Annotated in this window: 125 protein-coding genes (1 of these 125 cut by a window edge); 58 read left to right on the top strand and 67 right to left on the bottom strand. The window is 63.9% G+C overall.

The window, feature by feature from the left end; all coding sequences use genetic code 11:
* The 6 genes in view from WG900_RS01200 to WG900_RS01175 are tightly spaced (at most 43 nt apart) and all read left to right on the top strand, a layout consistent with a single transcriptional unit that may run on beyond the window.
* On the top strand, window positions 1-137 hold the final stretch of the coding sequence (locus WG900_RS01200; RefSeq protein ID WP_339964094.1) for a PQQ-dependent sugar dehydrogenase. 1,015 nt of this gene lie to the left of the window's left edge; the window shows 137 of its 1,152 coding nt (coding positions 1,016-1,152); its start codon lies beyond the left edge, outside the window; the stop codon is at window positions 135-137.
* Window positions 138-180: 43 nt separating this feature from the next.
* Complete coding sequence (locus WG900_RS01195; RefSeq protein WP_339964092.1) at window positions 181-690, top strand: GNAT family N-acetyltransferase; 510 nt, start codon at window positions 181-183, stop codon at window positions 688-690.
* Window positions 691-715: 25 nt separating this feature from the next.
* Complete coding sequence (locus WG900_RS01190; RefSeq protein WP_339964090.1) at window positions 716-1,261, top strand: DUF1285 domain-containing protein; 546 nt, start codon at window positions 716-718, stop codon at window positions 1,259-1,261.
* Complete coding sequence (locus WG900_RS01185; protein WP_339964089.1) at window positions 1,258-1,854, top strand: CoA pyrophosphatase; 597 nt, start codon at window positions 1,258-1,260, stop codon at window positions 1,852-1,854. The genes WG900_RS01190 and WG900_RS01185 overlap by 4 nt, the downstream gene beginning before the upstream one ends.
* The gene (locus tag WG900_RS01180) at window positions 1,847-3,016 is read left to right on the top strand and encodes a CCA tRNA nucleotidyltransferase (protein ID WP_339964088.1); all 1,170 of its coding nucleotides are present in this window, start codon (window positions 1,847-1,849) and stop codon (window positions 3,014-3,016) included. The genes WG900_RS01185 and WG900_RS01180 overlap by 8 nt, the downstream gene beginning before the upstream one ends.
* Window positions 3,017-3,046: 30 nt before the next feature.
* Window positions 3,047-3,706: a retropepsin-like aspartic protease family protein gene (locus WG900_RS01175; protein ID WP_339964087.1), complete on the top strand. Its 660-nt coding sequence runs from the start codon at window positions 3,047-3,049 to the stop codon at window positions 3,704-3,706.
* A 129-nt stretch (window positions 3,707-3,835) separates the two neighbouring features.
* Here the strand turns inward: WG900_RS01175 and parC are convergent, their stop codons facing one another.
* Window positions 3,836-6,121, bottom strand: a complete 2,286-nt coding sequence (parC, locus tag WG900_RS01170) for a DNA topoisomerase IV subunit A (RefSeq protein ID WP_339964086.1) — start codon at window positions 6,119-6,121, stop codon at window positions 3,836-3,838.
* Between the two features lie 119 nt (window positions 6,122-6,240).
* On the opposite strand from parC, the gene WG900_RS01165 reads away from it, so the two are divergent.
* A complete protein-coding gene (locus WG900_RS01165; protein WP_339964085.1) occupies window positions 6,241-6,813 on the top strand; it encodes a type 1 glutamine amidotransferase domain-containing protein in 573 nt (190 codons plus the stop codon).
* Window positions 6,814-6,819: 6 nt separating this feature from the next.
* Here the strand turns inward: WG900_RS01165 and WG900_RS01160 are convergent, their stop codons facing one another.
* From WG900_RS01160 to WG900_RS01150, 3 genes are read right to left on the bottom strand one after another with little or no spacing between them, the layout of a single operon-like run.
* The gene (locus WG900_RS01160; RefSeq protein ID WP_339964084.1) at window positions 6,820-7,149 is read right to left on the bottom strand and encodes a 2Fe-2S iron-sulfur cluster-binding protein; all 330 of its coding nucleotides are present in this window, start codon (window positions 7,147-7,149) and stop codon (window positions 6,820-6,822) included.
* A 5-nt stretch (window positions 7,150-7,154) separates the two neighbouring features.
* The gene (locus WG900_RS01155) at window positions 7,155-8,234 is read right to left on the bottom strand and encodes a cysteine desulfurase family protein (RefSeq protein WP_339964083.1); all 1,080 of its coding nucleotides are present in this window, start codon (window positions 8,232-8,234) and stop codon (window positions 7,155-7,157) included.
* Entirely contained in the window at window positions 8,231-9,274 is a 1,044-nt protein-coding gene (locus tag WG900_RS01150) for a cysteine desulfurase family protein (RefSeq protein WP_417596899.1), read from the bottom strand. The genes WG900_RS01155 and WG900_RS01150 overlap by 4 nt, the downstream gene beginning before the upstream one ends.
* Window positions 9,275-9,407: 133 nt before the next feature.
* Here WG900_RS01150 and WG900_RS01145 point away from each other — a divergent pair, with 133 nt between their 5' ends.
* On the top strand, window positions 9,408-10,064 hold the full coding sequence (locus WG900_RS01145; protein ID WP_310535376.1) for an alpha/beta hydrolase: 657 nt from the start codon (window positions 9,408-9,410) through the stop codon (window positions 10,062-10,064).
* Between the two features lie 199 nt (window positions 10,065-10,263).
* On the opposite strand, the gene WG900_RS01140 is transcribed toward WG900_RS01145, so the two are convergent.
* Entirely contained in the window at window positions 10,264-10,461 is a 198-nt protein-coding gene (locus WG900_RS01140) for a hypothetical protein (RefSeq protein ID WP_339964079.1), read from the bottom strand.
* Window positions 10,462-10,558: 97 nt separating this feature from the next.
* Between WG900_RS01140 and WG900_RS01135 the strand changes: the two genes are divergently transcribed.
* Window positions 10,559-12,394, top strand: a complete 1,836-nt coding sequence (locus WG900_RS01135) for a DUF885 domain-containing protein (RefSeq protein WP_339964077.1) — start codon at window positions 10,559-10,561, stop codon at window positions 12,392-12,394.
* Between the two features lie 118 nt (window positions 12,395-12,512).
* Window positions 12,513-12,902: a DUF3597 domain-containing protein gene (locus tag WG900_RS01130; protein WP_339964075.1), complete on the top strand. Its 390-nt coding sequence runs from the start codon at window positions 12,513-12,515 to the stop codon at window positions 12,900-12,902.
* 90 nt (window positions 12,903-12,992) lie between these two features.
* On the opposite strand, the gene WG900_RS01125 is transcribed toward WG900_RS01130, so the two are convergent.
* The 3 genes from WG900_RS01125 to WG900_RS01115 form a co-directional block, all read right to left on the bottom strand.
* Window positions 12,993-13,355 (bottom strand): hypothetical protein, encoded by a 363-nt coding sequence (locus WG900_RS01125; protein WP_339964074.1) that lies wholly within the window; start codon window positions 13,353-13,355, stop codon window positions 12,993-12,995.
* Window positions 13,356-13,416: 61 nt separating this feature from the next.
* Window positions 13,417-13,863, bottom strand: coding sequence for a hypothetical protein (locus WG900_RS01120; protein WP_339964073.1), 447 nt, complete (start codon window positions 13,861-13,863; stop codon window positions 13,417-13,419).
* Between the two features lie 44 nt (window positions 13,864-13,907).
* On the bottom strand, window positions 13,908-15,503 hold the full coding sequence (locus WG900_RS01115) for a phosphoenolpyruvate carboxykinase (protein ID WP_339965297.1): 1,596 nt from the start codon (window positions 15,501-15,503) through the stop codon (window positions 13,908-13,910).
* Between the two features lie 208 nt (window positions 15,504-15,711).
* On the opposite strand from WG900_RS01115, the gene WG900_RS01110 reads away from it, so the two are divergent.
* The 8 genes from WG900_RS01110 to WG900_RS01075 all read left to right on the top strand — a co-directional run bounded on the left by WG900_RS01110 (window position 15,712) and on the right by WG900_RS01075 (window position 21,427).
* On the top strand, window positions 15,712-16,455 hold the full coding sequence (locus tag WG900_RS01110; protein ID WP_339964072.1) for a response regulator transcription factor: 744 nt from the start codon (window positions 15,712-15,714) through the stop codon (window positions 16,453-16,455).
* 46 nt (window positions 16,456-16,501) lie between these two features.
* Window positions 16,502-18,028: a sensor histidine kinase gene (locus tag WG900_RS01105; RefSeq protein WP_339965296.1), complete on the top strand. Its 1,527-nt coding sequence runs from the start codon at window positions 16,502-16,504 to the stop codon at window positions 18,026-18,028.
* Entirely contained in the window at window positions 18,025-18,444 is a 420-nt protein-coding gene (locus tag WG900_RS01100; RefSeq protein ID WP_339964071.1) for an HPr kinase/phosphorylase, read from the top strand. Before WG900_RS01105 ends, WG900_RS01100 begins: the two co-directional genes overlap by 4 nt.
* A 51-nt stretch (window positions 18,445-18,495) precedes the next feature.
* On the top strand, window positions 18,496-19,437 hold the full coding sequence (gene rapZ, locus WG900_RS01095; protein WP_339964070.1) for an RNase adapter RapZ: 942 nt from the start codon (window positions 18,496-18,498) through the stop codon (window positions 19,435-19,437).
* Between the two features lie 64 nt (window positions 19,438-19,501).
* A complete protein-coding gene (locus WG900_RS01090; protein WP_339964069.1) occupies window positions 19,502-19,909 on the top strand; it encodes a PTS sugar transporter subunit IIA in 408 nt (135 codons plus the stop codon).
* Entirely contained in the window at window positions 19,909-20,187 is a 279-nt protein-coding gene (locus WG900_RS01085) for an HPr family phosphocarrier protein (protein ID WP_339964067.1), read from the top strand. The genes WG900_RS01090 and WG900_RS01085 overlap by 1 nt, the downstream gene beginning before the upstream one ends.
* A 4-nt stretch (window positions 20,188-20,191) precedes the next feature.
* Window positions 20,192-20,989, top strand: a complete 798-nt coding sequence (locus WG900_RS01080; RefSeq protein ID WP_339964066.1) for a TrmH family RNA methyltransferase — start codon at window positions 20,192-20,194, stop codon at window positions 20,987-20,989.
* Window positions 20,990-21,034: 45 nt separating this feature from the next.
* On the top strand, window positions 21,035-21,427 hold the full coding sequence (locus tag WG900_RS01075) for an META domain-containing protein (protein WP_339964065.1): 393 nt from the start codon (window positions 21,035-21,037) through the stop codon (window positions 21,425-21,427).
* A 100-nt stretch (window positions 21,428-21,527) separates the two neighbouring features.
* Here WG900_RS01075 and WG900_RS01070 read toward each other — a convergent pair whose 3' ends face one another.
* From WG900_RS01070 to recR, 3 genes are all read right to left on the bottom strand, one after another.
* On the bottom strand, window positions 21,528-22,877 hold the full coding sequence (locus WG900_RS01070; RefSeq protein WP_339964064.1) for a DNA recombination protein RmuC: 1,350 nt from the start codon (window positions 22,875-22,877) through the stop codon (window positions 21,528-21,530).
* Window positions 22,878-23,114: 237 nt separating this feature from the next.
* Window positions 23,115-23,684, bottom strand: a complete 570-nt coding sequence (gene def, locus WG900_RS01065) for a peptide deformylase (RefSeq protein WP_339964063.1) — start codon at window positions 23,682-23,684, stop codon at window positions 23,115-23,117.
* Window positions 23,685-23,727: 43 nt separating this feature from the next.
* Complete coding sequence (recR, locus tag WG900_RS01060) at window positions 23,728-24,324, bottom strand: recombination mediator RecR (RefSeq protein WP_339964062.1); 597 nt, start codon at window positions 24,322-24,324, stop codon at window positions 23,728-23,730.
* 43 nt (window positions 24,325-24,367) lie between these two features.
* Here recR and fmt point away from each other — a divergent pair, with 43 nt between their 5' ends.
* Genes fmt through WG900_RS01045 form a run of 3 tightly spaced genes read left to right on the top strand, consistent with a single transcriptional unit; the run spans window position 24,368 to window position 27,125 of the window.
* Entirely contained in the window at window positions 24,368-25,270 is a 903-nt protein-coding gene (fmt, locus tag WG900_RS01055; RefSeq protein ID WP_339964061.1) for a methionyl-tRNA formyltransferase, read from the top strand.
* Window positions 25,267-26,016 carry a tRNA pseudouridine(38-40) synthase TruA gene (gene truA / locus WG900_RS01050; protein WP_339964060.1) on the top strand — a complete coding sequence of 250 codons (750 nt, stop codon included), beginning with the start codon at window positions 25,267-25,269 and terminating at the stop codon, window positions 26,014-26,016. Before fmt ends, truA begins: the two co-directional genes overlap by 4 nt.
* Complete coding sequence (locus WG900_RS01045) at window positions 26,013-27,125, top strand: zinc-binding dehydrogenase (protein WP_417596647.1); 1,113 nt, start codon at window positions 26,013-26,015, stop codon at window positions 27,123-27,125. The genes truA and WG900_RS01045 overlap by 4 nt, the downstream gene beginning before the upstream one ends.
* 153 nt (window positions 27,126-27,278) lie before the next feature.
* Here WG900_RS01045 and WG900_RS01040 read toward each other — a convergent pair whose 3' ends face one another.
* Both WG900_RS01040 and cobS read right to left on the bottom strand, forming a co-directional pair.
* Window positions 27,279-27,794: a thioredoxin family protein gene (locus tag WG900_RS01040; RefSeq protein ID WP_339964057.1), complete on the bottom strand. Its 516-nt coding sequence runs from the start codon at window positions 27,792-27,794 to the stop codon at window positions 27,279-27,281.
* Window positions 27,791-28,783 carry a cobaltochelatase subunit CobS gene (gene cobS, locus WG900_RS01035; RefSeq protein ID WP_339964056.1) on the bottom strand — a complete coding sequence of 331 codons (993 nt, stop codon included), beginning with the start codon at window positions 28,781-28,783 and terminating at the stop codon, window positions 27,791-27,793. Before cobS ends, WG900_RS01040 begins: the two co-directional genes overlap by 4 nt.
* A gap of 111 nt (window positions 28,784-28,894) precedes the next feature.
* On the opposite strand from cobS, the gene WG900_RS01030 reads away from it, so the two are divergent.
* Window positions 28,895-29,539, top strand: coding sequence for a glutathione S-transferase family protein (locus tag WG900_RS01030; protein WP_339964055.1), 645 nt, complete (start codon window positions 28,895-28,897; stop codon window positions 29,537-29,539).
* Between the two features lie 18 nt (window positions 29,540-29,557).
* Here the strand turns inward: WG900_RS01030 and WG900_RS01025 are convergent, their stop codons facing one another.
* Window positions 29,558-31,237 carry a GGDEF domain-containing protein gene (locus WG900_RS01025; protein ID WP_339964054.1) on the bottom strand — a complete coding sequence of 560 codons (1,680 nt, stop codon included), beginning with the start codon at window positions 31,235-31,237 and terminating at the stop codon, window positions 29,558-29,560.
* Between the two features lie 87 nt (window positions 31,238-31,324).
* Here WG900_RS01025 and WG900_RS01020 point away from each other — a divergent pair, with 87 nt between their 5' ends.
* The 9 genes from WG900_RS01020 (at window position 31,325) to WG900_RS00980 (ending at window position 36,873) form a co-directional block, all read left to right on the top strand.
* A complete protein-coding gene (locus WG900_RS01020; protein WP_339964053.1) occupies window positions 31,325-31,969 on the top strand; it encodes a TetR/AcrR family transcriptional regulator in 645 nt (214 codons plus the stop codon).
* A complete protein-coding gene (locus WG900_RS01015) occupies window positions 31,966-32,376 on the top strand; it encodes a VOC family protein (RefSeq protein ID WP_339964051.1) in 411 nt (136 codons plus the stop codon). Before WG900_RS01020 ends, WG900_RS01015 begins: the two co-directional genes overlap by 4 nt.
* 27 nt (window positions 32,377-32,403) lie before the next feature.
* Window positions 32,404-33,108 (top strand): DUF1428 domain-containing protein, encoded by a 705-nt coding sequence (locus WG900_RS01010; RefSeq protein WP_339964050.1) that lies wholly within the window; start codon window positions 32,404-32,406, stop codon window positions 33,106-33,108.
* A gap of 11 nt (window positions 33,109-33,119) precedes the next feature.
* Window positions 33,120-33,905: a VOC family protein gene (locus WG900_RS01005; RefSeq protein WP_339964049.1), complete on the top strand. Its 786-nt coding sequence runs from the start codon at window positions 33,120-33,122 to the stop codon at window positions 33,903-33,905.
* Between the two features lie 81 nt (window positions 33,906-33,986).
* Window positions 33,987-34,613, top strand: coding sequence for a glutathione S-transferase family protein (locus WG900_RS01000; protein ID WP_339964048.1), 627 nt, complete (start codon window positions 33,987-33,989; stop codon window positions 34,611-34,613).
* Window positions 34,610-35,092 carry a VOC family protein gene (locus tag WG900_RS00995; RefSeq protein WP_339964047.1) on the top strand — a complete coding sequence of 161 codons (483 nt, stop codon included), beginning with the start codon at window positions 34,610-34,612 and terminating at the stop codon, window positions 35,090-35,092. Before WG900_RS01000 ends, WG900_RS00995 begins: the two co-directional genes overlap by 4 nt.
* Window positions 35,092-35,760, top strand: coding sequence for a dihydrofolate reductase family protein (locus WG900_RS00990; RefSeq protein ID WP_339964046.1), 669 nt, complete (start codon window positions 35,092-35,094; stop codon window positions 35,758-35,760). Before WG900_RS00995 ends, WG900_RS00990 begins: the two co-directional genes overlap by 1 nt.
* On the top strand, window positions 35,760-36,413 hold the full coding sequence (locus tag WG900_RS00985; RefSeq protein WP_339964045.1) for a glutathione S-transferase family protein: 654 nt from the start codon (window positions 35,760-35,762) through the stop codon (window positions 36,411-36,413). The genes WG900_RS00990 and WG900_RS00985 overlap by 1 nt, the downstream gene beginning before the upstream one ends.
* Before the next feature lie 19 nt (window positions 36,414-36,432).
* The gene (locus WG900_RS00980) at window positions 36,433-36,873 is read left to right on the top strand and encodes an SRPBCC domain-containing protein (protein ID WP_339964043.1); all 441 of its coding nucleotides are present in this window, start codon (window positions 36,433-36,435) and stop codon (window positions 36,871-36,873) included.
* 1 nt (window position 36,874) lies between these two features.
* Here the strand turns inward: WG900_RS00980 and WG900_RS00975 are convergent, their stop codons facing one another.
* On the bottom strand, window positions 36,875-37,453 hold the full coding sequence (locus tag WG900_RS00975) for a J domain-containing protein (protein ID WP_339964041.1): 579 nt from the start codon (window positions 37,451-37,453) through the stop codon (window positions 36,875-36,877).
* Entirely contained in the window at window positions 37,450-37,947 is a 498-nt protein-coding gene (locus tag WG900_RS00970) for a hypothetical protein (RefSeq protein ID WP_339964040.1), read from the bottom strand. The genes WG900_RS00975 and WG900_RS00970 overlap by 4 nt, the downstream gene beginning before the upstream one ends.
* A 61-nt stretch (window positions 37,948-38,008) precedes the next feature.
* Between WG900_RS00970 and WG900_RS00965 the strand changes: the two genes are divergently transcribed.
* The 3 genes from WG900_RS00965 to WG900_RS00955 are packed head-to-tail and all read left to right on the top strand — an operon-like array spanning window position 38,009 to window position 40,049.
* Complete coding sequence (locus WG900_RS00965; RefSeq protein ID WP_339964039.1) at window positions 38,009-38,290, top strand: BolA family protein; 282 nt, start codon at window positions 38,009-38,011, stop codon at window positions 38,288-38,290.
* Window positions 38,287-39,171, top strand: a complete 885-nt coding sequence (locus WG900_RS00960) for a pirin family protein (RefSeq protein WP_339964038.1) — start codon at window positions 38,287-38,289, stop codon at window positions 39,169-39,171. Before WG900_RS00965 ends, WG900_RS00960 begins: the two co-directional genes overlap by 4 nt.
* Window positions 39,168-40,049 carry an alpha/beta fold hydrolase gene (locus tag WG900_RS00955; RefSeq protein ID WP_339964036.1) on the top strand — a complete coding sequence of 294 codons (882 nt, stop codon included), beginning with the start codon at window positions 39,168-39,170 and terminating at the stop codon, window positions 40,047-40,049. Before WG900_RS00960 ends, WG900_RS00955 begins: the two co-directional genes overlap by 4 nt.
* An 8-nt stretch (window positions 40,050-40,057) precedes the next feature.
* On the opposite strand, the gene WG900_RS00950 is transcribed toward WG900_RS00955, so the two are convergent.
* Window positions 40,058-41,545: a M28 family peptidase gene (locus tag WG900_RS00950; protein WP_339964035.1), complete on the bottom strand. Its 1,488-nt coding sequence runs from the start codon at window positions 41,543-41,545 to the stop codon at window positions 40,058-40,060.
* Between the two features lie 103 nt (window positions 41,546-41,648).
* On the bottom strand, window positions 41,649-42,404 hold the full coding sequence (locus WG900_RS00945) for a 3-hydroxybutyrate dehydrogenase (RefSeq protein WP_339964034.1): 756 nt from the start codon (window positions 42,402-42,404) through the stop codon (window positions 41,649-41,651).
* An 89-nt stretch (window positions 42,405-42,493) separates the two neighbouring features.
* On the opposite strand from WG900_RS00945, the gene ypfJ reads away from it, so the two are divergent.
* From ypfJ to WG900_RS00930, 3 genes are all read left to right on the top strand, one after another.
* On the top strand, window positions 42,494-43,402 hold the full coding sequence (gene ypfJ, locus WG900_RS00940; protein ID WP_339964033.1) for a KPN_02809 family neutral zinc metallopeptidase: 909 nt from the start codon (window positions 42,494-42,496) through the stop codon (window positions 43,400-43,402).
* A 34-nt stretch (window positions 43,403-43,436) separates the two neighbouring features.
* Window positions 43,437-44,126, top strand: coding sequence for a hypothetical protein (locus WG900_RS00935; protein ID WP_339964032.1), 690 nt, complete (start codon window positions 43,437-43,439; stop codon window positions 44,124-44,126).
* 78 nt (window positions 44,127-44,204) lie between these two features.
* Entirely contained in the window at window positions 44,205-45,353 is a 1,149-nt protein-coding gene (locus tag WG900_RS00930) for an alpha-hydroxy acid oxidase (RefSeq protein ID WP_339964031.1), read from the top strand.
* A gap of 93 nt (window positions 45,354-45,446) precedes the next feature.
* On the opposite strand, the gene creD is transcribed toward WG900_RS00930, so the two are convergent.
* From creD to sdhC, 7 genes are all read right to left on the bottom strand, one after another.
* On the bottom strand, window positions 45,447-46,910 hold the full coding sequence (gene creD / locus WG900_RS00925) for a cell envelope integrity protein CreD (protein WP_339964030.1): 1,464 nt from the start codon (window positions 46,908-46,910) through the stop codon (window positions 45,447-45,449).
* A gap of 164 nt (window positions 46,911-47,074) precedes the next feature.
* Complete coding sequence (locus WG900_RS00920) at window positions 47,075-48,670, bottom strand: M56 family metallopeptidase (RefSeq protein ID WP_339964028.1); 1,596 nt, start codon at window positions 48,668-48,670, stop codon at window positions 47,075-47,077.
* Window positions 48,667-49,056 (bottom strand): BlaI/MecI/CopY family transcriptional regulator, encoded by a 390-nt coding sequence (locus WG900_RS00915; protein WP_339964026.1) that lies wholly within the window; start codon window positions 49,054-49,056, stop codon window positions 48,667-48,669. Before WG900_RS00915 ends, WG900_RS00920 begins: the two co-directional genes overlap by 4 nt.
* Window positions 49,057-49,150: 94 nt before the next feature.
* Window positions 49,151-50,209 carry an LLM class flavin-dependent oxidoreductase gene (locus WG900_RS00910; RefSeq protein ID WP_339964024.1) on the bottom strand — a complete coding sequence of 353 codons (1,059 nt, stop codon included), beginning with the start codon at window positions 50,207-50,209 and terminating at the stop codon, window positions 49,151-49,153.
* Between the two features lie 165 nt (window positions 50,210-50,374).
* Window positions 50,375-52,183 (bottom strand): succinate dehydrogenase flavoprotein subunit, encoded by a 1,809-nt coding sequence (sdhA, locus tag WG900_RS00905; protein WP_339964023.1) that lies wholly within the window; start codon window positions 52,181-52,183, stop codon window positions 50,375-50,377.
* Window positions 52,183-52,566: a succinate dehydrogenase, hydrophobic membrane anchor protein gene (gene sdhD / locus WG900_RS00900; protein WP_339964022.1), complete on the bottom strand. Its 384-nt coding sequence runs from the start codon at window positions 52,564-52,566 to the stop codon at window positions 52,183-52,185. The genes sdhA and sdhD overlap by 1 nt, the downstream gene beginning before the upstream one ends.
* An 11-nt stretch (window positions 52,567-52,577) precedes the next feature.
* Window positions 52,578-53,021: a succinate dehydrogenase, cytochrome b556 subunit gene (gene sdhC / locus WG900_RS00895; RefSeq protein WP_339964020.1), complete on the bottom strand. Its 444-nt coding sequence runs from the start codon at window positions 53,019-53,021 to the stop codon at window positions 52,578-52,580.
* 178 nt (window positions 53,022-53,199) lie between these two features.
* On the opposite strand from sdhC, the gene WG900_RS00890 reads away from it, so the two are divergent.
* From WG900_RS00890 to WG900_RS00865, 6 genes are all read left to right on the top strand, one after another.
* The gene (locus WG900_RS00890; protein WP_339964019.1) at window positions 53,200-53,463 is read left to right on the top strand and encodes a type II toxin-antitoxin system Phd/YefM family antitoxin; all 264 of its coding nucleotides are present in this window, start codon (window positions 53,200-53,202) and stop codon (window positions 53,461-53,463) included.
* Window positions 53,464-53,465: 2 nt separating this feature from the next.
* Complete coding sequence (locus tag WG900_RS00885; RefSeq protein WP_339964017.1) at window positions 53,466-53,822, top strand: type II toxin-antitoxin system RelE/ParE family toxin; 357 nt, start codon at window positions 53,466-53,468, stop codon at window positions 53,820-53,822.
* 269 nt (window positions 53,823-54,091) lie between these two features.
* Window positions 54,092-54,814 carry an SDR family NAD(P)-dependent oxidoreductase gene (locus tag WG900_RS00880; RefSeq protein WP_339964016.1) on the top strand — a complete coding sequence of 241 codons (723 nt, stop codon included), beginning with the start codon at window positions 54,092-54,094 and terminating at the stop codon, window positions 54,812-54,814.
* Window positions 54,804-55,718, top strand: a complete 915-nt coding sequence (bla, locus tag WG900_RS00875; RefSeq protein ID WP_339964015.1) for a subclass B3 metallo-beta-lactamase — start codon at window positions 54,804-54,806, stop codon at window positions 55,716-55,718. The genes WG900_RS00880 and bla overlap by 11 nt, the downstream gene beginning before the upstream one ends.
* Complete coding sequence (locus tag WG900_RS00870; protein WP_339964014.1) at window positions 55,715-56,620, top strand: 50S ribosomal protein L11 methyltransferase; 906 nt, start codon at window positions 55,715-55,717, stop codon at window positions 56,618-56,620. Before bla ends, WG900_RS00870 begins: the two co-directional genes overlap by 4 nt.
* Window positions 56,621-56,721: 101 nt before the next feature.
* Window positions 56,722-57,072 (top strand): PilZ domain-containing protein, encoded by a 351-nt coding sequence (locus WG900_RS00865; RefSeq protein ID WP_339964012.1) that lies wholly within the window; start codon window positions 56,722-56,724, stop codon window positions 57,070-57,072.
* Window positions 57,073-57,075: 3 nt separating this feature from the next.
* Here the strand turns inward: WG900_RS00865 and WG900_RS00860 are convergent, their stop codons facing one another.
* The 7 genes from WG900_RS00860 to WG900_RS00830 form a co-directional block, all read right to left on the bottom strand.
* Window positions 57,076-57,888: a TauD/TfdA dioxygenase family protein gene (locus WG900_RS00860; RefSeq protein WP_339964011.1), complete on the bottom strand. Its 813-nt coding sequence runs from the start codon at window positions 57,886-57,888 to the stop codon at window positions 57,076-57,078.
* Window positions 57,889-57,926: 38 nt separating this feature from the next.
* On the bottom strand, window positions 57,927-59,981 hold the full coding sequence (gene ligA / locus WG900_RS00855; RefSeq protein WP_339964010.1) for an NAD-dependent DNA ligase LigA: 2,055 nt from the start codon (window positions 59,979-59,981) through the stop codon (window positions 57,927-57,929).
* Complete coding sequence (gene recN / locus WG900_RS00850) at window positions 59,981-61,645, bottom strand: DNA repair protein RecN (protein ID WP_339964009.1); 1,665 nt, start codon at window positions 61,643-61,645, stop codon at window positions 59,981-59,983. Before recN ends, ligA begins: the two co-directional genes overlap by 1 nt.
* A gap of 168 nt (window positions 61,646-61,813) precedes the next feature.
* Window positions 61,814-64,318, bottom strand: a complete 2,505-nt coding sequence (locus WG900_RS00845) for a TonB-dependent receptor (protein ID WP_339964008.1) — start codon at window positions 64,316-64,318, stop codon at window positions 61,814-61,816.
* A 104-nt stretch (window positions 64,319-64,422) separates the two neighbouring features.
* The gene (locus tag WG900_RS00840; protein ID WP_339964007.1) at window positions 64,423-64,602 is read right to left on the bottom strand and encodes a YezD family protein; all 180 of its coding nucleotides are present in this window, start codon (window positions 64,600-64,602) and stop codon (window positions 64,423-64,425) included.
* A gap of 109 nt (window positions 64,603-64,711) precedes the next feature.
* A complete protein-coding gene (locus WG900_RS00835) occupies window positions 64,712-65,158 on the bottom strand; it encodes an RrF2 family transcriptional regulator (protein WP_339964006.1) in 447 nt (148 codons plus the stop codon).
* A 66-nt stretch (window positions 65,159-65,224) separates the two neighbouring features.
* Window positions 65,225-66,019, bottom strand: a complete 795-nt coding sequence (locus WG900_RS00830) for an outer membrane protein assembly factor BamD (RefSeq protein WP_339964005.1) — start codon at window positions 66,017-66,019, stop codon at window positions 65,225-65,227.
* A gap of 420 nt (window positions 66,020-66,439) precedes the next feature.
* Here WG900_RS00830 and WG900_RS00825 point away from each other — a divergent pair, with 420 nt between their 5' ends.
* The 5 genes from WG900_RS00825 (at window position 66,440) to WG900_RS00805 (ending at window position 70,352) form a co-directional block, all read left to right on the top strand.
* The gene (locus WG900_RS00825; protein ID WP_339964004.1) at window positions 66,440-67,012 is read left to right on the top strand and encodes a hypothetical protein; all 573 of its coding nucleotides are present in this window, start codon (window positions 66,440-66,442) and stop codon (window positions 67,010-67,012) included.
* A complete protein-coding gene (locus WG900_RS00820) occupies window positions 67,009-67,557 on the top strand; it encodes a hypothetical protein (RefSeq protein ID WP_339964002.1) in 549 nt (182 codons plus the stop codon). The genes WG900_RS00825 and WG900_RS00820 overlap by 4 nt, the downstream gene beginning before the upstream one ends.
* A complete protein-coding gene (locus WG900_RS00815) occupies window positions 67,554-68,393 on the top strand; it encodes a hypothetical protein (protein ID WP_339964001.1) in 840 nt (279 codons plus the stop codon). The genes WG900_RS00820 and WG900_RS00815 overlap by 4 nt, the downstream gene beginning before the upstream one ends.
* Window positions 68,394-68,497: 104 nt before the next feature.
* On the top strand, window positions 68,498-69,820 hold the full coding sequence (locus tag WG900_RS00810) for an MFS transporter (RefSeq protein WP_339963999.1): 1,323 nt from the start codon (window positions 68,498-68,500) through the stop codon (window positions 69,818-69,820).
* A complete protein-coding gene (locus WG900_RS00805; RefSeq protein ID WP_339963998.1) occupies window positions 69,795-70,352 on the top strand; it encodes a nuclear transport factor 2 family protein in 558 nt (185 codons plus the stop codon). Before WG900_RS00810 ends, WG900_RS00805 begins: the two co-directional genes overlap by 26 nt.
* A gap of 103 nt (window positions 70,353-70,455) precedes the next feature.
* On the opposite strand, the gene WG900_RS00800 is transcribed toward WG900_RS00805, so the two are convergent.
* Together WG900_RS00800 and WG900_RS00795 are read right to left on the bottom strand one after the other, a co-directional pair.
* Window positions 70,456-71,307: an SMP-30/gluconolactonase/LRE family protein gene (locus tag WG900_RS00800; protein WP_339963996.1), complete on the bottom strand. Its 852-nt coding sequence runs from the start codon at window positions 71,305-71,307 to the stop codon at window positions 70,456-70,458.
* On the bottom strand, window positions 71,300-72,565 hold the full coding sequence (locus WG900_RS00795; protein WP_339963994.1) for an MFS transporter: 1,266 nt from the start codon (window positions 72,563-72,565) through the stop codon (window positions 71,300-71,302). Before WG900_RS00795 ends, WG900_RS00800 begins: the two co-directional genes overlap by 8 nt.
* A 174-nt stretch (window positions 72,566-72,739) precedes the next feature.
* Between WG900_RS00795 and WG900_RS00790 the strand changes: the two genes are divergently transcribed.
* Window positions 72,740-74,266 (top strand): DHA2 family efflux MFS transporter permease subunit, encoded by a 1,527-nt coding sequence (locus WG900_RS00790; protein ID WP_339963993.1) that lies wholly within the window; start codon window positions 72,740-72,742, stop codon window positions 74,264-74,266.
* Between the two features lie 71 nt (window positions 74,267-74,337).
* Here WG900_RS00790 and WG900_RS00785 read toward each other — a convergent pair whose 3' ends face one another.
* Window positions 74,338-75,186, bottom strand: coding sequence for a TauD/TfdA dioxygenase family protein (locus tag WG900_RS00785; RefSeq protein WP_339963992.1), 849 nt, complete (start codon window positions 75,184-75,186; stop codon window positions 74,338-74,340).
* 129 nt (window positions 75,187-75,315) lie between these two features.
* The gene (locus tag WG900_RS00780) at window positions 75,316-76,179 is read right to left on the bottom strand and encodes a TauD/TfdA dioxygenase family protein (RefSeq protein ID WP_417596629.1); all 864 of its coding nucleotides are present in this window, start codon (window positions 76,177-76,179) and stop codon (window positions 75,316-75,318) included.
* Between the two features lie 209 nt (window positions 76,180-76,388).
* Here WG900_RS00780 and WG900_RS00775 point away from each other — a divergent pair, with 209 nt between their 5' ends.
* Both WG900_RS00775 and WG900_RS00770 read left to right on the top strand, forming a co-directional pair.
* Entirely contained in the window at window positions 76,389-78,326 is a 1,938-nt protein-coding gene (locus WG900_RS00775; protein WP_339963990.1) for a TIR domain-containing protein, read from the top strand.
* A 44-nt stretch (window positions 78,327-78,370) separates the two neighbouring features.
* Entirely contained in the window at window positions 78,371-78,571 is a 201-nt protein-coding gene (locus tag WG900_RS00770) for a hypothetical protein (RefSeq protein ID WP_310533909.1), read from the top strand.
* Window positions 78,572-78,635: 64 nt separating this feature from the next.
* Here the strand turns inward: WG900_RS00770 and WG900_RS00765 are convergent, their stop codons facing one another.
* The 3 genes from WG900_RS00765 to WG900_RS00755 all read right to left on the bottom strand — a co-directional run bounded on the left by WG900_RS00765 (window position 78,636) and on the right by WG900_RS00755 (window position 82,312).
* A complete protein-coding gene (locus WG900_RS00765) occupies window positions 78,636-80,600 on the bottom strand; it encodes a trypsin-like serine protease (protein ID WP_339963989.1) in 1,965 nt (654 codons plus the stop codon).
* Window positions 80,601-80,680: 80 nt separating this feature from the next.
* A complete protein-coding gene (locus tag WG900_RS00760; RefSeq protein WP_339963988.1) occupies window positions 80,681-81,928 on the bottom strand; it encodes a threonine ammonia-lyase in 1,248 nt (415 codons plus the stop codon).
* 42 nt (window positions 81,929-81,970) lie between these two features.
* A complete protein-coding gene (locus WG900_RS00755; RefSeq protein ID WP_339963987.1) occupies window positions 81,971-82,312 on the bottom strand; it encodes a VanZ family protein in 342 nt (113 codons plus the stop codon).
* Window positions 82,313-82,356: 44 nt separating this feature from the next.
* On the opposite strand from WG900_RS00755, the gene WG900_RS00750 reads away from it, so the two are divergent.
* The 3 genes from WG900_RS00750 to WG900_RS00740 all read left to right on the top strand — a co-directional run bounded on the left by WG900_RS00750 (window position 82,357) and on the right by WG900_RS00740 (window position 85,452).
* Entirely contained in the window at window positions 82,357-83,292 is a 936-nt protein-coding gene (locus WG900_RS00750; RefSeq protein ID WP_339965295.1) for an NAD(P)-dependent oxidoreductase, read from the top strand.
* On the top strand, window positions 83,289-84,977 hold the full coding sequence (locus tag WG900_RS00745; protein WP_339963986.1) for an amidohydrolase: 1,689 nt from the start codon (window positions 83,289-83,291) through the stop codon (window positions 84,975-84,977). The genes WG900_RS00750 and WG900_RS00745 overlap by 4 nt, the downstream gene beginning before the upstream one ends.
* Window positions 84,978-85,236: 259 nt before the next feature.
* Window positions 85,237-85,452, top strand: coding sequence for a hypothetical protein (locus WG900_RS00740; protein ID WP_339963985.1), 216 nt, complete (start codon window positions 85,237-85,239; stop codon window positions 85,450-85,452).
* Between the two features lie 295 nt (window positions 85,453-85,747).
* Here the strand turns inward: WG900_RS00740 and tatC are convergent, their stop codons facing one another.
* The 9 genes from tatC to WG900_RS00695 all read right to left on the bottom strand — a co-directional run bounded on the left by tatC (window position 85,748) and on the right by WG900_RS00695 (window position 93,093).
* A complete protein-coding gene (gene tatC, locus WG900_RS00735) occupies window positions 85,748-86,578 on the bottom strand; it encodes a twin-arginine translocase subunit TatC (RefSeq protein ID WP_339963984.1) in 831 nt (276 codons plus the stop codon).
* A 9-nt stretch (window positions 86,579-86,587) separates the two neighbouring features.
* Complete coding sequence (gene tatB, locus WG900_RS00730) at window positions 86,588-86,998, bottom strand: Sec-independent protein translocase protein TatB (RefSeq protein WP_339963983.1); 411 nt, start codon at window positions 86,996-86,998, stop codon at window positions 86,588-86,590.
* A 15-nt stretch (window positions 86,999-87,013) separates the two neighbouring features.
* Entirely contained in the window at window positions 87,014-87,259 is a 246-nt protein-coding gene (locus WG900_RS00725) for a twin-arginine translocase TatA/TatE family subunit (protein WP_339963982.1), read from the bottom strand.
* A gap of 72 nt (window positions 87,260-87,331) precedes the next feature.
* Window positions 87,332-87,979 (bottom strand): SMC-Scp complex subunit ScpB, encoded by a 648-nt coding sequence (gene scpB, locus WG900_RS00720; protein ID WP_339963980.1) that lies wholly within the window; start codon window positions 87,977-87,979, stop codon window positions 87,332-87,334.
* The gene (locus tag WG900_RS00715) at window positions 87,976-88,782 is read right to left on the bottom strand and encodes a segregation and condensation protein A (protein WP_339963978.1); all 807 of its coding nucleotides are present in this window, start codon (window positions 88,780-88,782) and stop codon (window positions 87,976-87,978) included. Before WG900_RS00715 ends, scpB begins: the two co-directional genes overlap by 4 nt.
* Window positions 88,779-89,801 (bottom strand): beta-N-acetylhexosaminidase, encoded by a 1,023-nt coding sequence (nagZ, locus tag WG900_RS00710; protein WP_339963977.1) that lies wholly within the window; start codon window positions 89,799-89,801, stop codon window positions 88,779-88,781. Before nagZ ends, WG900_RS00715 begins: the two co-directional genes overlap by 4 nt.
* 63 nt (window positions 89,802-89,864) lie before the next feature.
* Window positions 89,865-90,605 (bottom strand): SPOR domain-containing protein, encoded by a 741-nt coding sequence (locus WG900_RS00705; RefSeq protein WP_339963976.1) that lies wholly within the window; start codon window positions 90,603-90,605, stop codon window positions 89,865-89,867.
* A gap of 33 nt (window positions 90,606-90,638) precedes the next feature.
* Window positions 90,639-92,384 carry an arginine--tRNA ligase gene (argS, locus tag WG900_RS00700; RefSeq protein ID WP_339963974.1) on the bottom strand — a complete coding sequence of 582 codons (1,746 nt, stop codon included), beginning with the start codon at window positions 92,382-92,384 and terminating at the stop codon, window positions 90,639-90,641.
* 58 nt (window positions 92,385-92,442) lie between these two features.
* A complete protein-coding gene (locus WG900_RS00695) occupies window positions 92,443-93,093 on the bottom strand; it encodes a hypothetical protein (protein ID WP_339963972.1) in 651 nt (216 codons plus the stop codon).
* Between the two features lie 71 nt (window positions 93,094-93,164).
* On the opposite strand from WG900_RS00695, the gene ispH reads away from it, so the two are divergent.
* Genes ispH through rnhA form a run of 3 tightly spaced genes read left to right on the top strand, consistent with a single transcriptional unit; the run spans window position 93,165 to window position 95,549 of the window.
* Window positions 93,165-94,136 carry a 4-hydroxy-3-methylbut-2-enyl diphosphate reductase gene (ispH, locus tag WG900_RS00690; protein ID WP_339963971.1) on the top strand — a complete coding sequence of 324 codons (972 nt, stop codon included), beginning with the start codon at window positions 93,165-93,167 and terminating at the stop codon, window positions 94,134-94,136.
* A gap of 4 nt (window positions 94,137-94,140) precedes the next feature.
* Window positions 94,141-95,118 (top strand): homoserine kinase, encoded by a 978-nt coding sequence (gene thrB, locus WG900_RS00685; RefSeq protein ID WP_339963970.1) that lies wholly within the window; start codon window positions 94,141-94,143, stop codon window positions 95,116-95,118.
* The gene (rnhA, locus tag WG900_RS00680) at window positions 95,115-95,549 is read left to right on the top strand and encodes a ribonuclease HI (RefSeq protein ID WP_339963969.1); all 435 of its coding nucleotides are present in this window, start codon (window positions 95,115-95,117) and stop codon (window positions 95,547-95,549) included. The genes thrB and rnhA overlap by 4 nt, the downstream gene beginning before the upstream one ends.
* A 66-nt stretch (window positions 95,550-95,615) precedes the next feature.
* Here the strand turns inward: rnhA and WG900_RS00675 are convergent, their stop codons facing one another.
* Entirely contained in the window at window positions 95,616-96,215 is a 600-nt protein-coding gene (locus tag WG900_RS00675) for a hypothetical protein (protein WP_339963967.1), read from the bottom strand.
* 173 nt (window positions 96,216-96,388) lie between these two features.
* Between WG900_RS00675 and WG900_RS00670 the strand changes: the two genes are divergently transcribed.
* Window positions 96,389-97,150, top strand: a complete 762-nt coding sequence (locus tag WG900_RS00670) for a sterol desaturase family protein (RefSeq protein WP_339963966.1) — start codon at window positions 96,389-96,391, stop codon at window positions 97,148-97,150.
* Here the strand turns inward: WG900_RS00670 and WG900_RS00665 are convergent.
* The 18 genes from WG900_RS00665 to rplN all read right to left on the bottom strand — a co-directional run bounded on the left by WG900_RS00665 (window position 97,140) and on the right by rplN (window position 109,815).
* Window positions 97,140-99,425: a prolyl oligopeptidase family serine peptidase gene (locus WG900_RS00665; RefSeq protein WP_339963965.1), complete on the bottom strand. Its 2,286-nt coding sequence runs from the start codon at window positions 99,423-99,425 to the stop codon at window positions 97,140-97,142. The two genes, WG900_RS00670 and WG900_RS00665, sit on opposite strands and share 11 nt — an antisense overlap.
* A 96-nt stretch (window positions 99,426-99,521) precedes the next feature.
* Complete coding sequence (gene rplQ / locus WG900_RS00660) at window positions 99,522-99,941, bottom strand: 50S ribosomal protein L17 (RefSeq protein ID WP_339963964.1); 420 nt, start codon at window positions 99,939-99,941, stop codon at window positions 99,522-99,524.
* A 111-nt stretch (window positions 99,942-100,052) separates the two neighbouring features.
* Window positions 100,053-101,114 carry a DNA-directed RNA polymerase subunit alpha gene (locus WG900_RS00655; protein ID WP_310531501.1) on the bottom strand — a complete coding sequence of 354 codons (1,062 nt, stop codon included), beginning with the start codon at window positions 101,112-101,114 and terminating at the stop codon, window positions 100,053-100,055.
* A gap of 104 nt (window positions 101,115-101,218) precedes the next feature.
* Window positions 101,219-101,608 carry a 30S ribosomal protein S11 gene (gene rpsK, locus WG900_RS00650; RefSeq protein ID WP_058736858.1) on the bottom strand — a complete coding sequence of 130 codons (390 nt, stop codon included), beginning with the start codon at window positions 101,606-101,608 and terminating at the stop codon, window positions 101,219-101,221.
* Window positions 101,609-101,665: 57 nt separating this feature from the next.
* Entirely contained in the window at window positions 101,666-102,034 is a 369-nt protein-coding gene (gene rpsM / locus WG900_RS00645) for a 30S ribosomal protein S13 (protein WP_310531497.1), read from the bottom strand.
* 302 nt (window positions 102,035-102,336) lie between these two features.
* The gene (locus WG900_RS00640) at window positions 102,337-103,107 is read right to left on the bottom strand and encodes an SRPBCC family protein (RefSeq protein WP_339963963.1); all 771 of its coding nucleotides are present in this window, start codon (window positions 103,105-103,107) and stop codon (window positions 102,337-102,339) included.
* Window positions 103,108-103,177: 70 nt separating this feature from the next.
* On the bottom strand, window positions 103,178-103,825 hold the full coding sequence (locus tag WG900_RS00635) for an adenylate kinase (protein ID WP_339963962.1): 648 nt from the start codon (window positions 103,823-103,825) through the stop codon (window positions 103,178-103,180).
* A gap of 30 nt (window positions 103,826-103,855) precedes the next feature.
* Window positions 103,856-105,205: a preprotein translocase subunit SecY gene (gene secY / locus WG900_RS00630; RefSeq protein WP_339963961.1), complete on the bottom strand. Its 1,350-nt coding sequence runs from the start codon at window positions 105,203-105,205 to the stop codon at window positions 103,856-103,858.
* A 125-nt stretch (window positions 105,206-105,330) separates the two neighbouring features.
* Window positions 105,331-105,852: a 50S ribosomal protein L15 gene (rplO, locus tag WG900_RS00625; RefSeq protein WP_339963960.1), complete on the bottom strand. Its 522-nt coding sequence runs from the start codon at window positions 105,850-105,852 to the stop codon at window positions 105,331-105,333.
* A 133-nt stretch (window positions 105,853-105,985) separates the two neighbouring features.
* Window positions 105,986-106,162: a 50S ribosomal protein L30 gene (gene rpmD / locus WG900_RS00620; RefSeq protein WP_339963959.1), complete on the bottom strand. Its 177-nt coding sequence runs from the start codon at window positions 106,160-106,162 to the stop codon at window positions 105,986-105,988.
* Between the two features lie 5 nt (window positions 106,163-106,167).
* The gene (gene rpsE, locus WG900_RS00615; protein WP_339965294.1) at window positions 106,168-106,929 is read right to left on the bottom strand and encodes a 30S ribosomal protein S5; all 762 of its coding nucleotides are present in this window, start codon (window positions 106,927-106,929) and stop codon (window positions 106,168-106,170) included.
* A 2-nt stretch (window positions 106,930-106,931) separates the two neighbouring features.
* Window positions 106,932-107,282, bottom strand: coding sequence for a 50S ribosomal protein L18 (gene rplR, locus WG900_RS00610; protein ID WP_339963958.1), 351 nt, complete (start codon window positions 107,280-107,282; stop codon window positions 106,932-106,934).
* On the bottom strand, window positions 107,282-107,815 hold the full coding sequence (rplF, locus tag WG900_RS00605; RefSeq protein ID WP_339963957.1) for a 50S ribosomal protein L6: 534 nt from the start codon (window positions 107,813-107,815) through the stop codon (window positions 107,282-107,284). The genes rplR and rplF overlap by 1 nt, the downstream gene beginning before the upstream one ends.
* Complete coding sequence (gene rpsH, locus WG900_RS00600) at window positions 107,815-108,210, bottom strand: 30S ribosomal protein S8 (protein ID WP_339963956.1); 396 nt, start codon at window positions 108,208-108,210, stop codon at window positions 107,815-107,817. The genes rplF and rpsH overlap by 1 nt, the downstream gene beginning before the upstream one ends.
* Window positions 108,211-108,220: 10 nt before the next feature.
* Window positions 108,221-108,526: a 30S ribosomal protein S14 gene (gene rpsN / locus WG900_RS00595; RefSeq protein WP_339963955.1), complete on the bottom strand. Its 306-nt coding sequence runs from the start codon at window positions 108,524-108,526 to the stop codon at window positions 108,221-108,223.
* Between the two features lie 29 nt (window positions 108,527-108,555).
* Complete coding sequence (gene rplE / locus WG900_RS00590; RefSeq protein WP_339963954.1) at window positions 108,556-109,140, bottom strand: 50S ribosomal protein L5; 585 nt, start codon at window positions 109,138-109,140, stop codon at window positions 108,556-108,558.
* Window positions 109,133-109,447: a 50S ribosomal protein L24 gene (gene rplX, locus WG900_RS00585; RefSeq protein ID WP_339963953.1), complete on the bottom strand. Its 315-nt coding sequence runs from the start codon at window positions 109,445-109,447 to the stop codon at window positions 109,133-109,135. Before rplX ends, rplE begins: the two co-directional genes overlap by 8 nt.
* The gene (rplN, locus tag WG900_RS00580) at window positions 109,447-109,815 is read right to left on the bottom strand and encodes a 50S ribosomal protein L14 (RefSeq protein ID WP_339963952.1); all 369 of its coding nucleotides are present in this window, start codon (window positions 109,813-109,815) and stop codon (window positions 109,447-109,449) included. The genes rplX and rplN overlap by 1 nt, the downstream gene beginning before the upstream one ends.
* Between the last annotated feature and the right edge of the window lie 40 nt (window positions 109,816-109,855).

Here is a 109,855-nt window from a genome sequence, read left to right as displayed (position 1 = left end):
CCGGCGACACGGCGCGCGAGGCGGAACGCTACAACATGGATGCCCGGATGCGCGGCATAGCCGAAGGCTCTGACGGGAAGCTGTGGATGATCGAGGACGGCGCGGGCGGGCGATTGCTCGAGGTGGTTCCGCGTTGAATCGTTGCACGGCGGGCCCTTTCGCCCTATCGGCCCGCCCGCAATGGCCAACATCATCCCCCTCGCCGACGTTTCGCCCAACCTTGTCGAGCAGGTGCTCGACATCGCGTTCGAGCCGGAACGTCGCCAGCGCACGGCCTACAAGGTGCGCGAAGGCACCGAGGCCTTGCCCGGCCTGTCCTTCGCCGCACTCGACGAGGACGACCTGCTGGCCGGCACGATCCAGTGCTGGCCGGTGGCGCTGACCGATGCCAATGGCCGCCGCCATCCGATGATCATGGTCGGCCCCGTCGCCGTCCTGCCGGAACATCAGGGGCGCGGCTATGGCAAGGCGCTGATGACCGCGAGCCTCGCCGCCATCGACCCGCGCGCGCCACTGGCGCAAGTGATGATCGGCGACCCGGAGTACTATGGCCGCTTCTGGGGTTTCTCCAACGAAGCGACACAAGGCTGGGACCTGCCCGGCCCCTTTGAACGGAGCCGCCTGCTGGTCCGCGCCGAAAACCCAGCCGTGCTGCCGGAAAAGGGCACGCTGGGGCCTTGGCTCGGCTAGAGCGATCTGGCATCGCTGATGGCGCATGCCATATGATCCACCGCCTGACCTTGCCGGACTGTCACTCGCAGAGATTGCGGCGCTGGTAGAAGCGCGCAAGTTGCCGCCGATTGACCAGTGGCAGCCCGAGCAGCGCGGTGACAGCGAGATGCGGGTCGCCGTCGATGGCAAGTGGTTCCATCAGGGCGGCGAGATCAGGCGCCCGGCCATGGTCCGCGCCTTTGCCACCCTGCTGCGCCGTGACGCGGACGGCCAGCACTGGCTGGTGACGCCGCAGGAAATGCTCACAATCGAGGTCGAAGACGCCGCCTTCATCGCCACCGATGTCACAGCACAGGCCGATGCGCTCGCCTTCCGACTGAACACCGATGACACTGTGATCGCCGGCCCGAACCACCCGATCATCGCGCGCGGCGATTCCGAGATTCCCGCGATCTATGTCGCGGTGCGTCATGGCACCGAGGCGCGGCTCAACCGATCGACCTATGCCCAGCTGGTCGAACTGGCGCTAGCCGGAGGCGATCTCAGCGTATCGAGCGGGGGCGAGACCTTTTCGCTGGTGCCGCGATGAGCGACCTGCATGCGCGCGTCTCGGCGCTCTATCAGCGCGGCTATGATGGTTCGCCCGCGCCGAAACTGTTCGAGGACTGGAGCGCGGTCGTCGTCGAGGAGTTCCGCCCCGCCGCCGTGCTGATCGCTATGACCGAGCGTGAGGAGCCCGGCATGATCCTGCTCCACCGCCCGTCAAACATGCGCGCCCATCCCGGCCAGATCGCCTTTCCCGGCGGCAAGATCGATCCCGGCGAAAGCCCCGAGGAAGCCGCGCTGCGCGAGGCGTGGGAGGAACTTGCCATTCCGCCCGAACAGGTGCGTGTGATCGGCACCGGCGATGTCTACCGCGCCCATTCCGGCTTCGAGATCACCCCCGTTCTCGCCGTTGTGCCGCCCGATATCGAGATCATCCCCAACCCCACCGAAGTTGCCCAGTGGTTCGAACCCCCGGTCTCGCATATGTTCGATCCCGCGAACCACGCCGAGAAGTGGGTGGAATGGGAAGGCGGCATGCGGCCCTATTACGAAATCCTGTGGCGCGAGCATAACACCTGGGGCGTCACAGCCGCGATCATCGTCAACCTGTCAAAGCGGCTCGGCTGGCATGGCTGAGCGGTTGCCCGAAACGGACTGGACCCGCCGCGAGGACCTCGCCGCACTGGTCGCCGTGCTTGGCCCCGGCAATGCCCGCTATGTCGGCGGCGCGGTGCGCGATACGCTGCTGGGCATTGCGGTCAAGGATGTCGACATTGCCACGCCGCTGCGTCCGCTCAAGGTCATCGGCAAGCTCAAGGACGCGGGTATCAAGGCGATCCCCACCGGTATCGAACACGGCACGGTGACCGCGCTTATCCCCTTCGGCCCGGTCGAGATCACCACCCTGCGCCATGACGTCAGCACCGACGGCCGCCGCGCTACCGTGGCCTTTGCCGACGACTGGCAGGACGACGCCGCGCGCCGCGATTTCACGATGAACGCGCTTTACGCCGATCCGGCCACGCTGGAAATTTTCGACTGGTTCGGCGGGATGGAGGACCTGAATGCACGGCGCGTGCGCTTCATCGGCGACGCGCGGGAACGCATCCGTGAGGATCACTTGCGCATCCTTCGCTATTTCCGGTTTCAGGCGAGGTTTGGCTCACAACCTGCTGATGCAGAATCAGAACAGGCCTGCTCAGAATTGGCCGCGACGCTCAAGTGCCTATCGCGTGAGCGCATCGGCATGGAAATGCTCAACCTGCTTGGCTTGCTCGATCCCGCGCCGACCGTGGCGCGCATGGGCGAACTGGGGGTGCTGAACCAGGTCCTGCCCGAAGCGGACGTGGCCGCGTTGACGGCACTGATCACGCACGAACAACACTGCGGCATCGCCCCCGACCCGCTGCGCCGCCTCGCCGCGCTACTCCCCGCCGATGTTTCGCACGCCGAGCAGGCTGCCAGCCGGTTCCGCCTTTCCGGCGCGCAGAAGAAGCGGCTCAAGATCGCGGCCGGGCGGGATGACGTGGGGGCCAACGCCCGCGCGCTCGCCTATCGCCTCGGTATCGACGGTGCACTGGACCGCCTCCTCCTCACCGGTGCCGATACCTCTCCGCTTCAGGGCTGGGCCGTGCCCCGCTTCCCGCTCAAGGGCGGCGAAGTCGTCGCGCGCGGTGTCAAGGCTGGCCCCCAAGTCGCCCGCATCCTTTGCGAGGTTGAGGACGCGTGGATCGCCTCCGGCTTCGACGATGCGCGCGTCCCGGCGCTGCTCGATGCCGCCACCCGCCCGGTCAGCTAAGCGAAAGCCGATGCCTGCCATAGTCCGCGCATGAACCTCGACGCGCTCATCGCATTCCTTCAGGATCAGCCGCTGCTGACACTGGCGCTGGCTGCCGTTTTTGTCACGATCCTCGGCGGAATGCTGCGGCCCACCCTGCCCCGGCTGGGCGGCGCGGTGCGCGGGATCGGCAACCTCGGCCTCGTCGCCGCGCTGTTGCTGACGATCGCACAGGTCGCGCGGCTCAGTCCGAACGGCGAGTTCAGCCTGCCCGGCGTCGGCCTGCCCGAACAAAAGGTGCAAGGCAGCGAAACCCGCGTTCAGATGTCGCGCGACGGCCATTTCTGGATCCGCACGGAGGTCAACGGCGCGCCGGTGCGTTTCATGGTCGATACCGGGGCGACGCTCACCGCGATGGCCCCGCCCGTCGCCGAGCAGGCCCGCGTCGAAAAGCAGGCAATGCGCGCGCCGGTGATCCTCAAGACCGCGAACGGCCAGACCATGGCCGAACTGGTGACGATCAAGGAACTGCGCTTCGGCAACATCATCGCGCGCGATCTCGACGCCGTGGTCGCGCAGGGTCTGGGTGAAACCAACGTGCTGGGAATGAACTTCCTGTCACGGCTCAAGTCCTGGCGGGTCGAAGGAAAAACGCTGGTGCTGGTGCCAAACAACCCGCAGGCGGCGTTGGCGGACGAGAAGCCCGCTTAAACCCACTCCGTCATCCCGGCGAAGGCCAGGACCCAGTCCGGACAAGTACGTCGTCGCTGTGCGACGACTCTATTTTCTTCGCTGAGTCCCGGCCTTCGCCGGGATCACGATTATTATCAGCTCAGCGGATCAGAACTTGTTATCCCGAGGGAAACCTGTCGGCGGCAACCTTCCCGCCGCACCGCGCGCGACCTTCCACAGGCGCATATCGCTTTCCGTCCGGGTGCGGCCAGACTCACCGCCCATCTTCCAGCTCAGTCCCTCGTCCAGCTTGAGCGTCACCGCATCGGCGAGCCCGCCGTCGCGGTAGCGTTGCAGGGTCACGCCTTGCCCCTTGGCAAGCACCGGCAGTTCCTCAAGGCTGAAGATCACCAGCTTGCGGTTGTCACCGACTACGGCGATGTGATCGTGCTCAGCCGGCATTTCGCGCACCACGGCCAGTTTCACGCCCGGCTTGGTGGTCATGACGCCCCGGCCCTTGCGGGTTTCCGCGAGCAGTTCGTCAGCCTCGGCAGCAAAGCCGCGCCCGGCGTTCGAAGCCAGCAGCAACTGCCCCTTGGGCTTATAGACCAGCAGCGCGACGATCTCCGCCCCGGCGTCAATGTCGACCATGGTGCGGACCGGTTCGCCAAAGCCGCGCGCCGAGGGCAACTTGTCGCAGCCCAGCGTGTAGAAACGGCCGTTATCGCAAGCGACCAGCAGCTTGTCGGTGGTCTGCGCGTGGAGCGCAAAGGCCGGGCCGTCGCCTTCCTTGAACTTGAATTCCTTGTCGAGCGGCTCGTGTCCGCTGGCGCCCCTGATCCAGCCCTTGGCTGACAGGATCACGGTCACGGGTGCCTTCTCGATCATTGCGTCCATCGAAAACTCGACCGTGGGCGCGGCTTCGGCAATCGTCGTGCGGCGGCGGCCGAGCACGGTTTCCTCGGCATAGTCCTTGCGCAGATTGGCCATGTCTCGCTTCAGGCGCGTGCGCTGGCGCGCCGGGCTTTCGAGCAGCTTTTCGAGCTCGTCCTTCTCGACCAGCAGGGTATCGCGCTCGCGCCGCAGTTCCATTTCCTCGAGCTTGCGCAAGGAGCGGAGCCGCATGTTGAGGATCGCCTCGGCCTGGCGATCGGTCAGCTCGAATTCCAGCATCATCACCGGCTTGGGTTCGTCCTCTGTGCGGATGATCTCGATGATCCGGTCGAGGTTGAGATAGGCGATAATGTAACCGCCGAGCAGCTCGAGCCGGTCGGCGATCTTGGCCAGCCGGTGCTGGCTGCGCCGGATCAGGATGTCGATCTGGCTCTTTACCCATTCGAGCAGCAGCAGGCGCAACGACAGCACGCCGGGGGTGCGGGTGTCGTCCAGCACGTTGAGATTCAGGCTGAACCGGCTCTCAAGGTCGGTCAGTTTGAACAGGCTCTCTTTCAGCAGTTCGGGATCGACGTTGCGGCTCTTCGGCACAAAGACGATGCGGATCTGGGTGTCCGATTCGTCGCGCACGTCTTCAAGGATCGGCAGCTTCTTGTCGGCGATCAGCTGGGCGACCTGCTCGATCAGCTTGCTCTTGCCGACCATGTAGGGTATTTCGGAAATCACGAGCTGCCACTGGCCGCCCGCCAGCTTTTCGATGCCGGTTTCCTCCCAGTTGCCGTCCTTATCCTTGCCGGTAGAGAACCGCCCGCGCACGCGGATCGCGCCCTTGCCGGTCTCGTAGGCGCGGCTGATAATCTCCGGGCTGTCGACGATGACGCCGCCGGTCGGCAGGTCCGGCCCTTGGAATATCTCCATCAGCTGCGCGTGTTCAGCGTGCGGATTGTCGATCAGCATCAGCGTCGCATCGATAATCTCGTGGACGTTGTGGCTGGGGATGCTGGTCGCCATGCCCACGGCGATGCCCGAAGAGCCGTTGGCCAGCAGGTTGGGGAACAGGCCGGGGAAGATTTCCGGTTCTTCCTCTTCGCCGTTATAGGTGGGGATGAAGGTGACCGTGCCTTCATCCAGCCCGGCCATAAGCTGAACCGCAGTCTTGGTCAGCCGCGCTTCGGTGTAGCGATAGGCGGCGGCGTTATCGCCATCGATATTGCCGAAGTTGCCCTGCCCTTCGACCAGCGGATAGCGCAGGCTGAAATCCTGCGCGAGACGGACCATCGCGTCATAGACCGACTGGTCGCCGTGCGGATGGTATTTACCGATCACATCACCCACGACGCGCGCCGATTTCTTGAAGGCATCGCTGGGGTTGAGTTTCAACTGACGCATCGCCCAGAGCAGGCGGCGGTGGACCGGCTTCAGCCCGTCACGCAGATCAGGCAGCGAGCGCGCGGTAATCGTCGACAGCGCATAGACGAGATAGCGCTCGGAAAGCGCTGAATCGAAAGGCGCGTCGACAATGGCATCAAAGGGATCGGGTTCGGTCGTTGCAGTCACCATGGTTCGGCTGCCTTAGCCGTGAGACCGGGCGCGAGGGAACCGGGGGAACCAGTTTTTCCGCCATTCGTTCTCTACCGTTGAACACCCTGCCACATCAGGCACAATCCCCGGAGCACACCATGACCAAGCGCATCCTCATCATCGCCACCGATGGTTTCGAGCAATCCGAACTTATCGAACCGAAAAAGGCGCTGGAAGCCGAAGGTTTCGAGACCGTCGTCGCCAGCATCAAGCCGGGCAAGATCCGCGGCTGGAGCGACAAGGACTGGGGCGAGAGCGTTACCGTCGATGCCCTGCTGGACGATGTCGAGGCAGAGGAATTCGATGCCCTGCTGATCCCTGGCGGGCAGATGAACCCCGACATCCTGCGGATGCAGCCGCGCGCGATCGAACTAGTCGAGGATTTCGACGAGGCCGAAAAGCCGATCGCGGCGATCTGCCATGGTCCCTGGCTGCTGGTCGAGGCCGACATTATCGATGGCCGCCGCGTGACCGGCTGGCCCTCAATCCGCACCGACCTGGAAAACGCCGGCGCGGAAGTGTTCGACGAACAGGTCGTGGTCGATGGCCACATCATCACCAGCCGCATGCCTGGCGATATTCCTGCCTTCAACGAAGCGCTGATCGCAGCGATTAATGAAGCCGATGATGAAGATGAAGACGAGCGCGAAAACGAGGCCGAAGAGGCCTGACCCGACCTAAAGCCGCTGGATATTGCGGCTTTCGCCCGGAATGCGGATCTCGATCCCGTCGAGGTCCGCATCCAGCGTGATCTGGCATGACAGACGGCTGGTGCGGGTGATCCCGGCAGCAAGGTCGAGCATGTCTTCCTCGTCCTCGCTGGCGCGGGGCAGCTTGTCGAACCATTCGGGAGCGACGATCACGTGACACGTGGAGCAGGCCATCTGGCCTTCGCAGGTGCCTTCGAGCGGCATACCAGCGGCCTGCGCGGCTTCGAGCAGGCGCGTGCCTGGCTCGGCCTCGGCGGATATTTCAGCTTCACCATTGATGAAATTGATGCGGACCACGACGTTCAAACTCCCTGCGCCGCAGCGGCGGCGTTCAAGATAGCGCAGGCGTCCTCTATTTCCCGCCTTGTCGTATAACGGCCAAAGCCCAAGCGTATAGAACTTTTCAGTGCCTTTGCCGGCAATCCGATTGCTGAGAGCACGCGGCTGGGCTCGCCCTTGCCGCTGGCGCAAGCGGAACCGGCGGAAAAGGCAATGTCGCGGCACTCGCTCATCAACCGTCCGACATCGAGCCCTTCCCGACGGAGATTGACGTTGCCCTTCCAACGGTGATCGGCGCTGCCGTTGAGTTGCCAGCCGGGCATCAATGATAGCACGAGATCGAAGAGCGCGGCGCAGTGGGCGGCGTCCTCCTCCATGCAGTCCTTCGCCAAGGCGGCCGCCGCGCCGAACCCGGCGCACAAGGCAGGCGAGAGCGTGCCGGAGCGCAGGCCGCCCTCCTGTCCGCCGCCGAAGACGATCGGATCGAGGTGAACACCGTCGCGCACCCACAGTGCGCCGATGCCCTTTGGCCCGTACATCTTGTGGCCGGTGATCGCGATCATGTCGGCCTCTGCGGGAGCGGCGATCTTGCCATAGCCTTGCACCGCATCGCAGACGAAGAGCGCGCCCTTGGCATGGGCCTTGCGCGCCAGTACCTCGATCGGCTGAATGACGCCGATCTCGTTATTGACCTGCATGACGCAGACAATGTCACTGCGCGGGGCAAACGCGGTATCCGGATCAAGCAGTCCCTCGGCGCCGACTTCCAGAACCTGGATCGGAGCGCCAGTTGCCCTCGCTGCGTTAATGACAGCGGAGTGTTCGATATTTGAAACAGCAACTTGGATAGGCTTTCTGCCAAGAATTGCGAGGTTCAGTGCCTCGGTCGCCCCACTGGTGAACACCACCCGGCCACCGGGTGGCAGCAGCGCCGCCAATTGCTCCCGCGCCACCTCGACCGCCGCCGCCGCCGCGCGGCCCGGCTTGTGGGGGCTGTGCGGGTTGGCGAAGCCCATACCCTCGGGTCCCGCCAACCACGGCAGCATGGCTTCCCGCGCCTCGGGCGCCAGCGGCGTGGTCGCCTGATAGTCGAGGTAGATCATGACGCAGTCCCTGTTCCGGCGACTTGACGCCATGCCGCGATGAATGCTTCTATCTGCTCTTTTGTTGTTTCTTGCCCGATACTTACACGGATAACCTCATCCGGGTTGGCAATATTCATGGCTTCGAGGACGTGGCTGATCCGCAGCGATCCCGAAGAACAGGCGCTCCCCGCCGAAACCGCGAAACCCATGGCATCAAAGCGGATCAGCTGGGCATTGGCCGACTTGCCCGGCATCCGGTAGGCCGCGATGGTGGGAACCCGCGCCGTGTCCTCGGCAATGGATGTGCCGCCCGCTTGGCGGATCGCGTCATCCAGCCGGTGGCGCAGCCGCACCGCCTCATCCAGCCAGTCGCGATCCGACTCCAAGGCCGCCGCCATCGCGAGCACGCCCGGCAGGTTTTCCGTGCCCGGCCGGTAACCGCGTTCCTGCCCGCCCGTGGGGCGAAGCATGGCCCAGTCCTTCACCAGCAAGGCACCGACGCCCACTGGGCCGCCAAATTTGTGGGCCGACAAGGCAATCAGGTCCGCATCGGGCGTCAGCAACTTGCCCGCCCCTTGCGCCGCATCGCACAGCAGCAGCCCGCCTGCGCCGCGAACAGCGTCAGCGATGGCCTCCAGCGGCTGCATGACTCCAGTTTCGTTGTTCGCCTGCTGGACCGCCAAAAGACCCGGAAGCGCGCAATCGGCGGGATTGACGAGGCCAAACCCATCAACCGCCAGCCGCTTCGATTCCCCGGCATGACGCAGAACAGCCTCATGCTCGACCGCACTTACCGCCGCCAGCGGCAGCACACAGCGGGTAATCGCCAGCGCAATCGCCTCACTCGCGCCGCTGGTGAAGACCACCTCGCCCTGCCAGCCAAGCGCTGTTTTCACCCGTTCGCGCGCCTCTTCCATCGCGGCGCGAGCGCCTCTGCCGGCGCGGTGCGGGCTTGAAGGATTGGCCCAGATCGCGAAGCCCCGTTCCAGCGCTTCGCGCGCTGCCGGCAGCAGCGGCATGGTCGCGGCGTGGTCAAGGTAGATGGTTTCGCGCATCAGGTCCCGAAATCGTTGCTTTTTGAGCCTCCGTTTCTATATAGCGCCAGCTTCCCGATCATAGCCCCTAGCGGACCGGCCTCCCATAAATTCCGGGACGCCGCGCGAATGGCCCGCAACACAAGGTGACAAATTCATGCCTTCAGTGATCTTCCCCGGCCCCGAAGGCCGCCTCGAAGGCCGTTTCCAGCCCTCTTCGCGCCCGCGCGCTCCTGTGGCGATGATCCTCCATCCGCACCCGCAGGCGGGCGGCACGATGAACGATCGCATCACGATGGCCATGTACAAAACCTTCGTGGCGCGCGGATTTGCCGTGCTGCGCTTCAACTTCCGCGGCGTCGGCCGCAGCCAGGGCAGCTTTGACAACGGCATCGGCGAACTGTCCGATGCGGCAGCGGCGCTCGACTGGGTGCAGTCGATTCATCCCGAGGCAAGCTCGACGTGGATCGCCGGCTATTCGTTCGGCGCGCTGATCGGCATGCAGCTGCTGATGCGCCGCCCGGAAATCCGCGGCTTCATCTCGGTCTCGCCGCCGGCCAACATGTACGATTTCAGCTTCCTCGCCCCCTGCCCGGCATCGGGCATTATCGTGCAGGGCGCGGCTGACACCGTGGTGACGCCGAACGCGGTGCAGAAGCTGGTCGACAAGCTGCGCACGCAGAAGCACATCACCATCCACCACGACGAAATCCCACGCGCCAACCATTTCTACGAAAACGAAATGGACGACATGATGCTGGCCGTGGACAAGTATCTCGACTTCCGCCTCTCGCCGGAATGCCCGATCAGGTGATGGATTGGGGGGCGAATTCGCCCCTCACTTCGTCATGCTGAACTTGTTTCAGGATCTATCAGGCCTCGCGCCCGGAGCAGGCGAGCATGACGCAACGGTGACGTTGCGCTGCGTAACAGCGCTTCAGGGCGTTGGGAGAAATGGATCCTGAAACGAGTTCAGGATGACGCAAAACTAAGGGCGATCGGTGAGAGCGCCCCTACTTCGCCTGGTCCACCGGCGCGGTCCCGCTTGCATCCGGCAGCGTCCAGATGCCGATGTTGATCCCCAGCACCATGGCGAGGAACAGCATCAGCAGCGCCTGTTTCGTGAATCCCCCGCGCCGCAGGAGGTAAATCGCGCCGAGCACGAGGGCAATGATCGTCAGCATCATGAGTGAAAGCGCGGTGTTCAGCATGGTGGCTGCATAGCGCCGCAAGTCGCTCGCAGAAAGACCCCTTGGCGCGGGCGAATTGCATTTGACAGGCGGCGAACCGCTTTCCAATCTTGGTTGCATGAGCAACCATCCCTTGACCCGCCGCCAGGCGCTGGGCGGCCTGTCCGCCGCCGCCGGCACACTCGCCCTCCCCCCGATCGCCTATGCCGCCACGGCCAGCCAGCAGGACCGCGCGGTCAAGCTGCTCGAGACCATCGCTTGGGACCTGCTCAAGCTATCTCCCGAGGGCGCGACTTCGCTGGGAATCGATACCGGCGCCAACGCCGCCTTGCGCTCGCGGCTAGAGGATCGCTCCGCCGCCGGACAGGCGCGCAAGGCCGCGCTGCTGCGCCGGTCGCTGGCGCAGGTTTCGGCGGTCAATCCGGCCAAGGTCGAGGATGTCACCCGCACCAGCCTTGCCGTGGTCAAGAGCGCATTTGGCACTGCGCTCGACGGGTTCAAGCTGCCTTACGGCGATGTCGCGATTGGCGGCTGGCGCAACACACCCTATGTCGTGATTCAGAACGTCGGCGCCTATCTCGATACGCCGCGTTTCCTCGATGGCGACCACCCGGTGCGCAGCGCCAGCGATGCCGAAGCCTACTTGTCGCGCCTGTCACAGCTGCCCGCGCAGCTTGATGGAGAGCTCGAACGGTTGCGAAGTGCCGGCGCCAAAAAATTGATTGCACCTGATTTTCTGCTCGACAAGGCGATCCGTCAGATGGAGCAATCCATCACCGATGCCGGCAGCGGCCAGAGCGGCCTTGCCCAGTCGCTGGTCAACCGCACCCAGACGATCCCCGGCGACTGGGGCAAGCGTGCACAGGCTATCGTCTCGGGCAATGTCGTCCCCGCCCTCCAGCGCCAGCTTGCCGAACTGAAGAAGCAGCGCGGCAAGGCGACCTCCGAAGCCGGCATGTGGTCGCGCCCGCGCGGTGATGAATGGTACGCCTGGGGCCTGCGCGCCAGCACCACCACCCGGCTCAGCCCCAAGGAAATCCATGAGATCGGCAAGACCCAACTGGCCGAACTGCAAGCGCGGATGGAGCCGATCCTGCATAAGCTGGGCTATACCAAGGGCACGGTCGGCCAGCGGATGAGGGCTTTGGGCGAGGATCCGCGCTACCAGTTCACCGAAAACGACGCCGGCCGGCGCGAGATCATCAAGTTGATGGAAGACAAGATCGCGTTCATGCGCTCCCAGATGCCGCGCGCCTTCCGTCGGGTAGTGCCGGCCAAGCTGGAAATCCGCCGCCTGCCACTGGCCGAGGAAGCTGGCGCGCCCAACGCCTATGGCGGCGCGGGTTCCATCGACGGTTCGATCCCCGGCAAGGTCTGGGTCAACCTTTCCAGCACCAGCCGCCACAACCGCTTTTCCGTGGCCGATCTGGTGTTCCACGAAGGCATCCCCGGCCACGTCTGGCAGGGCGAATATTCGAACCGCCTGCCGCTGATCCGCTCGCTGCTGGCCTTCAACGCCTATTCCGAAGGCTGGGCGCTCTATGCGCAGCAATTGGCGGATGAGCTTGGCGCTTATGACGACGATCCGGTAGGCCGGCTGGGTTACTTGCAGGGCATCTCGTTCCGCTGCTGCCGGCTGGTCGTCGACACTGGCATCCACGCGATGGGCTGGAGCCGCGACAAGGCGCTGCAGTGGTTCCACGAGGCCAACGGATCGGGCCTTGCCGAACTGGCGCCCGAGATTGACCGCTATTGCTCTTGGCCCGGCCAGGCCTGCGGCTACAAGATGGGTCACACCGAGATCAACCGCCAGCGCGACCGGGCGAAAGCGGCGCTGGGCGGGAAGTATGACCTGCGCGATTTCGATCAGGCGGTAGTCGATGGCGGCAACGTTCCGCTCGACGTGCTGGCGCTGAATATCGATCGCTACATCGGCTCTGCACGGGGGATGTAAACTCATTGCAACACTGACTGTTCAGACGCGTTAGGCGCTGTAGCATCGCGCATCGACTTTCGCGCACAAAGGACGAGTCGTCCGATGGCCGAACGCCGCTTTTGAAGGGACGCAGGACATGTCAATTTTCAGCAGGATCAAGGACAGCATTTTCGGAAAGAAGGAAGAGGCCCCGGCCCCCGCCGCCAGCCCCTCGCCCGTCGACATGGCCAATGAAGCGATCGCGGTTGCCGCTGCGGCAGCACCTGCACCCCTGAGCGAAGTCGATGTCGAAGCCGCGCTTGATGCCATGCCCGGCGCGGACAAGCTGAACTGGCGCAGTTCGATTGTCGACCTGATGAAGCTGGTCAGCATCGATGCCAGCTATGACAACCGCAAGGAGCTCGCGCACGAACTCGGCGATGCCGACTATTCGGGTTCGGCCGAGGAAAACATCACGCTGCACAAGCAGGTGATGAAGGCTCTTTCGGACAATGGCGGCAAGGTGCCGGCGTCGATGCTCGACTGATCCGGCAAGATTCCGGCAAGCTACCGGTATGAAAATGGCCGCGGTTCCCATCGGAGCCGCGGCCTTTTCTTTGGTAAAAGCCTGATCAGGTCAGGACTTGCCGCCGAACAGGCTGCCGGCAATGCCGCCCAGATCGTTGAGCGGATTGCCGTCGCCATCCTTGTCGAGCATGCCGGTGATGCCCGAAAGTGCCGAGTTGCCCTTGATCATCTCCGCGAACTGGCCAAGCGAGCCTTCGCCGCCGATCTGCTGGACGATGGTCGAGAGAATGCCGCTGTCCATGCCGGTTTCGGCGGCGGCGGTTGCAACGGTGTCGCCGGGCGCGGTGTGTGCCTTGCCCAGTGCAGCGATGGCCTTTTCGGCCATGGCCGGATCAATGCCCAGCTTCGATGCCATGTTGGCGACATCGACGTTGCTACCGATCTGTCCGAGAATGCTGTCGAAAAGGCTCATGTCATGCGACTCCTGAAGTAAGGGATTTTCGCCGCTGATCATGCGCCCGCCGCGCCGCGTCTCATAGTAAAATCGGGGAAACATCTGGCTCCACCCAGCCGCGCCGCGCTTCGACGGAAAACAGGCGCTCCGCCGAATAGAACCGTAGCGGCCAGTCGCGTGCGGCAATCGGCGAGGCCAGCAGCGCGTTGACGCGTTCCGGCAGGCCGTCTTCCGGGCAGGCCCGCGCAAACAGCCTGATGCCGATCACGTAAAGCTGGGTGATGGTTTCGTGATAACCGGCGCTGTCGGTATTCTGGCCGCCCACGCTCTCGTTATAACCGGCAATGGCGGCGGGCAGTTCAGCCGCGCAGTCAAAGTCCGGGCGTTCGTCGATCAGCCACAGGCAGGCGGCAAGATGCGCTTCATGAGTCCACTCTTCCTTGGGAAGGCAGCGCCCCAACATGCCTTCGCAGAGGCGTCGCACATGCGCTGCCTCTGCGAAAAAGCGGATCGGATAGTCAGTCATGCGGAAATCTCCGGATCGTTTGACCGACCCGGAGGCTTTCCGGGTCAGGCGGCAACCAGCGCGGCTGCCTTTACCTTGTCGTCAACGTAGGCTTCGAATTGCGCGAAGTTCGCGGCGAACAGGCGGACCAGTTCAGCCGCCGTCTTGTCGTATTCCGCAGCATCCGCCCAAGCTGCGCGCGGATCGAGCAGCTTGCTGTCAACGCCCGGAACCGCCACCGGCACTTCAAAGCCGAAGTTCGGGTCCTTCTTGAACTCGACGTTGTTCAGGCTGCCATCGAGCGCCGCGTTGAGCAGGGCGCGGGTGGCCTTGATCGGCATGCGCTTGATGCCCGGCATCGTCGCCTTGCCGCCAGACCAGCCGGTGTTGACCAGCCAGCACTGCGCGCCGCCACGGGCGATGCGTTCCTTGAGCAGGTTGCCGTAAACCGACGGGTGGCGCGGCATGAAGGCAGCGCCGAAGCAGGTCGAGAAGGTTGCTTCAGGTTCAGTCACGCCGATTTCCGTGCCGGCAACCTTGGCGGTGTAACCCGACAGGAAGTGGTACATCGCCTGTTCGGGCGTCAGACGCGCGATCGGAGGCAGGACGCCAAAGGCATCGGCGGTGAGGAAGATGATGTTCGACGGCGGCGGGCCGAGGTTTTCATCGCTGGTATTGGGGATGAATTCGATCGGATAGGCGCCGCGGGTGTTCTCGGTCTTGCTGGCATCGGTGAAGTCCAGCTCGCGCGTCTCTTCATCCATCGCCACGTTTTCGAGGATCGTGCCGAACATCTTGGTCGTGGCATAGATCTCCGGCTCGCCTTCCGCCGAAAGGTTGATCATCTTGGCGTAGCAACCGCCTTCGAAGTTGAACACCGCCTGGTCCGACCAGCCATGCTCGTCATCGCCGATCAGCGTGCGGCTGGCATCGGCTGACAGCGTGGTCTTGCCGGTGCCCGACAGGCCGAAGAAGATCGCGCTGGTGCCATCGGCGCCGATATTGGCGCTGCAGTGCATCGGCATCACGCCCTGCGCGGGGAGCAGGTAGTTGAGCAGGCCGAACACGCCCTTCTTCATCTCGCCCGAATATTCGGTGTTGCCGATCAGGATCAGCTTTTCGGTGAAGTTGACGGCGATGACGGTGTCGCTGTTGCTGCCGTGGCGGGCCGGATCGGCCTTGAAGCTGGGCAGGTTGAGGATCGTGTATTCGGGCGCGAAGTTCGCCAGTTCATCCGCCTTGGGGCGCACCAGCAGGGTGCGCACGAACAGGCTGTGCCAGGCCATCTGAGTGATGACGCGAACGGCAACACGGTATTCGGGCTGGCTGCCGCCGAACAGGTCGGCAACGTAAAGCTCGTCCTTGTCGGCCAGAGCGGCGATGAAGTCAGCCTTCAGGTTGGCCCAGTGATCGGGCGTCATCGGCTGGTTGATCTTGCCCCAGTTGATCGTCACTTCGGTGGTGGCATCGCGGACAACGAACTTGTCCTTCACACTGCGCCCGGTGAACTTGCCGGTATCGACCAGCAGCGCGCCATCCTTGGTCAGGCGACCTTCCTCGCGCACGAGGGCATGTTCAACCAGAGCGGCAGTACCGAGGTTGGCGTGGATCGTGGCCTTGGTGGCGAAGCCCTGTTTGTCGAGCGTATAGGCAAGGGACATGGTGTTCGTCTTCTCCCAGAGCGCCGGGCTCGTCACGGTCGGGGCCGTACGTCGCGCGCGCATAAAGTGTGCCGGATTCGGGCGGCGCATAGTGCAGCAAGGGCCCGCCGTCAAACCGCCGACCGGCCAAAAATGGCGGAATTCCAACTGGTCTGACCGCTTGGTGGTCACAATTGTCAGTCGGCCCGCAAGCGGCTAACCCGGTGTGATGAACGAGCCCACCGCCCCTGAACCGCAGAGCTCCGCCAAGGTCATCGCCCTTGTCGATGATGACCGGAACATTCTGACAACGGTGTCAATCGCGCTGCAGGCCGAGGGCTTTACCACGCGGCTGTACACTGATGGCGAAACCGCGCTGAAAGCCCTGCTCGAAAATCCGCCCGATCTGGCGATCTTCGACATCAAGATGCCGCGCATGGACGGGCTCGAATTGCTGCAACGCCTGCGCGATAGATCGGCGCTGCCGGTGATCTTCCTGACCAGCAAGGACGGCGAGCCGGATGAAGCGCTGGGGCTGGCGCTGGGCGCGGACGATTACATCGCCAAGCCGTTCAGCCAGAAACTACTGACCGCGCGGATCAAGGCGATCCTGCGCCGCAGCGACGTGTCACGCGCGCTCCCCGGCGAAGCGAGCGACGAAAAGATGCCCGAACCCGTGCGGCGCGGACGGCTGGAAATGGACCCGGCGCGCCACCGCGTCACCTGGGACGGCAAGGCGGTATCGCTGACCGTCACCGAATTCCTTATCCTCGAAGCGCTCGCCACCCGCCCCGGCGTGGTCAAGAGCCGCAACCAGCTGATGGACGCGGCCTATAGCGACGACATCTTCGTCGATGACCGCACGATCGACAGCCACATCAAGCGGCTGCGGCGCAAGTTCCGCGAAGTGGATTCGCAGTTCTCGGGCATCGAGACGCTCTACGGCGCGGGCTACAGTTTTGGCGAAGGTTGAAGTGGCCGCCAGACACGCAGATGCGGCGGACGCTCCGCCTGATCCGATGTTCTGGACGGCGCGGATGTCGCTCACCACGCGCATTCTCGGGGTCAATATCGTTGCGCTGACCTTGCTGGCGGGCAGCCTGTTCTACCTAGATTCCTATCGCAACCAGTTGCTGGACGAACGCTCAAAGCTTGCCCGTTCCGAAGCGCTGATCATCGCCGATGCCTTGGCCGAAACGCCCCGGGCGGAGCGCCCGCCCCTGCTCTCGCGCATCGGCACCGAACAGCAGCTCCGCCTGCGGCTCTATGATGCGCGCGGGCACCAGATTGTCGATTCCTTCCTGCTGGCCGATCCCAGCTTCACTTTCGTCGATCCCGCCAAGGACCCCTGGACGCAACATGCTGCCCGCGCAATCGACCGCGGCATGGACTTCGTGGTCGGCGGCGCAACCGACGCGCCGCGCTATGTCGAAGCGGCGATTCCCACCGCCGATGCCTGGCCCGAAGTCGCCGAAGCGCAGAAGCTGGGCGAAGCGGTAGTGAAAACGCGCCGCGCGCCCGATGAAACACCGGTGTTCACCGCCGCCGCCCCGGTGGGTGAGCGCGGCGAGACCTTGCTGACCACCCGCAACGCCACGGACATCACGCAGAAGGTGCGCGAGGCGCGCCAGACGCTGGCGATCATCATCGGCATCGCGCTGACCTTCTCGATCCTGCTGTCGCTGTTCCTCGCCCGCACCATAGTCCTGCCGCTGAAGTCGCTGGTGCGCGCTGCCGTGCGCGTGCGGCTGGGCCGTGACCGCGAGGTCGTGGTGCCCCGCCTGCCCGAGCGCGGCGACGAGATCGGTCTGCTGGCCCGCGCCTTCTCCGACATGACCGCTGCCCTGCGCGAACGCATCGACGCGACCGAGAGCTTCGCTGCCGACGTCGCGCACGAACTGAAGAACCCGCTCGCTTCGCTGCGCAGTGCCATCGAAACGCTCGGCAAGGTCGAGGACCCCGCGCTCCGCAAGCAGTTGACCGAAATCGCCGCGCATGACGTGCGCCGGATCGACCGGCTGGTGACCGAGATTTCCGACGCCAGCCGGATCGATGCCGAGCTCTCCCGCACGGAATTCGAACCCGTCGACATGATCGCGCTGGTCCGCGCCATCGCGGGCGAGCGGGCAGAGCGCGGGGCGGACGGCGGCTGCACGGTTGCCCTCAAGCTTGGCAAAGGCCGCGCGCTGGTGACGGGCGATGCCGCGCGGCTGGAACGGGTGCTGCTCAACTTGCTCGATAATGCCGTGTCGTTCTCGCCGCCGGGCAGCACGATCACCGTGCAATTGCACCGCGCCGAAGGCCGCGTAACCGTCGCCGTGATGGACGAAGGCCCTGGCATCCCGCCAGACGCGCGCGGCAAGGTTTTCGAGCGGTTCCATTCGGTACGCCCCGATACCGAAGATTTCGGCAGCCATTCCGGCCTCGGCCTCGCCATCGCGCGCACTATTGCCCAGGCGCACGAAGGCAGCCTCGCCGCCATCGACCGGCCCGATGGCAAGCCTGGTGCCTGCCTGCTGCTCGACTTGCCTGAGGCGGCGAAGTGAGCGGCCTGCACCAGTTCACCGCGGTCAGCGTCAAGGGACGCGGCCTGCTGATCGAAGGCGCACCGGGATCCGGCAAATCGAGCCTCGCGCTGGCACTGATTGACCGTGGGGCGATGCTGGTCGGTGATGACGGTGTGTCGCTGGCCGCACTCAACGGACGGCTGCTCGCGGGCCCGGCCCCGGCGACGGAGGGCCTGCTGGAGGTCCGCAACGTCGGGCTGGTGCCCATGCCCTACGTCGACAGCGCGGCAATCGCGCTGGTGATCGCGCTCGATCCCGAGGCGCCGCGCTTCATCGAGGCCGCGGAGGAGCGCGACGTGCTGGGCCTGCGCCTGCCTCTCGTTCGCCTGTGGCCCGGCAACGCGGTCCTCGCCCTGCGCGCCGAACTGGCGCTGGAGCGATACGGCATCGGATGATCATTGTCCGGCAGTAGACATTCCGCCGGCAGCAGCGCACAAGCAATTGGCATGACTTCGCGCCTTTCCCCCAGTGATTCCGACGCAAAACGCCAGCGTGTCCTGCTTGTCACGGGCCTGCTGGGCGCGGGCAAGACGACTGCGCTGCGGGTGCTGGAAGACTTGGGCTGGGAAACCATCGACAATTTCCCGATCCGCATGCTCGCCCAGTTGATTGGCAAGCCGGGGGATGTCGCGGAAGGGCTGAAGCCGCCACTCGCAATCGGTTTCGATTCGCGCACGCGCGGGTTCGATCCGCATGCGATCATTGAACGCGTCAAGCGCCTGACCGAACGGCAGGACCTTGAGGTGACCACGCTGTTCCTCGATTGCTCGGGGCAGGAGCTGGAACGGCGTTACAACGAGACCCGCCGTCGCCACCCGCTTGCCGCCGATATGCCCGCGGCCAGCGGCATCGCTGCTGAGCGCGAACTGATGGAGCCGCTGCGGCGCTGGGCCGACATGGTCGTGGTCACCACCGATATGTCGGCGAACGATCTGCAGCAGCAGATCCGCGAGCGCTTCGCCCCGCTGTCCGAACACGGAATCACCATCACCGTGTCGAGCTTCGGCTTTTCGCGCGGCATGCCGCCGGTGGCCGACCTGGTTTTCGACATGCGCTTCCTCGACAATCCGCACTGGGTTGAGGAACTGCGCCCGCTCACCGGCAAGGACGCGCCGGTGGCCGAACACATCCGCCGCGATCCGGCCTTCGAGGTGGTTTTCGGCCAGATCCGCGACTTGCTGCTGACCGTTCTCCCCCGCTACGAAACGCAGGGCAAGGCTTATGTCCACGTGGCCTTCGGCTGCACCGGCGGGCGGCACCGCTCGGTATTCACAGCTGAACAGATGGCCGCTGCCCTGCGGGAACAGGGTTATTCGCCGACCATCCTTCACCGCAATCTCGGCTCGCGCGCCGCTGACCTTGTGGAAGGTATTGGTACGCGTGCATGATGTTACTTGATATTCGCCCAGAACAGTCCCATTTGCGCCGATCATTTCGGAGCAAGACCCAGCGATGATCGGTCTGATTCTGGTTACCCACGGCGCGCTCGCGATTGAATTCGTCTATGCGATGGAACACGTTGTCGGCCGGCAAGACGCCGTGGCGACGATCTGCATCGCGCCGCATGACGATATGGAGCGCCGCCGCAAGGATATTGCCGACGCGGTGAAGAAGGTCGATTCGGGCAACGGGGTGATCATCCTCACCGACCTGTTCGGCGGCACGCCATCGAACCTCGCGATTTCGCTGATGCGGGCGGGAGAGGTCGAGGTGATCGCCGGAATTAACCTGCCGATGCTGATCCGGCTGGCCGGTGCGCGCAAGACGATGGACGTCACCGGCGCCGTCGCCGCCGCGCGCGAGGCGGGGCGCAATTACATCACCGTGGCGTCCGAATTTCTTGGTCAGGAGGCCGGTTGATGGCGGAGCTTCGCGAAACCGTTGAAATCGTCAACCAGCGCGGGCTCCATGCCCGCGCCAGCGCCAAGTTCGTCAATTTTGTCGCCAAGCTGCCCGAGAGCATTTCAGTCGTCGTCCACAAGGACGGCAACGAAGCCAAGGGTGGCTCGATCCTGGGCCTAATGATGCTCGGCGCGGCCAAGGGCGATACGATCGAGATCGTTGCCAGCGGTGACGGCGCGGAAACGGTCATGCCCAAACTGGTCGGGCTGGTGCTGGACGGCTTCGGCGAGGACTGACACCTTGCGCCGCCAGATTACCGGATTCTCAAACCCCACGGTCAAGTTCCTCCGCAGCCTGCGCGAGAAGAAGCACCGCAAGGAAGCGGGCAAGTTCCTTGCCGAGGGCCTGCGCCTGCTGACCGATGCGCGCGAAAACGGGTTCATCCCCGAAGTGCTGGTCATGGCCGAGAACCGCGATCCGCATCCGCTGCTCGAGGCGCTGGAGCGCGACGTGATCGCCGGCGGCGGCGAAGTGATCGAGACGAGCGACGACATCCTCACCAAGATCACCGGCAAGGACAATCCGCAGGCCGTGGCGGGCATGTTCTCCGAATTCAACACCCGCCTGTCCACTATCGACCGCGCCTCCGCGAAGATCTGGCTGGTGGCGCAGGCACTGCGCGATCCGGGGAATCTCGGCACCATGCTGCGGACCGGGGATGCCATCGGCGCGGGCGGGCTGATCCTGATCGACGACTGCGCCGACCCCTTCTCGGCCGAGGCCGTTCGCGCGTCGATGGGCGCGGTGTTCACCCAGAAAGTGGCGCAAGCGAAGTGGGACGAGTTCCTGCCGTGGCTGCGGGCGGGAGAAGGCCAGTTGGTCGCCGCGAGCCTGCGCGATGCCGTGCCCTATCGCGGCGCGCCATATGCCGCCCCATGCTTCGTACTCGTCGGCAACGAATCGCGCGGACTGCCCGAGGAATACGAGGCGGCCTGCGACCTGCGCGTGACTATGCCCATGCGCGGGCGCGCCGACAGCCTGAACGCCGCCGTGGCCGCCGCAGTGCTCGGCTATGAAGTGCTCGCCGCGCTCGACTGATCGCCGTTCAGCCTGCGATCAGGCGGCAGGTGGAAAACCGGCGCCATGAATAAGCTCGCCCTCCTCGCCGCCCTGCCCTTTGTCGTCGGCTGCGGCACGCCGCCCCCGACCTCGCTCAGCCGGCTCAGCGGCACGACATGGCAATTCAACGCGATCGATGGCGCCGCGCCGGTCGGCAAGGAAACCAGCCTGCGCTTCGACAAGGGGCGCATCGGGGCAAATGTCGGCTGCAACGGCATGGGCGCAGACGCCAAACTGATTGGCGGCCGTATCGTGGCTGGCCCGGTGATATCGACGCAAATGTACTGCGAAGGCGTGATGGAACAGGAACGCGCGGTCGGCGCGCTGCTTGGTGCGAAGCCGACGATGACGGTGCGCGAAACGTCGATGACCCTGCGCGGCGGCGGGCACAGTGCCCGGCTCAGCCGAAAGGATTAGGCCGGACCCTTCCTTGCTCGTCCTGAGCCTGTCGATGGACGCTGGCACTACGGTCGCATGTCCCCTTCGACAAGCTCAGGGTGAGCGGGCTTGTGTGCAATCAGGCAGCGTCCTCGTCGTTCGCCGGATCGGCGGACGGCAACGCAGCCACTTCCTGACCCTCGCCATAGCGCGGCAAGGCTTCGACAATCGAAATGTCCTCGATCTCGCGTTTGCCGATGGCGATGCCCTTGTCGCGCAGGCGGCGGCCTGAGGTAAGGACATTGCGTTCGAAGCTGCCGACGAAATCGTTGTACTTGCGAACCGCGCGCTCAAGTCCCGCGCCAACGCCCTTGAGGTGTTCGCCAGCCGTTGCCATGCGGTCATAGATTTCCGCGCCCAGCCGGCCGATTTCAGCCGCTTCGCGCGCCAGCTTGTCCTGCGTCCAGACCATCGCCACGGTGCGGGCAATGGCGACGAGGTTGGTCGGCGTCGCCAGCAGGACCTTGTTGTGAAAGGCGAAGTCCCACAGCTCGGGATCGTGTTCCAGCGCGGCGGAAACGAAGTGTTCGCCCGGCACGAACATCACCACATAGTCCGGCGCTTCCTCGAACTGGCTTTGGTAGCCCTTGGCACCCAGCGTCTGGACGTGATTGCGCATCGAACGCGCGTGGAGATCCAGGTGGCGCTTGCGTTCGGCATCGTCGTTCGCCTCGAACGCCGCCTGATAGGCGTTGAGCGAGACCTTGGAGTCGATCACCAGCTTCTTCTGCCCCGGCACGTGGACGATGGCATCGGGCCGCAGCCGGCCTTCATCGGTGTCCATCGAGTGTTCGAGCGCGAAATCGGTGTGTTCGGACAGGCCGCACTGTTCGAGCACGTTTTGCAGCGCCCGCTCGCCCCAGCGCCCGCGCGCCTTGGGGGCATTGGTCAGCGAATTGCCCAGCCTGGCCGCCTCGGCGCGCACGGCTTCCTGTCCTTCGCGCATAGATGCGATCAGCCCGGTGAGCTGGCCAAAGGCATCGACGCGCTGCTTTTCAAGCGTACCGACCTGTTCCTCATAGGCCTTCAGCCGCTGATCGACCGGCGCGAGCAGGGCCTTGAGCCGCTCGGCGCTCTGCTTCTCGCTCTCGGTAAAGCGCTGCTCGGCTCGTTCGATGAGCTGCGCCTGCGCCGCCCCGAGAATCTTCGCGCCTGCCGCTTCGAATTCCTTCTTCAGGCTCTCCTGCGCCTCGATCAGCGACCGTTTCTGATCGTCAAAATTCGCGGCATTCGCCTTGAGCGTGGCAAGTTCGATCGAGGCATCACCCAGATCCTTGATCGCGCGGCGGAAATCCTCATCGTGCGACTTGGCCTCGCCCTCGGCCTCGGCCAGCCGCGAGCGCAGGTCAGCCGTAGGACGGCCGCCGACGAACCAGCCGATGGCAAGGCCGATAATCAGCAGGACGAGGGGGACAAATATCGATTCCATGCGCCGAGGCTACAGGGAACGGAGCAAGAACGCTAGGGGGTCTGTCGGATTCTCTGTCCTGACCCGATTTCGTCATCCTGAACTTGTTTCAGGATCCATTGTGCCGAACGCACGGAGCGGGCTCTGAGAGGAGCAACGGCTAGGTTTACTCCCCTTCGAATGGCTCCGAGGGTGGGGAGAAATTGATCCTGAAACAAGTTCAGGATGACGATGGGAAAGGGGGGGTGAAGCCCCCGATCACGCCATCTTGCGCAGCTTTTCCAGCTTCTTGATCGCCATCTGGCGCTTCAGGCGCGAGAGGTGGTCGATGAAGACCACGCCTTCGAGGTGATCCATTTCATGCTGCAGGCAGGTGGCGAGCAGGCCGTCGATCTCTTCTTCGTGCACCTTGCCGTCGATATCCTGCCAGCGCGCCTTGATACGGCTGGGGCGCTCGACATCGGCATAGACTTCTGGAACCGAGAGGCAGCCTTCGGAATAGACCGTATGCTCTTCGGATTCTTCGAGAATTTCGGGATTGATGAACACGCGCGGCTCTTTCAGCAGCGGCGTGTGGGTGTGGTGATGACCGCCGTGCGCGGTGCAGACCTCTGGTTCCGCATCCGGGTCTTCGGGCTGGAGATCGATCACCAGCAGACGGATCGGCACGCCGACCTGCACCGCGGCGAGGCCGATGCCGGGGGCGTCGTACATCGTCTCGAACATGTCGGCGACGAGCACCTTGAGCTGGTCATCGAAATTATCGACGGGGATCGAGACCTGCTTGAGGATCGGATCGGGAATTTCGCGGATAGGGAGAATGGCCATGGGGGGCCAGATAGGGGCGGCAACGCGATTTCGCAAGCCGTCGTCACCCCACCGGTCGCCTCGCCCGCAGCGCCTGCGCCAGTGTCCCCTCATCCAGATAGTCCAGCTCACCGCCCACCGGCAGGCCATGCGCCAGCTGGGTGATCCGCACGGGCAAGCCCTCCAGCCGCTCGGCGATATAGTGCGCGGTGGTCTGACCTTCGAGGGTGGCGTTCATCGCCAGCACCACTTCATCGATGCCGCCCGCCTCGACCCGTTCGAGGAGCTTGCCGATCGACAGGTCCTCGGGCCGGATACCTTCGAGCGCCGAGAGCCGACCGCCCAGCACGTGATAGCGCCCGGTAAATAGCTTTGCCCGGTCGAGCGCCCAGAGGTCCGCCACGTCCTCCACCACACACAGCGAGCGCGCATCGCGGCGCTGGTCGGTGCAGACGCCGCAGGGGTTGGTGGTATCGACATTGCCGCAGACGTCACATTCGATGAGGCGCGCCTGCACCTCTTCCAGCGTCTTGAGCAATTGAACCAGCGCGGTTTCGCGGCGCTTGACCAGCCACAACACGGCGCGCCGCGCGGAACGCGGGCCCAGCCCCGGAAGGCGGGCCAATGCCGCGCTTAATGCCTCGATCTCTTGCGATGCCATGGCGTGACAGATAGGGCGGCGTTCAAGGAAAGGCAAAGCCGCCATGCGTGTGATTTTCATGGGAACCCCGCAATTCGCCGTGCCGGTGCTGCGCGCGCTGGTGACGGCGAAGCACGAGGTCGTCGCGGTATACAGCCAGCCGCCGCGTCCCGGTGGGCGGCGGGGCAAGGAATTAACCCCCTCGCCGGTGCAGATGGCCGCGCAGAACCTTGGCATTGAGGTGCGCACGCCGGTCACGCTGCGCGACCTTGAGGCGCAGGCGGATTTCGCCGCGCTTGATGCCGATGTTGCGGTGGTCGCCGCCTATGGCCTGATCCTGCCGCAACCGATCCTTGATGCGCCGAAGCACGGCTGCCTCAATGTCCACGGCTCGATACTGCCGCGCTGGCGCGGGGCGGCGCCGGTGCAACGCGCGATTCTGGCGGGGGACGTGATCACCGGCGTGGGCATCATGCAGATGGAGGCCGGGCTGGATACCGGGCCGGTGCGGCTTGAGGCAAAGACCGACGTCGACAGCAAGACCGGGCCGCAGCTCACGGCAGAACTCGCCGAACTGGGGGCCGAGGCGATGGTGCAGGTACTTGCCGACCTTGCCGGCCACCCGCCCCGCCCGCAGCCGACCGAGGGCGTTACCTATGCCAAGAAGATCGACAAGGCCGAGACTCGCCTGAACTTCAGCCACGACGCCGAACTGGCCGAGCGGCAGGTCCGCGCCTTCCACCCGATCGCCTGGTTCGAACTGGATGGCGAACGCTACCGCGTGCTTGAGGCCAAGGTTGTCGGACGCGCTGGCGTGGCCGGGACGACGATTGACGACGAACTGACCATCGCCTGCAATTTCGGCGCGCTGCGCCCTACCGTGGTCCAGCGCGCCGGGCGGCCTGCGATGCCCACGGCTGACTTGCTGCGCGGACGGCCGATCCCTGCGGGGACGCGCATCGGGTGACCCGCTTCGCCCTCACCCTCGAATTTGATGGCACCGGGTTCATGGGCCTGCAGCGGCAGGCGCATGGCCCTTCGGTGCAGCAATGCGTTGAGGAAGCGGTGCAATTGGTGACCGGAGAACCCGCTGTGATGCACGCCGCCGGGCGTACCGATGCCGGGGTCCACGCGGTGGGGATGCGCGCGCATATCGACATTGTCAAGGATCTCACTCCTTTCCGCCTGATGGAAGCGGTCAACGCCCGCTTGCGCCCGGCGCGGATCGCGGTGATCGCCTGCGAAGTCGTGCCGGATGACTGGCACGCGCGGTTTTCCTGCATCGGCCGGTCCTACATCTACCGCATCGCCAACCGCCGCGCGCCCTTGACGCTGGAGCACGGGCACGCCTGGCACGTGCACCAGCCGCTCGATGCCGAAGCCATGCACCGCGCCGCTCAGGCATTGGTGGGCCTGCACGATTTCACCACGTTCCGCTCGGCGCATTGCCAGTCGGCTTCGCCGCTCAAGACGCTGGACCGGCTCGATGTGGCGCGGATCGGCGATCATGTGCAGATCGAGGCGGAAGCGCGGTCCTTCCTGCATCATCAGGTCCGCTCGATGGTCGGCTGCCTCGCGCTCGTCGGCATGGGGCGCTGGCGGGAACAACAGGTGGCTGAGGCGCTTGAAGCAAGGGACCGCGGTGCCTTGGGGCTTAACGCGCCGCCTGAAGGTCTATACTTCATGCATGCAACATATCCGGGAGAACAGTGATGAGCACGACAGGCCAGCAGGTAACCACCACCCTTGGCGCAGACGGCAAGCTGACCGTCGCAGTCGGCAATCGCGAATGGGCCGATCCCACCGGAACCGAGGTTCTGGTGAAGATCGAGGCCGCGCCGATCAACCCGTCCGACCTTGCCCTGCTGTTTGGCATGGCTGACCTTGCCGGTGCCGAATATTCGCCCGGCAAGCTGGTGGCAGACATGCCCGCCCCTGCGGTCAAGGCCATGGCCGGACGCAAGGGCCAGACGCTCGACGTGGGCGCAGAGGGTGCCGGCACGGTGATCGCGGCAGGTGATGATCCCTATGCACAAAGCCTCATCGGCAAGCGCGTCGCCTGCCGCAGCGGCGCAATGTACGCCACCCACACGCTCACCGATTCGCGCGCCTGCATTCCCCTGCCCGACCACATCACCGCCGAGCAGGGCGCCGGCGCCTTCGTCAATCCGCTCACCGCGCTGGGCTTTGTCGAGACGATGCGCGCTGAAGGCTTCACCGGCATCGTCCACACCGCTGCCGCATCGAACCTTGGCCAGATGCTGGTCCGGCTCGGCGCGACGGAGGGTATTCCGCTGGTCAACATCGTGCGTTCCGACGAACAGGTGGATATCCTGAAAGCCATCGGCGCCGAACACGTTGTCGACAGTTCGAAGGAAGACTTCGTCCCCAAGCTGGTCGCCGCCATCGAGGCTACCGGTGCGATGCTCGGTTTCGATGCCATCGGCGGCGGCACAATGGCCAGCACTATCATGGGCGCCATGGAGCAGGTCGGATCTAAGGGCGCGGAATACAGCCGCTATGGCTCGAACGTGCAGAAGAAGGTCTACATCTACGGCGCGCTCGACCTTGGCCCCATCGTGCTCAATCGCGGCGCGCTGGGCTTTGCCTGGGACGTGTCGGGCTGGCTGCTGATCCCGTTCCTCGCCAAACAGGGCGTGGAAGGCCAGATGCGGTTGGCGGGCAAGGTGATCCAGGGCCTGACGACGACCTTCGCCAGCCACTACAAGGCGAAGATCGGGCTGGAGGAAATGCTGACGAAGGATGTTGCCATGGCCTACAACGCCAAGGCGACGGGCGAGAAGTATCTGGTGGCGCCGTAACTTCTGAGATCCTCTCTATTTTCACGCAGTGCAAATGGGGAGGTGGCGCGCCCGAAGGGCGTGACGGAGGGGTTTTTGCCCTGCCGATTTACCCCTCCGTCAGTCGCTGCGCGCCTGCCACCTCCCCATTTGGCTTCGCAAAATGGAGAGGAGCTAGCGGTCTCGCCCCGCCAGAAACGTATCAAACCACGCTAAGATCGCCGCCTTGCCGCGCGAATCCGCGTTTCGCCACGCGCGGGCGTCTTTCGCGGTGTTAAGGCGGGCACCCTTGCCCGAAAGTACGAACAGAGCCGGCGTCGAACGCAGCTTCTTCAGCCCCAGCCCTTCGACGAGATCAAGGTTCCGGCCCTTGCCGATCTTGGGTTCGCCGACATCAATGAAGGTCACGACGAACCGCTTGCCAAACCGCGCGGCGAATTCGTCGGACTTGAGCACTTCGGCCAGCGTTCGGCTATCGTGGCACCAGTCGGCGCCGAACACGATCACCGAATAGCGCCCGCTGGCGCGCGCTTCGGCGGTGGTGCTTTCCAGCGCGAAATCGGCATCTTCGGACGCGGGATAGTAATTGGTGGCAGCAGCCGGTGCTTCCACCGGAAACGCATCCGTCGATTGCCCCGGCCCCAGCGGCGCGAGGGCCGCCAGTGCCAGCAGGAGCGCCGAAAGGCTCACCCCTTACCCACCACGCTTTCCGGCAGGTCCGTGCCGAACACGCGCTGGTAGTATTCGGCCACCAGCATCCGCTCGGTCTCGTCGCACTTGTTGAGGAACGACAGGCGGAAGGCGAAGCCCGGGTCCTTGAAGATCGCGGTGTTCTGCGCCCAGGTGATGACCGTGCGCGGGCTCATCACCGTGGAGATGTCACCGTTCATGAAGCCGGCCCGCGTCAGATCGGCCACCTTGACCATGTTCGCCACAACCTGCGGCGCGGCGTCGGTGACCTTCTTGAGCACGATCTCGCTCTCCACCTGCGCGGGCAAGTAGTTGAGCGCGACGACGATGTTCCAGCGGTCCATCTGCGCCTGGTTGATCGCCTGGGTGCCGTGATAAAGCCCGCTGGTATCGCCCAGACCAACCGTGTTTGCCGTGGCGAACAGGCGGAAGAACTTGTTCGGGCGGATCACGCGGTTCTGGTCAAGCAGGGTGAGCTTGCCTTCGGTTTCCAGCACGCGCTGGATCACGAACATCACGTCCGGGCGGCCGGCGTCATATTCGTCGAACACCAGAGCGACCGGGTGCTGGAGCGCCCAGGGCAGCAGGCCTTCGCGGAATTCGGTGACCTGCAGGCCGTCACGCAGGACGATGGCATCGCGGCCGATCAGGTCGATGCGGCTGATGTGGGCATCGAGGTTGATGCGCACGCAGGGCCAGTTGAGCCGCGCGGCCACCTGTTCGATGTGTGTCGACTTGCCGGTGCCGTGATAGCCCTGGACGATGACGCGGCGGTTGAAGGCAAAGCCCGCAAGAATCGCCAGCGTGGTGTCCGGGTCAAAAACATAGGCATCGTCGGTATCGGGCGTGCGTTCGTCCGCCTGGCTGAAGGCGGGCACCTGCATATCGATATCGATGCCGAAGACCTCGCGCACGTCGATCATGCGATCGGGGGCTTCGAGGACGGTGGTGCCGGCAGTTCCGGCGGTGATGTTTGGCAAGTCGCTCATGACAAGGCAGCGCCTATAGACACATGCGCTGCGCCGCAATACGCTTTGCATTGCAGTCTGCAACGGACAGGGCACTCTGCAACGGACGGGGCATGAAGGATTGGTAACGCCATGAAGATCTACGGCGCGCTGCTTTCACCATTTGTCCGCAAAGTCGTGGTGGCAGCGCGGGAAAAGGATGTGGCCCATGAACTCGTCGCCGTATCCCCCGGAAGCAGCCGTCCCGAATTCGTCGAGGCGAGCCCGTTCGGCAAGATTCCTGCCCTGCGCGATGATGATTTCACCCTCGCCGATTCGTCCGCGATCCTGCACTATATCGAAGCAAAGCACCCCGCCCCGGCCCTGATCCCCGCCGATCCACAGGCGCGCGGCAAGGCGATCTGGTGGGAGGAGTTCGGCGATACCGTGCTGGGAGCAACCACGCTGAAGATCCTGTTCAACCGGCTGGTCGGCCCGAAGCTCCGCAAGCTGCCGTTCGACGAGAACGTGGCACTGCAAGGCGAAGCGGAACTGCCAGCGATCCTCGCCCATCTGGAAGCTTCGGCGCCCGATGAAGGCTGGCTGGCGGGCGGCTTCTCCATCGGTGATATCGCGGTGGCATCGGCGCTGCGCTCGCTCACCTATGTCGGACACGGCCCCGATGCCGCTGCCCGGCCGAGAACATCGGCATGGTATACCCGCGTCACCTCGCGCCCGGCATGGCAGGCGATGGAAGTTGACGAGGCGGTAATGGCCGCTCGGCTCGGTATCGCGTGAATTTCAGCAGCTGACGGATCAGGCAGCGTCGCGGAAGTCGGTGGCGCGGCAGGCACGGTCGCGGCCATCTGCCTTGGCGCGGTATAGTGCTGCGTCGGCCAGCCGGTACAGGCGCTTCCAGTCTTCTTCCGAGCCGATCATGCCTTCTGAAAAGCCGATAGACACCGTCACGCGGAGACCTTGCGGCATGGCGGCGGATCGCACGGCTTCGAGGATGGCATCGGGCGTGCACTTGTCCGCCTGTGCGCGCGGCAGGAGGATGGCGAACTCCTCCCCGCCCAGGCGCACGGCAAGGCTGCGCGGCGGGCGGACGCGATCGATCGCGCTGGCAATGGTCGACAGCACGGTGTCGCCCTGCTGGTGGCCCAGACGGTCGTTGACCGACTTGAAATGGTCGATGTCGATCAGCAGCAGGCGCTGCTGGACGCGCCGTCCGATCGCCTGATCGAGGAAAGCGCGGCGGTTCAGCAGGCCGGTCAGTGGGTCCGTTGCCGCAAGTGTGCGGGCGGCCTGTTCGCCCAGCAGGGCAACATCGCGCTCGCTGGTAATCTGGCGCAGGCGTGATGTGACGATGATGGAGCTGAGCAGCGCCTCGATGGACAAGGCGATCAGGCTGCTGTTGTCGAGCAGGATCGAATAGGGGACAAGGCCAAAGCCGTAAGCCGCGCGCAGCGAAGAGATGATCATCGGCGAGGCCCAGGCGAGCACGAACAGCTTGGCATAGGGCGCCTTGCGGACGACGGCGAGCACGATCAGCGGCACGCCGGAAACCAGCATCAGCGACATCATCACGAAATAGGCCTTGTCGAGCAGGCGCATCTCCCATGGTGAAAGCGCCGCAATGGCAATGGCCGTGAGGAACGTGGTCCAGCCGACCGCCTTCGTCGCCAGGATCAGGCTCTGCGAATAGATTTCGCGGCCAAAGAAGTTGCGGATGAAGCGCACCGCCGTGATGCCGGTCAGCGCCAGCATGACATAATTCACGCGGAGCCGGTCGTTATTCTCCAACCCGATGTCAAGGATCGTCAAAATCCCCGACGACGACACCGTGTAGAGCGCCAGGGCGATCACCATCAGGCAATAATCAAGCAGAAACCGGCTGCGCAGCGCCACCCACAGCGACAGGTTGTAGACCAGCAGCGCCAACGCCAACCCGGCGAAACCGGCATAGATCGTTACCAGCAGAAGCTTTTCGAGATAGGACTGTTCCGAACTGACCAGCCGCGGGCCGAGCACAACGCCGCGCAAGTTGGCGGCACCGCGGACCTCGATCAGGGCGCTGGTCAGGGCCGCTTGGCGCACCGGTACGGAAACTTCGAACACGGCGCCAATGGTCAGATTCCGGGCAGCCGTTTTCGAGGAGAAGCCCGTAACCGCCTCGCTGCCATCAGCGTAACGGAAGTGGACCTTTACCTCGTCTTGCCAAAGCGATGGCAGGCGAAGGACCATCGGGGCATCGGCCGTGGGCCGGACGGGATGGAAATTGAGCCGAGCGACAAAGTCTCCCGCGCCGCGATCGATATGGTTGCTGGTGCAGTCCATCTTTTCCGGCTGCGCGACGATGCTTTCGGCGCTGGACCCTGCCGGAATGCGGACAAGGCAGACATGAGGATCGTCCGGATGGGCGAGCGCCGACGGGCCACCAACCAACAATCCGGCAAGCAGCAGAAGCGCAGAAACGAGCCTCCTCACAGTCATTTGTCGATTAGTAGCCAAAGACTCCCAACAAGTGCTTAATTTACATAAGTTGACTGACATACCGACTGGTTGGTATGTCAGATAGCGATGATCCCGAATCGCCCCTTCCGTCCCGCCCCCGTCACGGCGCGCGACAAGCTGCTGGAAGCGGCGGTGAAGCTGGTGCGGACGAACGGCTATGCCGCAACCAGTGTTGATGAACTGTGCCGAGAGGCCGGGGTGACCAAGGGGGCGTTTTTCCACCATTTCCCCACCAAGGAGGCGCTCGGCGTTGCCTCGGCGGAATACTGGTCGGCCAGCACCTCGGGCTTCTTCGCGGCGGCGCCCTATCACCACCACGCCGACCCGGTGGACCGGGTGCTCGGCTACATCGATTTCCGCGTGGCGCTGATCGGCGGGCCGGTCGAGGGATTCTCCTGCGTGGCCGGCACCATGGTGCAGGAAGCCTTCCGCTCCTCCGCCGCGATCCGTGTAGCCTGCGAGGCAAGCATCATGGGCAACTGCGCCGCGCTTGAGGACGACATCGCCCAGGCCATGGCCCAGCGCGGCGTCACCGGCACCAGCGCCGCCAGTTTCGCGCGGCACATCCAGGCCGTGATCCAGGGCAGTTTCGTGCTCGCCAAGACGCAGGAGCCGGCAGAGGCCGCCGAGCTTGCCCGCGAACAACTGGGCCACCTGCGGCGTTACTTTGCCATGCTGTTCAAGGAAGATACGGAGGAGACGATGCAATGACCCAGATTATCTTCATCAACCTGCCGGTGTCCGACCTGAAACGGTCGATCGCATTTTACACCGCGATCGGTTTCCGTAACGAACCGAAATTTACCGATGAAACGGCCGCAGCGATGCAGCTCAGCGAGTCGATAGTGGTCATGCTCATCACCCTGCCGCGCTGGACCACCTTCACTGACCGCCCGCTGCCGCCCGCCGGTTCGTCCGAAGTGATGAACTGCCTGTCCTGCGACAGCCGCGAAGGTGTGGACCGGCTGACCGAAACGGCGAAGACTGCCGGCGGCGCGGCTGACGTCAATCCGGCGCAGGATCACGGCTTCATGTACGGCCGCAGCTTCACCGATCCCGACGATCATGTCTGGGAAGTGGTGTGGATGGACCCGGCCGCCGTGCCGCCTGCAGCCTAGGACCAATATAAAAACGGGAGAATTGCGATGCCTTATTACGACGGATTCGTCATCCCCGTGCCGCGCGAGCGGCGGGCGGAGTTCATCGAGCATGCGAACCTTTTCGATAAGAAACTCATCGAAATGGGCGCTACCCGTGTGGTCGAAACAATCGGCCTCGATATCCGGCCCGGCAAGACCACCGACTTTCTGAAAGCCGTGGCGGCAGAGGACGGAGAGGACATAGCCTTTTCCTGGATCGAATGGCCCGACAAGCAGACCCGCGACGCGACCCACAAAGCCATGGAATCCGATGCCGAAATGATGGCTATGCCGATGCCGTTCGATGGCAAGCGCATGATCTTCGGCGGCTTTGAGGAGCTGGTCAGGCACGGAGAGGACGGACCGTACTTTCAGGGTTTCCTTATCCCGGTGCCGGAGGGCCGGAAGGAGGACTATCGCAAGCTGGCCGAGGATGCATGGGACATGTTCGCCCGGCACGGCGCGCATAGCGTTGTCGAAACCTGGGGCGATGACGTGCCGCACGGCAAGCAGACCGACATGTACCGCGCGCTCAAGGCCGAACCCGGCGAACACGTTGTTTTCTCGTGGATGACCTGGCCCTCGCACGAGGTGGCCAAGGCAGCGAGCGAAGCGATGGAGGCGGAGATGGAAGTACCCGAGGACCTGCCGTTCAATCCGCAGCGCATGATCTGGGCGGGTTTCGAACCGGTCGTCGACCTGAAGGCTTGAGGAGAGATACGATGGGAACCCTGCAGGGAAGCTGGATCTGGTACGAGCTGATGACCGGCGATGCCGCCGGGGCCAAGGCGTTCTACGAAGCCGTGGTCGGCTGGACGCTGGCGCCGGGCACGCCGGAAATGGGCGGCTATGGCTTCATAACCAACCCCGATGGCGGCATGACCGGCGGCGTCCTGACGCTGAGTGCTGAAATGTGCGAACACGGCGCGCGGCCCTGCTGGATGGGCTACATCGGCGTCGATGATGTCGATGCGGCGCTGGTCGCGGTCGAATATGCAGGTGGCAAGGTCCTCATGCCCGCGCATGACGTGCCGACGGCGGGGCGAATGGCAATGGTGGCCGACTGCTGCGGCGCGCCGTTCTATATCATGACCCCCACCCCGCCCCCCGGCGACGGCGAGAGCACGGCGTTCTCGCGCTACGAAACGCTCGGTCGGTGCAGCTGGAACGAGCTGATGGCCGGCGACGACATCAAGGCGCTCGAATTCTACACCGGCCTGTTCGGCTGGCACACGCCTGAGCCGATGGACATGGGTTCATTCGGCAAATACCACTTCGTCGAACATGACGGCGTGCAGATCGGCGCGATCATGAAAAAGATGCCGGAAATGCCCGTCGCCATGTGGAATCACTACTTCCGCGTTGCATCGATCGAAGCCGCGAAAGCGACCGTCGAGGCGCATGGCGGGCAGGTCATCAACGGGCCGATGCAGGTACCGGGCGATGACTGGATCATTCAGGGCATCGACCCGCAAGGCGCAATGTTCAGCCTCGTCGGCGGCAAGTGAGCGCCAATTCCTGAGCGACTTGACCGAGCCGCGTGCCCGGTTCATGTTCCACTTTTGTTCGCATAATCGCGAGTCGGATCGATGGCAGCCTATACCTTTTTCACCCATCCCATGAGCCGCGGCCAGATCGCCCGCTGGGCGCTGCACGAGACTGGCGTCGACTATGAGCAAGTGATCGTCGACTGGGCGAACAAGCCTGCTGCGCTGATGGCCGCCAACCCGATGGGCAAGGTGCCGACCGTGATCCACCACTCCGAAACCGGCGACCGGGTGATCACCGAATGCGCCGCGATCTGCGCCTATCTTGCCGAGGCCAACCCCGAGGCAGAGCTGCTGCCGTCCGATGCCGAACTTGCCGATTACCTGCGCTGGATGTTCTTCGCCGCCGGTCCGGTGGAACAGGCGATCCTTGGCAAGTCGATGGGCTGGGACGTTCCCAAGGAACGCGAAGGCATGGTCGGCTTCGGCAGCTTCGACCGCACGCTTGGCACCCTGCGCGATCACTTCGCCGGCAGCGATTTCGTCTGCGGCGAGCGCTTCACCATGGCCGATGTCTATGTCGGCAGCCAGGTCGATTGGGGCCTGACCTTCGGTTCGATCCCGCCCGAACCCGAACTGGTCGCCTATGCCGATCGCATTCAGGCCCGCCCGCACTACAAGGCCGCCAAGGGCATCGACAACGACTTGATAGAGGAGATGCGCAAATGACCATTGCGAAAAACACCGTCTGCCTGTGGTTCAACGGCGACGCCGAGGAGGCAGCGAATTTCTATACGGCCACCTTCCCCGACACGCAGGTCACGGCGGTTCACCGCGCTCCGTCCGACAATCCGAGCACATCGCAAGGCCAGGTGCTGGTCGTCGATTTCACCGTGATGGGCATTGCCTGCATGGGGCTCAACGGCGGCCCCGCCTTCAAGCACAGCGAGGCCTTCTCGTTTCAGGTCGCGAGCGACGATCAGGCAGAGACTGACCGCTACTGGGACGCCATTGTCGGCAATGGCGGGCAGGTCAGCGACTGCGGCTGGTGCAAGGACAAGTGGGGCCTGTCATGGCAGATCACTCCGCGCGCTCTGACCGAAGCCATGGCCAAGGGCGGCGATATCGCCAAGCGCGCTTTCGAGGCGATGATGACCATGCAGAAGATCGACGTCGCGGCGATCGACGCCGCCGTGGCAGCCGCCTGATGCGCCGGATCACAGGCGGCGCCTTCATCTCGCTCGACGGGGTGATCCAGGCCCCCGGCGGTCCGAGCGAAGACCCGACCGGCGGTTTCACGCAAGGCGGCTGGGTGTTCCGCATGGGCGACGAGGATGTGTTCGAGACGGTCGGAAGCTGGTTCGCGGGTGACTATGACCTGCTGCTGGGCCGGAGGACATACGACATCTTCGCGTCCTACTGGCCCTTCGTCGAAGGCGAGGAAAAGCCGATGGGCGATGCCTTCACCGCCGCCGGGAAGCACGTACTCACGCGCAGTGATCAGCCGCTCGACTGGGCCAACAGCCACCGCCTGACCAGCATCAAGGACGTCGCCCGGCTCAAGGCCAGTGACGGCCCGGATCTCGTTATCCAAGGGTCGAGCACGATATACCCCGCCCTGCTCGCCGCCGGACTGATCGACCGCCTGTCGCTGATCATCTACCCGATCACGCTGGGCCACGGAAAACGCCTCTTCGGCGAAGGTACTCCGGCGGGCGCGCTCAAGTTGGTAGACAACAAGGTCACTACCAAAGGCACCGTGATCGCAACTTACGAACCCGACGGCGCGATCCCGGCAGACGGCGATTTCCCGCCGCCCAGCACCAGCGCGGAAGAGGCCGAGCGCCAGCGGCGGATGACGGAAAGAACTTGGTGATGCTGAAACTCTATGGGCACCCGTTCTCGTCTTATACGTGGAAGGCGCAGATCGCCCTGCACGCGCTGGCGCTGGATTATGAGCTCAAGGAACTGGGCGATCCGGCGACTTGCGAGAACTGGAAGGTGGTCAATTCTGCCGGACCGCAAGGGCAGTTTCCCGTGCTGGTCGATGGCGAAAACGTGATCTTCGAGGCGAGTTGCGTCGCGGAATACCTCGACATCCGCTATCCCGGAAACCGCCGCCTGATCCCCGCCGATCCCGCCGCCGCGCTGGGCGTTCGGATGCTTGACCGGGTGTTCGACAACCACGTGATGAACGTGATGCAGCGGGCGGTGGCGGAGCATCTGTTCAATCCCGAACCAAGCGCGGACGTCATGGCCGACGTGCGCCGCCGCCTGCACCGCTCCTACGCATGGCTCGAAGGCTGGCTCGCACATTATGACCAGCCCGCCGATCACCTCACCCTGATCGAATGCGCCGCCGCGCCCAGCCTTTTCTATGCCGACTGGGTCGAGCAGATCACAGACACGTACCCCCGCCTGAAGGCGTGGCGCGCCCAGCTGAACGCCATGCCCGAAGTGTCACGCTGCATCGAGGCTGCGCGGATTTTCCGCCCCATGTTCCCTCTAGGCGCGCCCGATCGCGACTGAACTGCCACAGGAACCAGCCATGACAGAACTCTCGATCACCCGCTTCATCGACGCCCCGCCTGCAAAGGTGTGGGACATCATGACCAATCGCATCGACGAATGGTGGTGCCCCAAGCCGTGGCGCGCCGAATTTGAAGGACTGGAAAAGCGCGCAGGCGGCGTTTCAAACTGTACGATGTACGGCCCCGATGGCGAGGTGCACCCTCACCCCGGCACGGTCCTCGCCTGGGACGAAGGCAAGCGGTTCGCCTTCACCGATACCATCGTCGGCGATCTCCAACCGGCCGGCCCGTTCATGATCGGCGTCTGGACCATCGCGCCCGAAGGCGACGGCACCCGCTATACCGCCGTCGCGCGCCACTGGACCGAGGTCGATGCCAAGCGCCACGCCGAGATGGGCTTCGATGAAGGCTGGGGCGCCTGCGCCGACCAACTCGTCGCGCTGTGCGAAGGCCAGTGACCTAGGCGAAAACGCTCGACCGCCGCAGCAACTGGTAAGCCTCGACCACGCGCTGCAACCGCGCCTCAAAGCTGCGGTCGCCGCCGTTGCGGTCGGGGTGATACTGCCGCACCAGCTCTGAATAACGGCTGCGCAGGTCCCGACGGTCGGCATCAAGCGCCAGCCCCAAAGTGCCCAGCGCCTCCCGCTCCTCGCCCGTCACCGCGCGGCCATCCTTGCGCTGCGCCGGTTTGCGCGCCCGGGCGCGGCCAGTGATTGCTTCCAGCGGATCGGCAAAGTCTGCCCAGCGCGGCGCGGAATCGATCCCGGCGGTCGGGCGGAAGGCGCGGGTTTCCCGCTCCCAGCCCGCAATCGGTGACTGCGCTTTCCAGATTTCTTCCGCGCTCATCCCGGCAAAGGCATCGTAGCGCGCGTTGAATTCGCGCACGTGATCGAGGCAGAACCAGCGGTAGTTGCCCGGCCCGTCGAAGCTGGACGGATGCTCCCCCGGCGCGCGGAATTCGCCGCATAGGTCGCAGCCCGGCCAGTCGCAGGGGCGCTCGGAACCATAGATCCGGCCGTGAAAGCGATCGTGGGTCATGCTGGCTCGGGCCAGTCGAAAGCGATCCTTCCAGCCTGCCACTGCGCCTGCAAGGCGGCAATGTGCGCCCGAACAACAGCAAGCGCCGTGTCGCTGATCTCAGGTGAAGCTACGTGCGAATTCTCGCAGGTCAGCCGCGCCACCTCGCGGAACGTCGCCGCATCGGACGGTCCCGCCCAGATTTCCGCCTCAAGGCATTCGACCACGCGTTCGGCCTGCAACAGTTCGACGATGGCTTCGTCCGGCACGCCGGCGCGATTGGCGCTGGCGTGGCCGCCGGCCTTGGCCATGGCCTGAACTTCGTCGGGCTCCATGCCGCTGGCGATCAGGCCCCAGAAACCGTGCGCCATGCCCAGCGCCTGTTCGAGCGCGAAATGCACGGCATCGTGCGGGAAAGGGCCCTTGCGCGGAAAGGTAAAGCCTCCGCGCGAACCGTCGCTTCGCTCATAGGCGACCCGGTTCGCGGTGCCGGAATCGGTAATCGTGACCTGCATCGGTCCCATATAGTCGGCACGGCGCTTGCCGGAACCCCTGCGGGGACGTAGATTTCGACAAATGTCCAATGGCCCCATCCAGTCCGAAATCGAAGCGCTGCTGACCGCAGCCTTCGCCCCCACCCAGCTTGCCGTGATCAACGACAGCGCCAGCCACCATGGCCATTCCGGCGATGACGGATCGGGCGAATCGCACTTCACGGTGGAAATCGAGTGCGCTGCCTTCACTGGCGTGAACCGGGTTCAGCGCCAGCGCATGATCAACGCTGCGCTGGGCGATATTCCCGGCCAGCGCGTCCACGCCATGGCGCTGAAGGCCCGCGCACCGGGAGAAGCGAAATGACTGAACCGCTCCTGATCGCCCCCGTCACGCATGATCTTGGCGCGTTTCAGGTGCGGCGCGTTCTGCCCAGTCCCGGGCGCACAATGGTCGGCCCGTTCATCTTTGTTGACCAGTTCGGCCCCTCGCAGCTCCAGCTGGGTGACGCGATGGACGTTCGCCCGCATCCGCACATCAACCTCGCCACGGTGACATGGCTGTTTGAAGGCGCGATCGATCACCGCGATTCGATCGGCTCCTTCGCCACGATCCGTCCGGGACAGGTCAATCTGATGACGGCGGGACGCGGCATCGTCCATTCAGAGCGGTCGCCGGCAGAAGATCGCGCTACCGGGCCAAAGCTTTACGGCATGCAGACTTGGCTCGCCCTGCCCGACGGACAGGAGGAGATCGATCCCGCCTTTGAATCGCGGCAGGACCTGCCGCTGGTCGAGGACAATTGCGCTACAGCGCGCGTGATCATGGGCAGCCTGTGGGGAGCAACCGCGCCGACCACCTGCCATGCCGAAACGATCTACGCCGAGATCCTGCTCGCCCCCGGCGGCGCGATCCCGATCGATGCCGAGGCCGATGAGCGCGCGGTCATGCTGGTCGGCGGCGAGGCGCGGATCGGCGGGATGGACCTGCCGCTTTACACGCTGGCCGTGCTCGCCCCAGGTGAGGCTATGACGCTGACCTCCGAAAAGGGCGGGCGCGTAATGCTGCTGGGCGGCGAGGCCTTTGCCACCCGGCGCCATGTCTGGTGGAACTTCGTCTCGTCGCGCCGCGAGCGGATAGAACAGGCCAAGGCGGACTGGACCGAAGGCCGCTTTTCAAAAGTGCCGGGCGACGAGGTGGAATGGATCCCGATCCCCGAACGCCCGCTAACGAGGAGCGTCGAATGAAGCGCGTTACGCTTGCCTCTGGCATCGAACTCGATGTGGTGGACGTCGGTCCTGTTGACGCCCCAGCGCTGATCTTCCTCCACGGTTTCCCCGAGAGCCACCGCACCTGGCGGCACCAGATCGCGCACTTGTCGGGCCGGTATCGCTGCATTGCCCCTGACCAGCGCGGCTATCGCGGATCGTCGAAGCCGCAGGATGTCGGGAGCTACACGCCTGACAAGCTGATCCGCGACGTGTTTGATCTCGCCGACGCCCTTGGCATCGGCAAGTTCACGATCCTCGGCCATGACTGGGGCGGCGCGATTGCCTGGGGCGTGGCGATCCTTGGCCAAGGCACCCGCGTGGAACGGGCGATCATCGCCAATGCTCCGCACCCGGCGCTGTTCCAGAAGCTGCAATATACCAATGCCGAACAGCGCGCCGCGAGCCAGTACATCCGCGAATTCCGCGATCCTGGAAACGATTCACTGGTCCGCGAACATGGCCTTGCCGGCCTACTGCTCAAAGCGGTGAAGTGGGAAGGCGCGCGGCCCGAAGCGGAGGTGCGCGACGCCCAGTTCGCTGACTGGCAGGACCGCGATGCAGCCTTCGCCATGCTCAACTGGTACCGCGCCTCACCCATCGAGGTGCCGGCGATGGACGAACCCTTTGCCCTGCCCGCTGATTGGCGCGAACCGCTGCTGCCGCCGCTGGCGATCCCGACTCTGGTGATCTGGGCGATGGACGACCTCGCCCTGCCCGCCTGCAATCTGGACGGCATGGACGCAGTGGTGACCCAGCTGACGCTAGCCCCGGTCCACGGCTGCGGCCATTTCGTGCCTTGGGAAGACCCGGCGGCGGTCAACAACGCGATCGACGGGTTCCTCAGTTCTACTTGACCGCTGATCTATTTGACGAGGGCGGGCACCTTGCGCGTATCAGCAAAGAACTTGCCGAGCGCGACATGGAACAGCACGTCCTGCGCCGCCCCGCCCAGTTCGATCTTCGGCGAGGCCAGATCGGTTGGGCGGTGGTAATCGGTCTCGAAGAACTTTTCCATGAGCGCCAGATCGCCATAGGCACTAGTCACCATCACCGCCGGCACATCGTGCTGCAGCAGCGCCCAGCCGTCCTGCCGCTTGACGTAAGTGTTCGCGCCGGTGTCGCCCCGCAGCTTGCGCTTTTCCTGCTTAGCGACCTGCGCGATCAGCGGGTCGAGCTTGGTCATGCCGTGGCCAACGGTCGCCAGCGGCGTGTTTGCAGGTGCGATGGCGATGGAATCAAGGTTGAACGCCGCGACGAAACTCTTCAGCGGGATCGGCGGGTTTTCGGCAAAGGCCTGTGCACCCAGTAGGCCCAGTTCTTCGCCGGTCGTGGCGAGGAAGTAGATGTCGCGTTCCGGCGCCGGCCCTTTGACTAGCCGCGCGGCAATCTCGATCAGCGCGGCCACGCCGCTGGCATTGTCGATCGCGCCGTTGCAGATCAGCCGTTCCGCCGGCGGTTCTGCGCATTGGCCAAAGTGGTCCCAGTGGGCGAGGAACAGCACGGCGCCGGCATCGGGCTTGCGGCCGGGAATCTTGCCGATCAGATTGTGCGTCTTGATCCGGGTTTCGCGGGTTGTTGCTTCAAGTGTGGCAGTAAGGTCAAGCACGCGCGGAGCGAAGCTGGTGGCGCTCGCTTCCTTTTCCAGCCCGACCAGCGATTGGCCAGCCGGAGACAGCAGCCGCTCGAATGCTTCGGCCGTTATGAACCCTTCAAGATCGCCGCCCAGCCGCTCGGTCGCCAGCGCATAGCCAGACCGTTTGCGCCGCGCCGACACCTCAGCAATCGTGCGTTCGCCATCGAGCACGGTCATCACCGCGCCGGCCCCGGCTTTGAGCAAGGCATCCTGTCGCTGGCCGTCAACCTGCCCGCCCGAAAGCAGCACGGCGACACGGCCCGCCAGTTCGGCGCGCGAATATTCGCGGGTCCCGTTGCCGACAAACAGCAGCGGCGCATTGGTCAACAGCGAGCGCTGGCCCGAAGTGAGCATGAGGATGTCGGTCTGGCGGAATGCCAGCGCCTTGCCCTTGCGCATGAACAACGCGGTCGATCCCGCCGGTTCGCGGCCGACCAAGGTGACGGGTTTGAACCATTCGTGGCCCGGATCGTTGGTGCCCGATTGCAGGCCCATTTCGAACCACTTGCGCCCGATATAGCGCAGGGTCTTTTCCTCGCCATCGGTGCCGGGTTCACGGCCGCCGTATTCGTCGCTGGCCAGAGTGGTGATGTGCGCCCGCAGCGCCGCTTCCAGCGACATGTCGCGCGGGGCAGCCAAAGCCGCCGATCCGAGCACACAGGAAACCGCCGCGCAAATCAGCGCCAATCGGTTCATCGTGCGCAAGCGTCGTTTCATCGACGCAAGATATGCGGCTTGCTGGCCGCTTCCACAAGCGGGCCAAAGCGAAATTTCGCTTTTGTGGCAGTCAGGTAACGGTGTCCTCCGCTTGGCCTTACTGTCATTCAGCCGTCCAGCCACCGTCCATGGAAATGTTGGCCCCATTCATGTTGTTAGCCTCGTCGCGGCAGAGGAAGACTGCCATCGCGCCGATGTCCGCCGGCTGAACGAACTTGCGCGTCGGCTGGCGCACCAGCATCACATCGTTGATCACCTGCTCGCGGGTCATGGCCCTTGCTTGCATGGTGTCGGGGATCTGGTTTTCGACGAGCGGCGTCCAGACATAACCCGGGCTGATGCAATTGGCGGTGATGTTGTGCGTGGCGAGTTCCAGCGCGAGCGTCTTGGTCAGTCCGGCAAGCCCGTGCTTGGCGGCAACATAGGCCGACTTGTAGGGCGATGCAGTGAGCGAATGGGCACTGGCCACCTGGATGATCCGGCCCCAGCCCGCCGCCTTCATGTGCGGCACGGCCAGCCGGCTGGTGTCGAAAGCGGCAGTCAGGTTGAGCGCGATGATCTTGTCCCACTTGTCGACTGGGAAGTCCTCGATAGGGGCGACATGTTGCATCCCGGCATTGTTGACGAGGATATCGACCTGCCCCGCCCCGGCCATCACCGCTTCCACCCCGTCGCGGCGGGAAAGATCGCCCGCCACGTGGACCGCGCCCAGTTGCTCGCACAGCGCGGCAATCGCGTCCGGTTCCCCCAGCCCGCAGAGTACCACGTCTGCCCCTTCAGCCTTGAGCGCGCGGGCGACGGCGAGGCCGATGCCCGAGGTGGAACCGGTGATCAGTGCGCGCTTGCCTTGCAGAAACATTATCGACTCCGGGGAATTGTTGCGACAGACAGAAGCGAAGGCATTGCTGCTCAGGGTCGCTCCTGTCCAGCAAGAACAGGAGAATAGGCATGCGGCTTGACGATCTGGATCCCAATCAGGTCAACATCGACGACCAGCGCGGACAGGGCGGCGGATTTCCGAGACTCGGCGGTGGCGGCGGCGGCTTTTCGATTGGCGGCGGCAAGATGGGCTGCGGCACGATCCTGATCCTGCTGATCGCGGCCTTCGTCTTCAAGGCCGACCTTGGCCAGATGATGGGCGGCATGGGCGATGCGGGCGGAGCCTTGCCGGGGCAGGAACAGCCGCGCGTGGCTGCCGGCGAGACGGCCGGCGAAAGCTGCAAGGTCGACAAGGCCAGCCTGGAATCCTGCCAGGCGCTGCAGATGCTCAACCGCACGTGGGAGCCGCTGTTCCAGCAGGCCAATATCAAGTTCGACCGTCCGGTGCTGCACTTCTATTCGCAGTCGGGCCAATCCGGCTGCGGTGCGGCGCAGAGCGCGATGGGGCCGTTCTATTGCCCCAGCGACGAAGGTATCTACATCGATACCGATTTCTACAAACAGATGGAAACCGAACTGGGTGCCAGCGGCCAGTTTGCGCGGCTTTACGTGATCGCGCACGAATATGGCCACCACGTCCAGAATGAACTGGGCACGTCAAATCAGGTCCGCCAGCTTCAGCAGCGCAGCCCAAGGCAGGCCAACCAGCTCTCGGTTCGCCTCGAACTACAGGCCGACTGCTATGCCGGGGTCTGGGCCGCCAAGAACGCCGACAAGCTGGAACCGGGCGACATGGAAAGCGGGCTCAATGCCGCGAAATCGATCGGCGATGATACGCTGATCGCCAAATCGGGCCGCCGCCCGGTGGAGGAAGCCTTCACCCACGGATCAAGCGCCCAGCGGATGACATGGCTCAAGAAGGGCCTCGAGACGGGCAATGAAGATAGTTGCGACACTTTTGCTGATCTGAAGCGTTAGGCCCGCAACAGGGTTCATCACACGGAGAAGCAGCTTGCGCAACCTATCGACAATCGTGATCGCGGCGCTGCTCACGGCGAGCCCGGCCATGGCGCAAAAGCAGGGCGATACGTCTGCCGCCAAGGCCGACAAGGATGCGAAAGCGCGTGAACCTGACAAGCCGGTGACCGAAAGCGATGTCAGCGCTGCTGACGTTGCGACCACGCCGCTTTCCGACCTCAACATCCGGAAGGGCGAGATCCCGGCGCTGCTGCTGTCGGCGCAGGACCGGCCCTATGATATGGCCGGCCTCACCCGCTGTTCGCAGCTCACGCGGGAGGTCAACAACCTCGACGCGATTCTGGGCGAGGATATCGACATCACCGACCCCGAAGGCGGCACCAGCGCGGGCAAGGTTGCGCAGTCGGCGGTCGGCGCGCTGATCCCGTTCCGCGGGCTGATCCGCGAAGTTTCCGGTGCCAATTCGCAGGACCGCAAGCTGCAACTGGCGATCCGCGCCGGCATGGCGCGGCGCGCGTTCCTCAAGGGCGTCGGCATGCAGCGCGGATGTGCCTATCCGGCGCGACCCGCCTCGGCGCAGATCGTCGCAAGCAAGCTCGCCGCGATTGCTGCTGCCGATCCGAAGGACAAGGACAAGGCACAAGCTGCTGCGGTTGCCGCGCAGGAGGCCACGCCCAAGGCCAAGGCAACCCGCAAGAAGACGAGCCGCACGCGCCGGCGCTGATCGAATTTAGATCACATTTGCGCGCTTTTGATTACTTGGGGGCTGTTATTTGGTCCTGAGGCACGGTAAAGCGCTGCCATGCGCCTCAAGCACTGCCACAACATCGCCGATTTCCGCGAACTCGCCCGCCGCCGCCTGCCCTGGCCGGTGTTCGACTACATCGATGGCGCCGCCGATGACGAGCGCACCACGGAGCGCAACACCGCCGCGTATGACGCCGTGGACCTCGTGCCCAACGTCCTCGCCGGGGCGAGCGAGATCGACACGTCGCTGACGATCATGGGCCGCCGCAGCGAACTGCCGCTGGTCCTCTCGCCCACAGCGCTGCAACGCATTTTCCACTGGCAGGGTGAACGCGCCGTCGCCCGGGTGGCGCAGAAATACGGGCTGTGGTTCGGCATATCGAGCCTCGGCACGGTCTCCATCGAAGAAATCGCGGCTCTGGTTTCCAGCCCGAAGATGTTCCAGTTCTACTATCACAAGGATCAGGGGCTGAACCAATCGATGATCGAGCGCTGCCAGGCGGCAAAGTTCGACTGCATCGCGCTCACCGTCGACACCATCGTTTCAGGCAAGCGCGAACGCTGCCTGCGCTCGGGCTTCAAGTCCCCGCCGACCTTCACGCCAAGCTCGCTGCTGTCCTACGCCACGCGGCCGCGCTGGGCGATGGATTACGTCTTCCGCGAGAAGTTCCGCCTGCCCCAACTCGGCGACCATGTGAAGCAAGGCACTGGCAAGGCGGTGTCGATCCAGGAATACTTTACCGAAATGCTCGACCCCACGATGACGTGGGACACGGCGGCCAAGCTGCGGCAGGACTGGGGCGGCACTTTCTGCCTGAAGGGCGTGATGAGCGCCGAAGATGCCCGCCGCGCGGTCGATATTGGGGCGGACGCGATCATGGTGTCCAACCATGGCGGCCGGCAGCTGGACGGCAGCCGATCGAGCTTTGACCACTTGCCCGAGATTGTCGACGCGGTCGGCGGTAAAATCGAGATCATCTGCGACGGCGGCGTGCGGCGCGGCACGCAGGTGCTGAAGGCGCTGGCGGCAGGAGCCACGGCAGCATCGGGCGGGCGGCTTTACCTCTATGCGCTGGCGGCGGCAGGCGAGGCCGGCGTCGATCGCGCAGTGGGCCTGCTCAAGGATGAGATCGAACGCGGGATGCGCCTGATGGGCGTCTCGCGGCTGGATCAACTGACGCCGGACAAGCTGCGCTGGCGGTGACGCGTCGTCCCGGGCTTGTCCCGGGACAGGTGGCCGGATCAATCGAGCGCCGCGCCTGGATGCCAGCGGTCCCGGGTCAAGCCCGGGACGACGTCACGTCTCTGCCGCTTCCTCCCGGTGCCGCACCGCGCCCCAGTCAACGCCGCGCGTGGCATACATCACGCCGGCAAGCGCCACGAACAGCAGCACAGAACCGATGACCAGCGACCATGCCTCAAGGTTGAGCAGCACGAACAGCAGCGCATAGAGCCCCAGCAGCAACGCGGCGATGAAGCGGCCGCGTTTCCAGCTCTTCAGCACGGCGGCGCTGTAGCTCGATAGCAGGCCGATCACCGCGCCGCTGGCCAGCAGGTAGGCCCAGGTGAAGCCGATCACTTCCGAGAAGGCGAGCAGCAGCACGAAGAACAGCACCAGCCCCGCGCCGGTCAGCAGGTATTCCGCCGCCGCCACCCGCGCGCCGCCGACAATGTCGAACAGCAGGAAGGCGAGGAACGTGAAACCGATGAACAGGAAGCCGTACTTCACCGATCGTTCGACCTTTGAATAGAGGTTCACCGGCTCGATCAGGTTGACGTTGACCGCCATGCTCTGCCCGGTGACCACTTCCTGCGCGCCGCCGGCCGAGATGTTGCCCGCGCTGCCAGCTTCGGCAACGGCATAGTCACCCTTCGAAAGGGAGGGAGCGCGCGCACCAACCTCGTCAGGAACGTAAGGCGCGCCATAGTCTTCCATGCCCACCGGCGGCTGGCCCAGCGCCAGCTTGTCGACGACATATTTCGCGGTGAAGCCCTTGGCCGAAACCTGCGGCTTTTCGGGCAGAAACGCGCCGTTGAAGCTGGGGCTGGCCCAGGCCGAAGTCACGTCCCAGGTCGTCGTTCCGCCTCGGGGCACCAAACTGATGCCACGCGCGCCGCGCAGGCCGAATTCATAATCCACCGCCAGTTCGCCCTCGCCCTTCCAGTCGAGGAAGGCGAAGAAGCCCTGCCCGCCAGCGGCCGCCGGTCCCTTGCCCGGCTGGACGTTGAGCGCGGTGCCGCCGGCCATCAGCTTGCCGCCCGTAGTAAGTCCGCGCGCGTCGCTGGCGCCCATGCGCAGTTCGGCGCGGTCCCACATCAGGCGGTCGCGGGTAACGCCGAAGCGCTCCAGATCGGCGGGCAGCGCAAACTTCGCCGCACCCTTCACCTGCGCGGTGTAGAGCACCGAGCGATAGATCGACTTGCGCCGTTCCTGCGGATCGATCCGCGTCGAGACCGCGTTCGATACCGGCGAGATGTAGAACAGCTTCTCCACCTCGACGACCTTGCTCACCGACCGGCCATCGACGGTCTCGTTTTGCGTCTGCGTGGTACGAAAGGGAACGACGATGATCGGCCCGGAAATCACCTGATGCCCGCCCCAGCCCTCGTTGATCGAAGCCTGCGCGGTCTGCGCCTGACTCTGCCGGTCATAGACCAGTGCATAGACCATCATCAGCGGCACGATCAGCACGAATGCGACCAGCCCGACGAACAAGAGCTTGATCGCGGGCGACCGTTCGCGGCGTTCGGTGGCTGACATGGTTTTCCCCTTCCCGTCCTATGCCAGCAGCTTAGCGCAAGCTCGCGGCTTGGGAAGTGCCATGTTTGGAGGGATCAGACAGCAACGGCGAGGATGGTCTGACGCCATCCTCGCCGCGCGCGTCCAAGGGAAGAGGGGACATTTCCGCCCTTGGGTTATGGCACTCAGCCGCCCTTTGACAGCCTGGCAATCTCGCGGTCGAGTTCTTCGAGGACCTTGGCCTTGATCTCGGCCGACATCTCGCCGTTGCCGGCAATGCGAGCCCGCGCCGACTTAAGCCCGCCAAGTGCATGGGCCGATGCCATCGCCGGATCGCCCTTGCCGCAGATGCGGATGCGCATGACCTGCTTCTTGCCGTCCTTGTCAGTGGTGGCGGAGACTTCGTTAGTGGTCGCGGCGTCCTTGCAGGCAACCGCGCCGCCAGCCATCGCGATGGCGTGGGCTTCGGTTCCGTCGCGGTGGATCCGCATGGTGCGGACCTGCGGGCCTTGACTTCCAGGGCCGTGGACAATGTGCTCACCATCGCCCGACATCATGATGATCTTGCGGACCTGACGCGGTTCGCCGGGCGCTGCGGGCGGCATCGGCGGTTCGGGCGGCATGGCCATCATGTCAGCCTCAACCTTGGCGATCTTGGCTTCGACTTCGGCCTCTGTCAGGTCCTTGTCGGTCTTGATTACGATCGTCTTGCCGCCGCGCTCGATCACGCGGGTCTTGAGCTTGGCTTCGTCGTGCTTTCCGTCGCCGTGCTTCTCGACGATCACCACGCGGTGGATCTTGCGTTCGACTTTCGGCGCAACGGGAGCGCTCGGTGCTTCGGGCGCGGCCGGCGGCGCAGGAAGATCAGGCGCGGCATAGCCGATGGTCGCGGTCAGCGGGAGCGCCAGCGCGGCGCCGATCAGCAGGCCGCGGCCCAGGCGGAGGCGGGTCTTGGTGGGTTCAGGCATGGACAGGCTCCTTAAACGGTGGATGATCGATTTTTCCCCAAGGATCGGGCAGGCCATCGGCGCGGCAAGAGCCAAGCGGGGGCCGCCGGCAAGGCCTGCGATAAGCCGGCCATAGTCAGCGCGCACTTCGCCGCCCTGCCCGGCGAGCACGCGGGCATCGCAGGCGGCTTCCTGATCGCGGCGCATCGCGCGCCAGCCGGCCCAGGCGAGCGGATTGAACCAGTGCAGCGCGATGACCGGCTGGGCGAGGATGTTGATCAGCAGGTCATGCCCCTGATGGTGGGCAAGCTCATGCGCCAGTGCCAGATCCCGCACACTGCGATCGTGCCAGGCCATGAAGCCCATGGGCAGCGCGATCACCTTGTCGCGCACGCCAAAGGCGACCGGCGCGCTGACCGTGGGGCATTCGACCAGCCGCACAGGCCCTGCCTCACCCACGGGGAACGCGCCTTCGAGCAGGTCGCGGCGCATCCGCAAATAGGTGACCGTACGCCAAACCAGGAATAGCACCGCGCCTGCCGCCCAGACGGCAATGGCGATCGAGGCCCAGTCGATGCCGGGATCCGCCGCCGGAACGACCGGGAAATCGCCGGAATAGGCCACCACGACTTTTGCCGGGGCCTGAGTTTCCGTCACCGGCGCCATGCTGGCGGGCAGCTCGATGGGCGGCAACAGCAGGCGCAGCAGCGGCAGCGCCCAGAGGGCATAAGCAACTTGCGGGCCGAACTGGCGCGCCACCGGGCGGCGCAGGACCAAGACCAGTGCGATCAGCACGGCGGTGAACAACAGCGTATCGAAGACAAAGCCGGTCATTTGCGCAGCTCCTTCAATAGGGCCTCGATCTCGGCGAGGTCGCGGTCGGTCAGGGCTTCGGATTCTGCAAGATGAGCAAATAGCGGCGCGGCGCGGCCGCCAAAGAGGCGATCGACCAGCCGCTTGCTCTCTCCGCCAACATAGTCGCTGCGGGCGATCATCGGGGAATAGAGGAACCGGCGGCCCTGCGGCTCCGTGGCAATCGCCTGCTTGGCGACAAGGCGCGAAAGCAGCGTCTTGACGGTGGCGAGGCTCCACCCCCGTGCGCGGCCGACCATGTCGGAGACTTCCGTGGCGGTCAGCGGACTGCGGAGCCACAGCGCTTCCATCACGGCGTGTTCGGCCTCGGTGATGCGTTCGCCGGTATCCGGTTCTTCGGATGACACTCGACTCTCCCTCGTGATTACACACGTAATCGATTACGTCTGTAAACATGAAGGCCAGATGAACAACTCCCCTGCCGCCTGCGGGAGGGGATAGTTACCCCTTGATATGCGGCAGGATCTTGTCGGCAAACAGCTTCAGCTGCTCATAGACCATCTCGTAGGGCAGCCCGCCGTAGCTGAAGTTCGCCAGCATTTCGTAATCGCCGACCATCTCCTTGCGCATCTGGTGGTGGGCGATGATTTCCTCGGGCGTACCGATCATGTTGCCGCCGACATAGTCGGTATAGGCCTTGTGCGGCCCGCCCGCCGCTTCGGCCGCGCGGCCCATATAGGCGTAGGTGGAATAGCTGGGCAGCGCCTTGAAGTGATCGGACATGAATTCGTAGTGGTTGGCCACGGTCTCGAACATCTTCGAGAAATAGGTGTCCGTCCGCCGACCGACTTCTGCCTTGTCAGTGTGAGTCAGCACGAAGTCCGAGATTATGAACGGGGGCGGCTTGCGGTGGTGGATTTCCTCGAACTTGGCGCGGTAGGAATTGATTTCCGGGATGGCATTGCGCCAGTCACCCTGGCTGAAGCGCAGCGCCTGGGTGCCGAGCCGGGCCGAAACCTCAACCGAACTGGGCGACATGGTGACCTGCACCACGCGGCCCTTCCAGCTTTTCATCGGGCGCGGCCGCACTTCGGTGCGGGGGATCTTGTACCACTTGGTGTCGGCCTCGACGATGCCGGTTTCAAGGCCCTCCATGATGATCACGGCGGCTTCATCGAACATCTCGCGGCTGTCGGCGAGTTCCACGCCGAACGAGCGGAACTCCCGCCGCGCCGCCCCGCGCCCCATGCCGAGGATCATGCGGCCCTCGCTCAGAGCATCCAGCTGCAGCGCCTGCTCGACCACCCGCAGCGGGTTGTTCCACGGCAGGATCACCGCGCCGGTGATCAGATCGATCTTGGACGTCCGCGCCGCAACATAGGACAGCATCCCGAACGGATCGGGACAGGCCGCATAGTCGGTAAAGTGATGCTCGACCGGTCCGACATAGTCAAACCCCATCGCCTCGGCCTCAACCGCCAACTTGGTCTCGCGCAGGAAGAACTCGTGATCCGGCGTGCCATCGAGATTCTGGTAACCGAGGTGCATGCCGACGCGCATGAGGTGATCCTTTCCCGTGCGGCGAATCGCAGCGTGCGTTCGCCTTGCCGGGGCATAATGTCACCTAGACCGTTTCAATAGCAAGAGGGGATTTATCGCCTCTCAACGCAAAAGGCCGGAGCGTTTCCGCCCCAGCCCTTTGTTTTTGCGCTTTTGAAGCGCCGATCAATAAACCCGCTTCTTCGGCTTGATGTATTCCACGTCATCCGTGAGCGTGAATTCGTGCACCGGGCGGTAGTCAATCTTGACCTCGCCGCCCTTGCCGCCCCAGCCGTTGAACCAGGCGGCGGTGTGCTTCATCCATTCGGCGTCGTGGCGATCGGGGAAATCCTCGTGCGCGTGGGCGCCGCGGGATTCCTTGCGGTTCTGCGCGCCGTGGAGCGTGACGGTGGCCTGGCTGATCAGGTTGTCCAGTTCCAGCGTCTCGATCAGGTCCGAATTCCAGATCAGCGAACGGTCGGTGACCTTGATGTCCTGCATCTTGGCATAGGTCGCTGCGAGCTTCTTCTTGCCTTCGACCATCAGTTCGTCGTTGCGGAACACGGCTGCATGGAGGCTCATCGTGCGCTGCATCTCGTCGCGGATTTCCGCGGTCGAGGACGAGCCCTTGGCGTTGCGGAAGTGATCGAGACGGCCCAACGCGAGGTCGGCGCTGTCCTTGGGCAGTTCGGCATGGGCCGACTGCGGCTTGATCAGCTGCTTGAGACGGTGCCCGGCGGCACGGCCAAAGACCACGAGATCGATCAGCGAGTTCGAGCCGAGGCGGTTCGCGCCGTGGACCGATACGCAGGCCGCTTCGCCCACTGCGAACAGGCCGGGGACGACCGTTTCGGGGTTGCCGTCAGCGCCGATGGTCATCACCTCGCCGTGGTAGTTCGTGGGGATACCGCCCATGTTGTAGTGGACGGTCGGCACCACGGGGAGCGGCTGGCGGGTCAGGTCGACGCCGGCAAAGATCTTGCCAGATTCGGTGATGCCCGGCAGGCGTTCGCCCAGCACCTTGGGATCGATGTGATCGAGGTGCAGGTAGATGTGGTCCTTGTGCGGGCCGACGCCGCGGCCTTCGCGGATTTCCAGCGCCATCGAACGCGACACGACGTCACGGCTGGCAAGGTCTTTCGCCGACGGAGCATAGCGCTCCATGAAGCGTTCGCCTTCGGAGTTGGTCAGGTAACCACCCTCGCCGCGCGCGCCTTCGGTGATGAGCACGCCCGCACCATAGATGCCGGTCGGGTGGAACTGGACGAATTCCATGTCCTGCAGCGGCAGGCCGGCGCGCAGCACCATTCCGCCGCCGTCACCCGTGCAGGTGTGGGCCGAGGTCGCGGTATAATAGCAGCGGCCGTAACCGCCGGTCGCCAGCACGACCGCATGGCTGCGGAAGCGGTGGATCGAACCATCGTCCATGCAGATGGCGATCACGCCCCGGCACTGGCCGTTCTCCATGATCAGGTCGATCGCGAAGTATTCGATGAAGAAATCCGCGTCGTACTTCAGGCTCTGCTGATAAAGCGCGTGGAGCATGGCGTGACCAGTACGGTCAGCCGCAGCGCAGGTGCGCTGCACCGGCGGGCCTTCGCCCATGTTCTGCATGTGGCCGCCGAACGGGCGCTGGTAGATCGTGCCATCGGCGTTGCGGCTGAAGGGCACGCCGGCGTGCTCCAGCTCGTAAACCGCTTCTGGCGCTTCACGCACCATGTATTCGATCGCGTCCTGATCACCCAGCCAGTCCGACCCCTTGACGGTGTCGAACATGTGCCAAGTCCAGTGATCGGGCGTGTTGTTCTGCAGCGAAGCCGCAATGCCGCCCTGTGCCGCCACGGTGTGCGAGCGGGTGGGGAACACCTTGGTGATGCAGGCGGTTTTCAGTCCAGCCTCGGCGCTGCCCATCGTGGCGCGTAGGCCCGAACCGCCGGCACCGACGACCACAGTGTCATAGGTGTGGTCGATGATCTTGTAAGCTGGCGCGGTCATTATGCGGCTCCGAGAGCGATGCGGATGATGGAGAAGACCCCGAAGGCCGTCCCGCCGAAAGCGACGAGGTTCAGCGCAGCAAGGGCCGCGAACTTGTTGGCGTGGTCATGGACGTAATCCTCGACCACGACCTGCAGGCCCAGCCGCGCGTGCCAGAACAGGCTGATCACCAGCAGGGCAACGGCGGTTGCCGGGATAGGCTGCGAAATCCAGTGGCGCACGACCATGAAGCTGAGATCAGGCAGCAACACCATTGCGGTCAGCAGGTAAGCGATCAGGATCAGGTTGCCCATCGCGGTAAAGCGTTGCAGCAGCCAGTGATGTGATCCCGAATGCGCCGAACCCAGTCCGCGCACGCTTCCGATGGAAGTTCCGTTACCCATAGTCTTATGCCTCAGCGCAGGATGATCAGTGCCCAGAACCCGGCGGTAAGCAGCAGGGCGAGCACGGGGAGAATGGCGGAAGTGCGGTTGTTGGTATCGAGTTCATAGCCGGCACCGATATCGAGCACGAAGTGGCGCAGGCCCGAAAGCAGGTGCTGGAACAGCGACCAGGTCAGCCCGATCACCACGACCTTCAGCACCACGCGGATGAGCGAACGGATGATATCCGCACCGCTCCACACCAGGCTGGAAAGATCGGCCCAGACCCACGACTGGAACACGGCATAGGCATCCGCGCCCGAAGCCAGCGCGCCCAGCCACCACAGCAGCAGGCCGAGACCAAAGGTGGCGAGCCCGCTGCCGGTAACGCGGTGCAGGATCGAAAGCAGCATCCCCGGCCCCCAGCGCCAGATCTGCAGATGCGGTGACATCGGACGGTTTGAGGCCTTGGCCATCGGGCGTGCTTCCCCTGTACTTGTCTGACTCGCGCGCGAGACGCGCCTTGCTGGCACCCCCTTAGCCAAAAAGGTCCAAGGTGCAAGCGGGTGGTGATGGGATTGTGGGGGCGATGAGAGTTGCGAGGCCAGCAAGTTCGGACTATATCCGGTCCGAATTGCGACTGGAGCCTCCGCCATGGGCGCACATGACCGCAACAAGCCGATCAGTTGCCTGAAAGCAAACAGCGCCGAAATCATCCGCGAGCTTGGCGAAGGTGCCGCTCCGATGATCATTACGCAGAACGGCGAAGCGAAGGCCGTGTTGCAAGATGTCGGCAGTTATGAGGCGGCGCAAGAGACTCTCGCGCTGCTCAAAGTGCTCGCACTCGGACAGGCGGAAATCGCACAGGGCCAGACCAGACCCATATGCGGCCTTGCGGACCGCATTCGGAAGGGCTGAAAATGCCTGACGCAATTCCGGTCCTCATCACACGCGGCGCCGAAGAAGACCTGCGCGCCATCTATCGCCGCCGTCTCTCCCAGCGCGGCGCGAGCGGCGAGGACGGTGCCGAGGCTCTGTTGGTGGAGCTTGTCGGGGCGATCGAGTCGCTCGGCACTTATCCCCTGCGCGGCCCGGTGCCGCCAGAGCTGGAAGTGCTGGGCATTGCCACCTACCGCCAGATTTCGCTGCCGCCGTACCGGGTGAACTACTTGCCCGCGATTGAAGGTGCAGAGCCGCAACTGACTGTGATGTTGGTCGCTGATGCACTTAGGGATTTCAGGGCACTGCTTGAGGAGCGGGTGTTGCGGATAGGGTGATTCTCGCCTCTGTTCTTCACGCCCAGAACCTGTCATCCTCACCATATGATTCCCACAATAAGGCCCGCTCCATGAGCGCCGCCGCAACCGCATTGTGCCTCCCGAAAGCCGCGCCCACAGCGCGGCTTTCGTGCGTCTGGGGGCTCGCCTATGGAGAATTCCACGCGAGCACTTCGGGTGTGTTTCATCAAGTTGCATTTCGCGCAATCGCGGGATCGACGTGTAACCGCGCCCTTGCCCCCGCCCCCGGCTTGCGCCAAAACCGCGCCATGCTCGAACCAGCCACCACTGCCCTCGTCACCGGTTCCTCTCGCGGGATCGGTGCGACGATTGCCGAGGCGCTGCGGGATCGCGGCGTGCGGGTGATTTGCCATGCGACCCGCGCGGGCGGCGAGGACCTGATAGCCGCCGATTTCGCTGAACCGATCGCCCCGCAAATGCTGTGGGAAGAGGCGCTCGATATGGCGGGCGGACATATCGATATCCTGATCAACAACGCCGGCCTGTTCGAGGCGAACCCGATCGACGTGTCGGACATCCAGTGGCTCGATTCGTGGGAAGACACGCTGCGCATCAATCTGACCAGCGCGGCGCAGTTAACCCGTTTTGCGGTGAAGCACTGGCTGGCCGAGGACACCGGCGGGCGCATCGTCCACATCGCCAGTCGCGCCGGGCACCGGGGGGATTCGCCTGATCACTGGCACTATGCCGCGGCCAAGGGCGGGATGCTCGCCATGCACAAGACCATCGCCCGGCAATATGCCGGCGAAGGCATCATGAGTTATGCGATCACCCCCGGCTTCACCGATACGGCCATGGCGGGTGACTATCTCGCCAGCCGGGGCGGCAGCGGCATCCTTGCCGACATTCCGCTCGGCCGGGTGGCCACGCCCGAGGAAATCGCCGCCATCGCCGTGTTCTGCGCGCTGGATGCGCCCGAAAGCATGACCGGGGCGACACTTGATGCCAATGGAGCCAGCTATGTTCGGTAGACTTGTCCTTGCCGGGGCGCTCGCTGCCGCGCTCGCCGTCCCTGCACTAGCCCAGCCGCTGCTGCCGCGCCCGGGAGCCACGCGCAACATCGCCGCCGCCTGTGCAGGCAAGGAGGGCTGGGCCGATCCCGCCCCGCCCGCGCGGCTTTACGGGAACACCTATTACGTCGGCACCTGCGGCATAACCTCGCTACTGGTCGAGACGCAGGCCGGCCTCGTCCTGCTTGATGGCGGCGTGCCCGAGGCCGCGCCGCTGGTGCTGGAAAATATCCGCAAGCTGGGCTTTTCCCCGCGCCTCGTGCGCTGGATCCTCGTCAGCCATGAACATTGGGACCACGCCGGCGCGGTCGCCGCGATCCAGCGCGAAACCGGCGCGAAAGTCATTGCCGGGCCGTTCCAGTACAATGCGCTGACCGGCGGCAAACACTCGCCCGAAGATCCGCAGGCCGACTTGCTGGCGAAGAACCCGATGCAGCCGGCGGAAGTAAGTTTCGCCGTGCGCGACCGGGGCCGCCACACCGTCGGCGGAGTGACCTTCACCGCCTATGCGACCCCTGCCCATTCGCCCGGATCGACCAGCTGGACCTGGCGCGAATGCGAAGGCGCGGTGTGCAAGACGGTCGCCTATGCTGACAGTGCATCGACCATATCGGCGGACGGATACCGCTTTACCGACCATCCCAAGCGCGTTGGCGAAGTGCGCTCCGGCCTGTCGGCCATCGGCTCGCTGCCGTGCGACATCATCGTCACCCCGCACCCGTCGGCCAGCGACCTCTTCCCGCGCATGTCGGGGGCCAAACAGCTGGTCCAGTTCGCCGCCTGTCGGTCCTATGCCGAGGCCGCCGGCAAGCGCTTCAAAGCGCGGCTAGCTTCTGAAAAACTTGTGGTACCCGTAAAGAAATGAGCTGGAAAATCACGGCCTATGCCCCTCGTCCCGTGATCGAGGGGGCCCTGCTCGCGCATGAGGATGCCTGGGACTGGGACGCCGACATCGTCATTTCGGGCAGCGAGATTGCCGAGGACAAACCCGACGACTGGCAGTTGGAAGCGTGGCTTTCGGATGAGCCGGGCAAGGCGGAAAAGGCGGCAATCGCCTCTCTTTTCGCCGGCGGCGCGCCGAAATTCGAGATCGAGAAACTGCCCGATGTCGACTGGCTGACCTCCAGCCAGCAGGGGCTCGAACCGATCCGCGCCGGCGCGTTCCATGTCCACACGCCCGACCATCCGGCGATCACCGAACCCGGCCTGCGCGACTATTGCATTCCGGCGAGCCAGGCCTTCGGCACCGGCCAGCACGCCACCACCGCCGGTTGCCTTACCATGCTGACGCATATGAAGCGCCAAGGACTGGTGATCCGCAATTTGGCGGATATTGGCACCGGCACGGGTCTGCTCGCCTTTGCCGGGCTGCACCTGTGGCCGCGCGCGCTGGCGACGGCGACTGACATAGATCAGGTCTGCATCGACGTTGTCCAGGACAATGCCGCAGCCAATGGCTTGCCGATGGGCGGCGGTGCGGGCGCAGTGACGATGCTGGCTGCCGACGGCATGGACCATCCATTGCTCGAAGCGCGCGGGCCCTATGATCTGGTGATCGCCAACATCCTCGCCGGACCATTGATCGGCATGGCGCCCGACTTTGCCAAGGCGCTGGTTCCGGGCGGTCACCTGCTGCTCGCCGGTCTGCTCGAAACGCAGGAAGCGCAAGTCCGCCGCGCCTGCCGCAGGGCGGGGATGCGTCTGGCGGCGCGGCTGGTCAACGGCGACTGGTCGATCCTGTGGCTGCGCAAGCGCGCCGTGCGGTGAGGAGGAAGGGAGAAACGGTCGCCCTGACGGCGAGGAAACAATTCGTAACTTTTGTGTGACAATGTCCATGCGTGCTTGCCCGTAAACCCACGGCGCCCGCGATGCAGGGCCAGCGAAAGGCGAACCGCCTTTACCTTGGCGTGCCTGCTGTGCTGACCCTGCCGCACCAGCAGATGCGCTGCGTGCTTGGCGATATATCGGCCATCGGAGCACATCTGAAGGTGGACGGCTCGGTCGCCAAGGGAGCGACCGTGCGGCTCGATTTCCACGAGCTGCACTTGTTTGGAACCGTGGTCTGGGTGCGAGGCAACGAATGCGGCGTCCGGTTCTACACCCCGGTCGATCCGGAGGACATGCAAGGCATGTTGTGGATCACCCAGAACCGCGATGCCTACGAAAAGCTGACCCGCAACGCCCACGCCTCCGAATGGTCGCAAGGCATCTGGGAATAGGGTTCAGCCGGGCGCGCTGCGGGCCTCGAACTGCTCCGAGAAACTGTGAGTGCCCAGCGCCACGCGCTGCATGATCCGCAGCCCGTCGGCAGGATCGGCAACCTTCGGACGGGCGTGCTGCAGGGTTCGGTTGTCCCAAATTAGGAAATCACCCGGCTGCCAGACGTGATCATAGCGGCGCTCGGCGGCATAGAGAGCGGCGAAAATCCGGGCGAGCAAAGGGGCGCTGTCCTCGCGGCTGAAGCGCTCGATCTCGCGGACGTTGTTTTCGGAAACAAACAGCACCGGTCGGCCCGTGCGAGGGTGCACCATGCGCGCCGGGTGCCATGAGTGGAGGTGCTGGAAGGTCTCCGAAACTGTGCTCTCGTCGAGAAATTCGTGCTTCACCTGCCGGTCAGCCAGCAGGTCCTTCAGGTCCTGATCCAGCGCGTCCCAGGCAAGCGCCGTACTGATGAAACTCGTCTCGGTTGGCGTGGCCGGCAGAACGGTGGGATGGAGGCTGAGGCCAAGGAACGGCACAGGCATGAAGCTGATATCGGAATGGAACTTGAGCTCATTTCGTCCCACCGTGTCGCGGTTATCGAGATAGGTCCACGGCTTGCCATCTGCCCCGATATTCGCGCCGACCGGCCCGAACCACGATGCGATTTCGGCATGGCGCTCGCCTGGGAGGACGCCGCAGTTGGTGATGATCAGGAGGTGGTGATCGTCAAATGCTGCCCGCAGCAGCTCGACATCTTCCGCCGATCCGCCTGTCAGCGCATCGAAGTGGGAAATGCGAGCACCAAAGCCTATGCCTAGCGAGGTAATCTCCATGCGATGCAGACTGCGCTGCACGCGCCGTCAGTCAACCCCTAGCCTGCCGCCCGGACGATCTCCGCCCAAGCCGCTTCGTCGATCACCTCGATGCCAAGCGCCGCGGCCTGCTTCAGTTTCGAACCGGCTCCCGGTCCGGCGACGACAAGGTCGGTCTTGGCGCTGACGGAACCGGCAGCCTTGGCGCCCAACCGTTCGGCCTGGGCCTTGGCCTCGTCGCGGCTCATAGTTTCGAGCTTGCCGGTGAACACAACCGTCTTGCCCGATACTTCGCTGGCCTTCGTCTCGACCACGAATGGGGGCGGCGAGACTTCGGACAGGAGGTCATCCCACACTGCAAGATTGTGAGGTTCATGGAAGAAATCGCCCAGCGCCTCGATCACCGCGGGGCCGATCCCGTCGATGGAGGTAAGTTCCGCACGCGCATCGGCATCGCCGCCATGCGCTCTTTGCGCGGTCTCGCGCAGCGCTGGCAGAGTGGCGAACCGCTTGAGCAGATCACGCGCGGTCACTGCGCCGACATGGCGGATGCCGAGGCCGAACAGAAGCCGCGCGGCGTCGGGCTGGCGCTTCGCCTCGATCGCGGCGAGCAGGTTGTCGACCGACTTTTCCTTCCAACCTTCGCGCTCAAGAATGGCATCACGGCGGCGGCGCAGGCGGAAGATATCTGCCGGGCTTTCCAGCCAACCGAGAGCAAAGAACTCTTCGATGGTCTTCTCGCCCAGCCCTTCGATATCGAGCGCGGCGCGGCTGACAAAATGCTTGAGCCGTTCCGTCCGCTGCGCCGGGCAGATCAGCCCGCCGGTGCACCGCACATCGACCTCGCCTTCCTCGGCAACCGCCTCACTGGCGCATTCGGGACAATGGTCGGGGAATGCAAATGCGGTGCGGACTTCCTCGCGAGTCAGGTTCTCGACCACTTGCGGAATGACGTCGCCGGCGCGCTGCAGGACTACCCGGTCCCCCACCCGCAAGCCGAGGCGGCCAATCTCGTTGCGGTTGTGCAGCGTTACATTCTGCACCACGACCCCGCCGACAGTCACCGGCTTGAGCCGTCCGACCGGCGTCAGTTTACCGGTCCGGCCGACCTGAATGTCAATCGACTCGAGCGTTGTCTCGGCGCGTTCGGCAGGAAACTTGTGCGCCAAACCCCAGCGCGGCGCCTTGGCCACAAAGCCCAGCCGGCCCTGCCAGTCGAGCCGGTCCACCTTGTAGACCACGCCGTCGATATCATACGGCAGGTCCGCCCGGGCCTTTTCGATGCTGCGGTAATGATGCAGCATATGTGCAGCATTTTCGCAGCGGATCAGCAACCGTGAAACCGGTACGCCCCATTCCGCGATGCGCCGCATCATGGCGAACTGGCTGTCCGCCGGTACCTCGCTTGCTGCACCCCAGCCGTGCGCAAGGAACCGCAAGGGCCGGCTGGCGGTGATGCGAGCGTCCTTCTGTCTCAGCGAACCAGCCGCCGCATTGCGAGGGTTGGCGAAAAGCTTGCCGCCGGCTGCCTCCTGCGCCGCGTTCAGGGCAACGAAGTCGGCCTTTGCCATGTAAACCTCACCCCGCATCTCGAAGACAGCGGGCACGTCGCCGATGAGTTGCTGCGGAATGTCTGCGATCATCGCGACATTGGCGGTCACGTCCTCGCCCACCTGCCCGTCACCGCGCGTGGCAGCCCGCACCAGCTTGCCGCCTTCGTAGCGCAGCGAACAGGACAGGCCATCGATCTTGTCCTCGGCGGTCATCGCCACTACGGCATCCTCGGGCAGGTTTAGAAAACGCCGCACCCGCGCGACAAATTCCTCTACCTCAACATCGGAGAACGCATTGTCGAGGCTCATCATGCGAACCTCATGCGCCACTTTCGACAACGGCGAGGCGGCAACGTCATGGCCAACCAGCCTGCTTGGACTGTCATCCCGAACAAGGTGCGGGAACGCGGTTTCAAGCTCGGCATTGCGCCGGACCAGCGCGTCATAGTCGGCGTCGGAAATCTCCGGCGCATCCTCGGCATGATACCGCCGGTTATGATGCGCGATGGCCTTGGCCAGGCGCATCAGTTCATTGGCGGCTTCAGCTTCGGAGGCCGGCATCACACCCCCTCCAGCAAACGATCCGCCTGCGCCCTCGCCTCTGGCGTGACCTCTGCTCCCGACAGCATGCGTGCAATTTCTTCCTGCCGGCCCGCCTGATCGAGCAAGCCAACCGAGGTGCGTGTCACCGTGCCTTCGCTCGATTTGGCGATGACGTAGTGCGTCTTGCCGCGCGCAGCGACTTGCGGCGAATGCGTGACGGCGAGCAACTGCCCTCCTGCCGCCAGTCGCGCCAAGCGATCGCCGATCGCGCTGGCAACCGCGCCGCCAACGCCGCGGTCGATCTCGTCGAAGATCACCGTCGCCGCGCCGCCTTCTTCTGCCAGCGCAACCTTCAGCGCGAGGATGAAACGCGAAAGTTCGCCGCCTGAGGCGATCTTGCCGAGCGGGGCGAAATCGGCGCCGGGGTTGGTGGCGATAAGGAATTCGACCGCATCCATGCCGCCCGGTCCCCAGCGATCTTCAGGCAGGCGCAAAATCTGCGTCTTGAACCGCGCTGCATCGAGCTTGAGCGGTGCAAGTTCGGCCGCAACCGCCTTGTCCAGCCGCTGCGAGGCCTCATAGCGAGTGATCGACAGGGTTTCCGCAAGCGCCTGATAATGGAGCCCGGCTTCGTGGGCGCGCGCGACAAGCTCGCCGAGTTCCGCCTCGCCGCCCTCGATGGCATCCAGCGTGGCGCGCATGTCGCGCGCCTTGGCCGGAAGGTCATCGACCTGGCAATTGTGCTTGCGGGCGGCAGCTCGCAGTTCGAACAGCCGCGTCTCGATCCGGTCGAGCATGGCGGGGTCATGGGTGAGAGCCTCGGCAGCACGGTTGAGCCGGTCTTCGGCCTCGCTCGCTTCGATCACTGCACGGTCCAGCGCAGCTAGCGCTTCGGCGAGCAGCGGATGTTCGGTGGCGATGCGGTCCAGCCGCCGCGCTGCGCCGCGAAGGGAGGCGAGCGCGGAATCGGAACCGGCCCACAGATGCTGCAGTTCGCCAAGGTCACCGGACAGGCGCTCCCCCTTTTGCATGGTCGCGCGCGCCTCGGCCAGTTCGGCCTCCTCGCCTTCCTCCGGTGACAGCGCGGTCAGTTCGGCGAGGAATGACAGAAGCAGGTCGCGATCTGTGCTGGCCTGTTCGATGGATGCGCGGGCTTGTGCCAGCGCGTCTTCCGCCAGCCGCCATGCCCGCCATGCTGCTTCTACGCCGACGACATCACCGCGAGCATAGCGATCGAGCAGTGCGCGGTGACCTCGCGCATTCACCAGTCCGCGATCATCGTGCTGGCCATGAAGTTCAACCAGGGAGGCCGAAATTTCGCGCAGCAAGGCAACGCCCACCGGCTGGTCGTTGATCGAAGCTTTTGATCCGCCATCGGCCTTGACCTGCCGCTTGATGACCAGCGCTTCTCCCGGTTCGATCTCGATATCCGCGTCGCCCAGCACGGCGGAGACGGCGGGCGGCAATGCGCTGAATTCAAAGCTTGCAGCCACGCTCGCCTTGTCTTCGCCAGCACGCACCAGTCCGGAATCGGCACGGTCGCCCAGCACCAGGCCCAAGGCATCAAGCAGGATCGATTTGCCCGCACCGGTTTCCCCCGTGAGCACACCAAGCCCGCGAGAGAAATCAAGGTCCAGCGCCTCGATCAGAACGATGTTACGGATGGAAAGCCGGGTAAGCATGGACGCCCAATTGCCAGAACAAAACGGGTTCTAGCGGCAAATTGTCCGCCCCGCAAAGGCAACCGCGCAATTCTCCCCGCAAGACCGCTTTTGGCTGGACGAATTCAACAAGAAGGGGGCCGACGTCGCCGCCGGCCCCCTGCCCGTCACTCGCCTTTCGGCAACCGGTCAAAACGAGAACTTGATAGTGCCGCCCCAGGTCCGCTGATCTCCCGCGGTGCCCGCGATGAGGCCGGTATTACCGGGGGCAACCTGCAAGAGGTCGATGTATTCGACGTCGAAGGCATTGCGCACCCAGCCGAACACATCGAAGCCATCGCCACGGAAACCGGCGCGGAAGTTGGTCAGCGCATAGCCTTCGACCTTGGTGTAGATCGACGGCGAGGCGTTCGAGTTCCAGTCCGAGCGGTAATTGCCATCAACGCCGAGATAGACCTGACCTTCCTTGCCCAGCAGGTTCGCGGGCTGGTTGAGCTCTGCCCCATAGGAGAAGGCAAACTTCGACACGCCCGGCAACTGCTGACCTGAAATGTTGCACGAACGGGGGCTCAACGATCCGGGAACGCCTGCAGGCCCTGAGGTTTGGCTGCCGTCTGCCGCCACGAATGTACCGCCAGAAAGTTCAGGCGGGCACGGCGCATTGCTGAACTTGACGTACTTGGCATCGGTATAGGCCGCATTGGCATAGGCGGTAAACCGGTCGCTCGGCCGGATCTTGAAGTCCGCTTCGATACCGGCCGACCGGACTTTCTCCGCATTGGCGAGATAGCCGCGCACCGTGCCGAACTGGCCGCCGTTGACCGTGGCCTGAAAGTCCCGGATCTCGGTGAGGAAAGCGCTCAGGTTGAAGGTTGCGCGGCGGTCCCAGAACTGGGTCTTGATGCCCACTTCAAAGTGATTGACCGATTCCGGTTTCACCGTGCTGGCGGTCAGATCAGGCACGTTTGCCGTGGTCAGCGGCAGGCCGTTCTGGTTGATGCCCAGCGTCTTGAAGCTCTTGGCGTAGGTCGCATAGACCAGAACATCGGGTGCAACCTTGTAGTTCACGTTGATGTCATAACTGAAGTTCCACTTGCTCGCCTTGGGCGAAGTGGTCTGCGGCTGGTAGACACCGCACTGCGCGGCGAGCGCCGTGCCCGCTGCCGGAGCCGGGGTGCAACTGATGACCGTGCCTGCACCGGTGGTGACCACACGCTGATAGAAGCCTTCCTTCTTGTCATAGTTCAGACGCAGGCCCGGCTGGATCGTCAGGGCATCAGTCAGCTTGTAGCTGGCCTGTCCGTAAAGCGCCGCGCTATCGCTCTTCAGGTACTGCGTGTTGTTGGCCGTCAGCCCCGAAAGGATGCTGGGATCTGCAGCCTGCGCGCCCGTCAGGCTCCAGCGGCTCGCGTCAGAGCCTTGCCGTTCGAGACCCTGGGTATCGATCCGCTGCTTGAAGCCGAACAGGCCAACTACGAAGTCGAGCTTGTCACCCTCGTAATTGTAGCGGAATTCCTGGCTGTACTGGTCCTGCTGCGATGGATTGTTCGATGCCGAGACGATCGAAAGCCCCGAGAAATCGCGGTCGTTTTGCGGCTTCCAATCCCAGAACCGCCATGCGGTGATCGATGTGAAGGTGCCCGCGCCGACATTCCACTTCACTCGCGCCGAAGCGCCGCCAATGATGTTGCCGGCCTGAAGCGGCGCGTCGATGTCGGTCAGGCGGTCATAGACGTTGCGGCTGGGGACGGCGTAGTTGCGTCCGGGAGTCGCCGCATTGATCGCCGCGACAAGGGCATCATACTGCCGGCTGAGCGCGCGCTGTGTCGGCCCGACACGAACGAACGAGGTGCCGCAGCAATAGGCATCCTGGCGGCTGTAATCGCCCGAAAGCGTAATGCTGAGGTCTTCGCTGGGTTTGAACAGCAATTGGCCGCGCAGGCCGATATTGTCCTGCTCGTTGATCCAGCGCTTGGTCGTCACGTTGTAGATCGTACCGCGCCGGCTGGTCGAAGCAATCGCGATGCGGGCTGCCACGGTGTCTGACAGCGGACCCGAAATGGCCGCCTTGGCCTGCTTGTAATCAAGGTTGCCAAGGGTCAGTTCCGCCCGGCCTTCGAATTCGAAAGTCGGCTGGTTGGTCGTGATGTTGATCGCACCGGCCGTCGTGTTCTTGCCGTACAGCGTGCCCTGCGGGCCGCGCAGCACTTCGACTTGCTGAACGTCGAGGAAGTCGAACGTCGCAGCAGCAACGCGCGAATTGTAGACATCGTCGACATAGATGCCGACGCCCTGCTCGAAGCCGTCGCTGGTAAGGCCGAAGGGAACGCCCAGCCCGCGGATATTGACCGAGGTATTGCGCGGGTTGGAGGTGTAGACCTGAAGCGTCGGCGCAAGCTGTGGCAGCTTGGTGACGTTGAAGTTGCCGGTCGATTCAATCGAATCTCCGCGAATCACAGATATGGCGAGCGGGACGGCCTGCGCCGTTTCCTGCCGTCGGCGCGCGGTGACAATGATAACATCGCCGCGGCTGAGGTTCTCATCTTCTGCCTGTGCAGCTTGCCCCGTGCCGTCGCCTTCGGCGCCAGCAGCAACGGGAGCGATTGTCGAAGTAAATTGTGCGAAAGCGGGCGCTGCCCAAAGCGCACCAAGTGAAGTCGCGGCCAACAGGCCGCAGCGGACGAACGAATGCATTTCCAATCCTTTGGTAAGGGAATGGATGCATCCGGCGGTCCGGTCTGCATCAGGGGGATAGCTGGTCACGGCCTGATGAAAGCCGCCCAGCCGGGGAGAGTGTGTCAGGAGAAGCGGCGGCGCTCGGTCACGTCGAGCTGGACAACCCGGCCATCATGGACGGTCAGCTCGATTGCCCCGTAGCGCAGCTTGGATACGGCTTCGGCAACGGCATCCAGCGCCGTTGTCCCATTGCCCGGGCTATGAGCCGGACCTTTGCTGCGATCATCACGGTTCGAATCCATCGCGTGCCTCCTATGCCCGCGATGATAACTCTACTGATTGACTAGACAATAGGAGATTCGCTTGTCGTCGATGAAGCGAAACTTCTTTGCGACGAAGTTTGCTACGCCCTCAGGCGGGTGTCGGCTCTTCCGGGAATGGCGGTTCGACCACGATCTCATCGGCAAGGGTTACCTTGTCGAGCATGGCGGCCATTTCATCCCGCAGAGTCAGCATCAATCCGCGCAGGCGGCACTCGGCTTCGGGCAGGCAGTTCTGGCAATGCTCGTAGGCATTGCGCGCGGCGCAGGGGACGAGGGCGAGACTGCCGCGCGTCAGGCGAATGATGTCGCCATACCGGATATCGACGGGTGCCAGGGCCAATTCATACCCGCCATCCCGGCCTCGGTGAGAAATCACCAGACCTTCGCGCACCATTTCCGATAAAATTACGGTCAGGAATTTGCGCGGGATATTCTGCTTTTCCGCGATCGTATCGAGCCGCACCGGCCCCTGTTGCCAGGTGTCCGACAAGTGCTGGAGAGCACGGATCGTGTAACGGGTCTTCTGCGAAAGCATGGACGTACAAAACGCCCGAAGATCTTACATGTCAACCATTGCGGTAGAAAACCTGCCCGCCCCGTTTCAGCTGGCTGACGTACCCGGTGCGTGCTTCTGCATCAGCTTGTAGGCGCGGTCGTACCATTCGCTGCCCGGGTAGTTCGCACCCAGCACGGCAGCGGCCTTCTGCGCCTCACCCGGCAGGCCGAGCACGAGGTTGGTTTCCACCATGCGGAACAGCGCTTCGGGCGTGTGCGAGGTGGTCTGATACTTGTCGATGACTTCGCGGAAGCGCAGCTGCGCGGCAAGCCACTTGCCCGACCGTTCATAGAATCGGCCGATTTCCATTTCCTTGCCGGCCAGGTGATCTTTGACAAGGTCAAGCTTCAGCTGGGCATCGACGGCATAGCGCGTCGCGGGGAAACGGCGAACAACTTCGTTCATCGCGTCGAGCGCCTGAGTCGTCGCCTTCTGGTCGCGCGTCACGTCGCTGATCTGTTCGTAATAGCACAGCGCGATCAGGTAATAGGCGTAAGGCGCGTCCTTGTTGCCCGGGTGGATCGACAGGAAGCGCTGCGCCGCCTGGATCGACTTCGCGTAATCGCGGCCGGCGTAATAGGAAAACGCGCTCATCAACTGAGCACGGCGCGCCCAAGGCGAGTACGGATGCTGGCGCTCAACCTCGTCAAACAGCACGGCTGCCACGCGGCTGTCCCCGCGATCGAGCTGGTCCTTGGCCGCCGCATAGAGCGTTTCCACATCGCGGGCGACATAGGCCGTATCGCGATTCTTGCGGGTCCCCCCGCAGCCGGAAGTGAGCAGCACGCCGCCAGCGGCGAATGCGAGAACAGCGAGCTTGATCGGCGATTGCTTGAACATGGCCGGGTCTATAGCCACCACGCGCCTGAACGCCAAGTGAAAGCGAAAGCCTTTTTCCCCCGGCCAGTTGCGCAGATTGCAGGTTGATGAAACACACCCGCAAACCATTTCCATAAAGCGCCCTAGGGGGAGCCCCAGATGCACGAAAGCCGCGCTGGCGGCGCGGCTTTCGGGAAAGGCTGTGCGGATCGCGGCCCGGCTCATGGCGAGGGCCTGTGATAACAGGTCATGGCGCGCAGTTTGACAGGTGCGGACGATGTAGGAAAATGATTCCACTCCCTGACCAGCTAAATTCCTGCTTCCGATTTACTTGCTATCCTTGAGATTCGCCCGCTTGAACACCCTGCAAATACATGCAGTTAACCCGTTTCGGCATGGCTGTTAGTCTATAAGTTCAGTCAGATTTAGCAGAACCTGAAAATGCCATTTACCGGATTACACAGCGTCTTGCCAATATCACTCGCGGCATTGGTGTCGGCAATACCGACTACGGCATTTGCGCAGGAATTGAAAATCAGTCCCGAAGAAACACGTAATTATATCGTCTCAACGCTGTCTTCGCCAACTCTAATCACGACCTCGTATTATAACCGTCCCGGCCGTTGGGTTGTCTGCCAGACGGCGCAGGCCATGAGCGACTGCGTTTGCGATTTGACGATCGAAGCTAAGCCTTCACAGTTCAGCCTGGGCGTCAAAGCTGGAGAAAAGGTTCGTCCTGTTTCGCCAGAGCAAATGGCACAATTTGCCCAAGTAGCGATCGCGGCGGCGGAACCCTTGCCTCCGATTGCCATTCGTTGGAACAAGGTTGCCCGAAGCCGTAAAACAGCGGTCCAGAACCAGCTCGAATCGTCCTACCAAACGCAGACCTGGGCATCCCTGTTTGGCGAAGGTCGTACGCTCACCTTCGGGTTGCAGGGTCGGCGCTGGTCCCTGTTTGCGATGTATGCGGACCTGTTCAATGCCCACTGCAGCCAGAAGGACCTCCAGTTTTGAAAACGCGGCTGGCCTTCATCGCCTTGGCTGCAGCGGTTCAGCCTGCCTCGGCAAATCAAATTCTCTCCGCCGAAGCCTATTTTGCAGAGGTCTTGGTCAATCGGCCGAACTGGTCGATCCGGTCGGATTCCGTTGAAGTACAGACTTCGGATTGGCAAAGGGTTTCCTGGCTCTCCTATGGGGCAGTTGACGTAAAAACCCAGAACTGCGCCACGCGGATAGAGGCCACGGCTGCACTTTACGTTGTGAAGGGCGAGGCCAAGTTCCCTCCGTTTGGCCGCAATCAATTGCAACAGCTTGAGCGGCAGGCAGGCCGCTCAGCCCCGCCGTTCCTGATCGATTGGCGAGGAGCCAGCGTTTACTGGAACTTGTCCGTCGACGGATCGGTGGGCACCGGAGGAGACCCGCTAATCAGGATCAAGAAGGCCGGGAAACCGACAATTTCCCTGGTCAAGTCCCCTGCCTCTACAGATTCTGCGCATATGGTCCGGGCAATTCAAAGGATTGCCGGCATATGCGGAGGAAAGGTCGTGCGAGTTTTATGATCTTTCAATCGAAGAGACGGCTCCTTTCAGTCACAATCGCAATCGGCCTCGCCGTTGCCGGCGCACTCTTGTTGGTGCTGCCCTGTGGATCCCTCCTAGCGCAGAATATCGGGTTTTGTGGACAGTGCGAATGCATGTCCCCCTCTGAAGCAGCCCAATGCCGCGACGATGACCGCCGCTCGCGCCTCACCCCTGCGCAACGTGCGGAAGAAGACGCCCTTCGTGCGCACGAACGTGCGCGTCAGGCGGAACTGGCCCGGGCGCGCGCCGAAGCGACTCGCCAAGCCGAGGCCGCGCGCAAGGCTGAGGCGTTGAGGCTTGAACGCGCACGACTTGACCGGGAAGCACGCGCAAAGGCGGCGCGTACGCAAAAGATAAGCGCGATTGCGGCTTCGACGGGAGGAGATCAAAAAGCCGCGGCCGAATTACTCGAGACAAAATCGCGGATAGAAGCGGAACTTCGCAAAGAGCGTAAGGAATGCCCTGCGCAAACCGTCAGCCGCTCCGTGACCGGAACCGGCAAGACCCTCGCAAGCACACAGTCCAGTCTTGCTCGATTGGCGGGAGCCGGAACGATTGCAGCCTGGGGTGCGAACGGAAACCTCGTTTCTGCAGGCGCCATGCAATGTAGTCCCAACATGCCGATCGCATTTCGTCCCAAAGTCGGAAAATATCTGGGATGCGTTGATGAAGGACAGGCCGCCAAGCTGTTCGGCTGGGTACCCGGCACTGGTTATCCTGCACTCACGCCTTCCAGCCACAGCTGCCCTTCCGCGCTCCAGTGTTCGGTGCCAAAGTGCCCGCCAGCGCAAGGATCACGCGTAACCGGTCAGTGACCGCGCAGAACAGAACCAACCGTCCCCACGTTATCCCCTCCCCCCGCTTGACCCCCACCTTGCAACACAGAATACCTTCCCGCCCAAGAGGGGGAGCCGCACGCATGGGCCAGCAGACAGCAGCGCCAGCCGGACCAATAACCGCCAACCGCCGCGTGCTGGCTGCCGCGATGATCGGGTCGACGATCGAGTATTATGACTTCTTCATCTTCGGCACCGCCGCCGCGCTGGTGTTCGGGCCGCTGTTCTTTCCGGCGCAGGATCAGGCGGCGCAGACGCTGTTTTCGCTGATGACCTTTGGCCTCGCTTTTGTCGCGCGGCCGCTGGGGGCGGTGTTGTTCGGGCATTTTGGTGACCGGGTAGGCCGCAAGGTCACGCTGGTCTGCGCGCTGTTGCTGATGGGCGTTTCGACCACGGCGATCGCCTTTCTGCCGAGTTATGCGCAGGTCGGCTGGATCGCGCCGGCCCTGCTCTGCCTGCTGCGCTTCGGACAAGGGCTGGGCATTGGCGGCGAGTGGGGCGGCGCGGCCTTGCTCGCGGTGGAGAATGCTCCGCCCGGCTGGCGCGCGCGCTTTGGTGCGGCGCCGCAGCTGGGGGCGCCGATCGGCCTCGTCATGGCCAACGGGCTGTTCCTGCTGCTCGGCGCATTGCTTTCAAAAGAGGATTTCCTGGGCTGGGGTTGGCGGCTGCCGTTCCTGCTATCCTCGGCGCTGGTCTTGCTCGGCCTGTGGGTGCGGCTGCGGATATCGGAGACGCCGGAGTTTCAGGCGGCGATGGCGAAAAGCCATCCGGCTTCGGTCCCGCTCGCCACGCTGTTTGCCGAGCGCCCGCGCGCGCTGATCTGGGGGAGCGCCGGGGCCATCGCGACCTTTGCGGCGTTCTATCTTTCCACCTCTTTCGCGCTGACGCTGGCGACAACCCAGTTTGGCTATGACCGGCAATCGTTCCTGACGGTGCAGTTCATCACACCGTTCTTCTACGCCGCCGGTATTCTGGCCGGTGCGAGCAAGGCGGACCGGACCAGTCCCGGCGTGCCGGTGGCGCGCGGGGCGCTGTTGCTGGCGGTCTGCGGCTTTGCCTATGGCCCGGCGCTGTCGCTGGGGTCGCTGCCCTTTGCCGGCGTAGTACTGTGCATCACGATGCTGGTGCTGGGCTATAACAACGGTACGCTTGGCCCGTGGCTCGCCAGCCTGTTCCCGGTGCGGCTGCGCTATACCGGGACCGGCCTGACCTTCAATTTCGGCGGCATGATCGGCGGCGCGCTGCTTCCGCTGGTGGCAGCGCAGATCATCGCTGCCGGCTATCCCAACTGGACCGGATCTCTGCTCGTGCTGGGCGGCCTTGCTACCTGGCTCGGCGTGCGACTCGCCCGGCCCGTATCTCCAAACGAGGACCTTACCCGTGACGAACAACCCATCGGAATTTGAAGAGCTGCTGGCGACCACGCGCTATCTGAAGGACCGGCAGGACATCCTTGACGTGATACAGCGCGAAACGCGCGGGCGTGACCGCCAGGACGAGGACCTGATCGCCGCCTGCTGGTGGCCCGATGGCATCGACGAGCATGGCCCGATCATCGCCAAGGCACCCGACTATCCCGCGCGCGCCAATGCCGGCCACGCGCGGTTCTTTTCCGCGACGATGCACAACATCACCACCCACACCTGCGAGATCGACGGCAATACCGCGCACAGCGAAACCTATGTGATCGGCACGATGCTCTCGCCCGACAAGCAGGAGATGAAGGTCGCTCCGGGGCGCTATTTCGACCGGCTGGAAAAGCGCGATGGCGAATGGCGGATCCTCTATCGCCGCTGCACGGTGGAAATGTCGATGGATGGCTCCTCCGCATGGGTGAACGGCCCGATGTGCAAGGGCTTCCTGCGCTCGGTGTGGAGCAAGGAAGACAAGAGCTATCAGCGGCCGATCGAAGTGGGCGATGATGGGGAGCGGTGGTGACCTAAGGCCACCCCCTGCCGACTTCGTCACCCTGAACTTGTTTTACCGATGGTGACTGACGTTCAGGATGACGGTCGAATTGTTGTTGGGCGAAGCTCCCGTATCACCCCAGCACAAATTCCGTCCGACCCATCGGCGCGCCCGGCACCGGCGCGCGGGTGCGGTAGATGGCGGAATTCTGATCCGTAATCGGCGTGCCATCGGCCAGTTTCTGGGCATCGGCGGGATCGACGATGCACACATAAAGGTCGCTCATGTCAGGCCCGCCGAAACGCACGTTCGTGCAGGCAGGGCCTGGCAGCTCCAGCCGGGCGACTTCTTCGCCAGTGGGCGTGAGGCAGATCAGTTCGCCGCTGGCAAAGCCGCTGATCCAGGCGTTGCCTTCCACATCGAGCGCCATGCCGTCGCAATCGGGCATGTCCAGCAAGGTCTGCATTTCTCCGAGCGCGAAGTCCGGGCCGACCGGAAAGGCGCGGGTGGCGACGAAGCTTTCGTTGAACAGCAAGATAGTACCACTCGCATCGAGGCTGAGGCCGTTGGCAAAGACCATGCCTTCCTTGAGCACGCGGCAAGTGCCGTCGCGGGCAAGATGGCGGATGGACGAAGGGCCGGGCGTTTCCCCGCGAAGGATCGCCGGCAGGTCGATCGTGCCGAAGAACATTCCTCCCTGCCCGTCCGCGCGCATCTCGTTGACGCCATCGTCGACAGTAACAAGCGTGCCTTTGGCGTCGGTGGCGGGGTTGACCCATTCGATGCCGCCGCCGCCGGCGACCAGCAGGGCACCGTCACTGTTCTGCAGCAGGCCGCCCACCATCGTGCGCTCGGGCAGGACCGTCTGGCCGGTGGCGAGGTTGTGCACCCCGCCGCGCGTGACATCGGTGTACCACAGGTTTTCGCCATCGATCAGCAGACCCTCGAAATAGGCCCCGCGGATCAGTTCCTTGAAATCAGACAAGAGCAGGTTCCTTCATGTCGTTCAGTTCGGGCCGCGGGCGCGGCAGGCTGGCGAGGAGCAGGCTGGACAGGCCCATCATCACCAGTGTGGACATGAGGAACGGGTCATAGCTCGTCCACACGTCGAACACGCGCGAGGCCGCAAGCGGGCCGAAAGCCGTGCCGACCGACAGCGCGGCGAGGATGCCGCCATAGAGCCCGCCGAAGTTCCTCAGCCCGAAGTACCGTGTGGTCAGGTAAACCAGCACGTCGACCTCCGCCCCCAGCGTGAAGCCGATGAACGCAGCGGCCAGCGCCACGCTCATCCCGCTGCCGCCGCCGAACAACAGGATCGCGCAGGCAATGCCGGGCAGCAGAAAGGCCACCGCGCCGACCAGCGATGCGCGCAGGCGGTCAAGCATGAAGCCCGTCACAATGCGTCCGGGGATCGAGAACCATCCGATCAGCGAGGCCAGCCCCGCCGCCTCCAGCGCGGTGAAGCCATAGCCCTTGAGGATCAGCGGAAAGTGGACGTTGAGGCCGATCATGGCAAAGGTGAACAACAGCGCGACGATCAGCAGGCGCAGGAAGATCGTCGTCTTCAGACCGTCCATCAGCGACATGCCCGGCAGCACCGGAGCGATCTTGCCCTCGGCAGCGGCGGCAGCAATCGCCTTCTTGTCGTCTTGCGCGCCCCGGAACAGGAAGATCACTATCGGCCATGCCACCGCGAGCCAGATCAGCGCCTCGATCCGCATGGCATCGCGCCAGCCATAGGCCTGGATCAGTTCGGTGCCGAGGAACGGGAAGACGATCAGCGCCACCGATGCGCCGCACAGCGTCACCGCCAGCGCTATCCCGCGCGAGGCGTGGAAGCGTGAGGCCACCGCGCTCGTCCAGATCGTCGCCTGAATCGGCAGCGAGGCGAGCGACATGACGATCCAGATCAGGTACCAGTTGGCCATGTCGCCGGTCGCGTTCGACAGGTTGGCAAAGGCGGCGCAGGTCAGCACCACACCGATGATCGCCAGCTTGCGCGGCCCGAAGCGGTCAACCGCCATGCCGATCGGGATCGCGCAGAGCGCCTGAATCACGGTCGAGAGCGTCAGGCCCACCGTGGTCGCCGTGCGGCTCCAGCCGAACTCCTTGGAAATCGGCTCGATAAACACGCCGAGCCCGTAGATGTGGATCACGCAGGTCGCGTAACCCAGCGCCGCTGCTATCGGCAGCAAGCCGTATCGCCGCCATTCGGCAAGTGCGCCGCCGGTGTTGCCGCTCATCTCTTCTCCCCGTCGCCCTGTTTTGCAGGCGAATGAACCGTTTGCATTGCCGACTGAGCGGCGCTGCGACCCGGACTATGGCAGCGCCGCAAGGCCGGTCAAGACGCCGCAACGATGCCTGACGGTGCATCGGGCTTGCCATTAGTAGCATGGCTTATTATCGGCATACACCGAATGGCCCAGCTGCTTTACCCGTCGCCTGCCCGCAAGGCGTTCATCACCGCATCGGTGATGATCACGACGCTGATCGTCACCATCGACATGACGATCACCGTGGTCGCCGTGCCCAAGATGATGGCAGACCTGCAGGCGGGACCGGACCAGATCGCCTGGGTGCTGACATCCTACCTGATTGCCAGCGCGGTAATGATGCCGCTGGCGTCGTGGCTGGCGAGCAAGTTCGGGCGCAAGCGGGTGATGATGATCTCGGTCGCCATGTTCACCCTGGCATCACTGGTCTGCGGATCGGCGCGGTCTATCGAGTTGATGGTCCTGGCCCGTATCGTTCAGGGGCTTGGCGGAGCTGGCCTGATCCCGCTGGGACAAGCCACCCTGCTGGACATCAACCCGCCCGAAAAACAGCCGACCGCCATGGCCTATGCCGGGCTTGGCGCCATGGTCGGACCGTTGCTGGGGCCGACGCTGGGCGGCTGGCTGACCGACAACTATTCGTGGCACTGGGTCTTTCTGATCAACCTGCCGATTGGCATCGCTGCCTTCATCGGCATCCTGTCACACCTTGAAGTGCTCGACAAAAAGCTGCCCCCGTTCGACTGGATCGGCTTCCTGACGGTTACGCTGTTCGTTGGCGGCTTCCAGCTAATCCTTGACCGCGGAGAGCAGGTCGACTGGTTCGACAGCGCTGAGATCTGCATCGAGGCCGGCGTGGTCGCGCTCGCCTTCTATCTGCTCATGGTCCACATGTTCACGCGGCGGGACACCTTTCTGCGGGCAGACCTATTCAAGGATCGCAACTTCGCCATCGGCACGCTGGTTTCCACCGTGGTGGGCATGGTCATCTTTGCCTCCAGCCCGATGCTGGTGATGTACACCGAAAACCTGCTCGGCTATTCCGCCTTCAAGTTCGGCCTGATCAACATCCCCCGCGCGGTCGGCACGATCCTCGGCCTGCTGATCGTAACGCGCGTGATGCGGCTGATCGATGCCCGGCTGCTGCTGCTGGTCGGAATGTCCATGTCGGTGCTCTCGCTGTTCATGTTCTCCGGTCTCAACCTGCAGACCGACGAAATGCCGATCATGCTCGCCGGGGCCTTTCAGGGCTTTTCCGGCGGTATGCTGATCTCGCCGCTATCAGCGCTAGCCTTTGCCACCCTCAACTCGGCCTATCGCAACGAAGGCGCGGCGATGTTTGCGCTGGTACGAAACCTTGGCCAGTCGATGGGCATATCTGCCCTGACGCTGATTTCGATCCAGCAGACGGCCCAGGTATCCGCGCGACTGGCGGAAGGTATGCGGCCCGACAACCCGATGCTGGATTGGGCGCGACCGGACATGGACTTTGGTGATCCGGCCACTCTGACACGCTCTGCCGGGGAAATCTGGCGGCAGGCAACCATGGTGGCGACAATCGACGCCTTCTGGCTATCGTGCCTCGTCGCGCTGGCGACGATCCCGGTCATCTTCCTGATGAAGAAGCAGAAACTGGGGCAGTCCGTGCCCGCCCCCAGCGTCGATCACTGAAGGCGTCGAAAGCGGCTGAAGCGGCCTGCGAAAAAATGAATCGTCATCCCGGCGCAGGCCGCTCTAACTGATCAGGATTCCCAGGGCTCTTCGCCTTCCAGCTTGGTGCGGTGCATCATGCGGCCGCAATCGGGATCGTACCATTCAGCGCGGTGCACGGTGCCGGTGTTGTCCCAGATCACCATGTCGCCTGCGGTCCATTCGTGGCTGTAGGTGAACTGTTCCGAGGTTGCCCAATCGCGCAGGCCGTGGAGGATCAGCGCAGATTCCGAAGGGCTTTTGCCGACGACTGAATGCGCGGTATTGCCCAGCACCAGGCTCTTGCGGCCCGACTGGTGCTTCCACACCAGCGGCAGTTCGTTTTCGCCAATGCGCATATAGCCCTTGAGCTTTTCAAGGCTCGGCTCGGGTTCGTGATAGAACACCGTCGCCCACGGTGCATGGAGCACCTTGAGATCGTCGTAAGCAGCCTTGTCCTCATCGGACAATGCCTCGTAGGCGGCATAGCAGTTGGCGAAGCCCGTGTTGCCGGTGCCCTTGGGGCTCGGCTTCTTGCACGACAGCAGCGAAGCAAGGATCGGCACGTCGTTGCGCGTGCCGTCGATGTGCCAATAGAGCGATCCCTTGAGGTATTCCGCGCTCTCGCCCGCTTCGGTAGGATCGAGCGTGATCTTGCTGATCACTTCATCGCCGCCGGCGCGTTCCGGCGCGAACTTGCCGAGCGTCTTGGTGAAGGCGATCTGCTCTTCATCGGTGAAATTGATCTGCGGGAAGACCAGCACGCCGCGCTGTTCGAGCAGGTCGCGGATCTCGGCCGAGATCTTGCCGGTCAGCAACTCTTCCTTGCTGTTGAGCACGCGGGAGCCGATCCTCGGCTTGATCGCTTCGGCGCGAAGGCTGATGTCTGCGGCGGTTGCCATGGGTAAACTCCCTCGGGGGTTGGGACTATGTCTGCCATATAAGCGAACGCCCCGGAACGTTGAAGCGCGCCGGGGCGATTAGTCCGATCGCCTGAAGCGATCAAATGTACCGATAAGGCGGCGAACGATTCAGGCCTTGGTGATTTCCCAAGCCTCGCCGCCCTTGATGATCGTGCGGTGCATCATGCGGGCAGTGGGATCATAGGGCGTTGCCTTGTGCAGCGAGGTGCGGTTGTCCCACATCACCGTATCGCCCACGGTCCAGACGTGGCGGTAGGTGTAAGGCTCACCGGTGGCAAATTCACGCAGGCCGTGCAGAAGGCGCTGGCTGGCCTTCATGTCGAAGCCCTTCACGTAATGCGCCGTATTGCCGAGCACGAGGCTCTTCTTGCCGGTCGAATTGGTGACGACGAGCGGGATTTCCGCCTCGCCCTTGGACTGCCAGTCGTCGATCTGTTCAAGGCTGGGTTCGGGCGTGTGGTAGAACTGCGAGCACCACAGCGAATGGACGACGCGCAGGCCTTCCAGTTCAGCTTTTTTGTCCTCCGGCAGGTCGGCATAGGACGTCGCCGTATTGGCGAACAGCGTGTCACCGCCTTCGGGCGCGAGCACCTTGGCCGTCAGCATCGAGGCGCGGATCGGCGTGGGATTCATCGTGCCGTCGATGTGCCAGTAGAGCGACCCCTTGAGGTATTCGGCGACGTTGCGGTCCTGCTTCTTTTCGTCGAGCGAGACCTTGAACACCGCGTCCTGATTCTGCCCGGCAAGTTCATCGGCATTGCCGCCCAGCGAGTTGGAGAACTGCACCTGTTCGGCGTCGGTCAGATCGAGCTTCGGGAATACGAGCACGCCGCGCTCTTCCATCAAGCTGAGGATGGCTTCCGACAGCGCGCCCGAAAGCAGCTCTTCCTTGGTGTTGAGCACGCGCGCGCCGATCTTCGGCTTGATCGCTTCAAAGCGCAGCTGGACGGCTACATCGGCGGCTGTGGCCACGGTCATTCTCCCGGATATTCTGATCTTGTCTGTTGAACGAATGTACAGCGCGGCGGGATACGAGACAAGGCGGCTCGCCGCGCGGCCGCCGCGCTGGGGCGATCATGGGCGGGGAGGCCGGCGCTCCAATTGGCGTGACAAGCAGGGCCATGCGCCATACATTCGCGGGCGGGCCGGCACTTGCGCGGGCCAGCGGGGCATGACAGCGCATGGACGAGCAAGCCGCGAACACCGGGGGCGATCCGCACCAGTACGCGCACGTCTTCCTCAGCTATTCCCGCGAAGACCAGAAGACTGCCAAAGCCGTTATCACCATGCTCGAGAAGCGGGGATACAAGGTCTGGTGGGACGGCCTGATCCCCGGCGGCGAGCGTTTCGGAAAGGTCACGACCCGGGCGCTCGACAATGCCCGCGCGGTCATGGTGCTGTGGTCGAAAGTTTCGGTCGAATCGCACTGGGTCCATGACGAGGCGACACGCGGACGCGATTCCGGGCGGCTGGTGCCGCTGTCGATTGACGGCAGCCACCCCCCGCTCGGCTTCGGGCAATTCCAGTTCATCGACATATCGAAGGAAGGCGTGCGCGAAGACGGGCCGCAGATGCAGCGCGCGCTGGCGGCACTCGCGGCACTCTATGGCGAGCAGGCCCACGTCCTGCCGCAAGCGCGGTCTGGCAGCGGAATTTCGCGCCGGACGCTGATCGCGGGATCGGCGGCGGTGGCGGTGATCGCCGGCGGCGCGGCGGGCTGGCGTTTCATGCGCGGCGGAGCCCCCGGAAATAGCCTCGCCGTCCTGCCGTTTGACAATCTCAGCGGCGATCCGGCGCAGCAATACCTGCCCGATGGCCTCGCCGCCGAACTGCGCAGCCGCTTTGCGCGCAATCCGCTACTCACCGTAGTCGGGCAGATGTCGTCGAACGAGTTTCGGGGCAAGACGGGAGACGCGAAAGGCATCGCCGCGCAGCTTGGCGTGGCCCACCTGCTCACCGGCAATGTCCGCGTGGCGCCGGGCGAAGTGCGCATCGCGGTCGAACTGGTCGAGGCCGCAACCGGCTTTGCCAAGTGGACGCAGACTTACCAGCATCCAGCCGGCAACATCCTGCGCCTGCAGGAAGAAATCGCCGCGGCTGTCGATGCCGCGCTCACCCCGCAGCTGTCCGCCGGCAGCCACAAGGAATCTGTCAAGCGCAGCGGCGGAACCACGGTCGCGGCAGCCTATGACGCCTACCTGCGCGGCAAGCTCTTGTTCGAGAACCCGGTCGACGAGGCGAGCGACATGGCCGCGCTGGCGGAGTTCACCCGCGCCGCCACGCTCGATCCCGCCTATGCCGCCGCTCATGCCGCCCGCGCACGCACCATGGGCGTGATCGCCGTGGCCAGCCACGACCTCGCCCAGCGACACAAGCTGGTGGCCGAGGCCGAAAGCGAGGCCCGCCGCGCCATCGAACTCGCCGCCGAATATCCCGAAGGCCACGTCGCGCTCGCCTATGCCACGCTGTTCGGCAAGCTCGACGTGATCGGCGCGGAGCTGGCGCACGAAGCCGCGATGCGGTACGGCGCGGGCAATCCCGAAGTGCTCAGCCGCTATGCGCTCTACTACGCGCGCCGCCGCCAGCCAGACAAGGCGCTGCCGGCGATCAACAAGGCTGCGATGCTCGAACCGCTCGACCCGGCGCTGTTCAAATCGAAATCGCAGGTCCATTACGCCAGCGGTGATTGGGACGCGGCGATTGCCGCCGGGCGCAAGGCGCTCGAGATCAATCCCAAGGTCTCCTCGACCCACGGCAACATCGGCAATGCGCTGCTCCAGCAGAACAAGGTTGCCGAGGCCGCCGCAGAGTTCGTGCTGGAAAAGAACGTCACGCTGGCGCTCCCCGGCAAGGCCATCGTCGCACTGCGGCAGGGCGATCAGGGCGCGGCGAAGGCAGCCTACGACCAGCTGGTGACCGAAACCGGCAAGGCCACGCTTTACCAGCAGGCGCAGATCCTTTCCCAATGGGGCAAACGCGAGGAGGCGCTCACCGCCCTCGAAGGCGCCTATGCCGAACGCGACCCCGGCCTGCTGCTGACGCTGAGCGATCCCTTCCTGCGCCCGCTCGAAACCGAAGCGCGATTCAAAACGCTTTTAGGCAAGCTGCACTTCGTATAGCTTCCGCCGCGTCAGCAGGGGCTGACCCTTAGAGGGGGAAAGACATGCGCAAGATCATTGCCACCGTTTCCGCAATTGCCTTCATCTCGGCGCTCGGCGCCTGCACCAAGAAGGAAGAAGCCGCACCCGAAGCCGTAACCAGTGAAGCGGCGCCGACCGCCGAAGCCAGCATGGATGCCAGCGCCGAACCGTCGGTCGATGCCTCGGGCGATCACCACACGCTGGATGAACGCAAGGCTCCCTGATCGGATAACCAAATCGCAGCGGGCGGTCCGGGATGCCGGGCCGCCCGTATTCGTTTTTTGGATGCTACCGCGCCAGAGCCGGATCGCTCACCCGGCCCACCCTGCCGGAGTTCTTCGCCAGCCAAACCTTCGCCGCATCAATCCACCGGCCATAGCTCGCCACGGCGGCAAAGGCGGTCGGCACCGGGCCTGAGCAGCCTTTCGAGAAATTGACCACGCCGACCAGCTCCTGCTTGCCGCTGCGCGTACGGATGAGCGGCCCGCCGCTATCCTTGAAGCAGGTAAACACCTGCCGCGCCCGGCCGGGCGGCGAGGCAGCGCATATCACCCGCAGCCCAAGCGGACAGCGCTGCGGGGCAATTGCAGTCAGCGGGCCATAGCGCAGCCGCTCGGTTGGCATCTGCAAGGCACCGCTGACCGAGACATGCGGATTGCTGCGCCCCGAATGCCATTCGCCGGAAAACCCCCAGCCGTACGTCTCGAATTCCGTACCCGGTGCGAAGGACGAATTCTCTGACAGCGCGACGGCCTTGGCCGGCAGGGGCGCTCCGGGACTGGCCGGTTTCAACTTGATCAACGCAATGTCAGCCGCATTGCGCTCCGCGACAAATCCCGCATGGATGGCAATGCTGTCAATGGCATAGGACCGCCCCTCGCCCAGATCGATGCTGCCTGTCCGCACGCGAAGGGTCTGCCGAGCTTTGGCCTCGTTCACACCCGCAAACGACCCTTCGGCCACACAATGCGCCGCCGTCAGCACCAGCCCCGGACCGATCAGCGTGCCGCCACAATGATGCTCGCGCTGCTCAGCGTTCAGCGCACTGATCCCGATCCGGTCCTGTACGCTGCGCTGGTTATCGCGCGCGATCTGGGCGGCCGTGAAGGGCCGCGTATCGTAGAGCTGCGCCATCCACGGCACGAGGCTGGCGAGCGCCACGTCACCGCCGCCCACCCGGGGACAAAGCGCTGAGGATTGGACTTCGATTTCCAGAGAATTGGCATAGGCTGCGCCCGCCGGTAGCGGATCGGTGAGCGCGATAGTATTTGTCGCCGGCGGTCGCGGCTTGCAGGCCACCAAATGCGCGCCGGGACCATAAGCGCCAGCCTGATTGATGCGGCGCGGATCGATCGGCGCTTCGCTGGTCAGCGTCATGGCATAGGACCGGCCATCAAACGCGGGCGCTGGGTGCGAAAACTCCACCACCTCGCCCGGCTCAAGCGGCCTGTCCGCACCATTGCGGACCGACACGAAATCGATGCGCCGCGAATCATCGAGAAAACCGAAATAGACGTGACGGCGCAGGCTTCCGCGGTTGCGGACCCGGATGGTCGTCTCCTCTTTGGTGTAAAGCTCGCGATCGCGCTCCTCGCCATCGATCACGTTCGGAGCATCGGGGTTGGAGCTGCACACGACAACCTTCATTGCCTTGATGCAGGTCTCGATGTCCCGGCTGCCGGCGATCTGCGGGAGAGACATTACCTTCATGCCGCGGAATTCTTCGGCAAGGCGTGCCTTGAGCAGTGCCAGCGAGCTGCCCGACGTCACATCCCCGACCATGAACTGACGCGGCTCGTAAACCGGGCAATTGTTCTCCCCTTTGCGCGGCAACATGCGCCAGTGCTCTGGCCCCGCTTTCGCATCGACCAGCACCATGGTCTGCGGATAGTCGACCAGTGTAGTCAGTTCGAAATCAGCGTTGGGCGTGACCGTCACAAAGTCCAATGAGGCAAGGAAAGCGCGAATCTGCGGCTCGGCATCGCCAAGGCTTTCGTTTAGTCGGACCGAAACCGTGCCGAGTGGCGAGTTGCCGATCAGTAGTCCTTCAAAGACGACATTGAGCTGCGCTGTGCCACATCCCTTGTAGCGATCCGTATCGGGCGAAAACGGCAGCGGCGCGCGTCGTGGTTCTGAGGATAAAGCTGGCGCGGCTGGTGCGACAGTGTCCACCGGCTGCGCCAATGCAGGTGCGCCGCCGATGGCCAGCAGGCCGAGTAGCACCGCGATCATGCGGGGTCGAAAGTCGCGCAAGGCCGGCCTCCCTCGCCATGGTGGGCGTGCTGGCGATGGTGAGAGTGATACTCCGTGCTGTCAATCGCGCTGAGGGAGCGTCAATTCACTTCGATCTGGCTGACATCATAGCCGCTTTCGCGCAGGGCAGCGACCAAACGGTCCAGCTGCTCCTTGTCGCGCGCTTCGCATTCGATGTCGGTAATCAGGCCCTTCGCCGGCAGGTGGGTGAAGATGCGCTGATGCCAGATCTCGATGATATTGATGTTGTGGCGGTTGAATTCTTCCATCACCTTGAACAGAGCGCCGGGGCGGTCCTGCAGGGTGAGCCGCAGCCGCGCGAGGCGGCCCGAGCGGGCAAGATCGCGCAGCAGCACGTTGGCCAGCAGGCGCGTGTCGATATTGCCGCCAGTCAGCACGATGCCGACCTTCTTGCCCTTGAACATGTCCGGATTGCGCAGCACGGCGGCGAGGCCAGCCGCGCCCGCGCCTTCGACTACGGTCTTTTCGATCTGCAGCAGCAGCGCCAGCGCGGCTTCCATTTCGCGTTCGCCGACCAGCAGGAAATCGTCGAGCAGGCCCGCGAGCACCTTGGAAGTAAACTCGCCCGGTTCCTTGACCGCGATGCCTTCGGCCAGCGTATCGCCGCCGATCGGCAGGTCGGTGCCTTTCAGCCGGTTGTACATCGAGGGGAACAGCTCCGCCTCGACCCCGATCAGGCCGATGTCCGGTTTCAACGCGCGCGCCGCGACGCCCATGCCCGATGCCAGGCCGCCGCCGCCAACCGGGATCACCAGCATGTCGAGATCCGGCATGTCCTCCAGCATTTCGAGAGCCACAGTGCCCTGCCCGGCCGCAACCAGAGGATCGTCGAACGGGTGTATGAAGGTCAGCCCCAGCTGCTTTTCCATCGACCGCGCATAGGCATAGGCATCGTCGAAGGTTTCGCCTTCAAGCATCACCTTGCCGCCGACCTGCTCGGTCTGCATGACTTTCACCGTGGGCGTAGTGCGCGGCATGACGATGGTGACCGGAATGCCCAGCCGCGTGCCGTGATAGGAAAGCCCCTGCGCGTGATTGCCCGCCGAAGCCGCGATCACACCGCGATTGCGCTGTTCCTCGTTCAGATGCAGCAGCGCGTTCAGCGCGCCGCGCTCCTTGTAGGCGGCGGTGAACTGCAGGTTTTCGAACTTCAGCCAGACATCGCAGCCGGCGATCTGGCTGAGCGTCTGCGAGTAATCCATGTCGGTGCGCACGACTGCGCCGGCAATGCGCCCGGCAGCCGCCCGGATATCATCGATGGTCAGCAGCGCCTGGGCTGCAACGGGGGTATCAGCGATGCTTTCCATATGGCCCGCGCCGTAAAGCCAAAGCGCACGGCTTGCAAATCGCTATTGGTTCTGTCTCAGCGCCAGTGCGGTAATGCCCGTCACCACGATCACCGCCACAGTATCGGCGACCCAGTCGCGGAAGTCGCAATCGCGCTGCAGCGCCGGGATCGACTGCGCCACCTCAATCAGCGCGCCGAGGAAGGACAGACGCTCGATCACCCGCCAGCGCGGCGCTTGCGGAAAGGCGAGAGCCGCCGTGCCCGCCATCACCGCGAAAGCAAGGATATGGTTCACCTTGTCGCCCAGACGGTCGCTCGGCATTTCCGGCGGCTTGGGCAGCAGCGCCATCACGACGGAGAAGATGACAATGGCCCAGAACAGCCAGAAGGCGGCACGCTGCACGGGCGCTGACTTAAGGAATTGCATCGCAAGGCCCATACCGGGGGCTGGCACGGCGCGCAATTGGCGCTAACAGGCTACCTATGAGCGAGAAACGCAGGATTTCCTTTCTAGGCCTTGGCGTGATGGGCGGGCCGATTGCCCGGCACCTGGCCCGGGCCGGGCACGAGCTGACCATTTACAACCGCACGCCCGAACGGCGCGAGCGCTGGCAGGCCCGCAATCCCGAGCTTTCGGTGCGTGTCGCCTCCAGCCCGGCCGACGCTGCCGAGGGTGCCGAAGTCGTCATCACCTGCGTCGGCAATGACGATGACCTGTCCGACGTGGTGCTTGGGCCAAACGGCGTGTTCCGCAGCCTGAAGCGCGGCGGGCTGTTCATCGATCACACCACCGCCTCTGCCCGCATCGCCCGCCAGATCGCCGTCGAAGCGCGCGACCTGCAGGTCCACTGCGTCGATGCGCCGATGACCGGCAGCCAGATCGGCGCCGAGGAAGGCAGGCTCACCCTGATGTGCGGCGGGCGGCCCGACGCCATCGCCGCTGCCATGCCGGTGTTCGAAGCCTATACCCGGCGCGTCGTCCACATCGGCCGCGCCGGCGCGGGGCAGACCGCCAAGATGGCCAATCAGATCTGCATCGCCGGCATCGTCGCCGGGCTTTCCGAGGCCATGCGCTTTGCTCAGGCCAGCCACCTCGATACCGACAAGGTCTATGAGGCGATCTCCGGCGGTGCGGCGCAGAGCTGGCAGATGGACAACCGCTGGAAGACCATGGCCGCCGACGAATTCGATTTCGGTTTCGCGGTCGACTGGATGCGCAAGGACCTTGGCCTGGCTATGGACGAAGGGCGCGGACTGGGCGTTTCGCTGCCGATCACCGCGCTGGTCAACCAGTTCTATGCCGAGGTTCAGGCCATCGGCGGGGGCCGTCTCGATACCTCTGCGCTCGTGCGCCGCCTGCCGTTGCCGGGGAAACGCAAATGATCCGACTGAACTTTGCTGTTGCCGTTTCCGCGCTTGCTCTCGCCTCCCCCGCCCTCGCCGATACGTTGATCGACAATGTCGATGGCTTCACTCTCGATGACAAAGGTCAGGTCCAGCGGATTTCCGGCCTGGTGTTCAACGCCGATGGCAAGGTCGTGCAACTGCTGCGCCGGGGCGACAAGAAGCCCGCGAAGACGGACTATTATATCGACGGCAAGGGCCGCGTGCTGATGCCCGGCCTGATCGACGCGCACCTCCATATCATGAGCCTCGGCATCGCCGCGATGACGCTCGATCTGTCTGCCACGAAATCGCTGGCCGAAGCACAGGCAGCCATCGCCAAGTTCGCCGCTGACCATCCCGAACGCAAATGGATCATCGGACGCGGCTGGAATCAGGAAGTGTGGAAGCTCGGCCGCTTCCCCACCGCCGCCGAGATCGACGCCGTGGTCAAGGACCGCCCGGTGTGGCTGCAGCGCGTCGATGGCCATGCTGGTTGGGGCAACAGCCTCGCGCTCTCCACCGCCGGCGTAACCGCCGCGACCAAGGACCCGGCAGGCGGGCGCATCGAACGGCTGCCGGGCAGTCAGGCGCCCTCAGGCGTGATGGTCGATGGAGCGGCCGCGCTGATCGAAAAGCACGTGCCGCAACCGCGCGCGGCCGAACGCGATCTTGCGCTCGACAAAGCGCAGGATCTACTGGCGAGCAAGGGCGTGACCGCCGCTGCCGACATGGGCACCAGCATCGAGGACTGGCAGGCGCTGCGCCGCGCGGGCGACTCTGGCCGGCTGCGCATCCGCGTGATGTCCTATGCCTCGGGGGTCGATGCCATGACGCTGATCGGCGGGTCAGAACCGGGGCCGTGGCTCTATGACGACAAGCTGCACCTCAACGGAGTGAAGATCTATCTCGACGGCGCGCTGGGATCGCGCGGGGCCTCGCTCAAGGCGGCTTATGCCGATGCGCCGGGCAACAAGGGCCTATCGTTCCTCACCCCCGCGCAGCTGCGCAACCTGATGAGCCGCGCGGCGATGGACGGCTTTCAGGTTGCCGTCCACGCCATTGGTGATGAGGCCAATGGCCAGGTGCTCGGTGCCGTTTTGGAGCTCAATCAAACCTACAAGAGCGACCGCCGCTGGCGCATCGAACACGCGCAAGTCGTTGATCCGGCGGATATTCAGCGCTTTGGCCAGCTCGGCGTGATCGCCTCGATGCAGCCCGTGCACCAGACTTCGGACCGCACCATGGCAGAGGCGCGGCTAGGCCCTAACCGCTTGTCCGGGGCCTATGCGTGGAAGTCCATCGCGACGAGCGGCGGCAAGCTGGCCTTCGGTTCGGATGCCCCCGTCGAATCCCCCGATCCCTTCGCCGGCCTCGCCGCCGCGATCAGCCGGCAAGGGCCCGATGGCCAACCCTTTGGCGGGTGGCAGCCGCAGGAACGCCTGACCCGCGAAGCCGCCATCGCCGGCTTCACCACGGGCGCTGCCTATGCCGGACTGGCTGAGACCCGCTTTGGTCGTCTCGCCCCCGGCCTGCGTGCCGACTTCCTGCTGGTCGACCGCGATCCCCTGCTCGCAAGTCCCACGGAACTGGCACAGACTCGCGTGCTTGAGACCTGGGTGGGCGGACGCCGGATTTATTCGGCACCTGTGACCTCGGCGCAACAGAAGCCCTCCGATCCTTAGGGATGGGCCGGGAACATATCCTAACCTGTTGTTAATTCTCCACGACTAGCCGCCGAAACACCTCGCTTCATCCCGCTGGCCGGGAATTGGGGCTTGCACGAATCAGGCGCTTGAGTAAATGCGACCGGGTCAGACGCTTCGTGCTGCAAGGATCTCTTTAATTAGGGAACCTTTCGGGCGCGAAACCGTTGATTATATGCTTGTACGTCATTCGCGGTTCGGTTAAGCGAATGATGAAGAGCTCAAAAGGAGAGACTCGATGAAGTTTCGTGATCTGGCTGCAACTGCCGCAGCTCTGATGGTTTCAGCCCCGGCTTTCGCTCAGACGGAAGTTGGCCGTGCCTCGACCCAGGTTGCAGACGCTGGCCAGTTCGGCGGCGACTCGACCATTCTCCTGATCCTCGCCATCCTCGCGATGGGCGCAGGTATTGCCCTTCTCGTGGGCAATCAGGACGACACGCCGACCAGCCCGTAAGGACTGCCGACTAGTCGAATACAGGGAAGCGGGGTTTTTACCCCGCTTTTTTGTTGCCTGCTGAAGACGTAAAGCGATCGTCGAAGGCGGGAAGCGGCGGCAGTCGATGCGTGGCATCACTTCAACCTACCCGTCATCCCGGCGCAGGCCGGGACCCAGCGAGCATAATTTGGACGCGGTAGCGTCCCTCTCTGCTGGGATAAAAGGGGTGCCGCATAGCGCGCGACTTTTCTGACTGGGTCCCGGCCTGCGCCGGGATGACGAAGGACAGTGCCAAACGACACCCTCCGCTGACTCAAGCGTTAGGGTCGGCAGTTGTCTCGACTGCGGTACCCGCATCACCAGCCGCCGCTTCGGCCTCTTTCCGCGCCTTCACCTTCGCGTCATTGCGCTCGGTAAACCACATGATCACCAGTGCGCCCTCGAACAGCAGGAAGAGCGGCACCGCCAGCATCAGCTGCGACATGACGTCCGGCGGCGTGATGATCGCGGCCAGCACGGTGATCCCGACGATGACATAGCGCCGCGCGCCGATCAGCTGGGCCCGAGTAACAATGCCCGCGCGGTTGAGCAGCAGCAGCAACACCGGCAGCAGAAAGCTGAACCCGAAGGCGAGGATGAACTGCATGACCAGCCCGAGATAGTCCTCGGAACTGGGCATCGCCTCGATCTTGATATCGCCCTGCATGCCCTGAAAGCCCAGGAACCAACGAAACGCGGTGGGCATCACGACATAATAGGCGAGCGCACCGCCGCCGATGAACAGCACCGGGGTCATCAGCAGGAACGGCAGGAATGCGCGCTTTTCCTTGGCGTAGAGCCCCGGCGCGATGAAGGCCCAAAGCTGATTGGCGATGATCGGGAAACTGGCGAAGAAACCGGCGAAAATCGCCACCTTCAGTTCAACGAAGAACTGGCCGTAGAGCTTGGTGAAAACCAGCCGCGATTGTCCGGCATCGACCAGCGGCTGGACAAGAAAGCCGAGAATGTCGCGCGCGAAATAGAGGCAGAAGCCAAAGGCAATGAGCAGCGCAAAAATGCAGCGCATCAGCCGCGTGCGCAGCTCGACCAGGTGATCGAGTAGCGGTGCCTGTGAATCGTCAATCTCGCGGATCTTGAAAACCACCCCAACCCCCTATCGCGGACCGGCGAGCGGAAGCTCGGGCGCATTGTCGTCAGATTTGGAAGCTTCTGGCGGGACCTGCTCAGCTGGCGGCGACGTCTCCACTTGCGGAGAATTCATCGGCAAAATGGTCGAATCCCCCTCAGCCGCAGCGGCGGCGGCCTGCGATTCCGCATCGGGGCCGGGATCGGGATGCGCGGCAAGAATAGCGGCGTTCTGTTCGCGCCACTTCTTTTCCATGTCCTCCAGCTCCGCCTCGCGGATCATCGTTTCGACGCCTGAACGGAAATGCCCTGAAACACGGCGCACTTTCGCCATCCAGCGCCCGACGGTGCGCAGCGCCATCGGCAGGTCCTTGGGACCGATGACCACGATCGCCACAATGGCGATCAGCAGCATCTCGTCGAAGCCGACGTCAAACATGGCTGGATGACCGGCTTATTCGCCGGTCTTGGTGGTTTCGCTGGCCGCCGGTGCCGGAGCAGGTGCAGCGGCGCTTTCCGGGGCGGAAATCTGTGCGGGCGGCGGCGGGACAGGCTTGTTGTCCTCGTCGTTCATGCCCTGCTTGAAGCTCTTCAGCCCTTTGCCGAATTCACCCATGACATCGGCAACGCGGCCACGGCCGAACAGCACGAGGACGACGATCAGCACCACGATCCAGTGCCAGGCAGACCCGAAACCCATTTCAGAATACTCCGCAAAAGCGCCCAGAAAGCACCAAGGGCGCACACACGACCGCGCCCCTCGCCGGGGTATCTAGGCGCTTTCATCCTCGCTTGCCAGTCCGTCTGACCAATTTTCGTCCGCCTGGCGGGTTTCCTTTTCTTCGGCCGCCGCCTCTTCGCTGCGGGTGAGCGCGGCTTCGAGTGCATCGTCGACCGGATCGAGCAGGCCGGCGGCCTTGAGCTCGTCGATGCCCGGCAGGTCCTTGCGCGAAGACAGCCCGAAATGCGCAAGGAATTCGGGCGTGGTGGCATAGATCACCGGCCGCCCCGGCACTTCGCGTCGCCCGGCCACGCGCACCCAACCGGCCTCCAGCAGCACGTCGAGCGTGCCTTTCGCCGTCTGGACACCGCGAATCGCCTCTATCTCGGCGCGGCTGACGGGTTCGTGATAAGCGACGATCGCCAGAGTTTCCGTGGCGGCACGAGACAGTCGCCGCGTTTCCTCGCGCTCGCGCCGCAGCAGGTGGGCAAGGTCGGCGGCGGTCTGGAAGTGCCAGCGCCCTGCCCGCTCGACAACGGCTATGCCGCGTTCCTCGTAATGCGCCGCCAGTTCGCGCAGCGCCGCCTTCACGTCCGCCCCGCCGAGATGGGTGGAAATTGCCTCCGCCGTCATCGGCATTTCCGCCGCGAACAGCGTCGCCTCTACCGCGCGGACAAGGTCGTCGGGGCGCTCGCTCATACCGTCATCCGCCGCAGCCGCAGCGGCCCGAAGGTCTTTTCCTGCACCATCTCCGCCTTGCCCATCCGCGCCAGTTCAAGCGCCGCGACAAAGCTGGAAGCCAGCGCGGACTTCCGCAGCTTGGCATCGGCATGCGGCGGCAAGAATTCGCGCAGTTCGATCCAGTCGAGAGTCACGCCGAGCATCGACGACACGCGGGCGAGCGCCGAATCGAGCGTCATCACCATGCGGTCGCGGACCATGTGGACCACCGGCGCGGTGCGCGCCTTGACCTGCCCATAGGCCTGAACAAGATCGAACCAGTCGCACTGCCAGCGGTTCTTGCGATCTACGCGCAGCCCCTCCGGCGCACCGCGCAGGAACACGTCACGCCCCAGCCGGTCGCGCCCCATCAGCCGCGCCGCCGCATCGCGCATGGCGGCGAGCCGCTGCAGCCGCAATTGCAGGCGCATCGCCAGTTCCTCGGCGCTCGGCTGGTCCTGCTCTTCGCGCGGCAGCAGCAGCGACGACTTCAGGTAAGCCAGCCACGCCGCCATCACGAGGTAATCTGCCGCCAGTTCCAGCCGCAGTTCCTCGGCCCGCTCGATGTACAGTAGGTACTGATCGACGAGGCCAAGGATCGAGATCTTGCGCAGGTCGACCTTCTGCCGCCGCGCCAGATCGAGCAGAAGATCGAGCGGCCCTTCCCAGCCATCGAGCTCAAGATACAGCGCCTCATCCGCGCCTGCCGCAGCCGCCGGACCGGCCCAATCCTCTTCTGCCGGCTGCAACGTTACCGGCAGATCGAGGTCCTGCTGGCTCATGCCTCGGCCTCGCACAAGCCCAGTAGCGCATCGCGCTTGGCAAAGAGCTCGCCTTGCCCCTCGGTGTCATCCGCCGGAACCCGCGTTGGTGCCAGCGCCCGTTCCAGCCGTGCGGCGCTGTCGGCGCGGATATCGGGGCAGGTCGCCGCGATGCCCAGCATGTCATCCATCTTCGCCCAGCAATTGAGCGCGATGTCGCAGCCCGCAGCCAGCGCCCGCGCCGCATTATCCGGCACCGGCCCCGCTAGCGCCTGCATATCCATGTCATCGGTCAGCAGCAGGCCGTCAAAGCCGATGCGCCGGCGAATGATTTCCCCCACCACGACGGGTGAGAGGGTGCCGGGGTTTTCGGCGTCCCACGCGGTATAGCGCACGTGCGCGGTCATCCCCATCGCCGCGCCAGCCAGCGCGCGAAACGGCGCAATGTCGCGCTCCAACGCGTCCTCGCTGGCGGTGACGGTGGGCAGTTCCTTGTGGCTATCTGCACAGGCGCGGCCGTGGCCGGGGATGTGCTTTATAGTGCCCGCCACCCCGCCGCGCGCCAGCCCATCGAGCACGGCGCGGCCAATGGCGGCCACACGTATCGGCTCGAAGCCATAGGAGCGGTCGCCGATCACGTCATGCGCGCCTTCGCAGCGAACATCGAGCACGGGGGCATGGGTGCAGGAGATGCCAACCTCGGCAAGGTCGATGGCGAGCGCCTGGGCATTGGCCCGCGCCGCCTCGATCGCGCTGGCCGGGGCAATGTCATAAAGCCGGTCGAAGGCCGCACCCGCCGGAGAGGCCGGCCAGACAGGCGGCTTCATCCGCGCGACGCGGCCGCCCTCCTGATCGATAGTGATGAGCAGGCGGTCGCGCCCGTGCAGTGCGCGCAGTTCATCGGTGAGCGTGCGGACCTGTTCACGGCTTTCGATGTTGCGGCCGAACAGGATGTAGCCCGCCGGATCGGCGTCCGCGAAAAACGCACGCTCGTCAGCGGTGAGGGTTAAACCCGAAAGGCCGAAAATTGCAGGAACCATGGCCGGAAACTGGCCCCCGCGCGCTGCCATTGCAAGCGCGCGGGGGTCCGGAAATGGGGAAAATTAGCGCTTAACCTGGCAGGTGATGCCCGCAGACTTCAGCCTGGCGCACAGGGCATCCGCCGCTGCACCGTCGCTGGCGACGGCCTGGAGGCGATAGACCTTGCCGATGTCGGCCGTGCCTTCGACCACGCGGTGGTTCACGCCCTTGAGCGCATCGCTGCGTCCGGCGAGCATGGACCACACCTGTTCGGCCCTTTCGCGGCTACCATAGGCGCCAACCTGCACGCCGACGCCGCCCGTTGCCGGTGCAGAACCCGCCGCAGTTGCGGCGGTGCCAGCATCAATGCTCGGCTTAGGCGCTTCGCCGCCGCCGGCCAGCTTGGTCTGGCTATCCTTGCCCTGGGCGACCGAATACGAGGTATCGCCCTGCCCGGCGAACGACTTGCCGCCCGGGTTCTTCGGCGCTTCCTTGTAGGGTTCGGTCGGCGCGGCAATCGTGCTGCCGTCGGCGACCAGCGCGGGATCGGGCGTGCGGTGGCTGAACCACCAGATGGCGTAAACGATAGCCGCAAGCGCCAGCAGGCCGGCGAGGACGAAACCGAAGACGCGGGCGCCATCGACACCTTCCTCGTCATAATCGTCGTCAGCGGATTCGAGCCACGGCAGGCGGTCGTCCTCGTCGAGGTCGAGCTCCTTGGGCTCTTCGTTGTCATAGACCGCCTGTTCGACCGCCTGCTCGACGGAGTCCTGGGCGTCTTCGGCGCCGTAGTCTTCCGGATCCCGGCCATTATTTTCGATCATTGCGCCCTCCGCAGCCGCCCCCCGGGGCAGCAGTTACATCTCTTCGACGGCTTCCACGCCAAGGATGGCGAGCCCGTTGCGGACAAGTTGCCCGATTTGTGCGGCAAGGAAAAGCCTCGCGCTTGTAACCGCTTGATCCTGTATCACTATGAACCGCTTTTCGGGGCGGTCATTGCCGACATTGTAGAACGAATGGAACGCACCGGCGAGGTCATAGAGATAGAAGGCGATCCGGTGCGGTTCGCGCGCCACGGCGGCGGATTCGACCAGCCGCGGGAACTGCGCTGCGACCTTGAGCAGCTCCATTTCCTCAGCCCCGAGCAGGTCGAGATGCTCGTCCGAAGGCGCGATGCCGGCTTCCGCCCCCTTGCGCAGATTGCTGCGGATACGCGCGTGGGCATATTGCACGTAGAACACCGGGTTGTCCTTTGATGCCTCGACCACCTTGTCGAAGTCGAAGTCCATCTGGGCGTCGGGCTTGCGGGTCAGCATGGTGAAGCGGACGACGTCCTTGCCCACCATTTCGACGACATCAGCTAGCGTGACGAAATTGCCCGACCGCTTTGACATCTTGAACGGCTGACCGCCCTTCATCAGTTGGACCATCTGGACCAGCTTGACCTCGAACGGGGTCGGCTTGCCCTTGGCCCCGGTCATGGCGGCGACGGCGGCCTTGATCCGCTTCACCGTGCCGGCGTGGTCAGCGCCCCAGATGTCGACGAGCGCGTCGGCGCTCTGGGCCTTCTGGAAGTGGTAAGCGAGATCAGCGCCGAAATAGGTCCATTCGCCAGACGACTTCTTGATCGGGCGGTCCTGATCGTCACCAAATTTCGTCGAGCGGAACAGCGGCAGTTCGACCGGCTCCCAGTCCTCGATCGTCTTGCCCTTGGGCGCTTCGAGCTGGCCGTCATAGACAAGGTCCTGCGCGCGCAGCCACTTCTCCGCCTCTTCCGGCTTTCTGGCGGCCTGCAGTTCGGCTTCCGAGGAAAACAGATCGTGATGGATACCGAGCAGGGCGAGATCGTCCTTGATCATCGCCAGCATCGCCGCGACCGCACGGGTGCGGAATAGCACCAGCCACTCGCTTTCGGGAGCGGCGGCGTATTTGTCGCCGAATTCGGCGGCGAGTGCTAGTCCCGCTGGGATCAGGTATTCGCCCGGATAAAGCCCCTCGGGAATTTCACCGACGGTCTCACCCAGCGCTTCGCGGTAACGGACGTGCGCCGAGCGGGCGAGCACATCGACCTGCGCGCCAGCATCGTTGACGTAGTATTCGCGGATGACCTTGTGGCCCGACCATTCGAGCAGTGTGGCCAGCGCATCGCCCACCACTGCGCCGCGGCAATGGCCCATGTGCATCGGGCCGGTCGGGTTGGCCGAAACGTATTCGACGTTCACCGTCGATCCGCCGCCAAGGTTGGAGCGGCCATAGTCTGCGCCCAGCGCCGCAATCGCGCGCAGTTCGTCGATCCACGCGCCATCGGCCAGCCGCAGGTTGATGAAGCCGGGACCGGCAATCTCGGCGCTGGTGATGCCGGGAACCTTGACCAGTTCGGCGACCAGCGCCTCGGCCAGAGCGCGCGGGTTGGTACCGGAACCCTTGGCCAGCACCATGGCGGCGTTGGTGGCAAGATCGCCGTGCGAAGTGTCGCGCGGCGGCTCGACCGTCACATTGGTGCGCGGCAGGCCAGCGGGCAGCACGCCCGCCTGCTCAAGCGCATCGAGGGCAGCGGAAAGGTGGCCGGCATAGGCGGCGTAGAGCGTTTTGGTCATGGGCATCGTCGCGGCGGTTAGCCGTTTTGCCCGCGCTTGGGAACCTCCCGCAGGAGGAACCCGATCACCGCGTGGCGTTATAGTTCAACTGGGTCTGGTCAAGCTGGAAGCCGACCAGCACTTCGAACGTCGCGCGGTTCACGGCGGCGCGGATTTCCGGGCGCGACAGCGGGTCGGTCGCCGCGTCGGAATCGCCGGCCTTGCGCTTGCGGGTGATTTCGGCGCGAATCTCTGCCGGCAGGGTCGCCTCGGCCTTGTCGACATAGGCCGATGCCTGGCCGCGTGCCTGGGCGCGTTCCTGTCCGTCAGCGAAGTTCAGCGTAACCGTGCCGACGCGCTTGGAGATGACTGCCGAACGGCCGCGCAGGACGGTGACGAAATAGGGAATCTGCACAGTGCGCGCGCCGCGCACGTCGCTGCGGCGGCCAAGCACGTCGAAAGTCGAGGTCGAATAGACCTTGGCGCCGGCCTCGTTGCACTGGGTGCGCAGGTTGGTCATCGCGGCGGTGACGTCGATCGATCCGGCGTCAGTCGCGCCGGGGGTGCGGAACAGGGTGACATCGCCGGTAAAGTCGGGAATGCCGACCGCCGGGCAGGCCGTGCGGACCGCCGTGATGCCTACGCCTTCATCGACAACGATGTCACCGGTGCTGCGGCATCCGGCAAGCGCGGCAACAAGGGCAGTGGCGGCAATCAGGCGCGTGCGGGCAGTCATCGCAATCCGGTTCCTTTAAAATCGTTTTGCCGCCCTAGCGGCTGGCCGCACGAAGCGCTAGTGGGCACGAAATGAACGCCGCATTATCCGGGACGCCAAAGGGCACCGCCCCCCTTCGCCTCATCATTGCCGCCCCGCGTGGCTTTTGCGCCGGCGTGGACCGCGCAATCGACATCGTCGAGCTGGCGCTCAAGCGCTATGGCCCGCCGGTCTATGTCCGGCACGAGATCGTCCACAACCGCTTCGTGGTCGATAGCCTGAAGGCCAAGGGCGCGATTTTCGTTGAAGAGCTGGACGAAGTGCCGGACGGCGTGCCGGTGATCTTCAGCGCGCACGGCGTGCCGAAATCGGTGCCGACAGAGGCCACGGAGCGCGGCCTGCAATGGCTCGATGCCACCTGCCCGCTGGTCAGCAAGGTCCACCGCCAGGCAGAACGCCAGATCGAGGCCGGGCGGCACATCGTGTTCATCGGCCACCGCGGCCATCCCGAAGTGATCGGCACGCTGGGCCAGGTTCCCGAAGGCGAAATCACGCTGGTCGAGACGGTTGCCGACGTCGAATCGCTGACCTTTGCCGATGATGCCCCGCTCGCCTTCCTCACCCAGACGACGCTGTCGGTGGACGATACCGCCGCCGTGGTGGAGGCTCTACGCCAGCGCTATCCGCAGATCGCCGGGCCGAAGGCAGAGGACATCTGCTATGCCACGTCGAACCGGCAGGCAGCGGTCAAGCAGATCGCGCCCGATTGCGATCTGGTGCTGGTGATCGGCGCGCCCAACAGCTCCAACTCGGTGCGACTGGTTGAGGTTGCGGAACGCTGCGGCACCCCTGCAAGGCTGCTGCAACGCGGGGGCGAGATCGATCCGGCATGGCTGGACGGCGTCAACACCGTCGGCCTCACCGCCGGTGCCTCTGCGCCGGAAGAACTGGTGCGCGAAGTGGTTGACCGGCTGGCCGCGCTCCGGCCGCTGGTTGAGGAAACGGTCGTCACTGCCGAGGAAAAGATGATCTTCAAGCTGCCCCGCCAGCTGACGGAAGGCTGAGGCCGTGGCGGTCTATACCAGCCTTGGCGCCGAACAGCTCGCCGCGCTGATCGCTACCTTCGATGTCGGCGTACTGGTTTCGGCCAAGGGCATTGCCGAGGGCGTGTCCAATTCCAACTGGCTGATCGATACGACCGGCGCAGATGGAAGGGGCGCTCGCTTCATCCTGACGATGTATGAGCAGCGCACCGAGGTGGCGGACCTGCCGTTCTTCCTCGGCCTGCTTGATCACCTATCAGCCAAGGGCTGCCCGGTTCCGGCGACGATCCACGACCGGCAAGGACAGGCCTACCAGTTGATCGAAGGCAAGGCGGTGGCGCTGATCGAATTCCTCCCCGGCGTATCGGTAAGCAAGCCGACTGCGGGACAGGCCGAAGCGGTTGGCGCGGCGCTCGCGCGGGTCCACCTCGCCGCCGCTGATTTCGCCAGCGCCCGCGCCAACGGCATGGGGCCGGCGAGCTGGCAGGAGCTGCTTGGCGCCTGCGGAGAGGCAGGCCTCGCCTCGATCGATCCCGCGCTGGCGGCGATCGTTGACCAGAGCCTGCCGGAGACGGTCGCGGCATGGCCATCCGACCTGCCCAGCGGCGTGATCCATGCGGACCTGTTTCCCGATAACGTGCTGATGCTGGGCGACGAAGTCACCGGCCTGATCGACTTCTATTTCGCCTGCACTGACATGTTTGCTTACGACATCGCGGTAACTCACGCAGCTTGGTGCTTTGACGCGTCAGGTACCACGTTCTCGCCGGAACTGTCGCGCGCGCTGCTCGCTGGCTACCGCTCGGTCCGCATGCTTTCAGCGGCGGAACAAGCAGCCCTCCCCCTCCTGGCGCGCGGTGCTGCGCTGCGCTTCCTCGCCACCCGCGCCTATGACTGGCTCAACACGCCGGGCGATGCGCTGGTTACCCGCAAGGATCCGATGGCCTTTGCCCGCCGCCTGCAATTCTATGCCGACCCGGCGAACGCTGGCATCTTCGCGTGAAGCAGGTCGAGATTTTCACCGACGGCGCCTGCAAGGGCAATCCCGGTCCCGGCGGCTGGGGCGCGATCCTGCGCATGGGACACCATGAAAAGGAAATGTCCGGTAGCGACAAGGCGACGACCAACAACCGCATGGAACTCGCCGCTGTGATCAATGCCCTCGGCGCGCTTAAAGAGCCGTGCCGGGTGCATCTCCACACTGACAGCCGCTATGTCATCGACGGCATCACCAAGTGGATTTACGGCTGGCAGAAGAACGGCTGGCGCAATGCGGCCAAGAAGCCCGTAGCCAATTCCGACCAGTGGATCGAACTGATCGAAGCCACCCGCCCGCACCGTATCGAATGGATCTGGGTCAAGGGCCACGACGGCCACCCTGAGAATGAGCGGGCAGACAAGCTGGCCAGCGACGCGGCCGACGCTGCGAGGTAATTCCAAACAAAAAGAACCCCCGCCTCTTGCGAGACGGGGGCCTTGCTCAGCGACTTCTGAGGGGGCTCAGAGGCCGCGGATACCGCTGTAGTCGATGTCGACGACGCGGCCGTATTCGACCTTGCACTTGAACGAACCGCTGTCGTAGCCGCGCAGGTTGTCGTTCCAGCCGCGGTAGTCATTACCCCAGCCCCGGCCATAGCGGTTGTCGCCATTGCGCCAATCCCGACCGTTCGAGTTGACGGCGATGCGGCCCTTCACCGTGTAGCCACGGTTGTTGTAATCGACATCGCGGATGTCGGTTACGTCGGCGCGGCCATAGGAATACCGGCTGGCATCGCGTTCGGCGGTGCGAACGCAGAGTTCGATCGCCTGGCGCGGGTTGCCGTAACGGTTGTCATAGCCACGGTTGTCGTAACCCCGATAACGCGGGTCATAGCCAGCGCGGCCATAGTTATAGTCATAGCCGCGGTCCCGGCTGGAAGCCGAAGCAACGGCGGCGATCCCGCCAAGAATGACTGCACCGGCAATTACCTCGCCTGCGCTGATGCCATCACGATCGCGATGGTCACGCGCGGCGGCTGGAGCCGCTGCCGAAGCCACCATTGCGCCAGCCACGAAAGTGGCAACTGCGCCCTTGGCCAGTGCTTTTGAAATGGTCTTCATGTCTCGATCCTCGTCACGTGGACAGGTCGATTCCCGTCCGATGACGCTGAACTACCGAATCGCGGGTGATGCGAGGCTGAACCCGCCTGACAGGTAATATTCATAAAAATGGCCGGAAACATGAACGAGGCTTGGCACCAAACGTTAACCCTTTGCGGTTACTGGAAAACCCCATGCTCGCATTGTACTTCCTCATGGCCCAGATTGCGCTGATCGGCGGGATCACCCTGCTTGAAAAGCGTCTCAATCCGGGGCCTCTGGACTGGATACGCAACATTCAGGCGTGGCTGATCAGCTTTTTCGCCGGCATGTTGTTTCTGGTTTTCGTGCCGGAATGGACCGGCGGCGCGCTGATCGACGCAAAGGAGCTTCCCTATTGGGCAGGCTTCCTGATCTTCCTGTTCGTGCGCGATGGGGTGGAATATGCCTTCCACTATGCCCAGCACCGCGTGCCGTTCCTGTGGCGGATGCATTCGCTGCACCATTCCGATCCGGAAATGTGTGCGCTGACGACCAATCGTCACTTCTGGGGCGACCAGTTCTTCAAGTCGTTTACCATCTGGCCGCTGTCGTTCATGATCATCGAGCCAACCCATTCGGTGCTGGTCGGATATGCCGTGGTGTCGCTGTACAACTATTTCATTCACGCGAACCTCAAGGTCAACTTCGGCCGCCTGTCTTGGGCGCTGAACAGCCCCGCCTATCACCGCCGTCATCATTCGAAGCTGCCCGAACACTTCGATTCGAACTTCGCGGCGCTGTTCCCGGTGTTCGACGTGATCTTCGGCACCTATCGCCGCCCCGACGGCTGGCCGCCGACCGGACAGGCCACCACTCCGCGCTCATTCCGCGAACTGCTATCGTGGCCGCACTTCGAAGGCCGCGTCGACGAGGTTGAGGCCGAAGCCCCAGCCACCACGACCGCTACGGCCTAGGATCGACCTCCAGTCCGCTCCACGCGGACAGGAACCCCAGAATATCCGCACCTTCCTCGATGACCTTGTCGGTCGGCTTGCCCGAGCCGTGCCCGGCGCGCGTTTCGATGCGGATCAGGTGCGGTTTGCCGCCGGGGTTGGCGGCCTGCAAGGCGGCAGCATATTTGAACGAATGGGCCGGTACCACGCGGTCATCGGTATCGGCGGTGGTCACCAGAACCGGCGGATAGGCCACCCCCGCCTTCAGGTTGTGATACGGCGAATAGGCGCGCAGCACCCGCCAGTCCGCCTCCTTGGACGGATAGCCGTAATCGTCCACCCAATAGCGTCCGGCGGTAAAGCGATCGAAGCGCAGCATGTCCATCACGCCGACCTGCGGCACGGCGGCGGCGAACAGGTCCGGTCGCTGGTTGACCACGGCGCCGACCAACAAGCCGCCGTTCGATCCGCCCTGAATGACAAGGCTGTTCTTCGGGGTCACGCCCCGCGCGATCAGGTATTCGCCCGCCGCGATGAAATCATCGAAGACGTTCTGCTTGTTCGCCAGCCGTCCAGCCTCGTGCCAGACCTTGCCGAGCTCACCGCCGCCGCGGAGGTTGGCGAGCGCAAAGGCACCGCCCGCCTCAAGCCAGGCCATCCTCACGGCCGAGAACGAAGGCACTTGCGACACATCGAAGCCGCCATAGCCATAGAGCAGCGTCGGCACCGCCCTCCCCGCCTGCGCGATTCCCCGCTTGCGGACGAGGAACATCGGCACCCGTGTGCCATCGCGTGAGGTGAAGGTCCGCTGCTCCACTTCGTAGTCCGCCGGGTCGAATGACACCCTGGGCACGGCGAAGGGCAGCGATTTCCCGGTGCGGCTGTCGAAACGGAAAACTGCCGGGGGCTGGTTGAAGCTGGCAAAGGTATAGAACGTCTCGGCATCGCCGGGCCGCCCGGAAAAGCCCGATGCCGTGCCGATTGCGCTCAGCCGGATCGCCTGCACCGGCTTGCCATCCAGCGAGAGCATTTCCGCGCGGGTCGATGCGTCCTTGAGGAAGGACAGCAGCAGCCGGTCACCGACGATCTGGCCGCGCGTGAGCGTATCCACACGCTCGGGCACGACATCGTGGAAGGTCCAGGGCGGGTCATCTTCCGTGCCGCATGGCTCGCCATCGACTGGGCCGCAGCCGAGCGAGGGCGTGTGCCCGTTCTTGCGCCCCGGCGGGATAAACCGGTCGAGATCGGCCCGCACCACTTTGCCCTTCGCCGCCCCGGCATTGGTGACGAACCACAGGCTGTCGCCCACGCCCTCGATCAGCCGCCAGTTATCGTCGAGCCCGCCCACCAGTTCCACCGCGGCCCAATCGCGCTGCATCGATGCGGAGAGCCTGCCCCGCAGTTGTCCGGCCAGCGCGATGGCGTGCAGTTCGAATTTGCTGTCGGTGCCCTGCGAGGTGGTGATCACCGCCCAGCGGCCGTCCCACGTCACCCGGGCGCGGTGGTTCAGTTCGGGGCGGTCCGGGGTGGCATAGACCCGCTCGTCGGCCGATTGCGGCGTGCCGATGCGGTGGAAATAGACCGCCTGGCCCCGGCTCGCTTCCTGAAACTGCGCGCCATCGCGCGGAGCGGGGAAGCGCGAGTAAAGAAAGCCCTCGGAGCCGATCCACGCGATGGCGGAGAATTTCACCCATTGCAGTTCGTCGGCCAGATCCTTGCCCGATTTCGTGTCGCGCACCCGGATCGTGCGCCAGTCCGAGCCGGCGTCCTGCACCGCATAGGCCACCAGCTTGCCATCACGCGACGGTGCCCAGTCATCAAGCGCCGTCGCGCCGTCGCTGGCCCAGGTGTTGGGATCGATCAGCAGGCGCGGCTTGCCCGCCAGCCCCTTGCGGACAAACAGTTGCGACTGGTTCTGCAGGCCTGAATTGCGCGTGTAGAAATAGCGCCCTCCGGCCTTCTGCGGCAGGCCGAAGCGTTCGTAGTCCATCAGTTCGCGGATGCGGCGGGTGAACCATTCACGCTGCGGCAGCTTGGCCAGATAAGCGTCGGTCGCGGCGTTCTGCTGCTCTACCCAGCCTGCGACAGCCTTGTCCGTGCGAACGTCGTTTTCCAGCCAGCGATAGGGATCGGCAATCGCCTCGCCGAACTGGGTTTCGACCACATCGACGCGCGGCGTTGCGGGATATTGCGGCGCGGATGGACCAGCGGCGAAGGCAGCGGATGGCGCGCCTGCTGGCAGTCCCAGCAGCAGCAGGACAACAATCAACCGGCAGCGACCCAAGGCGGCGATCATCTTTCTCACATGCAAAAAAGCGGCTGCGAGTGACCTAACACCCGCAACCGCTTTTGCAATCTTGGCTGAAACCCCACCTGAGCGGGGCTCAAAAGATCAAGCCTCTTCGAAGTCTTCGTCAACCATCACCGGGCCCGAATCCTGGCCCTTGGCAGTGACGTCGCGATCAACCAGTTCGATCACGGCAATCGGGGCAGCGTCCGAAGCGCGGAAGCCGGCCTTGATCACGCGGGTATAGCCACCGGAGCGGTCTGCATAACGGGCTGCCAGAACTTCAAACAGCTTGCGCTCCTGCGTCTCGTCCAACAGCCGGGCATGAGCCAGACGACGGTTGGAAAGCCCGCCACGCTTGCCCAGCGTGATCAGCTTTTCAACATAGGGTGCGAGTTCGCGGGCCTTGGCAATTCCGGTGGTGATCTGCTCGTGCTTGATCAGCGCCGCCGCCATGTTGCGCAGCATCGCGATACGATGTGACGAGGTGCGGTTAAGCTTGCGATGGCCTACCTTATGACGCATTTGTTGTACTCCGTTCGTAAGGGGGCCGGATCAGGTACCCCGGTCCAGGCGACGTTTTGGGCCGCCGCCTCCACCCAACCTCCCGGCGTACCGGGAGGGAAATCTTCTGGATTAACCCAGCAACTCTTGTTCGAGCTTCTTGGCCATTTCCTCGATGTTTTCCGGCGGCCAGCCAGGGATGTCCATGCCGAGGCGCAGACCCATCGAGCTCAGGACTTCCTTGATCTCGTTGAGCGACTTGCGGCCGAAGTTCGGCGTGCGGAGCATCTCGGCCTCGGTCTTCTGGACCAGGTCGCCGATGTAGATGATGTTGTCGTTCTTGAGGCAGTTTGCCGAACGGACCGACAGCTCCAGCTCGTCGACCTTCTTGAGAAGGTAACGGTTGAGCTGGTTGGTATCGCCTTCGTCGGACGGGGCCGAAGCCGCCATGCCGATCATCGGCGACTGGCCGATCGGGGCCACGTCTTCGAAGTGGACGAACAGCGCCAGCTGGTCCTGAAGGATGCGCGCGGCATAGGCCACGGCGTCTTCCGGGGTGATGGTGCCGTCGGTATCGACCGTCAGGCTCAGCTTGTCGTAGTCAAGCTCCTGGCCGATACGGGCGTTGTCGACCTTGTAGCTGACCTGGCGAACCGGCGAATAGAGTGAATCGACCGGGATCAGGCCGATGGGCGCATCGATCGGACGGTTCGACACGGCGGGGACATAGCCCTTGCCGGTGTCGGCGGTCAGTTCCATGTTCAGCGTCGCGCCTTCGTCGAGATGGCAGATCACGAGATCCTTGTTCATCACTTCGATGTCGCCCGTCACCGCGATGTCACCGGCGGTGACTTCGGCGGGGCCGGTTGCCGAAAGCTGGAGACGCTTCGGGCCTTCGCCCTGCATCCGCAGCGCGATCTGCTTCACGTTGAGCACGATGTCGGTCACGTCTTCGCGAACGCCGGCAAGCGACGAGAATTCGTGAAGGACGTTCTCGATCTTGATCGAGGTAATCGCGGCGCCCTGCAGCGAGGAGAGCAGCACGCGGCGCAGGGCATTGCCCAGCGTCAGGCCGAAACCACGCTCAAGCGGCTCGGCAACGAAAGTCGCCTTGCGCTTCGGGTCATTGCCCGGCTTGATTTCGAGGCTGTTGGGCTTCTTCAGTTCCTGCCAGTTCTTGATATTGACGGACATGGACTTCCCCTATGGGTTTGTTCTCTGGCGGGACGGCCGTTTCCCCAAATGGGTCCGCGGCCGATCCTGAAACGCGGCGACCGAAGCCGCCGCGCAAAAGCGGATCAGACGCGGCGACGCTTGGAAGGACGCACGCCATTGTGCGGGATCGGCGTCACGTCACGGATCGAGGTGATCGTGAAACCAACAGCCTGCAGGGCACGGAGCGCGCTTTCGCGGCCCGAACCGGGGCCCTTGACCTCAACCTCAAGGGTGCGAACGCCGTGTTCGGCGGCCTTCTTGCCGGCATCGTCTGCAGCGACCTGCGCGGCATAAGGCGTCGACTTGCGGCTGCCCTTGAAGCCCATCATGCCGGCTGACGACCACGAGATCGCATTGCCCTGGGCATCAGTGATGGTGACCATGGTATTGTTGAAGCTGGCGTTCACATGCGCGATGCCGCTGGAGATGTTTTTCCGCTCGCGGCGCTTAATGCGCTGGGGTTCGCGTGCCATTTTTCGTTTCCTACTCGAATATCAAGGAAGGGAAGCCAGGTCCTTTGCAGGACCGGCTTACTTCTTCTTGCCGGCGATCGGCTTGGCCTTGCCCTTGCGGGTACGGGCGTTGGTGTGCGTGCGCTGGCCGCGGACCGGAAGTCCCTTGCGGTGACGCAGGCCGCGATAGCAAGCCAGATCCATGAGCCGCTTGATGTTCATCGACGTTTCACGGCGGAGGTCACCCTCGACAGTGTGTTCAGCGTCGATCGATTCACGGATGTGCAGGACTTCCTGATCGTTCAGATCGGCAACCCGGCGGCTGTGATCGATGCCCAGCTTGTCGACGATCTGCTTCGCCTTGAAGGGTCCGATACCGTGAATGTAGGTGAGCGCGATGATAACGCGCTTGTTGGTGGGGATGTTTACCCCGGCAATACGAGCCACTTAATTCTCCATGCTCCACAGTGGGTTAGCCTGATCCGCAAGGATGCGGCGTCCACCATCTCAACGCTTCACTTCGGCATAAACGCGAAAAGCCGGGTCGGCGCGCACGCAGGCGGCTACCTTCCGGACTGACCCGTTTTTGTCGAGTGAACGGCGCGCTTAGGCCGATTCGGCCCGCCTGTCAACGCCTTGCAAGTGCGAAGCCGGCCGGTCACCTGACGGTGCCGGGGCGCTGCTTGCCCTGCCCTCATACCGCTGCCGGAGGCCTACGTCAAAACCCCAATGGTGGTTGCTGCCCCGCCCTAGTCGCCGGCTGGCTTCTTTGCCGCAGGTTTCGTCGCAGGCTTGCGCAAGGGCTTGACCACAGCCTTCGGCTTGGCCGCTGGCTTGAGCGAGGCATCAAAGTCAGCCGCGACATCACTGCCGAGCGAAACCGCACCGGTATCCCCTTCCCCCGCAGGTGCATCGGCAGGCGCGGCTTCGTCGATATCCGCCTTCTTGGACGAGGGTGCGGCCGGCGTCTTTGAACCAAGCTTTGCACCGAGACGCCGGAGCTGTTCGGCCATCACCTTGTCGACGACCGGCCCAATCTTGTCGGTCTTGTAGCGCATATAGCCGCCGACGACATATTCCCACAGGATCCGGGTGCCGCCAGGCACCGCCTTGAAGGTCATGGTCAGAGTGCCGTGGACAGCTTCCGATTGCAGCGGGCCCAGTCCGCCGGTCAACCGCAGCACGCGGTTCGGTTCGGCATAGACAATGTGCATGTGCTCGATCGAGCCATTGCGCTGATCTTCGGGCGCATCCTTGGGGCGCAGCAGCTTCTCGCAGAAACAGCCCGTCGCCTGGGCATCTAGGTAGAGGTTCTTGGCATCGCCCGAATAGGTATGCTCGCCGGACCACCATTCCCCGGGGGTCAACAAAACCTTCCAGCTTTCCTGCGGGGTGGCGGTAACTTCCTCGGTCAGGCGGATAACGAAGCCAGCTTCACTGCTCGCCACCACTTCGGCGCTCGCCGGAATGGCAAGAAAGGCCATCGGCAAGGCCGTCAGCATGGTGGGCAAAAGTCGCATCGATAATCTCCCTGTCGGAGACGATGCTAATCAAATGCGCGGAGGCCGCAAGCCCCCGGCAAGGTCAGAGTCAGAAGCCGAGGGCCTTTTCGATGGCCGCGGTAACATGCTCGAGTTCCGCCATGCCATTGACCCGCGAGACGATGCCACGCGCGTCATAGATCGGCAGGATCGGCGCGGTCTTGGCGCGGTATTCGCCCATGCGCGTGCGCACGGTTTCCTCGTTGTCATCAGGGCGGCGCTTGAATTCGGTCGAGCCGCACTTGTCGCAGGTGCCCGGGATGCGCGGCTGCTCAAACTTGTCGTGATAGCCCTTGCCGCACGATGCGCAGGTGAAGCGTCCAGTGATGCGTTCGACCAGAGCGTCCTCGTTCACGTCGAGTTCGATCACATGGTCAAGCGTGCGGCCGCGCTGCGCGAGGATCGCATCGAGCGCCTCGGCCTGAGCGGCGGTACGCGGATAACCATCGAAGATCGCGCCGGCATCGGCCCCCATCGAATCGAGCTCTTCGCCGATCAGCGCCGAGACGATTGCGTCCGAGACCAGCTCGCCGCGCTCCATCACGGCTTTCGCCTGGAGCCCGACGGGCGTGCCCGCCTTTACGGCAGCGCGCAGCATGTCGCCGGTCGACAGCTGGCGCATGCCATGCCGTTCAACGAGCCGCTGGGACTGGGTACCCTTGCCCGCCCCCGGCGGTCCAAGCAGGATGATGTTCACGCGTTCATTCCCCCGATGGCGCGCGCCTTTTCAGCGCATGCGTCCCTTGAGTTTCGCCTTCTTGATCAGGTCACCATACTGATGTGCCAGCAAGTGTGACTGAATCTGAGTAATGGTATCCACAGTCACGTTGACCACGATGAGTAATGACGTGCCGCCAAAGAACGAAGCCGTAACGCCGGTCTGGGCAATGATCCATTCTGGGAACAGGCAGACGATCGTGAGATAGGCCGCGCCAATCACGGTGATACGCGTCAGGACATAATCGAGATAGGTCGCGGTGTTCTTGCCCGGACGGATGCCTGGGATGAAGCCGCCGTTGCGCTTCAGGTTCTCCGAAGTCTCTTCGGGATTGAACACGACAGCCGTGTAGAAGAAGCTGAAGAAGATGATCCCGGCCGCATAGAGCGCCATGTAGGCCGGCTTGCCGTGGCCAAGGTAGTTGTTCACCGCGACGAGGATCGAACCCATCGTGGAATCGGTCGACAGCGAGTTACCGGCGAACTGCGTGATCGTCAGCGGCAGAAGCAGCAGCGAGCTGGCGAAGATCGGCGGGATGACGCCCGAGGTGTTGAGCTTGAGCGGCAGGTGGCTGCGATCCGCCTGCATCATGCCGCGCTGGGTCGCTCGCTTGGGATACTGGATCAGCAGCCGCCGGGTGGCGCGCTCCATGAAGCAGATGAACAGCACCATGGCGACCAGGATGATGAGCAGCAGGGCAATCGTCGTGCCACTGATCGAGCCGGTGCGGCCACCTTCGAACAGGTTGGCGGCGAAGGTCGGCATACCGGCGACAATGCCGGCCATGATGATCAGCGAAGTGCCATTACCGATACCGCGCGAGGTGATCTGTTCACCCAGCCACAGCAGGAACATGGTGCCACCGACCAACGAGATCAGGCCGGCAATGTAAAACAGCGGACCCGGATCGACCGCAAAACCCTGTGTCGCGGCGTTCTTGAGCGCGGCATAGCCCTGCACAAGAGCGAGCGCGACAGCGCCGTAACGGCTGTATTGATTGAGTTTGCGACGTCCGCTTTCGCCTTCCTTCTTCAGGGCGGCGAGCGAGGGATGCAGCGATGCGGCGAGCTGAACGACAATCGAGGCGGTGATGTAAGGCATCACGCCGAGTGCTATCAGCGAATAGCGTTCCAGCGCCCCGCCCGAGAACATATTGAAGAAGTCCAGGATGCCGCCCGAATTGCGGTCCATGAAGTTCTGCAGCTTGATCGGGTCAATGCCGGGAAGCGGCACGAAGCTGAGGAAGCGGAATACGACAAGCGCCGCCAGCGTGAACCAGATGCGGTTCTTCAGCTCGGTGGCCTTGGAAAAATTGGCGAGGTTCAGAGTGCTCGCAACGTTATCGGCGCGTGATGCCATCGGGGAATAAAGCCTTGCTGTGGATCCGCAGCGGATCGCCATTCAGGCCCATATAGGCACGAAAGCGAGATGTCGAACCCCCGCGATCAACCATCCCCGCAGTATCAGCCGCGGGGATGATCAAATTACTTTGCAGCCTTGTTGGCTTCGCGGCGAGCGGTCTTCTTCTCATGCTCGGTCGGGCCGGCATCGGGAATGTTGACCGTGCCGCCAGCCTTTTCGACGGCAGCCTTGGCGCCGGCAGAAACGCCGTCAACGGCGAAGGTCACCTTGGCGGTGAATTCACCCTTGCCGAGCAGACGGACGCCGTCCTTGCCGCCACGGGCAAAACCGGCAGCCTTGAGCGCTGCGTGATCGATGACGGCCTTGGCGTCCAGCTTGCCGGAATCGATCGCCTTCTGGATCAGGCCGAGGTTCACTTCGGCATAGTCCTTGGCGAACTGCTTGTTGCTGAAGCCGCGCTTCGGGATGCGCATGTGAAGCGGCATCTGGCCGCCTTCGAAGCCGTTGATGCTGACGCCCGAACGTGCCTTGGCACCCTTCTGGCCGCGGCCGGCAGTCTTGCCCTTGCCCGAACCGATACCACGGCCGACGCGCATGCGGCCCTTGCGGGCACCTTCGTTGTCACGAATTTCATTGAGTTTCATGAGTTGCACTCGCTTTCGCTTTTGTCGCGCTATTCTCTCATTTGAGTCTCCGCACAGGCCGAGACCTCAGGAGGCCGAGAGATTACCTCCAATAGGAATCAGCGCGCCCACCTAGGCGGGCGCGCTCGATTGGTCAATCGACCACCTTCACCATGTGGGGAAGCTTGGCAATCGCGCCGCGAACCTCAGGAGTGTCCTGACGTTCAACAACGCGGTGCATCTTGCCCAGACCCAGGCCGATCAGAATTTTCTTCTGGCTTTCCGGGCGGCGGATCGGCGAACCGATCTGCTTGATCTTGATAGTCGCCATCTGTCTTACTCCACGATAGCGGCAGCGTCGGCTTCCGCCTCTGCTACGCTGGCGCCGCCACGACCGAGCAGGTCAGCGACCTTCTTGCCACGGCGCTGGGCAACCGACTTCGGCGAAGTCTGGTTGACGAGCGCGTCGAAGGTGGCGCGGATCATGTTGTACGGGTTCGAAGTACCGACCGACTTGGTCACCACGTCGGCCACGCCCAGGCTTTCGAAAACGGCGCGCATCGGGCCACCGGCGATGATGCCGGTACCGGCCGGAGCCGAACGCACGTTGACCTTGCCGGCGCCGAAACGTCCCTTGCCGTCATGGTGCAGGGTGCGGCCTTCCTTGAGCGGAACGCGAACCATCTTCTTCTTGGCAGCTGCGGTAGCCTTGGTGATGGCTTCCGGCACTTCGCGTGCCTTGCCATGACCGAAGCCGACGCGGCCCTTGCCGTCGCCCACGACGACCAGCGCTGCAAAGCCGAAGCGCTTGCCGCCCTTGACCGTCTTCGAGACGCGGTTGATGTGAACGAGCTTCTCGATCAGCTCTTCGCCGCCGTCATCGTCGCCGCCACGGCCGCGATTGCGGTCGTCACGACCACGACCACCGCCACTGCCGCGTCCGCCGCGGTCATTGCCGCCACGATCGTTGCCGCCGCGACCACGGCCACGGCCGCCGCCGCCAGGACCACGTGCTTCGCCGCCGGTTTCAGCGCCTTGGGGATTTGCCGCGGCGATCGGAGCGTCGATCACAGCTGCGTTGTTGGTTTCGTCTGCCATCATCAGAACTCCAGCCCGCCTTCGCGAGCGGCATCAGCCAGCGCCTTGACGCGGCCATGGAAAAGGAAGCCGCCGCGATCGAACACGACAGAAGTGACGCCGGCCTGCTTGGCAGCCGCGGCGAGATCGGCGCCAACCTTTGCAGCAGCCTCGACATTGGCGCCGGGACCCTTGGATCCCTTGACCAGCGTGGAAGCCGCAGCGATCGTCTTGCCAGCGGCATCGTCGATGATCTGGGCATAGATGTGACGGCCCGAACGGTGCACCGAAAGCCGCGGACGGCCACCGGAGCGCGCCTTGAGCGCGGTGCGAACGCGCCGACGACGGCGCTCGAAGAGGGACAGCTTGGCCATTACTTCTTCTTCCCTTCCTTGCGGAAGATGAACTCGCCGCGGTACTTGATACCCTTGCCCTTGTAGGGTTCGGGCTTGCGCCAGCGACGGATCTCGGCCGCAACCTGGCCGACCTTCTGCTTGTCGATACCAATGATCTCGACGGTGGTGTTATCCGGCGTCTTGATCTCGATCCCTTCCGGAATCGCGTAGTCGACGTCGTGGCTGTAACCGAGCTGCAGCTTCAGGTTCTTGCCCTGAGAGTTTGCGCGGTAACCGACACCGGTGATCTCGAGGACCTTGGTGTAACCCTGGGTCACACCGGTCACGAGATTGTCGACCATGGTGCGCTGCATGCCCCAGAAGGCACGCGCCGCCTTGGTATCGTTGGCGGGCAGCACCGAAATGCTGTCACCTTCGATTTTGTAGGCGATTTCTTCGCGCAGGCTGAGCGTCAGGGTGCCTTTGGGGCCCTTCACGGTCAGAACGCCATCCGCGATATCGGCGCTGACGCCGCTCGGGATCGCAACCGGACGTTTGCCAATACGGCTCATCAGAACACCTCCGCGAGCACTTCGCCGCCGACGTTCTGGGCGCGCGCTTCGGCATCCGAAAGCACGCCGCGAGGCGTCGAGACGATGGTGATACCAAGACCATTACGAATGATCGGAAGTTCCTTGGAACCCGAATAGACGCGGCGGCCAGGCTTGGAGACACGAGCGACGTGCTTGATGGCGGGTTCGCCTTCGAAGTACTTCAGCTCGATGCGCAGCTGCGGGTGAACGCCGGTAGCGTCCTCCGTATAGCCGCGGATGTAGCCTTCGCGCTGCAACACTTCGAGTACGCGGGCGCGCAGCTTCGAAGCGGGCGAAAGGACAGAGTCCTTCTTGGCGCGCTGGCCGTTACGGATGCGGGTGAGCAGGTCACCCAGGGGATCGGTCAATGCCATCGGATGATCCTTACCAGCTCGACTTCGTCACGCCCGGAATCATGCCCTTGTTGGCAAGATTACGGAGTTCGATGCGGCACAGGCCGAACTTGCGATAATAGCCGCGGGGGCGGCCGGTGGTGGCGCAGCGGTTACGCACACGAGTAGGATTCGCGTTGCGCGGCAGCTCTGCCATCTTGAGGCGGGCCATCAGGCGTTCGCCATCGTCGAGCGCTTCGTTGTCAGCCGTCGCCTTGAGCGCAGCATACTTTGCTGCGTATTTGGTGACGAGCTTCTTGCGACGCTCATTCTTGTTCACGGAACTCAGTTTCGCCATGGACTTAAGCTCTCTTCTTCAATTGCAGTTCACGCGGCCTGCTGCTGATCGTCAGCAGCTTCCAGCGGGAAAGGGAATCCGAACAGGCGGAGCAGCTCGCGCGCTTCGTCGTCGGTCTTGGCAGTGGTGGTGACAATGATGTCCATGCCACGCACCTTGTCGATCTGGTCGTAGCTGATCTCCGGAAAGATGATCTGCTCCTTCAGGCCCATGGCATAGTTGCCACGGCCGTCGAACGACTTCGGATTGAGGCCACGGAAATCGCGAATGCGGGGCATTGCGACGGTGATCAGACGATCAAGGAATTCGTACATGCGTTCACGGCGCAGGGTAACTTTGCAACCGATCGCCATGCCTTCACGCAGCTTGAACTGCGCGATCGACTTCTTGGCCTTGGTCACGACGGCCTTCTGGCCGGCGATCTTTTCCATTTCCTCGACCGCGGTCGTAACCTTCTTGCGGTCCTGGGTGCCTTCACCAACGCCCATGTTGAGCGTGATCTTCTGGATCTTCGGCACTTCCATCACGTTCTTGTAGCCAAACTTTTCAGTCATGGCTTTCGCGATTTCGGCATCGTACTTGGTACGAAGGCGCGGGGTGTAATTTTCAGCCATCGATCTTCTCTCCGGACTTGACGGCCACGCGGACCTTCTTGCCATCCTGGGTTTCGAACCGGACGCGGCTCGGCTTGCCGTCTACCGCGATGCCGACCTTGGAGATCGCCATCGGCGCTTCACGACGCTCGATGCCGCCTTGCGGGTTTTCCTGGCTCGGTTTGCGGTGGCGGGTGATCACATTGGCACCCGCAACAACGATCTTGCCGTCCTTGGGAAGCACCTGCGTGACCGTACCGACATGACCCTTGCTCTTACCCGAACGGACAACAACGGTGTCACCCTTCTTGATCTTGGACGCAGCCATTACAGCACCTCCGGCGCAAGCGAGATGATCTTCATGAAGCCCTTGGAACGCAGTTCGCGAACCACGGGGCCGAAGATACGGGTGCCGATGGGCTCTTCGTTCTTGCCGACGAGCACAGCAGCGTTGCTGTCGAAGCGGATCACCGATCCGTCAGCGCGGCGCACTTCTTTGCGGGTGCGAACGATGACAGCGCGATGGACGTCGCCCTTCTTAACCTTGGTGCGCGGCTGCGCTTCCTTGACCGACACCACGATGATGTCGCCGACGCCCGCAACCCGGCGCTTAGACCCGCCCAGTACCTTGATGCACTGGACGCGCTTTGCGCCGCTGTTGTCTGCGACGTCGAGGTTGGATTGCATCTGGATCATTGATCCGGTTCCTTCTCAACGGCTTACCGGGACTTGCCCG

Source organism: Novosphingobium aquae (assembly GCF_037572715.1).
Taxonomy (GTDB): Bacteria; Pseudomonadota; Alphaproteobacteria; order Sphingomonadales; family Sphingomonadaceae; genus Novosphingobium; species Novosphingobium aquae.
Note: the sequence above shows the minus strand (reverse complement) of the source record. Positions and strands in the feature narration are given on the sequence as shown.

Coding starts and splice junctions, on each gene's coding strand:
- WG900_RS00880 (WP_339964016.1), top strand. CDS start 54,092: ATGCTCGAACCAGCCACCACTGCCCTCGTCACCGGTTCCTCTCGCGGG.
- rplF (WP_339963957.1), bottom strand. CDS start 107,815: ATGAGCCGTATTGGCAAACGTCCGGTTGCGATCCCGAGCGGCGTCAGC.
- WG900_RS00815 (WP_339964001.1), top strand. CDS start 67,554: ATGATCTTTCAATCGAAGAGACGGCTCCTTTCAGTCACAATCGCAATC.
- WG900_RS00950 (WP_339964035.1), bottom strand. CDS start 41,545: ATGAAACGACGCTTGCGCACGATGAACCGATTGGCGCTGATTTGCGCG.
- WG900_RS00845 (WP_339964008.1), bottom strand. CDS start 64,318: ATGCATTCGTTCGTCCGCTGCGGCCTGTTGGCCGCGACTTCACTTGGT.
- WG900_RS01120 (WP_339964073.1), bottom strand. CDS start 13,863: ATGACTGACTATCCGATCCGCTTTTTCGCAGAGGCAGCGCATGTGCGA.
- WG900_RS00830 (WP_339964005.1), bottom strand. CDS start 66,019: ATGTTCAAGCAATCGCCGATCAAGCTCGCTGTTCTCGCATTCGCCGCT.
- WG900_RS01130 (WP_339964075.1), top strand. CDS start 12,513: ATGTCAATTTTCAGCAGGATCAAGGACAGCATTTTCGGAAAGAAGGAA.
- WG900_RS00865 (WP_339964012.1), top strand. CDS start 56,722: ATGCAGGGCCAGCGAAAGGCGAACCGCCTTTACCTTGGCGTGCCTGCT.
- WG900_RS00675 (WP_339963967.1), bottom strand. CDS start 96,215: ATGAAGACCATTTCAAAAGCACTGGCCAAGGGCGCAGTTGCCACTTTC.
- WG900_RS00770 (WP_310533909.1), top strand. CDS start 78,371: ATGCGCAAGATCATTGCCACCGTTTCCGCAATTGCCTTCATCTCGGCG.
- WG900_RS00975 (WP_339964041.1), bottom strand. CDS start 37,453: ATGACCCACGATCGCTTTCACGGCCGGATCTATGGTTCCGAGCGCCCC.
- WG900_RS01140 (WP_339964079.1), bottom strand. CDS start 10,461: ATGCTGAACACCGCGCTTTCACTCATGATGCTGACGATCATTGCCCTC.
- WG900_RS00995 (WP_339964047.1), top strand. CDS start 34,610: ATGACCATTGCGAAAAACACCGTCTGCCTGTGGTTCAACGGCGACGCC.
- ispH (WP_339963971.1), top strand. CDS start 93,165: ATGAACGCCGCATTATCCGGGACGCCAAAGGGCACCGCCCCCCTTCGC.
- creD (WP_339964030.1), bottom strand. CDS start 46,910: ATGTCAGCCACCGAACGCCGCGAACGGTCGCCCGCGATCAAGCTCTTG.
- scpB (WP_339963980.1), bottom strand. CDS start 87,979: ATGAGCGAGCGCCCCGACGACCTTGTCCGCGCGGTAGAGGCGACGCTG.
- rapZ (WP_339964070.1), top strand. CDS start 18,496: ATGACTTCGCGCCTTTCCCCCAGTGATTCCGACGCAAAACGCCAGCGT.
- WG900_RS00790 (WP_339963993.1), top strand. CDS start 72,740: ATGGCCCAGCTGCTTTACCCGTCGCCTGCCCGCAAGGCGTTCATCACC.
- WG900_RS00965 (WP_339964039.1), top strand. CDS start 38,009: ATGTCCAATGGCCCCATCCAGTCCGAAATCGAAGCGCTGCTGACCGCA.
- bla (WP_339964015.1), top strand. CDS start 54,804: ATGTTCGGTAGACTTGTCCTTGCCGGGGCGCTCGCTGCCGCGCTCGCC.
- WG900_RS01075 (WP_339964065.1), top strand. CDS start 21,035: ATGAATAAGCTCGCCCTCCTCGCCGCCCTGCCCTTTGTCGTCGGCTGC.
- WG900_RS00945 (WP_339964034.1), bottom strand. CDS start 42,404: ATGTTTCTGCAAGGCAAGCGCGCACTGATCACCGGTTCCACCTCGGGC.
- recR (WP_339964062.1), bottom strand. CDS start 24,324: ATGGCATCGCAAGAGATCGAGGCATTAAGCGCGGCATTGGCCCGCCTT.
- WG900_RS01155 (WP_339964083.1), bottom strand. CDS start 8,234: ATGATCTACCTCGACTATCAGGCGACCACGCCGCTGGCGCCCGAGGCG.
- rpsE (WP_339965294.1), bottom strand. CDS start 106,929: ATGGCAGACGAAACCAACAACGCAGCTGTGATCGACGCTCCGATCGCC.
- rplR (WP_339963958.1), bottom strand. CDS start 107,282: ATGGCCAAGCTGTCCCTCTTCGAGCGCCGTCGTCGGCGCGTTCGCACC.
- WG900_RS01010 (WP_339964050.1), top strand. CDS start 32,404: ATGCCTTATTACGACGGATTCGTCATCCCCGTGCCGCGCGAGCGGCGG.
- sdhA (WP_339964023.1), bottom strand. CDS start 52,183: ATGACCGCGCCAGCTTACAAGATCATCGACCACACCTATGACACTGTG.
- WG900_RS00870 (WP_339964014.1), top strand. CDS start 55,715: ATGAGCTGGAAAATCACGGCCTATGCCCCTCGTCCCGTGATCGAGGGG.
- WG900_RS01125 (WP_339964074.1), bottom strand. CDS start 13,355: ATGAGCCTTTTCGACAGCATTCTCGGACAGATCGGTAGCAACGTCGAT.
- WG900_RS00785 (WP_339963992.1), bottom strand. CDS start 75,186: ATGGCAACCGCCGCAGACATCAGCCTTCGCGCCGAAGCGATCAAGCCG.
- WG900_RS01110 (WP_339964072.1), top strand. CDS start 15,712: ATGAACGAGCCCACCGCCCCTGAACCGCAGAGCTCCGCCAAGGTCATC.
- WG900_RS01020 (WP_339964053.1), top strand. CDS start 31,325: ATGATCCCGAATCGCCCCTTCCGTCCCGCCCCCGTCACGGCGCGCGAC.
- WG900_RS00795 (WP_339963994.1), bottom strand. CDS start 72,565: ATGAGCGGCAACACCGGCGGCGCACTTGCCGAATGGCGGCGATACGGC.
- WG900_RS00760 (WP_339963988.1), bottom strand. CDS start 81,928: ATGGAAAGCATCGCTGATACCCCCGTTGCAGCCCAGGCGCTGCTGACC.
- WG900_RS01195 (WP_339964092.1), top strand. CDS start 181: ATGGCCAACATCATCCCCCTCGCCGACGTTTCGCCCAACCTTGTCGAG.
- WG900_RS00775 (WP_339963990.1), top strand. CDS start 76,389: ATGGACGAGCAAGCCGCGAACACCGGGGGCGATCCGCACCAGTACGCG.
- WG900_RS01135 (WP_339964077.1), top strand. CDS start 10,559: ATGAGCAACCATCCCTTGACCCGCCGCCAGGCGCTGGGCGGCCTGTCC.
- WG900_RS00825 (WP_339964004.1), top strand. CDS start 66,440: ATGCCATTTACCGGATTACACAGCGTCTTGCCAATATCACTCGCGGCA.
- WG900_RS00665 (WP_339963965.1), bottom strand. CDS start 99,425: ATGATCGCCGCCTTGGGTCGCTGCCGGTTGATTGTTGTCCTGCTGCTG.
- tatB (WP_339963983.1), bottom strand. CDS start 86,998: ATGTTTGACGTCGGCTTCGACGAGATGCTGCTGATCGCCATTGTGGCG.
- cobS (WP_339964056.1), bottom strand. CDS start 28,783: ATGAGCGACTTGCCAAACATCACCGCCGGAACTGCCGGCACCACCGTC.
- WG900_RS00670 (WP_339963966.1), top strand. CDS start 96,389: ATGCTCGCATTGTACTTCCTCATGGCCCAGATTGCGCTGATCGGCGGG.
- WG900_RS00990 (WP_339964046.1), top strand. CDS start 35,092: ATGCGCCGGATCACAGGCGGCGCCTTCATCTCGCTCGACGGGGTGATC.
- ypfJ (WP_339964033.1), top strand. CDS start 42,494: ATGCGGCTTGACGATCTGGATCCCAATCAGGTCAACATCGACGACCAG.
- WG900_RS00705 (WP_339963976.1), bottom strand. CDS start 90,605: ATGATCGAAAATAATGGCCGGGATCCGGAAGACTACGGCGCCGAAGAC.
- WG900_RS01190 (WP_339964090.1), top strand. CDS start 716: ATGCCATATGATCCACCGCCTGACCTTGCCGGACTGTCACTCGCAGAG.
- WG900_RS00840 (WP_339964007.1), bottom strand. CDS start 64,602: ATGGATTCGAACCGTGATGATCGCAGCAAAGGTCCGGCTCATAGCCCG.
- rplE (WP_339963954.1), bottom strand. CDS start 109,140: ATGGCTGAAAATTACACCCCGCGCCTTCGTACCAAGTACGATGCCGAA.
- WG900_RS01180 (WP_339964088.1), top strand. CDS start 1,847: ATGGCTGAGCGGTTGCCCGAAACGGACTGGACCCGCCGCGAGGACCTC.
- rpmD (WP_339963959.1), bottom strand. CDS start 106,162: ATGGCGACTATCAAGATCAAGCAGATCGGTTCGCCGATCCGCCGCCCG.
- WG900_RS01115 (WP_339965297.1), bottom strand. CDS start 15,503: ATGTCCCTTGCCTATACGCTCGACAAACAGGGCTTCGCCACCAAGGCC.
- WG900_RS00955 (WP_339964036.1), top strand. CDS start 39,168: ATGAAGCGCGTTACGCTTGCCTCTGGCATCGAACTCGATGTGGTGGAC.
- WG900_RS00715 (WP_339963978.1), bottom strand. CDS start 88,782: ATGAGCCAGCAGGACCTCGATCTGCCGGTAACGTTGCAGCCGGCAGAA.
- rplO (WP_339963960.1), bottom strand. CDS start 105,852: ATGAAACTCAATGAAATTCGTGACAACGAAGGTGCCCGCAAGGGCCGC.
- fmt (WP_339964061.1), top strand. CDS start 24,368: ATGCGTGTGATTTTCATGGGAACCCCGCAATTCGCCGTGCCGGTGCTG.
- WG900_RS01030 (WP_339964055.1), top strand. CDS start 28,895: ATGAAGATCTACGGCGCGCTGCTTTCACCATTTGTCCGCAAAGTCGTG.
- WG900_RS00985 (WP_339964045.1), top strand. CDS start 35,760: ATGCTGAAACTCTATGGGCACCCGTTCTCGTCTTATACGTGGAAGGCG.
- sdhC (WP_339964020.1), bottom strand. CDS start 53,021: ATGGCCAAGGCCTCAAACCGTCCGATGTCACCGCATCTGCAGATCTGG.
- secY (WP_339963961.1), bottom strand. CDS start 105,205: ATGGCATCACGCGCCGATAACGTTGCGAGCACTCTGAACCTCGCCAAT.
- rplN (WP_339963952.1), bottom strand. CDS start 109,815: ATGATCCAGATGCAATCCAACCTCGACGTCGCAGACAACAGCGGCGCA.
- ligA (WP_339964010.1), bottom strand. CDS start 59,981: ATGCCGGCCTCCGAAGCTGAAGCCGCCAATGAACTGATGCGCCTGGCC.
- recN (WP_339964009.1), bottom strand. CDS start 61,645: ATGCTTACCCGGCTTTCCATCCGTAACATCGTTCTGATCGAGGCGCTG.
- WG900_RS01005 (WP_339964049.1), top strand. CDS start 33,120: ATGGGAACCCTGCAGGGAAGCTGGATCTGGTACGAGCTGATGACCGGC.
- nagZ (WP_339963977.1), bottom strand. CDS start 89,801: ATGGTTCCTGCAATTTTCGGCCTTTCGGGTTTAACCCTCACCGCTGAC.
- WG900_RS00910 (WP_339964024.1), bottom strand. CDS start 50,209: ATGCGCGTCGGCATGCACCTCGGTTACCAGAATCTCGATGGCACGCCG.
- rplQ (WP_339963964.1), bottom strand. CDS start 99,941: ATGCGTCATAAGGTAGGCCATCGCAAGCTTAACCGCACCTCGTCACAT.
- sdhD (WP_339964022.1), bottom strand. CDS start 52,566: ATGGGTAACGGAACTTCCATCGGAAGCGTGCGCGGACTGGGTTCGGCG.
- WG900_RS01165 (WP_339964085.1), top strand. CDS start 6,241: ATGACCAAGCGCATCCTCATCATCGCCACCGATGGTTTCGAGCAATCC.
- WG900_RS01000 (WP_339964048.1), top strand. CDS start 33,987: ATGGCAGCCTATACCTTTTTCACCCATCCCATGAGCCGCGGCCAGATC.
- parC (WP_339964086.1), bottom strand. CDS start 6,121: ATGGTGACTGCAACGACCGAACCCGATCCCTTTGATGCCATTGTCGAC.
- WG900_RS01090 (WP_339964069.1), top strand. CDS start 19,502: ATGATCGGTCTGATTCTGGTTACCCACGGCGCGCTCGCGATTGAATTC.
- WG900_RS00655 (WP_310531501.1), bottom strand. CDS start 101,114: ATGTCCGTCAATATCAAGAACTGGCAGGAACTGAAGAAGCCCAACAGC.
- WG900_RS01085 (WP_339964067.1), top strand. CDS start 19,909: ATGGCGGAGCTTCGCGAAACCGTTGAAATCGTCAACCAGCGCGGGCTC.
- WG900_RS00810 (WP_339963999.1), top strand. CDS start 68,498: ATGGGCCAGCAGACAGCAGCGCCAGCCGGACCAATAACCGCCAACCGC.
- WG900_RS00695 (WP_339963972.1), bottom strand. CDS start 93,093: ATGACTGCCCGCACGCGCCTGATTGCCGCCACTGCCCTTGTTGCCGCG.
- rpsK (WP_058736858.1), bottom strand. CDS start 101,608: ATGGCACGCGAACCCCAGCGCATTAAGCGCCGCGAGCGGAAAAACATC.
- rpsN (WP_339963955.1), bottom strand. CDS start 108,526: ATGGCGAAACTGAGTTCCGTGAACAAGAATGAGCGTCGCAAGAAGCTC.
- rpsH (WP_339963956.1), bottom strand. CDS start 108,210: ATGGCATTGACCGATCCCCTGGGTGACCTGCTCACCCGCATCCGTAAC.
- WG900_RS00740 (WP_339963985.1), top strand. CDS start 85,237: ATGAAGTTTCGTGATCTGGCTGCAACTGCCGCAGCTCTGATGGTTTCA.
- WG900_RS01175 (WP_339964087.1), top strand. CDS start 3,047: ATGAACCTCGACGCGCTCATCGCATTCCTTCAGGATCAGCCGCTGCTG.
- WG900_RS01105 (WP_339965296.1), top strand. CDS start 16,502: ATGTTCTGGACGGCGCGGATGTCGCTCACCACGCGCATTCTCGGGGTC.
- WG900_RS01025 (WP_339964054.1), bottom strand. CDS start 31,237: ATGACTGTGAGGAGGCTCGTTTCTGCGCTTCTGCTGCTTGCCGGATTG.
- WG900_RS00960 (WP_339964038.1), top strand. CDS start 38,287: ATGACTGAACCGCTCCTGATCGCCCCCGTCACGCATGATCTTGGCGCG.
- WG900_RS00970 (WP_339964040.1), bottom strand. CDS start 37,947: ATGCAGGTCACGATTACCGATTCCGGCACCGCGAACCGGGTCGCCTAT.
- def (WP_339964063.1), bottom strand. CDS start 23,684: ATGGCCATTCTCCCTATCCGCGAAATTCCCGATCCGATCCTCAAGCAG.
- WG900_RS00860 (WP_339964011.1), bottom strand. CDS start 57,888: ATGGAGATTACCTCGCTAGGCATAGGCTTTGGTGCTCGCATTTCCCAC.
- WG900_RS01145 (WP_310535376.1), top strand. CDS start 9,408: ATGCCTTCAGTGATCTTCCCCGGCCCCGAAGGCCGCCTCGAAGGCCGT.
- WG900_RS01015 (WP_339964051.1), top strand. CDS start 31,966: ATGACCCAGATTATCTTCATCAACCTGCCGGTGTCCGACCTGAAACGG.
- WG900_RS00725 (WP_339963982.1), bottom strand. CDS start 87,259: ATGGGTTTCGGGTCTGCCTGGCACTGGATCGTGGTGCTGATCGTCGTC.
- WG900_RS00920 (WP_339964028.1), bottom strand. CDS start 48,670: ATGACCGGCTTTGTCTTCGATACGCTGTTGTTCACCGCCGTGCTGATC.
- WG900_RS00640 (WP_339963963.1), bottom strand. CDS start 103,107: ATGCGACTTTTGCCCACCATGCTGACGGCCTTGCCGATGGCCTTTCTT.
- WG900_RS00745 (WP_339963986.1), top strand. CDS start 83,289: ATGATCCGACTGAACTTTGCTGTTGCCGTTTCCGCGCTTGCTCTCGCC.
- WG900_RS00835 (WP_339964006.1), bottom strand. CDS start 65,158: ATGCTTTCGCAGAAGACCCGTTACACGATCCGTGCTCTCCAGCACTTG.
- WG900_RS00930 (WP_339964031.1), top strand. CDS start 44,205: ATGCGCCTCAAGCACTGCCACAACATCGCCGATTTCCGCGAACTCGCC.
- WG900_RS00980 (WP_339964043.1), top strand. CDS start 36,433: ATGACAGAACTCTCGATCACCCGCTTCATCGACGCCCCGCCTGCAAAG.
- WG900_RS01070 (WP_339964064.1), bottom strand. CDS start 22,877: ATGGAATCGATATTTGTCCCCCTCGTCCTGCTGATTATCGGCCTTGCC.
- WG900_RS01185 (WP_339964089.1), top strand. CDS start 1,258: ATGAGCGACCTGCATGCGCGCGTCTCGGCGCTCTATCAGCGCGGCTAT.
- WG900_RS00890 (WP_339964019.1), top strand. CDS start 53,200: ATGGGCGCACATGACCGCAACAAGCCGATCAGTTGCCTGAAAGCAAAC.
- WG900_RS00885 (WP_339964017.1), top strand. CDS start 53,466: ATGCCTGACGCAATTCCGGTCCTCATCACACGCGGCGCCGAAGAAGAC.
- rplX (WP_339963953.1), bottom strand. CDS start 109,447: ATGGCTGCGTCCAAGATCAAGAAGGGTGACACCGTTGTTGTCCGTTCG.
- argS (WP_339963974.1), bottom strand. CDS start 92,384: ATGCCCATGACCAAAACGCTCTACGCCGCCTATGCCGGCCACCTTTCC.